The sequence below is a fragment of the Brevundimonas alba genome (assembly GCF_011927945.1).
In the GTDB taxonomy this organism is placed as follows: Bacteria; Pseudomonadota; Alphaproteobacteria; order Caulobacterales; family Caulobacteraceae; genus Brevundimonas; species Brevundimonas alba.
The window spans coordinates 639,838-751,248 of record NZ_JAATJM010000001.1; the positions used below are offsets into that span (position 1 = coordinate 639,838).

General features: G+C 68.6%; 113 protein-coding genes, 1 tRNA gene and 1 riboswitch (2 of these 115 cut by a window edge). Of the genes, 56 read left to right on the forward strand and 58 right to left on the reverse strand.

The annotated features are described in order from the left end of the window. A protein-coding gene (locus tag GGQ87_RS03140; protein ID WP_168045247.1) for a Crp/Fnr family transcriptional regulator crosses the window boundary here: on the reverse strand, positions 1–241 show its beginning. It extends 470 nt beyond the left edge of the window; the window shows 241 of its 711 coding nt (coding positions 1–241); it begins with the start codon at positions 239–241; its stop codon lies beyond the left edge, outside the window. A gap of 379 nt (positions 242–620) precedes the next feature. Further along, a complete protein-coding gene (locus tag GGQ87_RS03145) occupies positions 621–1,370 on the reverse strand; it encodes a Crp/Fnr family transcriptional regulator (protein ID WP_168045248.1) in 750 nt (249 codons plus the stop codon). 162 nt (positions 1,371–1,532) lie between these two features. Between GGQ87_RS03145 and GGQ87_RS03150 the strand changes: the two genes are divergently transcribed. Together GGQ87_RS03150 and GGQ87_RS03155 are read left to right on the forward strand one after the other, a co-directional pair. Beyond that, positions 1,533–1,781: a DUF6894 family protein gene (locus GGQ87_RS03150; protein WP_168045249.1), complete on the forward strand. Its 249-nt coding sequence runs from the start codon at positions 1,533–1,535 to the stop codon at positions 1,779–1,781. A gap of 1 nt (position 1,782) precedes the next feature. Further along, complete coding sequence (locus tag GGQ87_RS03155; protein ID WP_168045250.1) at positions 1,783–2,031, forward strand: DUF6894 family protein; 249 nt, start codon at positions 1,783–1,785, stop codon at positions 2,029–2,031. A gap of 1 nt (position 2,032) precedes the next feature. On the opposite strand, the gene GGQ87_RS03160 is transcribed toward GGQ87_RS03155, so the two are convergent. After that, positions 2,033–3,175, reverse strand: a complete 1,143-nt coding sequence (locus GGQ87_RS03160) for a DNA cytosine methyltransferase (protein ID WP_168045251.1) — start codon at positions 3,173–3,175, stop codon at positions 2,033–2,035. A 149-nt stretch (positions 3,176–3,324) separates the two neighbouring features. Between GGQ87_RS03160 and GGQ87_RS03165 the strand changes: the two genes are divergently transcribed. Both GGQ87_RS03165 and GGQ87_RS03170 read left to right on the forward strand, forming a co-directional pair. Then, positions 3,325–3,672 (forward strand): ArsR/SmtB family transcription factor, encoded by a 348-nt coding sequence (locus GGQ87_RS03165; protein WP_168045252.1) that lies wholly within the window; start codon positions 3,325–3,327, stop codon positions 3,670–3,672. Then, complete coding sequence (locus GGQ87_RS03170) at positions 3,665–4,147, forward strand: SRPBCC family protein (RefSeq protein ID WP_168045253.1); 483 nt, start codon at positions 3,665–3,667, stop codon at positions 4,145–4,147. Before GGQ87_RS03165 ends, GGQ87_RS03170 begins: the two co-directional genes overlap by 8 nt. A gap of 32 nt (positions 4,148–4,179) precedes the next feature. On the opposite strand, the gene GGQ87_RS03175 is transcribed toward GGQ87_RS03170, so the two are convergent. The 3 genes from GGQ87_RS03175 to cpdR all read right to left on the reverse strand — a co-directional run bounded on the left by GGQ87_RS03175 (position 4,180) and on the right by cpdR (position 5,186). Further along, positions 4,180–4,254: transfer RNA gene (locus tag GGQ87_RS03175), tRNA-Val, on the reverse strand. 109 nt (positions 4,255–4,363) lie between these two features. Beyond that, the gene (locus GGQ87_RS03180; RefSeq protein WP_168045254.1) at positions 4,364–4,780 is read right to left on the reverse strand and encodes a hypothetical protein; all 417 of its coding nucleotides are present in this window, start codon (positions 4,778–4,780) and stop codon (positions 4,364–4,366) included. A gap of 46 nt (positions 4,781–4,826) precedes the next feature. Beyond that, positions 4,827–5,186, reverse strand: a complete 360-nt coding sequence (cpdR, locus tag GGQ87_RS03185) for a cell cycle two-component system response regulator CpdR (protein ID WP_168045255.1) — start codon at positions 5,184–5,186, stop codon at positions 4,827–4,829. A 137-nt stretch (positions 5,187–5,323) separates the two neighbouring features. On the opposite strand from cpdR, the gene GGQ87_RS03190 reads away from it, so the two are divergent. Next, on the forward strand, positions 5,324–6,208 hold the full coding sequence (locus GGQ87_RS03190; RefSeq protein WP_168045256.1) for an N-formylglutamate amidohydrolase: 885 nt from the start codon (positions 5,324–5,326) through the stop codon (positions 6,206–6,208). A gap of 246 nt (positions 6,209–6,454) precedes the next feature. Here the strand turns inward: GGQ87_RS03190 and GGQ87_RS03195 are convergent, their stop codons facing one another. Next, a complete protein-coding gene (locus GGQ87_RS03195) occupies positions 6,455–7,153 on the reverse strand; it encodes a DUF599 domain-containing protein (protein ID WP_168045257.1) in 699 nt (232 codons plus the stop codon). Between the two features lie 136 nt (positions 7,154–7,289). Here GGQ87_RS03195 and ppa point away from each other — a divergent pair, with 136 nt between their 5' ends. Further along, positions 7,290–7,847, forward strand: coding sequence for an inorganic diphosphatase (ppa, locus tag GGQ87_RS03200; RefSeq protein WP_168045258.1), 558 nt, complete (start codon positions 7,290–7,292; stop codon positions 7,845–7,847). A gap of 123 nt (positions 7,848–7,970) precedes the next feature. After that, positions 7,971–8,675 (forward strand): Crp/Fnr family transcriptional regulator, encoded by a 705-nt coding sequence (locus GGQ87_RS03205; RefSeq protein WP_168045259.1) that lies wholly within the window; start codon positions 7,971–7,973, stop codon positions 8,673–8,675. 24 nt (positions 8,676–8,699) lie between these two features. On the opposite strand, the gene GGQ87_RS03210 is transcribed toward GGQ87_RS03205, so the two are convergent. Continuing rightward, on the reverse strand, positions 8,700–9,878 hold the full coding sequence (locus tag GGQ87_RS03210; protein ID WP_168045260.1) for an acetyl-CoA C-acetyltransferase: 1,179 nt from the start codon (positions 9,876–9,878) through the stop codon (positions 8,700–8,702). 183 nt (positions 9,879–10,061) lie between these two features. Here GGQ87_RS03210 and trhA point away from each other — a divergent pair, with 183 nt between their 5' ends. From trhA to GGQ87_RS03230, 4 genes are all read left to right on the forward strand, one after another. After that, entirely contained in the window at positions 10,062–10,775 is a 714-nt protein-coding gene (gene trhA, locus GGQ87_RS03215; RefSeq protein WP_168045261.1) for a PAQR family membrane homeostasis protein TrhA, read from the forward strand. Between the two features lie 57 nt (positions 10,776–10,832). Then, the gene (gene phaR / locus GGQ87_RS03220; protein ID WP_168045262.1) at positions 10,833–11,432 is read left to right on the forward strand and encodes a polyhydroxyalkanoate synthesis repressor PhaR; all 600 of its coding nucleotides are present in this window, start codon (positions 10,833–10,835) and stop codon (positions 11,430–11,432) included. 2 nt (positions 11,433–11,434) lie between these two features. Continuing rightward, on the forward strand, positions 11,435–11,785 hold the full coding sequence (locus tag GGQ87_RS03225; RefSeq protein ID WP_168045263.1) for a hypothetical protein: 351 nt from the start codon (positions 11,435–11,437) through the stop codon (positions 11,783–11,785). Between the two features lie 160 nt (positions 11,786–11,945). After that, positions 11,946–12,064: riboswitch (yybP-ykoY riboswitch) on the forward strand. Between the two features lie 147 nt (positions 12,065–12,211). Continuing rightward, complete coding sequence (locus GGQ87_RS03230) at positions 12,212–12,775, forward strand: TMEM165/GDT1 family protein (protein WP_168045264.1); 564 nt, start codon at positions 12,212–12,214, stop codon at positions 12,773–12,775. Here GGQ87_RS03230 and GGQ87_RS03235 read toward each other — a convergent pair. From GGQ87_RS03235 to GGQ87_RS03245, 3 genes are all read right to left on the reverse strand, one after another. Further along, positions 12,772–13,545 (reverse strand): metallophosphoesterase family protein, encoded by a 774-nt coding sequence (locus tag GGQ87_RS03235; RefSeq protein ID WP_168045265.1) that lies wholly within the window; start codon positions 13,543–13,545, stop codon positions 12,772–12,774. The two genes, GGQ87_RS03230 and GGQ87_RS03235, sit on opposite strands and share 4 nt — an antisense overlap. An 87-nt stretch (positions 13,546–13,632) precedes the next feature. Further along, positions 13,633–14,409 carry a nucleotidyltransferase family protein gene (locus GGQ87_RS03240; protein WP_168045266.1) on the reverse strand — a complete coding sequence of 259 codons (777 nt, stop codon included), beginning with the start codon at positions 14,407–14,409 and terminating at the stop codon, positions 13,633–13,635. 66 nt (positions 14,410–14,475) lie between these two features. Continuing rightward, entirely contained in the window at positions 14,476–15,126 is a 651-nt protein-coding gene (locus tag GGQ87_RS03245; RefSeq protein ID WP_209282385.1) for a glutathione S-transferase family protein, read from the reverse strand. A 237-nt stretch (positions 15,127–15,363) separates the two neighbouring features. On the opposite strand from GGQ87_RS03245, the gene GGQ87_RS03250 reads away from it, so the two are divergent. Next, positions 15,364–15,891, forward strand: coding sequence for a hypothetical protein (locus tag GGQ87_RS03250; RefSeq protein WP_168045267.1), 528 nt, complete (start codon positions 15,364–15,366; stop codon positions 15,889–15,891). 224 nt (positions 15,892–16,115) lie between these two features. Beyond that, on the forward strand, positions 16,116–17,162 hold the full coding sequence (locus GGQ87_RS03255) for a ribonucleotide-diphosphate reductase subunit beta (protein WP_168045268.1): 1,047 nt from the start codon (positions 16,116–16,118) through the stop codon (positions 17,160–17,162). 1 nt (position 17,163) lies between these two features. Here GGQ87_RS03255 and GGQ87_RS03260 read toward each other — a convergent pair whose 3' ends face one another. From GGQ87_RS03260 to GGQ87_RS03285, 6 genes are all read right to left on the reverse strand, one after another. Beyond that, positions 17,164–18,762, reverse strand: a complete 1,599-nt coding sequence (locus GGQ87_RS03260) for a carboxylesterase/lipase family protein (protein ID WP_342448289.1) — start codon at positions 18,760–18,762, stop codon at positions 17,164–17,166. Beyond that, on the reverse strand, positions 18,744–19,502 hold the full coding sequence (locus tag GGQ87_RS03265; protein WP_168045269.1) for a molybdopterin-dependent oxidoreductase: 759 nt from the start codon (positions 19,500–19,502) through the stop codon (positions 18,744–18,746). Before GGQ87_RS03265 ends, GGQ87_RS03260 begins: the two co-directional genes overlap by 19 nt. Beyond that, positions 19,499–20,317: a cytochrome b/b6 domain-containing protein gene (locus GGQ87_RS03270; RefSeq protein ID WP_168045270.1), complete on the reverse strand. Its 819-nt coding sequence runs from the start codon at positions 20,315–20,317 to the stop codon at positions 19,499–19,501. The genes GGQ87_RS03265 and GGQ87_RS03270 overlap by 4 nt, the downstream gene beginning before the upstream one ends. A 68-nt stretch (positions 20,318–20,385) precedes the next feature. Beyond that, complete coding sequence (locus GGQ87_RS03275) at positions 20,386–20,853, reverse strand: cell wall hydrolase (protein ID WP_168045271.1); 468 nt, start codon at positions 20,851–20,853, stop codon at positions 20,386–20,388. A 92-nt stretch (positions 20,854–20,945) separates the two neighbouring features. Continuing rightward, complete coding sequence (locus tag GGQ87_RS03280; protein WP_245161406.1) at positions 20,946–22,385, reverse strand: sensor histidine kinase; 1,440 nt, start codon at positions 22,383–22,385, stop codon at positions 20,946–20,948. A gap of 61 nt (positions 22,386–22,446) precedes the next feature. After that, on the reverse strand, positions 22,447–23,166 hold the full coding sequence (locus GGQ87_RS03285) for a TVP38/TMEM64 family protein (protein WP_168045273.1): 720 nt from the start codon (positions 23,164–23,166) through the stop codon (positions 22,447–22,449). Between the two features lie 122 nt (positions 23,167–23,288). On the opposite strand from GGQ87_RS03285, the gene rpmH reads away from it, so the two are divergent. From rpmH to GGQ87_RS03310, 5 genes are read left to right on the forward strand one after another with little or no spacing between them, the layout of a single operon-like run. Further along, the gene (gene rpmH, locus GGQ87_RS03290) at positions 23,289–23,423 is read left to right on the forward strand and encodes a 50S ribosomal protein L34 (RefSeq protein WP_003164000.1); all 135 of its coding nucleotides are present in this window, start codon (positions 23,289–23,291) and stop codon (positions 23,421–23,423) included. A gap of 25 nt (positions 23,424–23,448) precedes the next feature. Continuing rightward, on the forward strand, positions 23,449–23,853 hold the full coding sequence (gene rnpA / locus GGQ87_RS03295) for a ribonuclease P protein component (protein ID WP_168045274.1): 405 nt from the start codon (positions 23,449–23,451) through the stop codon (positions 23,851–23,853). Between the two features lie 5 nt (positions 23,854–23,858). Then, positions 23,859–25,652, forward strand: a complete 1,794-nt coding sequence (gene yidC, locus GGQ87_RS03300) for a membrane protein insertase YidC (protein ID WP_168045275.1) — start codon at positions 23,859–23,861, stop codon at positions 25,650–25,652. 1 nt (position 25,653) lies between these two features. Continuing rightward, positions 25,654–26,295, forward strand: coding sequence for a ribosome biogenesis GTP-binding protein YihA/YsxC (gene yihA / locus GGQ87_RS03305; protein ID WP_168045276.1), 642 nt, complete (start codon positions 25,654–25,656; stop codon positions 26,293–26,295). Positions 26,296–26,335: 40 nt separating this feature from the next. Beyond that, on the forward strand, positions 26,336–27,301 hold the full coding sequence (locus tag GGQ87_RS03310) for an alpha/beta fold hydrolase (RefSeq protein WP_168045277.1): 966 nt from the start codon (positions 26,336–26,338) through the stop codon (positions 27,299–27,301). On the opposite strand, the gene GGQ87_RS03315 is transcribed toward GGQ87_RS03310, so the two are convergent. From GGQ87_RS03315 to GGQ87_RS03330, 4 genes are all read right to left on the reverse strand, one after another. Continuing rightward, entirely contained in the window at positions 27,298–28,284 is a 987-nt protein-coding gene (locus tag GGQ87_RS03315; RefSeq protein ID WP_168045278.1) for an LLM class flavin-dependent oxidoreductase, read from the reverse strand. The genes GGQ87_RS03310 and GGQ87_RS03315 overlap by 4 nt on opposite strands. A gap of 77 nt (positions 28,285–28,361) precedes the next feature. Then, positions 28,362–29,303: a pirin family protein gene (locus GGQ87_RS03320; RefSeq protein WP_168045279.1), complete on the reverse strand. Its 942-nt coding sequence runs from the start codon at positions 29,301–29,303 to the stop codon at positions 28,362–28,364. Between the two features lie 13 nt (positions 29,304–29,316). Further along, positions 29,317–30,618 carry an SMP-30/gluconolactonase/LRE family protein gene (locus GGQ87_RS03325; RefSeq protein ID WP_168045280.1) on the reverse strand — a complete coding sequence of 434 codons (1,302 nt, stop codon included), beginning with the start codon at positions 30,616–30,618 and terminating at the stop codon, positions 29,317–29,319. 76 nt (positions 30,619–30,694) lie between these two features. Next, positions 30,695–31,183, reverse strand: coding sequence for an Lrp/AsnC family transcriptional regulator (locus GGQ87_RS03330; RefSeq protein ID WP_168045281.1), 489 nt, complete (start codon positions 31,181–31,183; stop codon positions 30,695–30,697). A 145-nt stretch (positions 31,184–31,328) separates the two neighbouring features. Between GGQ87_RS03330 and GGQ87_RS03335 the strand changes: the two genes are divergently transcribed. From GGQ87_RS03335 to GGQ87_RS03365, 7 genes are all read left to right on the forward strand, one after another. Continuing rightward, positions 31,329–32,564 carry a thiamine pyrophosphate-dependent enzyme gene (locus GGQ87_RS03335; RefSeq protein WP_168045282.1) on the forward strand — a complete coding sequence of 412 codons (1,236 nt, stop codon included), beginning with the start codon at positions 31,329–31,331 and terminating at the stop codon, positions 32,562–32,564. Between the two features lie 2 nt (positions 32,565–32,566). Next, entirely contained in the window at positions 32,567–33,694 is a 1,128-nt protein-coding gene (locus GGQ87_RS03340) for an alpha-ketoacid dehydrogenase subunit beta (protein WP_209282386.1), read from the forward strand. A gap of 1 nt (position 33,695) precedes the next feature. Then, positions 33,696–35,348, forward strand: coding sequence for a 2-oxo acid dehydrogenase subunit E2 (locus tag GGQ87_RS03345; RefSeq protein WP_168045283.1), 1,653 nt, complete (start codon positions 33,696–33,698; stop codon positions 35,346–35,348). Between the two features lie 5 nt (positions 35,349–35,353). Continuing rightward, on the forward strand, positions 35,354–35,824 hold the full coding sequence (locus tag GGQ87_RS03350) for a hypothetical protein (RefSeq protein WP_168045284.1): 471 nt from the start codon (positions 35,354–35,356) through the stop codon (positions 35,822–35,824). Positions 35,825–35,827: 3 nt separating this feature from the next. Further along, on the forward strand, positions 35,828–37,225 hold the full coding sequence (gene lpdA / locus GGQ87_RS03355; RefSeq protein WP_168045285.1) for a dihydrolipoyl dehydrogenase: 1,398 nt from the start codon (positions 35,828–35,830) through the stop codon (positions 37,223–37,225). Positions 37,226–37,281: 56 nt separating this feature from the next. Next, positions 37,282–37,767 carry a hypothetical protein gene (locus GGQ87_RS03360; protein WP_168045286.1) on the forward strand — a complete coding sequence of 162 codons (486 nt, stop codon included), beginning with the start codon at positions 37,282–37,284 and terminating at the stop codon, positions 37,765–37,767. A gap of 123 nt (positions 37,768–37,890) precedes the next feature. Then, a complete protein-coding gene (locus tag GGQ87_RS03365) occupies positions 37,891–38,955 on the forward strand; it encodes a substrate-binding domain-containing protein (protein WP_168045287.1) in 1,065 nt (354 codons plus the stop codon). Positions 38,956–39,004: 49 nt separating this feature from the next. Here the strand turns inward: GGQ87_RS03365 and GGQ87_RS03370 are convergent, their stop codons facing one another. Then, positions 39,005–40,090, reverse strand: a complete 1,086-nt coding sequence (locus GGQ87_RS03370; protein ID WP_168045288.1) for a glycosyltransferase family 4 protein — start codon at positions 40,088–40,090, stop codon at positions 39,005–39,007. Between the two features lie 114 nt (positions 40,091–40,204). Here GGQ87_RS03370 and putA point away from each other — a divergent pair, with 114 nt between their 5' ends. Both putA and GGQ87_RS03380 read left to right on the forward strand, forming a co-directional pair. Then, positions 40,205–43,333, forward strand: a complete 3,129-nt coding sequence (putA, locus tag GGQ87_RS03375) for a bifunctional proline dehydrogenase/L-glutamate gamma-semialdehyde dehydrogenase PutA (protein WP_168045289.1) — start codon at positions 40,205–40,207, stop codon at positions 43,331–43,333. Further along, complete coding sequence (locus GGQ87_RS03380) at positions 43,330–43,536, forward strand: hypothetical protein (RefSeq protein WP_168044688.1); 207 nt, start codon at positions 43,330–43,332, stop codon at positions 43,534–43,536. The genes putA and GGQ87_RS03380 overlap by 4 nt, the downstream gene beginning before the upstream one ends. On the opposite strand, the gene GGQ87_RS03385 is transcribed toward GGQ87_RS03380, so the two are convergent. The 3 genes from GGQ87_RS03385 to GGQ87_RS03395 form a co-directional block, all read right to left on the reverse strand. Beyond that, complete coding sequence (locus GGQ87_RS03385) at positions 43,519–44,088, reverse strand: hypothetical protein (protein WP_168045290.1); 570 nt, start codon at positions 44,086–44,088, stop codon at positions 43,519–43,521. The two genes, GGQ87_RS03380 and GGQ87_RS03385, sit on opposite strands and share 18 nt — an antisense overlap. A 35-nt stretch (positions 44,089–44,123) precedes the next feature. Continuing rightward, positions 44,124–44,414, reverse strand: a complete 291-nt coding sequence (locus GGQ87_RS03390; protein WP_342448290.1) for a hypothetical protein — start codon at positions 44,412–44,414, stop codon at positions 44,124–44,126. Positions 44,415–44,521: 107 nt separating this feature from the next. Further along, positions 44,522–45,226, reverse strand: coding sequence for a polyamine aminopropyltransferase (locus GGQ87_RS03395; protein ID WP_168045291.1), 705 nt, complete (start codon positions 45,224–45,226; stop codon positions 44,522–44,524). Between the two features lie 182 nt (positions 45,227–45,408). Between GGQ87_RS03395 and GGQ87_RS03400 the strand changes: the two genes are divergently transcribed. Next, positions 45,409–45,861 carry a PA2169 family four-helix-bundle protein gene (locus GGQ87_RS03400; RefSeq protein ID WP_168045292.1) on the forward strand — a complete coding sequence of 151 codons (453 nt, stop codon included), beginning with the start codon at positions 45,409–45,411 and terminating at the stop codon, positions 45,859–45,861. Positions 45,862–45,907: 46 nt separating this feature from the next. Here the strand turns inward: GGQ87_RS03400 and GGQ87_RS03405 are convergent, their stop codons facing one another. Beyond that, complete coding sequence (locus GGQ87_RS03405) at positions 45,908–46,732, reverse strand: hypothetical protein (protein ID WP_168045293.1); 825 nt, start codon at positions 46,730–46,732, stop codon at positions 45,908–45,910. Positions 46,733–46,857: 125 nt separating this feature from the next. Continuing rightward, positions 46,858–48,075 carry an RtcB family protein gene (locus tag GGQ87_RS03410; RefSeq protein ID WP_168045294.1) on the reverse strand — a complete coding sequence of 406 codons (1,218 nt, stop codon included), beginning with the start codon at positions 48,073–48,075 and terminating at the stop codon, positions 46,858–46,860. Between the two features lie 351 nt (positions 48,076–48,426). Here GGQ87_RS03410 and GGQ87_RS03415 point away from each other — a divergent pair, with 351 nt between their 5' ends. Then, positions 48,427–50,016, forward strand: coding sequence for a hypothetical protein (locus tag GGQ87_RS03415; RefSeq protein WP_168045295.1), 1,590 nt, complete (start codon positions 48,427–48,429; stop codon positions 50,014–50,016). A 6-nt stretch (positions 50,017–50,022) separates the two neighbouring features. Here the strand turns inward: GGQ87_RS03415 and GGQ87_RS03420 are convergent, their stop codons facing one another. Both GGQ87_RS03420 and GGQ87_RS03425 read right to left on the reverse strand, forming a co-directional pair. Beyond that, a complete protein-coding gene (locus GGQ87_RS03420; protein WP_168045296.1) occupies positions 50,023–50,943 on the reverse strand; it encodes a hydroxymethylglutaryl-CoA lyase in 921 nt (306 codons plus the stop codon). Beyond that, positions 50,940–52,616 (reverse strand): ArnT family glycosyltransferase, encoded by a 1,677-nt coding sequence (locus tag GGQ87_RS03425; RefSeq protein ID WP_168045297.1) that lies wholly within the window; start codon positions 52,614–52,616, stop codon positions 50,940–50,942. Before GGQ87_RS03425 ends, GGQ87_RS03420 begins: the two co-directional genes overlap by 4 nt. 90 nt (positions 52,617–52,706) lie before the next feature. Here GGQ87_RS03425 and GGQ87_RS03430 point away from each other — a divergent pair, with 90 nt between their 5' ends. Together GGQ87_RS03430 and GGQ87_RS03435 are read left to right on the forward strand one after the other, a co-directional pair. Further along, positions 52,707–53,435 (forward strand): glycosyltransferase family 2 protein, encoded by a 729-nt coding sequence (locus GGQ87_RS03430; protein WP_168045298.1) that lies wholly within the window; start codon positions 52,707–52,709, stop codon positions 53,433–53,435. Between the two features lie 112 nt (positions 53,436–53,547). Next, positions 53,548–53,973, forward strand: a complete 426-nt coding sequence (locus GGQ87_RS03435; protein WP_168045299.1) for a hypothetical protein — start codon at positions 53,548–53,550, stop codon at positions 53,971–53,973. 106 nt (positions 53,974–54,079) lie between these two features. Here the strand turns inward: GGQ87_RS03435 and GGQ87_RS03440 are convergent, their stop codons facing one another. Further along, a complete protein-coding gene (locus tag GGQ87_RS03440) occupies positions 54,080–54,835 on the reverse strand; it encodes a phosphatase PAP2 family protein (RefSeq protein ID WP_168045300.1) in 756 nt (251 codons plus the stop codon). Positions 54,836–55,111: 276 nt separating this feature from the next. Here GGQ87_RS03440 and GGQ87_RS03445 point away from each other — a divergent pair, with 276 nt between their 5' ends. Then, positions 55,112–56,995 carry a ribonucleoside-diphosphate reductase subunit alpha gene (locus GGQ87_RS03445; protein WP_168047287.1) on the forward strand — a complete coding sequence of 628 codons (1,884 nt, stop codon included), beginning with the start codon at positions 55,112–55,114 and terminating at the stop codon, positions 56,993–56,995. Between the two features lie 518 nt (positions 56,996–57,513). On the opposite strand, the gene GGQ87_RS03450 is transcribed toward GGQ87_RS03445, so the two are convergent. Beyond that, the gene (locus GGQ87_RS03450) at positions 57,514–58,809 is read right to left on the reverse strand and encodes an MFS transporter (protein WP_168045301.1); all 1,296 of its coding nucleotides are present in this window, start codon (positions 58,807–58,809) and stop codon (positions 57,514–57,516) included. Beyond that, positions 58,793–59,263 (reverse strand): cupin domain-containing protein, encoded by a 471-nt coding sequence (locus GGQ87_RS03455; protein WP_168045302.1) that lies wholly within the window; start codon positions 59,261–59,263, stop codon positions 58,793–58,795. The genes GGQ87_RS03450 and GGQ87_RS03455 overlap by 17 nt, the downstream gene beginning before the upstream one ends. 48 nt (positions 59,264–59,311) lie before the next feature. Here GGQ87_RS03455 and dapE point away from each other — a divergent pair, with 48 nt between their 5' ends. Further along, a complete protein-coding gene (gene dapE, locus GGQ87_RS03460; protein WP_168045303.1) occupies positions 59,312–60,469 on the forward strand; it encodes a succinyl-diaminopimelate desuccinylase in 1,158 nt (385 codons plus the stop codon). On the opposite strand, the gene GGQ87_RS03465 is transcribed toward dapE, so the two are convergent. Further along, complete coding sequence (locus GGQ87_RS03465) at positions 60,466–60,603, reverse strand: hypothetical protein (RefSeq protein WP_168045304.1); 138 nt, start codon at positions 60,601–60,603, stop codon at positions 60,466–60,468. The genes dapE and GGQ87_RS03465 overlap by 4 nt on opposite strands. A gap of 71 nt (positions 60,604–60,674) precedes the next feature. After that, on the reverse strand, positions 60,675–61,982 hold the full coding sequence (locus tag GGQ87_RS03470) for an amidohydrolase (protein ID WP_168045305.1): 1,308 nt from the start codon (positions 61,980–61,982) through the stop codon (positions 60,675–60,677). A gap of 83 nt (positions 61,983–62,065) precedes the next feature. On the opposite strand from GGQ87_RS03470, the gene GGQ87_RS03475 reads away from it, so the two are divergent. The 3 genes from GGQ87_RS03475 to GGQ87_RS03485 are packed head-to-tail and all read left to right on the forward strand — an operon-like array spanning position 62,066 to position 64,232. After that, entirely contained in the window at positions 62,066–62,413 is a 348-nt protein-coding gene (locus GGQ87_RS03475; protein ID WP_168045306.1) for a hypothetical protein, read from the forward strand. A gap of 31 nt (positions 62,414–62,444) precedes the next feature. After that, complete coding sequence (locus tag GGQ87_RS03480; protein WP_168045307.1) at positions 62,445–63,749, forward strand: MFS transporter; 1,305 nt, start codon at positions 62,445–62,447, stop codon at positions 63,747–63,749. A gap of 51 nt (positions 63,750–63,800) precedes the next feature. Beyond that, positions 63,801–64,232, forward strand: a complete 432-nt coding sequence (locus GGQ87_RS03485) for an SRPBCC domain-containing protein (RefSeq protein WP_168045308.1) — start codon at positions 63,801–63,803, stop codon at positions 64,230–64,232. On the opposite strand, the gene GGQ87_RS03490 is transcribed toward GGQ87_RS03485, so the two are convergent. From GGQ87_RS03490 to GGQ87_RS03530, 9 genes are all read right to left on the reverse strand, one after another. Continuing rightward, positions 64,229–65,218 (reverse strand): type II secretion system F family protein, encoded by a 990-nt coding sequence (locus tag GGQ87_RS03490; protein WP_168045309.1) that lies wholly within the window; start codon positions 65,216–65,218, stop codon positions 64,229–64,231. The two genes, GGQ87_RS03485 and GGQ87_RS03490, sit on opposite strands and share 4 nt — an antisense overlap. A 9-nt stretch (positions 65,219–65,227) precedes the next feature. Then, complete coding sequence (locus GGQ87_RS03495) at positions 65,228–66,205, reverse strand: type II secretion system F family protein (RefSeq protein ID WP_168045310.1); 978 nt, start codon at positions 66,203–66,205, stop codon at positions 65,228–65,230. 6 nt (positions 66,206–66,211) lie between these two features. Further along, complete coding sequence (locus GGQ87_RS03500; RefSeq protein ID WP_425339265.1) at positions 66,212–67,726, reverse strand: TadA family conjugal transfer-associated ATPase; 1,515 nt, start codon at positions 67,724–67,726, stop codon at positions 66,212–66,214. 99 nt (positions 67,727–67,825) lie between these two features. After that, positions 67,826–69,403 (reverse strand): CpaE/TadZ family protein, encoded by a 1,578-nt coding sequence (locus tag GGQ87_RS03505; RefSeq protein ID WP_168045312.1) that lies wholly within the window; start codon positions 69,401–69,403, stop codon positions 67,826–67,828. A gap of 5 nt (positions 69,404–69,408) precedes the next feature. After that, positions 69,409–70,068, reverse strand: coding sequence for a CpaD family pilus assembly protein (locus GGQ87_RS03510; protein WP_245161407.1), 660 nt, complete (start codon positions 70,066–70,068; stop codon positions 69,409–69,411). Positions 70,069–70,079: 11 nt separating this feature from the next. Continuing rightward, the gene (locus tag GGQ87_RS03515) at positions 70,080–71,495 is read right to left on the reverse strand and encodes a type II and III secretion system protein family protein (RefSeq protein WP_245161408.1); all 1,416 of its coding nucleotides are present in this window, start codon (positions 71,493–71,495) and stop codon (positions 70,080–70,082) included. A gap of 11 nt (positions 71,496–71,506) precedes the next feature. Further along, the gene (gene cpaB / locus GGQ87_RS03520) at positions 71,507–72,427 is read right to left on the reverse strand and encodes a Flp pilus assembly protein CpaB (RefSeq protein WP_168045315.1); all 921 of its coding nucleotides are present in this window, start codon (positions 72,425–72,427) and stop codon (positions 71,507–71,509) included. 111 nt (positions 72,428–72,538) lie between these two features. Next, the gene (locus GGQ87_RS03525) at positions 72,539–73,051 is read right to left on the reverse strand and encodes an A24 family peptidase (RefSeq protein WP_168045316.1); all 513 of its coding nucleotides are present in this window, start codon (positions 73,049–73,051) and stop codon (positions 72,539–72,541) included. 109 nt (positions 73,052–73,160) lie between these two features. After that, complete coding sequence (locus GGQ87_RS03530) at positions 73,161–73,331, reverse strand: Flp family type IVb pilin (RefSeq protein WP_168047289.1); 171 nt, start codon at positions 73,329–73,331, stop codon at positions 73,161–73,163. Positions 73,332–73,633: 302 nt separating this feature from the next. Here GGQ87_RS03530 and GGQ87_RS03535 point away from each other — a divergent pair, with 302 nt between their 5' ends. Genes GGQ87_RS03535 through GGQ87_RS03545 form a run of 3 tightly spaced genes read left to right on the forward strand, consistent with a single transcriptional unit; the run spans position 73,634 to position 75,155 of the window. Then, the gene (locus GGQ87_RS03535; RefSeq protein WP_168045317.1) at positions 73,634–74,056 is read left to right on the forward strand and encodes a pilus assembly protein N-terminal domain-containing protein; all 423 of its coding nucleotides are present in this window, start codon (positions 73,634–73,636) and stop codon (positions 74,054–74,056) included. A gap of 50 nt (positions 74,057–74,106) precedes the next feature. Continuing rightward, complete coding sequence (locus tag GGQ87_RS03540; RefSeq protein ID WP_168045318.1) at positions 74,107–74,613, forward strand: TadE/TadG family type IV pilus assembly protein; 507 nt, start codon at positions 74,107–74,109, stop codon at positions 74,611–74,613. Further along, a complete protein-coding gene (locus GGQ87_RS03545; protein WP_168045319.1) occupies positions 74,610–75,155 on the forward strand; it encodes a TadE/TadG family type IV pilus assembly protein in 546 nt (181 codons plus the stop codon). Before GGQ87_RS03540 ends, GGQ87_RS03545 begins: the two co-directional genes overlap by 4 nt. On the opposite strand, the gene GGQ87_RS03550 is transcribed toward GGQ87_RS03545, so the two are convergent. Genes GGQ87_RS03550 through GGQ87_RS03565 form a run of 4 tightly spaced genes read right to left on the reverse strand, consistent with a single transcriptional unit; the run spans position 75,152 to position 78,022 of the window. Beyond that, entirely contained in the window at positions 75,152–76,453 is a 1,302-nt protein-coding gene (locus tag GGQ87_RS03550) for an anthranilate synthase component I family protein (protein WP_168045320.1), read from the reverse strand. The two genes, GGQ87_RS03545 and GGQ87_RS03550, sit on opposite strands and share 4 nt — an antisense overlap. Positions 76,454–76,495: 42 nt before the next feature. After that, positions 76,496–76,798, reverse strand: a complete 303-nt coding sequence (locus tag GGQ87_RS03555) for a transcriptional regulator (RefSeq protein ID WP_168045321.1) — start codon at positions 76,796–76,798, stop codon at positions 76,496–76,498. A gap of 2 nt (positions 76,799–76,800) precedes the next feature. Then, complete coding sequence (locus GGQ87_RS03560) at positions 76,801–77,427, reverse strand: hypothetical protein (RefSeq protein WP_168045322.1); 627 nt, start codon at positions 77,425–77,427, stop codon at positions 76,801–76,803. A gap of 13 nt (positions 77,428–77,440) precedes the next feature. Continuing rightward, positions 77,441–78,022, reverse strand: a complete 582-nt coding sequence (locus GGQ87_RS03565) for a hypothetical protein (RefSeq protein WP_168045323.1) — start codon at positions 78,020–78,022, stop codon at positions 77,441–77,443. Positions 78,023–78,491: 469 nt separating this feature from the next. On the opposite strand from GGQ87_RS03565, the gene GGQ87_RS03570 reads away from it, so the two are divergent. Next, positions 78,492–79,037, forward strand: a complete 546-nt coding sequence (locus GGQ87_RS03570; RefSeq protein WP_168045324.1) for a GrpB family protein — start codon at positions 78,492–78,494, stop codon at positions 79,035–79,037. 24 nt (positions 79,038–79,061) lie between these two features. Beyond that, entirely contained in the window at positions 79,062–79,868 is an 807-nt protein-coding gene (locus GGQ87_RS15250; RefSeq protein WP_209282388.1) for a hypothetical protein, read from the forward strand. A 15-nt stretch (positions 79,869–79,883) separates the two neighbouring features. Here the strand turns inward: GGQ87_RS15250 and GGQ87_RS03580 are convergent, their stop codons facing one another. After that, the gene (locus tag GGQ87_RS03580) at positions 79,884–80,453 is read right to left on the reverse strand and encodes a hypothetical protein (protein ID WP_168045325.1); all 570 of its coding nucleotides are present in this window, start codon (positions 80,451–80,453) and stop codon (positions 79,884–79,886) included. A 747-nt stretch (positions 80,454–81,200) separates the two neighbouring features. Beyond that, entirely contained in the window at positions 81,201–83,789 is a 2,589-nt protein-coding gene (gene clpB / locus GGQ87_RS03585) for an ATP-dependent chaperone ClpB (protein WP_168045326.1), read from the reverse strand. A gap of 214 nt (positions 83,790–84,003) precedes the next feature. On the opposite strand from clpB, the gene GGQ87_RS03590 reads away from it, so the two are divergent. The 3 genes from GGQ87_RS03590 to GGQ87_RS03600 all read left to right on the forward strand — a co-directional run bounded on the left by GGQ87_RS03590 (position 84,004) and on the right by GGQ87_RS03600 (position 87,071). Continuing rightward, complete coding sequence (locus GGQ87_RS03590; RefSeq protein WP_168045327.1) at positions 84,004–84,507, forward strand: BA14K family protein; 504 nt, start codon at positions 84,004–84,006, stop codon at positions 84,505–84,507. An 85-nt stretch (positions 84,508–84,592) separates the two neighbouring features. After that, a complete protein-coding gene (locus GGQ87_RS03595) occupies positions 84,593–86,236 on the forward strand; it encodes a serine hydrolase (protein WP_168045328.1) in 1,644 nt (547 codons plus the stop codon). A 4-nt stretch (positions 86,237–86,240) separates the two neighbouring features. Next, a complete protein-coding gene (locus tag GGQ87_RS03600; protein WP_168045329.1) occupies positions 86,241–87,071 on the forward strand; it encodes a tetratricopeptide repeat protein in 831 nt (276 codons plus the stop codon). Between the two features lie 10 nt (positions 87,072–87,081). On the opposite strand, the gene GGQ87_RS03605 is transcribed toward GGQ87_RS03600, so the two are convergent. From GGQ87_RS03605 to prmC, 7 genes are all read right to left on the reverse strand, one after another. After that, positions 87,082–88,155: an HlyD family secretion protein gene (locus GGQ87_RS03605; RefSeq protein WP_342448291.1), complete on the reverse strand. Its 1,074-nt coding sequence runs from the start codon at positions 88,153–88,155 to the stop codon at positions 87,082–87,084. An 89-nt stretch (positions 88,156–88,244) separates the two neighbouring features. Then, positions 88,245–89,939, reverse strand: a complete 1,695-nt coding sequence (locus GGQ87_RS03610) for an MFS transporter (RefSeq protein WP_342448292.1) — start codon at positions 89,937–89,939, stop codon at positions 88,245–88,247. Positions 89,940–90,008: 69 nt separating this feature from the next. After that, the gene (locus GGQ87_RS03615; RefSeq protein WP_168045331.1) at positions 90,009–90,410 is read right to left on the reverse strand and encodes an SPFH domain-containing protein; all 402 of its coding nucleotides are present in this window, start codon (positions 90,408–90,410) and stop codon (positions 90,009–90,011) included. A gap of 80 nt (positions 90,411–90,490) precedes the next feature. After that, positions 90,491–91,207 carry a DUF4893 domain-containing protein gene (locus GGQ87_RS03620; RefSeq protein ID WP_168045332.1) on the reverse strand — a complete coding sequence of 239 codons (717 nt, stop codon included), beginning with the start codon at positions 91,205–91,207 and terminating at the stop codon, positions 90,491–90,493. Between the two features lie 63 nt (positions 91,208–91,270). Then, positions 91,271–91,924, reverse strand: a complete 654-nt coding sequence (locus GGQ87_RS03625) for a DUF4893 domain-containing protein (RefSeq protein WP_168045333.1) — start codon at positions 91,922–91,924, stop codon at positions 91,271–91,273. A gap of 132 nt (positions 91,925–92,056) precedes the next feature. Beyond that, positions 92,057–93,040: a DUF4167 domain-containing protein gene (locus tag GGQ87_RS03630; RefSeq protein ID WP_168045334.1), complete on the reverse strand. Its 984-nt coding sequence runs from the start codon at positions 93,038–93,040 to the stop codon at positions 92,057–92,059. 291 nt (positions 93,041–93,331) lie between these two features. Next, entirely contained in the window at positions 93,332–94,225 is an 894-nt protein-coding gene (gene prmC, locus GGQ87_RS03635; protein ID WP_168045335.1) for a peptide chain release factor N(5)-glutamine methyltransferase, read from the reverse strand. Positions 94,226–94,355: 130 nt separating this feature from the next. Here prmC and GGQ87_RS03640 point away from each other — a divergent pair, with 130 nt between their 5' ends. The 4 genes from GGQ87_RS03640 (at position 94,356) to GGQ87_RS03655 (ending at position 98,773) form a co-directional block, all read left to right on the forward strand. Next, complete coding sequence (locus tag GGQ87_RS03640; protein WP_342448293.1) at positions 94,356–95,546, forward strand: YihY/virulence factor BrkB family protein; 1,191 nt, start codon at positions 94,356–94,358, stop codon at positions 95,544–95,546. Positions 95,547–95,604: 58 nt separating this feature from the next. Next, positions 95,605–96,645, forward strand: coding sequence for a DUF2167 domain-containing protein (locus tag GGQ87_RS03645; protein ID WP_168045337.1), 1,041 nt, complete (start codon positions 95,605–95,607; stop codon positions 96,643–96,645). A gap of 154 nt (positions 96,646–96,799) precedes the next feature. Beyond that, complete coding sequence (locus tag GGQ87_RS03650) at positions 96,800–97,237, forward strand: DUF2141 domain-containing protein (protein WP_168045338.1); 438 nt, start codon at positions 96,800–96,802, stop codon at positions 97,235–97,237. A 69-nt stretch (positions 97,238–97,306) separates the two neighbouring features. Continuing rightward, the gene (locus GGQ87_RS03655) at positions 97,307–98,773 is read left to right on the forward strand and encodes a carotenoid oxygenase family protein (RefSeq protein ID WP_168045339.1); all 1,467 of its coding nucleotides are present in this window, start codon (positions 97,307–97,309) and stop codon (positions 98,771–98,773) included. Here GGQ87_RS03655 and GGQ87_RS03660 read toward each other — a convergent pair. Together GGQ87_RS03660 and GGQ87_RS03665 are read right to left on the reverse strand one after the other, a co-directional pair. Beyond that, positions 98,770–99,549 (reverse strand): LytTR family DNA-binding domain-containing protein, encoded by a 780-nt coding sequence (locus GGQ87_RS03660; protein ID WP_168045340.1) that lies wholly within the window; start codon positions 99,547–99,549, stop codon positions 98,770–98,772. The two genes, GGQ87_RS03655 and GGQ87_RS03660, sit on opposite strands and share 4 nt — an antisense overlap. Next, positions 99,546–100,271, reverse strand: coding sequence for a TetR/AcrR family transcriptional regulator (locus tag GGQ87_RS03665; RefSeq protein WP_168045341.1), 726 nt, complete (start codon positions 100,269–100,271; stop codon positions 99,546–99,548). Before GGQ87_RS03665 ends, GGQ87_RS03660 begins: the two co-directional genes overlap by 4 nt. Positions 100,272–100,448: 177 nt before the next feature. Here GGQ87_RS03665 and GGQ87_RS03670 point away from each other — a divergent pair, with 177 nt between their 5' ends. The 8 genes from GGQ87_RS03670 to odhB all read left to right on the forward strand — a co-directional run. Next, positions 100,449–102,680 (forward strand): TonB-dependent receptor, encoded by a 2,232-nt coding sequence (locus tag GGQ87_RS03670; RefSeq protein ID WP_168045342.1) that lies wholly within the window; start codon positions 100,449–100,451, stop codon positions 102,678–102,680. A gap of 138 nt (positions 102,681–102,818) precedes the next feature. Further along, positions 102,819–104,327 (forward strand): spinster family MFS transporter, encoded by a 1,509-nt coding sequence (locus GGQ87_RS03675; protein ID WP_168045343.1) that lies wholly within the window; start codon positions 102,819–102,821, stop codon positions 104,325–104,327. Between the two features lie 81 nt (positions 104,328–104,408). Beyond that, entirely contained in the window at positions 104,409–105,599 is a 1,191-nt protein-coding gene (gene sucC, locus GGQ87_RS03680; RefSeq protein ID WP_168045344.1) for an ADP-forming succinate--CoA ligase subunit beta, read from the forward strand. Then, a complete protein-coding gene (locus GGQ87_RS03685) occupies positions 105,600–106,115 on the forward strand; it encodes a hypothetical protein (RefSeq protein WP_168045345.1) in 516 nt (171 codons plus the stop codon). A gap of 54 nt (positions 106,116–106,169) precedes the next feature. Next, positions 106,170–106,721 carry a hypothetical protein gene (locus tag GGQ87_RS03690; RefSeq protein ID WP_168045346.1) on the forward strand — a complete coding sequence of 184 codons (552 nt, stop codon included), beginning with the start codon at positions 106,170–106,172 and terminating at the stop codon, positions 106,719–106,721. Between the two features lie 45 nt (positions 106,722–106,766). Then, a complete protein-coding gene (gene sucD / locus GGQ87_RS03695) occupies positions 106,767–107,669 on the forward strand; it encodes a succinate--CoA ligase subunit alpha (RefSeq protein ID WP_168045347.1) in 903 nt (300 codons plus the stop codon). 168 nt (positions 107,670–107,837) lie between these two features. Then, positions 107,838–110,855 carry a 2-oxoglutarate dehydrogenase E1 component gene (locus GGQ87_RS03700; protein ID WP_168045348.1) on the forward strand — a complete coding sequence of 1,006 codons (3,018 nt, stop codon included), beginning with the start codon at positions 107,838–107,840 and terminating at the stop codon, positions 110,853–110,855. Between the two features lie 68 nt (positions 110,856–110,923). Continuing rightward, positions 110,924–111,411: the start of a 2-oxoglutarate dehydrogenase complex dihydrolipoyllysine-residue succinyltransferase gene (gene odhB, locus GGQ87_RS03705; RefSeq protein WP_168045349.1), read on the forward strand. Its footprint extends 1,063 nt past the window's final position; the window shows 488 of its 1,551 coding nt (coding positions 1–488); its start codon is at positions 110,924–110,926; its stop codon lies off the right edge, out of view.

The window sequence follows — 111,411 nt, forward strand, 5'->3', positions numbered from 1 at the left end:
GGCAGGACAGCAGGCCGGCGGCGTCGCCCTGGCCCAGCGCAGCCACTTCCACCATCCGGCCGTCCGCCATGCTGGCGACGCTGGACAGCAGACAGCCCTCGGGAAAGATCACGGTGCGGGGCACGACCCCCTCCTCGCTGACCGTATCGCCGGCTGTCAGCGTCACCTCCCGCACGTGGGTCAGGAGCATCGCCGGGTTCAGCCGATAGAGCGCCAGCAGGAGCTGGTTCTGCGGCGCCATCAACGACGCGTTTTCAGCAGACTGGAGAGTCTCAAGAATCATATCGCGCCAATGATATAATAAATGGGTGCCCGCCCAGAGGTTCCAGAAACACCCTGAAGCAGCCAAGGCATCTACATATCATTGATGCAGCATCGCGTTTCTAACCTGCATCAATCCGGCACAACTTTTCTGAAAGTTGAGCGATTTGGCAACCGGAGGAGGAGCGGTTCAGCTTCTGTCCTCTTATGTCGAGCAGCGTCATTACCTGATGGCGAACAGCGAGAGCGCGGGTCACCCCGTGTGCCGCAGTTCGGGGGGCCGCCCGCAAATCTAGGCATGTTCGGCAGGCCGTCTCTAACCTGTGTTAGTTTTCGACCGGCCGTCAGCGCTTGATCGTTCAGCCAACCTGGGCCGACAATTGCCGGTCGAGGTGCAGGTAGCGGGGGTTGAAGTCCCCGACATCACGCATCCGCTCCCACGACGGGAAGACGATGTTGCGCTTGTTGCGCGTGATCAGCCCGTCGGCCTCGAGCGACTTCAGCGTCCGGTTCACGTGCACTGGCGTCAGGCCGACCGCATCCGCCAGCTGCTCCTGGGTGATAGGCAGCTCGAAGCCCTCGCCGTCGGAAAGGCCCTGCGCCTCCATCCGGCTGGCGAACTCGCACAGCAGATGCGCCAGCCGCGTCCGGGCGTCGCGCCGCCCGACGTTCAGCACCCATTCGCGGAAGATCGAGCCCTCGACCAGGATGCTGCTCAGCACCGCCTGCCGCACCAGCGGCCGCGCGTTGATCAGCTCCTGCAGGTCCTTGCGCGGGATGAAGGCGACCTCGCCCCGGGTCAGCATCTGGACGCTGTGGTCCGCCATGTCCAGAAACAGGTGCTGCATGTCCAGCGCGTCGCCCGGAATGTGCAGGGCCACGATCTGGCGCACGCCGTCGCCGGTCAGCTTCTGCCGATAGGCGAAGCCCGTGCCCAGCACGCCGCACACCGTCGGCACGTCGCCCTCGCGGGTCAGATAGGTCGAGGCTTCCACCGTCCGGGTGCGATGCGGCAGAGCCAGCACCGCCTGCCGATCCTCCTCCGGGAGGTCGACGATCAGCTCCAGCCTTCGCAAAAGCATCTGAAGGGGAGTGTCGGCGAAGGTCATGGGGGCTCCAGCAGCGGGGGCGGGAGCACGTGGAAACTCTCTGTCGCCGAAGCCCGGATAACCGTTCGGTGATACTCTACAATAACATAAGTCGTGCCACTTGCCTTAACTTGTGTTATGTTGACTCCGCTGAGCAGGCTTTCGCCCAGTGCGAAGGTTCTGATGCCGGTCTATTATTTTCACCTCCGCGATGGTCACGACAGCCTCCTTGATCCCGACGGGCGAAAACTTGAGGGCGTGGAGGCGATCGCCCAGTCGGCGCTCGCCGAAGCCCGCGCCCTGATCAGCGAAGAGGCGCGGCAGGGTCGCATCCGCCTCGATCAGCGCATCGATGTCGAGGACGGCAAGGGCCGCGTCGTTCACACCCAGCCGTTCGCCAAAGCCGTCGAGATCACCGGCGGCGGCGGCTGACATGCCCCGCTTCTTCTTCGACATCTCCTCGGACCGCGCCATTCGCGACGATGAAGGCGAAGACCTCGCCGACACCGAGACCGCCCGCGACGTGGCTATCCGCATCGCCGCCGAACTCCTGCCCGTGCACACGCGCCAGCTGGCCCAGACCGGCCGCGTCGCCATCATTGTCCGCGACGAGAATGGCGAGATCATCCACGAGCTGGAATGCCGGCTGACCACCCGGTCCCCGGGCGCCGGCCGGCACTAAATCAGGCGGCCCTGCGTCCCGCGGCAGCCGCCCCGACCAGCGGCTCGAACACATACCGCGCCAGATGGCGCACCACGGGAACCGCCACCCCGTCGCCGGTCAGGTGATAGGCGTCGTTGTAGTTCCGCGGCAGCACATAGCCGTCGGCCAGCCCCATCAGCCGCGCCGTCTCCCGCGCCGAGATCAGCCGCGAGCGCACCCGCGGCCCGTCGACCACCAGGATGATCTGCCGGCTCGATCCCCCGGAGGGCGTGCGCAGGCATCCCGCGACGTCGTCGAACCGCACCTCGGCCCGCTGCACCCGCTCGCCCGCCTCGATCCGCGTCCGCCGATAGACGCCCCCGACCATCCGCCGCCCGGCCCGCCGCGCCGCCTCGACCTTGGCCGAATTGACGGGCGACATCAGGTCCAGCAGCCGCTCCGTCTCGGCCTGGTTATGCCAGTCGACCCCGACGGGGCTCTCCTCGATCAGGTCGGCGAAGGTCGCGGCCCGCCGCTCCGGCGGCGGCACGTTCCACCACAGCAGCTTCGCCCGCACGTCCTCCGGCAGGGCCGCCGCCGCCCTCTGAACCGCCCGGGTATGGAACGGCTCGACCGGCCCCGGCGCCAGCATCTCTGGCGCGGCCTCGACATCCTCCCGCACCCCGATCACGAACAGCCGCGGCCGGCTCTGCGGCACGAACAGCTCGGCGTTGATCACCAGCGCGCCATAGCGGTAGCCGGCCTCCGCGAAACTCCGGCAGATGGCCTCGAAATCCCGCCCGCCGTGCGAGGTCAGCGTGCCGCAGACATTCTCGACCGCCACCAGCCGCGGCGCCCGCCCCTGCTCCGCCAGCCCTCCGACCAGACCCATGAAGGCGTGGAAGGTCCCCGACCGCTCGCCGCCCAGCCCGGCCCGCACCCCGGCCAGCGACAGGTCCTGACAGGGAAAACTGCCCCACATCAGGTCCGGCTCGCCCGGCAGGGCCGCCACCTCCAGCGCCCGCACGTCCCCGACCGTCAGTTCCCCCCCCGTGCCCCAATTCGCCTGATAGGCCAGTCCCTTCCGGGCGTCGAAATCGTTGGCGAACAGGCAGGTCCAGCCCTCGCCGAGCCCCGCCCGCACCATCCCGCCCCCGGCGAAGAACTCATAGAAGCTGGGCAAGCGTCATCCCCGGATCGAAGCAGGCCTGAAGCCTACAGTGCGTCGCGTTGGGGAGGAAATGACGCTCCGCCCCTGAACCCCGCCTCCACAGTGAGCCAACCAGCTCACCAACATTGACACGCTCCGCCCGCGCGCTCATGGTAAGCCGCATGGCTAACCATGAGCAGACCGTCGACCGCGTCTTCCACGCCCTGTCGGATCAGACCCGCCGCGCCATCGTCCTGCGCCTGAGCGAAAAGCCCGCCGCCGTCGGCGAGCTGTTCACGCCACTCCCGATGGCCCTGCCCAGCCTGCTCAAACACATCCGCGTGCTGGAGGATTGCGGGCTGGTCGCCACCAGGAAGGTCGGCCGCGAACGGATCTGCGAGATGCGGCCCGAGGCCCTGCGCCTGACCGACGGCTGGTTCGCCCACCAGCGCGCGCTCTGGGAGGCCCGCCTCGACCGGATGGAAGCCTACGTCCTCGATCTGCAGACACAGGAAAAGAACAATGACTGACCCCTCCCTCGACACCTGGGCTATCGACCGCGAGATCGTGCTGTCGAAGGTCGTCGCCGCGCCGCGCGATCTGGTCTTCAGGGCGTGGACCGATCCCCGCCACCTGCCGGTCTGGTTCGGCCCCGCAGGCTTCCACGTCGAGACGCAGGAGATCGACATCCGTCCCGGCGGCCGCTGGCGCTTCGTCTTCACCGGCCCCGACGGGACCCGCTACACCAACCGGATGGTGTTCCTGAGGATCGACACGCCTCGCCTGATCGAGATCGAGCACGGCTCCGACATCGACGACGACCCGAACCGCTTCCGGACGATCGTCACCTTCGATGAGCAGTCGAACGGCAAGACCGTCGTCACCCTGCGCCAGCTGCATCCGACGGCGGCGCAGCGCGATGCGGGGATTGCCTTCGGCGCCGTCGAATACGGCTACCAGACGCTGGACAAGCTCGCCCGGCACGTCGAGGCCGAGGCGGGCTGAGCGCCGGCTGGATCAGGTTTTCAGGGAAGGAATGGTGGACGCGACAGGGATTGAACCTGTGACCCCTTCGATGTCAACGAAGTGCTCTCCCGCTGAGCTACGCGTCCGCCGTGGCGGTTCCCGGGAAGCCCGGGAACGGGAAGGCGCGGTCTATAACCCGGCCTCTTCGCCGTTCGCAAGACCCAAACCGATGGTCCGGCGCGTCATGAGCCGTCGTCAGTCCGTGATCTGCTGTTCCAGCGCCGCACGCTGGGCCGCCCAGCGCACTTCCGTTTCCGGACCGCGCCGAAGCATCAGGGGATAGAGCCCGGCCAAGGCGTCGCAACGCAGTGTCATCGCCTCGCCCCAGGCGGCAAGGCTGGCGCGGTCCGCCTTCGCCGCCGTCACCCCGGTCTCGAACACCGTCCGGGCGGCCGCGCCGCCCTCGGTCGCCCGGGACATGATCTGATCCTCGGTCAGGTCGGGATGGGCGGCTTCGACGGCCACGAGGACGGAAATCGCTTGGTTCCGGTCCGACTCCCAACCCAGTGTCGAGCAGATCGCCGCGTCGAAGATGTCCCGGCCAGCCTCGAACGCCGGATCGGACGGCGTCTGGACAGCCGTCAGCGACAGGGAAGCGAGCAGGATCAACATGACGGCTTGCCTTCAGAACGGGCGGATGCGCCGCCGCGGCAGGCCCTTAGGCCGCCGCCACCATTCGTTCAACCTCGCCGACGAGGTCGCGCAGGTGGACGGGCTTGGACAGCACCTTGGCCTGCGGGCTGGCCTGGGCCGCCGACAGGGCGACGGCGGCGAAGCCGGTGATGAACATGATGCGGATGCCGGGCTGGCGGCTGGCGGCGACCCGCGCCACCTCGATGCCGTCGGCGCCGGGCATGACGATGTCGGTCAGCAGCAGGTCCCACGGACCCTGATCGAGGGCGTCTATCGCGTCGTCGCCGTTCTCGCAGTCGACCACCGAATGGCCGGCCCGTTCCAGCGCCCGCGTCAGGAAACCCCGGAGCGAGTGATCGTCCTCGGCCAGTAGAATGCGCGCCATGAAGTGTCTTCGCCCCGTCTTGTTGGCGAAACGCTACGACCGGATCGGTAAACCCGCCATGAAAATCCCTGTTCCGGCGAAGCAGGGAACCGGCGCGAACCTGTGGATCGATGCGAGAAACGCGGTAAGGAGCGGCGATGGCCGAGGGACCGGATCACAGGGCGGACGAGGCGGACGGGGCGCCGTTCTCCGTCGTCATGCCGGATGCGCCGGGCCGGTTCGTGTTCGCCTCTCCGCATTCGGGCGACCGGTATCCCGATGACATGGGCATGGCGTCGGGGCTGGAATCGGCCAGCCTCCGCAGCGCCGAGGACGCCCTGGTCGACAGGCTGATCACGCCGGGCATGAAGGGCGCCGCCCTGCTGTTTGGCCGGGTCGGCCGCGCCTATGTCGATCTGAACCGGGATCCCGCCGATCTCGACCCGGCGCTGGTCGATGGGCTTCAGGGCGCCGCGGCATCGGCGCGAACGACGGCGGGGTATGGCGTCATTCCGCGCCTGACCGGCGACGGGCGGGCCCTCTATGATCGACAGCTTTCCCTCGACGAGGCCCGCAGCCGGGTCGAGCGGACCCATGCCCCCTATCACGCCGCCCTCGACGACCTGATGCGCGCCGCCCACGCGCGCTGCGGCGAGGCGGTGCTGGTCGACTGGCATTCGATGCCGGCCCGGGCGACGCAGGGCGTCGGCGGCGCGCGCGGACCGGACGTGGTGCTGGGCGACCGGCACGGCTCGTCCTGCGCGGCGGCGCTGACGCGGCGGCTGCGCCGGTCGTTCGAGGCGCTGGGCTGGCGGGTGGCGCTGAACCAGCCCTATTCCGGCGGCTGGACGACACAGGCCTGGGCCCGGCCTTCAGAGGGTTTTCACGCCGTGCAGATCGAGCTGAACCGGGCTTTGTATCTCGATGAGGCGACCCTGCAGCCCGGCCCCGGCTGGTCCCGCTGCGCCGCCGGCGTGGCGCGCGTGATCGACGATTTGTTGACCGATCTTCCGCCTCTCGGCCAAGGCGCCTCACGGGCGTAAAAAAAGCCGCGCCCGAGGGCGCGGCATAAAAGTCTTTAGGGAGGAAACGCCCAGGAAGGGCATGACGCCTCGCGGCGTCGAAAATCAAGCTAGTGTGCAGTGCACAAAGCGTCAACCGGATATTTCGCACCTGCGATCACGCCATGTAACGACGATTATCGTCCCAACCAGCGCCTCGTAACCGCTTTCAGCGGTGAGTTTCACCGCAAACCGTGCGCGATTGCGAAACAGCTGCGCCATTCCCATTCAGTCCGACGGCAGATGCTGCTCCAGTAGCCGCCGGGCCGTCCGCACCGCCCGGGCCGCCGGCGAGGCCGCCTGACGCCAGACCAGCAGGCAGAACACCACCACGACGCCCACAGCCAGCCACAGCGGCCCGAACAGCCAGGCCGCCGCCGCCAGTCCGAAATAATAGCCGCGCACCCCTTGGCTGAAGGCGCTCAGGGCCGGGTTGAGCAGATTGGCCGCCGCCTCGCCCAGCGCGACCCGGTCCGACTCCGTATGCATTTCCGGCGCGGCTCCGATCAGGGCAAGGGCGTAGTTCATCTGCCGGATCGACCAGATGAAATCGAGCAGTCCCCGCGCCAGACAGAGCAGCACCAGCGCCAGCTTCGCCTCCAGCAGCCGGGTCGAACCCATGCCCTCGTCAATGATGGCCACGCCCTGCAACGCCTGTTCGCCGCCGAACAGGACGCTCGCGACCGCCGCGATCAGCAGCAGGCTGGTCGAGGCGAAGAAGCCCGCCGAATTGATGGTGTGGCCCATCAACTGGCTGTCGACGATCCGGACCTCCCGGTGGGTCATGACCATCATCCAGGCCCGCCGCACCACGATCATGTCGTCGTTCAGCGAGCCGCTGCGCCGGGCCAGAAGCGCCAGCAGCGGCCCGTAGCCGAGCCAGCACAGGAAGAACAAACCCAGCGCGAGGCCTTCGAAGATCGTCATGGCCGCTCCCGCTCCATCGCCCTGCAACTCGTGGCCCGCCGAACCGCCGGGGGCAAGTCCGCCTTGCTTCGGGCAAGTTGCGCGCCTATCACGCCGCCCTCCCCGTTACCGCACTGCACCATAGACGAGCCCCGTCATGAACATCGACGCCATTCCCGCCGGTCCGAACCCGCCCTGGGACGTCAACGTGGTCATCGAAATCCCGCAGGGCGGCCTGCCGGTGAAATACGAGATGGACAAGGCGTCGGGCGCCCTGTTCGTCGACCGCTTCCTGCACACGGCGATGTATTATCCGGGCAACTACGGCTTCATTCCGCACACCCTGTCGGATGACGGCGACCCCTGCGACGTGATCGTGCTGAACCCGACGCCGGTCGTGCCGGGCTGCATCATCCGCTCGCGTCCCATCGGGGTGCTGAAGATGGAAGACGAAGCCGGCGGCGACGAGAAGATCCTCGCCGTGCCGGTCGACAAGCTGAACCCCTATTACACCGACATCGCCAGCTACCGGCAGCTGCCGGCCATTCTGGTCGAGCAGATCGAGCATTTCTTCACCCGCTACAAGGATCTGGAGAAGGGCAAGTCGGTCACGGTCAAGGGCTGGGGCGACGCTGGCGAGGCCGCCGAACTGATCGCCGCCGGCATGCGCGCGCATCAGGACAAGCTGAAGGCCAAGGCCGCCAACGCCGCCTGAGCGCGGGAGCCGAAAGTCGGCTCGCCGACGCTGTTCCGGCTCGCTTGAAATTCCTCAAGTCTCTTCGCAGATTAAGTCGATTTCCGGCGGACGGATCGTTCCGCCATCCCCTAATCGGCGAATATGCGCTCGGCCACGCTTCGTAATCACCTGCTTGATCGCCTGTCCCCGGAAGACCGGGATGCGGTGCTCTCCGCCTCGACCCGGTTCGAATTCGAACTGGGCCATGTCTTCGCCCAGGCGGGAGACGCGGTCGCCCACGTTCACTTCGTTCTCAGCGGCATCATTTCCGGCGTCGCGGACATGGAGGACGGCCGGACGGTCGAAACCTTCATGGTCGGCCGCGAGGGCGTCACCACCCCGGGGGCCGTCAATGTCCCGGTCAGAACCTATTCGCGTCTGACGGGTCAGTCGCCCGGCGAGACGCTCCGCATTGAGGTCAGCCGCCTGAAGGCGCTGGCCGACGAGCGGCCGAACCTGCGTGAGGTCGTCGCTCTCTACGCCGCGGGGCTTCAGGGGGAGTTGGAACAGTCCGGCGCCTGCAACGCCCTTCACCGCTCCGACCAGCGCTTCGCCAAATGGCTGCTGCGCTGCCACGACCGGATCGACGGCGACACCCTGCACCTGACGCAGGAATATCTGGCCAGCCTGCTCGGCTCCCAGCGCACCACTGTGAACGAAGCGGCACAGGGACTGCAGAAGGCGGGCGCGATCAGCTATTCGCGCGGCCGGGTGACCATCCTGGACCGGGCCGCGCTCGAGCGCGCCGCCTGCGAATGCTACACCAACGGCCGCCGCTCCAGCCTCGACATCCCCAACCCGGAATAGCGGCCCCCAAGGGCCTGGCCGATCTCAGGGCCGTTCCACGCACATCGCCACGCCCATGCCGCCGCCGATGCACAGGGTCGCCAGACCCTTCTTCGCGTCGCGCCGCTTCATCTCGTGCAGCAGCGTCGTCAGGATGCGCGCGCCCGAGGCTCCGATCGGATGGCCGATGGCGATGGCTCCGCCGTTGACGTTGACCTTCGCCGGGTCGAGGCCGAGCTCCTTCAGCACGCACAGCGACTGGGCCGCGAAGGCCTCGTTGGACTCGACCAGATCGAGATCGGCGACGGTCCAGCCGGCCTTCTCCAGCGCCTTCCTCGACGCGGGGATCGGCCCCGTGCCCATGATCGCCGGATCGACGCCCGCCGTGGCCGAGGAGACCACCCGGGCCAGCGGCTCCAGCCCGCGCGCCCTCGCATCGTCGGCGCTCATCAGCACGAGCGCGGCCGCCCCGTCGTTCAGACCCGAGGCGTTGGCGGCCGTAACCGACCCCTCCTTCGAGAAGGCCGGGCGCAGCGAGGCCATGGCCTCCAGCGTGGCGCCGTGGCGGATGTATTCGTCCTTGTCGACGACGGTGTCGCCCTTCTTCGAGGCGATGGTCACCGGCGCGATCTCGGCGTCGAACCGGCCTTCCTTCTGCGCCGCCTCGGCCTTGTGCTGGCTGGCGACGGCGAAGGCGTCCTGATCGGCGCGGCTGATCTGGAACCGGTCGGCGATGTTCTCCGCCGTCTGACCCATGTGATAGCCGTTGAAGGCGTCCCACAGCCCGTCGCGGATCATGGTGTCGATCAACGACAGGTCGCCCATCTTCTGGCCGGTGCGCAGGTGCTGGGCGTGCGGGGCCTGGCTCATGCTCTCCTGACCGCCGGCGACAACGATGCGGGCGTCGCCCAGCGCGATCTGCTGCGCCGCGATGGCCACGGCCCTCAGGCCCGAGCCGCAAATCTGGTTCAGGCTCCAGGCCGGAACCTCCTTCGGAATCCCCGCGCCCATGCTTGCCTGCCGCGCCGGGCCCTGCCCCGCCGCCGCCTGCAGCACATGGCCCAGGATCACCTCGTCGACCTCGTCGGGCCCCACGCCGGCCCGCTCCAGCGCCGACCGGATGGCGACCTCGCCCAGCTTCGATGCGGGCAGGCCCGAGAGCGCGCCCAGGAACGATCCGACCGGCGTGCGCGCGGCGGAAACGATGACCACTTCGACAGACATTTGACTGACCTCGGGGAAGCGGCCCTACGAAGGGGGGAGGTCTCAGGCCGCGGGAAAAGAATTCGTGCCGTTTCTGCCGCATCGCGAAGCTTTCGTCACCCATCCACCCCGCATTCAGCGGATGGTCATCAGCGTGACCGCATGTTCGGGAACGAAAGCCCCCGCGTATGCCTTGAAAGGCCCATGCTGATGGCGATGAAGCGAATTCTGGGCCGGGTCTGCGTCCCCGACGAGCTCGACATGATCGAGCACTACCGCACGCCGGCGGAGAAGACGGCCGACCTCGTCGTGCACGTCGTCGGCCTGACCCTCGCCGCGGTCGGCGGCGTCGCCCTGGCTGTGCTGGCGGCGCTCTATTCCGGGGTCGGCGCCGTGGTGGCCACGGCCGCCTACGCCCTGTGCCTGATCGCCATGCTGACGGTCTCGACCATCTACAACCAGACCCGCCCCTGCGCCGCCCGGCCGATCCTGCGCCGCATGGACGAGGCGGCCATCTTCCTCATGATCGCCGGCAGCTACACCCCCTTCACCACCCAGCGGTTCGAGGGCGCCTGGTCTATCGGCTTCACCATCCTGGTCTGGACCGTGGCTCTGGGCGGCGTCTTCGCCAAACTGGTCGCGCCCCGTATCTCGGACGCCTTCTGGAGCGCGGTCTATATCGGCTTTGGCTGGCTGGCCGTGCTGGCGCTCAAGCCGATGACCGAGACGGTCCACCCCATCGCGCTGGGCCTGCTGGTCGCCGGGGGCCTGATCTATACCGCCGGGGTCTTCGTCTTCATCAGCCCCAAGGTGAAGTTCCGCCGCGCCATCTGGCACGGCTTCGTCGTCACCGGCGCCATGACACACTGGGCGGCCGTGCTGGTCGGCGTCGTCCTCGCCCCCGCCGCCCTCGGCTAGACATTCTCCTCCGCAGCGCAGCATAGTGCGGCGTTGCAACAGGATCGGGGACCGCGCGTGGCCGACAAGAAGTCCGGAGCCGGCGAAACCGTCGTCATCAAGAAATACGCCAACCGGCGGCTCTACAACACCGCCACCTCCGCCTATGTCACGCTTGAGGATCTCGCCCGCATGGTGCGCGAGGGCGCCGAGTTCGTGGTCTATGACGCCAAGACCAACGACGACCTGACCCGCCAGATCCTGACCCAGATCATCTTCGAGGAAGAGAGCCGCGGCGAGGCGCTGCTGCCCGTCCAGTTCCTGCGCCAGCTGATCGGCTTCTACGGCGGCCAGATGCAGGGCGTCCTGCCCAGCTACCTCGAAATGTCGCTCGACAGCTTCGCCCGCCAGCAGGAGCAGATGCGCGGCCAGTTCTCGAAAGCCTTCGGGGCCGCGCCGGGCGCCGGCCTGCTGGACGAGGCGGTCAAGCGCAACATGGCGCTGTTCGCCGACGCCATGAAGATGTGGCCCGGCTTCAACGCCGCCGCCGCCGCCCGTCCCGCCGCCGCCCCGCCGGAACAGCCCGCCGCCGATCCGCTGGCCGAGATGCGCCGCCAGATGGACGAAATGCGCACCCAGCTCGACAAACTGGCCCAGCCTCCCGGCAAGGGCGGCTGATCATGGGCGACGAGGTCCGCCCGGTCGGCCCCGTTCAGCGTCGCGACGAACGCCGCGAGGCCGACCGCCGGGCCGCCGAGCGCCGCGCCGCCTCGACCTCGCGCGACCTGGTCCCCGTCGAGTTTCCCGCAGAGCCTGCCGAGGCCCCGGCAAGACCTGCCCCCACGCCGCCCGCCGACGCCTCGCCCGCCGCCTTCGCCGCCCAGGTGATCGGCCAGTCGGGCCAGCGCCGCGGCCTCAAGGGCGGCCCGCCGGTGCTGGACGCCGCCCGCTCCACCTATCTCGGCAATGCGTACTCCGGCGCCGCCGAACGTCGTCCCAAGCCCGGCAAGGCGACCGACACCGACATCTGATCCCGCGGCACGGTCCTTGCTGACGACAGGCGCAAACGCCTCCGTCCGGGACCGCCGCCATGCTGACCTTCCTCGCCCGCTCCGTCGACGTCACCGTCGTGGCCCTGATCTTCGTCGCCTTCAGCTAGGCTTGCACCGGCGTCCCGCCCCCGTTAGAGAGCGCCCCGTCATCGGGGAGTAGCCGCCCGCATATCCCAGCGGGGTTCGCGTCAACACACTTCCTCTCCCGGAGAGGATGGCGCGGAAAGTCTCCAGTGTCCCATCGGCTCCTCGAGGTTCCGTCCTCAAGCAGCGATCGCCCGCGGCGCGAGCGACAGGACCCTGCCAGGCACGGCAAGACCGCTGGCATTCGCAGGGGATTTCCACGCGGAGCCCGGCTGCGAACGCCACAGGTCTGTCCGCCGAGGCTCCGCGCACGAAGTAAAGTTGGACGCCTTCCTCATATCGACCGGCCTCGTCTCAATCGCGGAGATCGGGGACAAGACCATGCTGCTGGCCATCATGCTGGCCGCGGCCTGGCGCCGCCCGCTGCCCATCCTGCTCGGCATCCTCGCCGCCACCCTCGCCAACCACGCCTTCGCCGCCCTCGCCGGAACGGTGCTGGCCGCTTTCATGCACGGCGAGTGGGTGCGCTGGGTCGTCGGCCTCGCCTTCCTCGGCTTCGCCGCCTGGGCCCTGATCCCCGACCGCTTCGACGAACAGCCGGACACCACCGAAAGGACCTTCGCCGGCGTGTTCTGGACCACCGCCGCCGCCTTCTTCGTCATCGAAATGGGCGACAAGACCCAGGTCGCCACCGCCATGCTCGCCGCCCAGTTCCAGTCACTGCCGCTGGTCGTGGCCGGCTCGACCCTCGGCATGATGCTGGTCAACGGCCCGGCCGTCCTGCTTGGCGAGGCGGCGGCCCGCAAACTGCCGCTGAAATGGATCCGCATGGCGGCGGCCGCGGGCTTCGCCGCGACCGGTCTGTGGGTCCTGTTGGCGGGCTAGACCTCGAACACCCGATACGGCTTGTCGCCGAGTGTCCGCAGCACCGGCAGGGCGACGTTGTAGACCGGCGTCCCCTTGTGGGTCTTGCCCTCCGGCTGGCCCCGGTGGGCGTGGCCGTGCACCACCAGCGAGACGTTGTCGTAGCGGTCGATAGTCTCGCCCAGCCGTGACGAGCCGAGGAACGGATGAATCTCCGGCGGTTCGCCCATGACCGTGTCGACCACGGGGGAGTAGTGCAGCAGCACCACCGACCGCTCGGTGCGCAGCATGCGGATGGAGTTCTCGATGGCGTTGGCGTCCTCGACCGCCTCCTGCACGAAGCTCTTGATCGAGGCCTCGCCGAACGGGCTCAGCATGTAGCGGCCGAAGCCGCCGACGAAGCCCTTGCCGCCGGCGAAACCGACGCCCTCGATCTCGAACGCCTGCCCGGTCAGCATCTTCACGCCGGCGTCGCACATCAGCTTGGTCACGTGCTCGGGCTGGCCGCATTCGTGCTCGTGATTGCCCAGCACCCCGACCATCGGAATCTTGCAGGCGCGGATGTCCTCCAGCAGGATTTCGACCTCGCGCGTCTTGCCGAAATTGGTCAGGTCGCCGCACAGGCACAGCACGTCCGCGTCCTCGTGCACCCGCTCGAACAGCTCGCGGTGCGGACGGTCGTGAGTCTCGCCCACGTGCAGGTCGCCGACCGCCGCCACCCTCAGCCGCTTCGCCGGTCCCGGCTCCAGCCCCGGCTGCGGCGTCTGCGGATCGACAGGAAGGTCCGTCATCGCGCCACCCGCGCGCAGCGAGCATGGAGCCCAACCTCGGCGCTCAAGCCGCGAGCGACCGCGTCGCGAGCATAGCGCCCCCTGACCTCAGTGGGTGGATTCATGCCGCTCCTCCAGCCCCTTGCCGACGATGTCGCCAAAGCCCCATTCCGTGATGTCGGCGATGTAGTCGCGCGGGCTGAACAGCCGCCCCCGGCAGACCTTCACCCGCGGCGCGGGCAGATTGACCTGGGCGTGCAGCCGCTCGGTCAGCTCCGTCATCAACCAACTCGGCACCCGGTCCCGCTCGGTCGGATAGGCGAAGCGGAAATTGAGCAGGTGCGACATCAGCACCTCCCAGTACAGGTCCATCTGGTCCAGCAGGGACTTCCAGTCGATCGCCTCCGACTGCTTCAGGATCACGTGGTTCACGTCCGCCCCGTCGTAGCGGTAGCGGTCCTGGATGAAGACCTTGGACAGGATCAGCGCCGTCGGTGGCGTGATGCCGACGGTGTGGCCGTAGACGTCGATGGTATCCTTGCCGAACCAGCTGTCGTTCACCGCGATGGTCCCGTTCGACATGGCGAAGATCACGTCGAAGAAATGCTCGCCCTTCCAGACCTTGGCGATCCAGCGCTCGTCCTCGACATCCGTGCGGTATCCACGCTGCTGGAAGAAGGCGAGGATGCGGGGGTAGTCGCCCGGCTTGCAGAACACGTCCAGATCCTTGGTCGGCCGCCGGATGCCCGTATAGGCCGTCACCGCATAGGTGCCCGACAACAGGAAGGGGATGCCGCTCTCCTTCAGCAGCCTCAGCGCCTCGTCGTAAAAGGCGACCGCCTCTTCCGGCGGATGGAAGCTCGGGTCGGCGACGGTGTCTGACATGGTGCGGACCCTTCGGGTGGAGAGGGTCTGGAAACGGTCGCGGTTGGCGGGCGGTTCCGTCCGCGCCTAGCCCGTATAGTTGCCTTCGAACGGAAAACGCCGGGCCCAGAAGTCGCGTAGCTCCGGCAGGGCGTCGACCCGCCGCACCACCTCCCCCATGCGCGGCGCGACCTGGTGAAACCGCGCCCGGTGCGGCGTCCAGCGACTCGCCACCGCGACATACAGGTCCAGCACCGTCAGTTCGGGGCCCAGCAGGAAGCGGTCCGGCCGGATCTGGCTCTCCATCCGGCCCCAGCATTCGGCGATCCGCTCCGCCGACCGGCGCAGCAGCTCCGCCTGCGCAGCCTCGTCCTCGCCCGCCAGCCGGCTCGGCACGTCGCGGACCCAGTACATGGAATAGATCGAGGCCGGGACGAAGGTCATCCAGCGCAGGAACTGCGCGCGCCGCGGATCGCACGGCTCGGGCCCCAGCGCCGCCTCCGGATGCCGCTCGGCCAGCCAGATCAGGATGGCCGCGCTCTCGGTGATCGTCTCGCCCTCGGGGGTCACCAGCGCCGGGATCTGCCGCATCGGATTGACCGCCGCGACCTTGGCCCTCTCCGCCTCGCCTTCCCAGGTCACCGCCTCGACCACCTCGAACGGCGCCCCGATCAAGGTCAGCGCCGCCTCCACCGGAACCGACCCCGAACCCGCCGCTCCATAAACTGTGTAGGTCATCCGGATCTCCTCCCGGTCATCTCTGCGCCCTAACGCGCGACGGCGCCCGCGAGATTTCCGGCGAGCGGCATAAGCCCGCCTTGGGCGAATTGTTCACGGCGATACCCGTAAAACTCTGCTTACATTCCGCGCTCTGTCTCCATACTTTTGGGACCGGTTTCGTTGTTCTGAAACAGCATTTCGTGCCGGCCAGCGTCACGAACGCGCCGCAGGAAGCGTCGCCCTTAAGATGGCGGCATGACCTCTGACCCTGAAAACCCCGCCCCGCCTTCCGATCTCTGGACCGTCGCCCGGGACGACTATCTGGCCGGCTGCTCCGCGCCCGTCGTCGCCGAACGCTACGGCCTGCCCCTCCGCACCCTGCGCCGCCGCGCCGCCGTCGAGGGCTGGCGCCGGGCGGATCAACCAGCCCCGGAGTTCGACGCCTGGACCGCGGGCGGGCTCACCCGCGAGGCGGCGATCGAGCAGTTCCCCGAACTCGCAGATGTCGAACGGGCGGTCTGCGACGACCAGGTCCGTCTGCTGATCGATCCGGACCAGAAGCATCTGCGACAGTTCGCCTTCCGCAGGGCTGCGGAGGCCGCCGCCCTGTCGAAGCCGGCTGAGGCGGTGGTGTGGATGCGATTGGTCCAGTCTCTTGAGCAGACTGGCGACCGGATCGACAGCGAGGGCCGGCCGTTCCGCCGCCAGGACTATCTGCGCGCCGCCATTCTGGCCGGGGTCAATGACGACATCGGCGTCGATCCCGCCGGAACCGGGGGCTGACCGATGGGGAGGCTTGGCACTGTTGGCACTCCGAATTGGCGAAACAGTGCCAAACTTGGCCGTTCATCCGTCCCCAGCTTCTCCCCAGAAGACTGCGGCGCGCCTACCACATCTAGCGGTCGCGGAAAAAGTGATCGCAATATAGCCGCATTTCGGCTTGGCGCCGAGCCCGTCCGCCCGCATGGTGAACATCACCTTCCGGATTCGCCGACAGAGTTGCTTCGATGAACGCGCACGCCCCCATCCTGTCCTCGACGCCCGGTCTTCTGACCGCCTCGGCCGCCTACAAGCCGTTCCGCTATCCGTGGGCGTTCGACATGTGGAAGAAGCAGCAGCAGGTCCACTGGATGCCTGAAGAGGTGCCGCTGGGCGAGGACATGAAGGACTGGGCGGTCAATCTGACCGACAGCGAACGCAATCTGCTGACGCAGATCTTCCGCTTCTTCACCCAAGCCGACATCGAGGTGCAGGACAATTACATGGAGAAATACGGTCGGGTGTTCAAACCGACCGAGGTCAAGATGATGCTGGCCAGCTTCGGCAACATGGAGACCATCCACATCGCCGCCTACGCCCTGCTGCTCGAGACCATCGGCATGCCCGAGAGCGAGTTCGGCGCCTTCATGGAATACGAGGCCATGCGCGACAAGCATGACTTCATGGGCAAGTTCGGGGTCGAGACGAACGCCGACATCGCCCGGACGCTGGCCATGTTCGGAGGCTTCTCCGAAGGCCTGCAGCTGTTCGCCTCGTTCGCGATGCTGATGAACTTCCCGCGCCAGAACAAGATGAAGGGCATGGGCCAGATCGTCAGCTGGTCGGTCCGCGACGAGAGCCTGCACTGCGAGGGCATCATCAAGCTGTACCATGCCTTCAACAAGGAGACGGGTGCGGTGACCCCGGCCGTGGCCGCCGACATCGTCGAATGCTGCCGCACTGTGGTCGAGATGGAGGATCGCTTCATCGACCTGGCCTTCGAAATGGGCCCGGTGAACGGCATGACGCCGGACGACATCAAACAGTACATCCGCTTCATCGCCGACTGGCGCCTGCGCCAGCTGCACCTGCCCGAAATCTACGGCACCAAGGAAAACCCGCTGCCGTGGCTGCAGTCGATGCTGTCGGGCGTCGAGCACGCCAACTTCTTCGAGGCCCGCGCCACCGAATACTCCAAGGCCGCCACCAAGGGCTCCTGGCACGGCGCCGCCGGCGTCTGGGACAGCTTCGACGCCATGATGAAGAAGCGGGCTGCAGAGGGGGCGGAGGCCTGAGTCAGGTCCCGGGCTGGATGTAGGGAATCCGCCCGAAGAAGCGCCGCTCGTCGCCGCGCGGGTCGTTCTCCATCCCCGCCGCCACGTCCATGATCATCGTCTCGCGGCGCTCGAGCGAATAGGGCGTCCAGCGCGGCAGAAGATCGTGGTTGGGATCGCCTGTGCGTGCGAAGGCCAGCAGAGCCTCGCTCATGATGATCGCCATGAGCGCAGCCAAAGCGTTGTGAGACGCTGACTCCGCCACCTCGACGTTGTCGAGCATTAGAGGGATATCCGAGGTGTGGAACGCTCCCGTCAGCCCGTTCGGCATGCGGGAGGCCCAGTCCAGCTGATAGACATACGCCGGCGCTCCCTGCGCCGCTCGCATCTCCGCCTCGATCACCGCCGCCCGCCAGGAGCGCGCCGCCGTCGTCGCCCGGATCAGCACCTGATCGGGCGTCATCTCCGGATGCTCGCGGCGGTACCAGGCCACGACCTCTTCCGGGGCCACATCGATCCGCATCTGCGACGGCGTCAGCCGCCCCGGCAGCGTCTCCCACGTCAGTCCTGTATTGGCGGGATCGCCGCCGAGGAAGGCCAGAGTCTCCTCCCGCGTATTGCCGATCATCATCGGAATGTGGGCCGACTGGGCCGGGGCGTCGGGCCAGAACGGATGCCGCTCCAGGCTGCGCCCGTCCAGCACCGGCCCAAAATACAGTGAGCCGCCGAGGATCGGATCGGTCGCTCCCGCCGCCTCAATCAGCCGCTCGACGGGCAGGGTCCGAACCTCCTCGATCCGCTCCGGCGTCAGCCCCAGCGCCTCCACCCAGACCTCCGCCCGGCGGGTCGCGTTCAGCGGCCCGGACGCCGTCACCTGCTGCCCGCTCATGGTCACCGCCCGGTGGAACAGCCCCGCCGCCGCGGGCATGGCCATCAGGGTCGCGATCTTGGCCCCGCCCCCCGACTGGCCCACCACGGTGACGCACCCCGGGTCGCCCCCGAAGCCCGCGATGTTGTCCCGCACCCACTGCAGCGCCAGCACCAGATCCAGCTGCCCCAGATTGCCGCTGTCCTCGAACCCGGGCGCCAGCCGTCCCAGTGAGGCATAGCCCAGTGGTCCCAGCCGGTGGTTGACCGTGACGACCACCACATCGCCCCCCGCCGCCAGCCGGGCTCCCTCCGTCAGGGGACTGGACCCCGAGCCCGTCGAATAGGCCCCGCCGTGGATGTAGACGATCACCGGCCGCCGCCCGAGGTTGGCGGGCGACCAGACGTTCAGCCTCAGGCAGTCCTCGGACTGGTTCGCCTCGTTCCCCCGCTGCGGCGAGGCGGGGCCATAGGCGTCGGCCTCGAATGGGTCGGTCCACCGTGCCGGCGGGACCGGCGGCAGGAAGCGCCTCGGCCCCGTATCGGCGCCATAGGGAATGCCGAGCGCGCGCAGGACGGGCGAGCGGCCCGACGCCTGCGCCTGCGCCACGTCCCAATGCAGGCGCACCGGTCCCGAGCCGGTCTCGACGATCTGCGGCCTGTATTTGTCGCGGGCGCTCGCCCTGCGGGGCGCCAGCAGCACCGCTCCCGCCGCCAGCCCCAGAGACCGCCGCGTCAGATGCCCGCGAACCACTCGTATCCCCGGTCTTCCCAGTATCCGCCCTTGCCTCCGCCGAGATGGGCGAAGCTCTCCACCGCCTCGATCCGGCGAATGTATTTGGCGTGCTTGTATCCCAGCTGGCGCTCGACTCTCAGCCTCAGCGGCGCGCCGTGCGGGACCGGCAGGACCTCGCCGTTCATGTCGTAGGCGAGGATGGTCTGAGGATGCCGGGCGTCGACCAGATCGATGCTTTCGTAATACCGGTCGCCGTCCTCCTGCTGATCAAGGGCGTCGAAACAGTGGAAGACGATATACTTCGCCGACGGCTTCAGCCCCGCCTCTTCCAGCAGCGTCTCCAGCCGCACACCGGTCCATTCGCCGATCGAGGTCCAGCCCTCGACGCAGTCGTGCTTGGTGATCTGGCTCTGCGCCGGCCGCCTGCGCAGGTCCGCCAGGCTCAGCGACAGGGGCCGCTCGACCAGCCCGTCCACGACCAGCCGGTAGCCCGCGAACCCGCCCGCCTTCAGCGCCCGGTAGTCGGCGGCCGCGGGGTCGATGGACCCGTTCGCCTTGAAGTCCGGCGAGATCTCAGCCCGGCTGTAGGTCGGGGCCAGAGCGTCGCGCGGAACGACCAGCCGCTGGGCCCGGCGCGTCAGCCCCTCGCCCATCCGCCGCGCCTGTTCGGCAAGCGCCGTGCCGGCCTGATTGCAGGCGGACAGCATGGCAGTCCCCGCGGTCGCCAGCGCGCCGGCCAGCCAGCGACGACGGTTCATGGCGCCTCTCCCTCGTCCTTGTTTCGACGCAGCTTCGGCCCTGCCGTCGAGCCCTCCGGCTGAATGACGAACCAGCCGGTGATCATCGACCGCATGTTGTTGAAGAAGCCGGTCCAGATCACCAGCCCGACATGCACCACGATGAAGCCGACGATCAGCCCCGCCGAGATGAAATGCAGCGTCCGCGCCGACTGGCGTCCGCCCATGATCTCCAGAAGCACCCCGCCGATGGCATTGAACCCCGGCGACATCGACAGGCCCGTGACCAGCATCAGCGGCAGCACCACCAGCACCATCGCCATATAGGTGAGCTTCTGAATGACGTTGTAGGCCCGGGCGTGGTCGTCGGTCGGGAAGTGGAAGCGGGCGTGCTCAACCACTGACGGCCAGAACCCGCGCAGGTCCGCCCCGGTCGGCAGCAGCCTGCGCCGGAACCGGCCGGTCAAAAGGCTCCACGAGAGGTAGATCAGGCCGTTGACCACGAACACCCAGGCGAACAGGAAATGCCAGTTGCGCGCCTGGGCCAGGTTCCGCGCCTGCGGGATCATCAGCCAGTCCGGGACCCGGGGCGTGTTGATCCACGGCTCGGCGAAGGTCGAGCGAAGGCCCCAGTAGAGGTGCGGATGCGCGGCCAGGATGTTCAGCCCGCTCATCAGCAGGACGATCACGGCGATGACGTTGAGCCAGTGGCTGACGCGAACGGTCGTCGGGTGCCGCCACGTGTCGACGCGCCCGCCCGGCAGAACGCGGTCGGCGTGAGCCTCAGCCGCCGGCGCGACGGCTACTGCAGGCGGGTCGGCGACGGTGTCGGACATGGCGGCGATCCCCGGAAGGCGGCCCGGGGACCGTCTCACGCGCGCCGCCGCTCCGCAACGCTTGGGACTCAGTAGCCTTGCGGCGGAGCGCTGATGCAGACGCGGCCCGAACGCCGGCAGGCGTCCATCTCGGCTTCCCAGGCGGCGCGGTCGCGCTCCCACTGGGCGCGGGCGGCGTCCGCGGCGGCGGTATCCGCCTCCCACTGGGCGCGCTGGGTCTCGATCTTCGAGGTCTCCGCCTGCCAGCGGGCGTTCTCCTGCTCATAGGCGGACTGCCCGTCCATCTCCGACTGCTCGGCGGCGGCGTTGCGCGCGGCGATCTCGGCGTTCAGCCGCGCCGTCGCCTCGACCTCGGCGGGGTTCTGCTCGGAATCCGGAGCCCGGTTGTACATTTCGCCCCGCACCCGCAGCCATTCCTGCGAACCCGGCTGAACGCTGCCGGCGGAGGCGCTGGCGGTCTGCTGGGCGGACTGGGCGAAGACGGGCGCTGCGGCGAGAGTCAGGGCGGCGGCGGCGATCAGGCTCGGACGGGTCATCACGGGCTCCTTTGAACAGTCGGGGCCGGCGGACAGACTGTCCGGCGGCGATCAGGGAGAGATAACGCCGATCCCGCCATTTGGCGCCGCCATTAGTCCGGCAGGCGAAGTTCGAAGGTCGTGCCCTCCGGCCCGGTGTCGATCAACGCCAGCTCACCGCCATGGCTGACCGCCAGTTCACGCGAGATGGTCAGCCCCAAGCCGGTGCCGTCCGAGCTTCGGCCGCTGACGAACGGCTCGAACAGCTGATCGGACAGGCGCGGCGGAATGCCGGGCCCGTTGTCGGCGATGCGGACGACGGTCTGACCGCCTTCGTGAGCCGCGCTGACCTTGACCAGACCCTTGCGCCCGACGCGGGTCGCGTCGCCCTCGATGGCCTGCCGGGCGTTGCGCATCAGATTGACGAGGATTCTATGCAGCTGGTCCGGGTCGGCGTGAACCGTGAAGCGGGCCGGGATCGATTTCGCCAGCTTCACGCCCTCCTCCGCCAGACCGGAATCCTCCGCCGCCACGGCCACGGCGGGCGCGAGGGCGAAGCGGCGACGCTGCGGCTCGGGCTCCTCGCTGCGGCCGTATTCCAGCACGTTGCGCGACAGGGCGGCGGCCCGGCCGAGCGCCCGCTCCAGACGCGGCAGGGCTTGGGCCACGATCGGGTCCGGCGAGTCGGCCAGTCGCTCCGAAGCGATCTGGGCCGAGGTGAGCATGTTGCGCAGGTCGTGATTGATCTTCGCCACCGCCTCGCCCAGCGCCACCAGCCGGGCGCGCGAGCGTAGCGACTGGCGCACCTCGTCCTGCATCCGGGCCAGTTCGCGCTCGACCCGTCCGATCTCGTCGTGCCGATCGCTGGGTGGATCGCCCTCGGCCTCGGGATCGAGCGCGAAATGCTCGATGGCGCGCGTCACGCGCCGCAACGGCTGCAGCACGAGGAAGGCGAGACCGCCGTACAGCAATCCCCCGGCCACCAGCGAGATCAGCAGGGACATCAGCAGGCTGTTCAGCAGGAAGGCCCGAAGTTCGGTCTTCAGCGGCTGGGCCGGGGCCAGGATCTCGATGAAGTCGCCGGATCGATATCGCGGCCGGGCCTGCACCCGAATGGAGCGGTCCGGATGGCCGAAGAGGGTCCGCCAGGGGTCGAGTATCCGGGCCACCGGGCGACTGCGGCGCAGGTCGATCAGATCGGGCGTACGCGGCAGGTTCGGCGCCTGCAGCAACAGCCGGCGGACCCCCTGGTCCCCGACCACGACCGCCTGCACCCCGCCGATGGCCAGCAGTTGTTCCGCGACATCGTCCTCGACGGCGGAATAGGGCAGGGCCTCGACGCCGACCGACGCCAGTTCCGCCGACTGCAACCGGTCCAGCAACCAGCGCTCGTGGAAGCTGGCGGCGCTGGGCGCGACGATCAGCACCTCGACCACCGCCGTGAACACGAAGGTCAGCAGCAGCAAACGCCACGCCAGCTGATCGGGGGCATTAAAACGCAGCCGCTCGCGCCAGTCCGCGGGCAGGCGCAGGCCGCGCCGGACGTCGCTCAAAAGGGGCCGCGCCTCGCTCATGCCTTCGCTAACGCAAAGCTTGGGCCAATGGCTGCGTTGCTCACGCCCGCCCCCGCTTCAGCGCGGCCTGCGCCGCCTTCATGGCGAAGGGCAGGACCACCGCCAGCACGAACACCCCCGCCATCGGCGCCCAGAACTGGTTGAACAGGGCCTGAAAGTCCGGGTCCGGATCGTTGACCAGCAGGGTATTCAGCCTTGCCCCGATCCAGCAGTAGATGATGTGCGCCGGCAGCAGGCCGATCACGGTGGCGATCGTGTAGGGACCCAGCCGCACCGCCATGATCCCGGCCGCCACATTGATCATGTGGAAGGGCACCACGACGGCCAGCCGCGAGGCCAGCACATACCAGAACGTATCCTTGTCGATGGCCGTGCAGACCTTCTGCATCAGCCCCTTGTCGCGCTCCGCCTTCTTGCGCAGCGCGTCGCCCCAGGCCGAGCGCGTCACGGCATAGACGACCAGCGCCCCGGCGGTGGCCGCGATCGAGGTCGACACGCCGCCCACCCATGGCCCGAACAGATAGCCGGCGGTGATGGTGACGAAGAAGACGCCCGGCACCACGCTCGCGGTCAGGGTCGCGAACAGCAGCATCAGGATCAGCAGGCTCAGGACATAGTTCTGGGCCGTGAATTCGCGGAAGGTCTGGCCGTGATCGCGCAGGGTGTCGAGCGACAGGTAGCGGTTCCAACCCATGGCGAAGATCAGTACGATCACGCATCCCAGCGCGATGAGGGGCAGGAAGCGTTTCAGCCGGTGCATCGTCTCTCCGCTGGCGGGGCTCGCGGCGTTGACACCTCGGGCTTCCCCGCTTATACGCCCGCCCTTCCCGCGACGGACCACTTTCCGCCGCCACCCTTTGTTTTCAGTCCCAGGAGCCGACCGTGAAGCGGACCTATCAGCCGTCGCGACTCGTGCGCAAGCGCCGTCACGGCTTCCGTTCGCGGATGGCCACCAAGAACGGACAGAAGATTGTTGCGCGTCGTCGCGCCAAGGGCCGCAAGCGCCTGACGGCCTAAGTCGTCCGGCGCCTGTGCTGGGCGCATGGCCGAACCGTTCAAAATCGAACGCCTGAAGTCGCGGCCCCAGTTTCTGGCGGCCGCGAAAGGCGTTTCAGAGGCCCGGGGCGCCGTGGTGGTCCAGCGGCTGGATCGCGCCGACGACGACACGACCGTCCGGCTGGGCTTCACCGCCACTCGAAAGGTCGGCAACGCCGTCATCCGCAACCGCGCCAAACGCCGCCTCAGGGAGGCCGCCCGTACGCTTGCGCCGCAGCTGGCGCGGCCCGGCAGCGACTACGTCTTCATCGCCCGGATGGGCACCGCCGACCGCCCGTGGGACCGTTTGCTTGACGATGTGAAATCGGCGCTTACAAGGCTCGCGACCCCGCGGTCGGCGCCTGCTGTCGCGCGCCACGCACCGACATCGCCCGCCGGCCAGGACCACTGACCTTCATGCCCCCCCAGAATAACAGCCGCAACACGATCGTCTTCCTTGTGATCGCGGCGATCATGCTGCTGGCCTACAGCGTTTTCGTGATGGAGCCGCAGGCCCAGAAGCGCCGCGCCGCCCAGCAAGCCGCGGCGGCTGAATCGACCGTGGCCCCCGCCTCGAACACCTCCCCGTCGCCCAGCGCTGCGGTCTTCACCGAGGATCGCACCGTCGCGCTCGGCCAAGGCGCGCGCGTGCCGATCCGCAGCGGCACCCTGACGGGCTCGCTGTCGCTGACCGGCGGCCGCATCGACGACCTGTTCCTGACCCGCTACCGCGAGACCATCGACAAGGACTCTCCGGCCGTCGAGCTGTTCCGCCCCGAGGGCATGAAGCACGCCTTCTACGCCCAGTTCGGCTGGAGCGGCCCCAATGTTCCGGGCGGCGTTCCCGGCCCCAACACTCCGTGGCGGCTGACGCAGGGCTCGACCCTGACGCCGACGACGCCCGTGATCCTGACGTGGGACAACGGCGCGGGCCTGCGCTTCACCCGCCGGATCAGCGTCGACGAGCAGTATATGTTCACCGTCGCCGACACGGTCGCCAACTTCAGCGCCCAGGCCGTGACCATCGCCCCCGCCGCCAGCGTCCAGCGCCAGGGCGTGCCGGAGCATCTGGGCCGCACCCAGGTCCTGCACGAGGGCGCCATCGGCACCTTCGGCGACGGCGAGGCCTATTCGACCACCCAGCTGAAATACAAGGCCTGGGCCAAGAAGCCGTCCGACAAGCATGAGTCGACCGGCGGCTGGCTCGGCATCACCGACAAATACTGGCTCGCCGCCCTGATCCCCCCGCAGGGCGAGAAGATCAGCGCCGAGTTCCGCGTCCGAGACGCCGCCCGCTACGACATCCACTCCGCCGGCATGCTGGGCGCCGCCCGCACCATCCAGCCCAACACCCAGGTGACCGAGACCCAGCGTCTCTTCGCCGGGGCCAAGCGCAACGAGATCCTGTCGGGCTACGAGAAGTCGCTCGGCCTGCCGCGCTTCGTCTATGCGATCGACTGGGGCTTCCTGTTCTTCCTGACGCGCCCGATCTTCCTCGTCATCGAGTTCTTCTACGGCATCCTGGGCAATTTCGGCCTCGCCATCCTGGCGCTGACGCTGACGGTCCGCCTGATCATGTTCCCGCTCGCCAACAAGAGCTATGCGAGCATGTCGAAGATGCGGAACCTCCAGCCCAAGATGGAGGAGATCAAGAAGAAGCACGCCGACGATCCGCAGAAGCAACAGCAGGAGGTCATGGCCCTCTACCAGCGGGAGAAGATCAATCCGCTGGCCGGCTGCCTGCCGCTGCTGCTCCAGATCCCGGTCTTCTACGCTGTCTACAAGATGCTCTTCGTGACCATCGAGATGCGTCACCAGCCCTTCTTCGGCTGGATCCGCGACCTCTCGGCGCCGGACCCGACCACCGTCTGGAACCTGTTCGGCCTTCTGCCGTGGGATCCCGCGACGACGCCGCTGATCGGACCCTATCTCGCAGGCACCTTCGCGCTCAGCGTCCTCGCCATCTTCTATGGCCTGACCATGTGGCTGCAGATGTCGATGAGCCCGCCTGCGCCCGATCCGATGCAGCGCCGCATCTTCCAGTTCATGCCGGTGGTGTTCACCTTCATCATGGCCACCTTCCCAGCAGGCCTGCTGATCTATTGGGCGTGGTCGAACATCCTGACCGTCCTGCAGCAGTACATCATCATGCACCGCCTGAAGGCCGAGAACCCGATCGACACCTTCCTCGCGCGCTTCAAGAAAGCCTGAGTTGGACGACTTCACGCCCGAGGAACTGGAGCAGGCGCGCATCCTGTTCGCGCGCCCCGCCACCTTCGTCATGGGGTGCGCCAAGATCGAGCAACTGCCCGATCCGGACCTGCCCGAGATCGCCTTCGCGGGCCGTTCCAACGTCGGCAAGTCGAGCCTGATCAACGGGCTGGTCGGCATGCACAAGCTGGCCCGGGCCTCGAATGAGCCGGGCCGCACGCGCGAGGTCAATTTCTTCGATCTCGACGGCCGGATGCGTCTGGTCGACCTGCCCGGCTACGGCTGGGCCAAGGCCTCGAAGTCGACGGTGAAGAAATTCCAGGACCTCGGCCGGGACTATCTGCGCGGCCGCGTCACCCTGAAGCGGGTCTATCTGCTGATCGACGCCCGCCACGGACTCAAGAAGGTCGACGACGAGGCGCTGGACGCCCTCGATCTCGCCGCGGTCAGCTATCAGATCGTCCTGACCAAGGCCGACAAGCTGAAGAAGGGCGAGGCGGAGAAGGTTCAGGCCGCTACCCTGAAGGGCATCTCCAAACGCCCCGCCGCCTATCCCGCGGTCATCGTCACCTCCGCCGAGAAGGGCGAGGGCCTACCCGAACTCCGCGCCGAGATCATGCGCACCACGGGCGTCGAGCTCTAATCCGCTTGCACCTCCCGGCCCCCGGTGATCGGGTAGCGTCATGCAGACCCGCCACATCCAGACCGACCGCCTGAAGCAGCAGATTCTTGAGGCCGGCTCAGGCCCGCTCGTCCTGCTGGTCCACGGCTTCCCGGAACTCGGGATCAGCTGGCGGGCGCAGGTCGAGGCGCTCGCCGCCGCCGGCTTCCACGCGGTCGCCCCCGACATGCGTGGCTACGGCGGCACGGACAAGCCAACGGACACCGCCGCCTACGGCGTGCTCGACCTCGTCGGCGACCTCGTCGATCTGGTCCGTGCGCTGGGCGAGACGACCTGCACCCTCGTCGGCCACGACTTCGGCGCATCCGTCGCGTGGCATTGCGCCCTTCTACGGCCGGACGTGTTCCGCGCGGTCTTCTGCCTGTCCGTTCCCTTCCAGCCGCGCCGGCCCAAGGGACCGCCCACCGCCGCCATGGCCGCGATCACCAAACGCGCCGGGCTCGGCCAGCTCTACATCAGCCAGTTCCAGGAGCCGGCCGCCCATCTGGACTTCGACGCCGACCCCGCCGCCGCGCTGCGCAAGGCCTTCTTCGCCTATGACGGAGCCACGCCCGACGGCCTCCAGTCGACCGGCTTCTTCCCCGAGGGCCGCAGCCTGCTGTCCACCATTCCCGACGACGCTCCCCTGCCGCCGTGGATGAGCGCGCCGCATTTCGCCGAATACGTCGCCGCCTTCACCGCGGGAGGCTTCAAGGGGCCGATCGACTGGTACCGCAGCCTGGACGCAAACTGGGCCGCCACCGCCTTCCTGCAGGATGCCCGCATTCGCGTCCCCGCCGCCTTCGTGGTCGGCGAGCGCGACCCGGTCCGCCACTATGCCGGCACGGCGGAGGCTGGCCTGAAGGACTGGCTGATCGACCTGCGGATGCAACACGTCATCCCCGGCGCCGGCCACTGGATCCAGCAGGAACGGCCGGAAGAGGTGAACGCTCTGCTGCTCCGCTTCCTCCAGCAGGTCGCGCGCTAGAGCCCCACCGCCGCCCCGGCGGTGATCTCGAGACTGTGCACCCGGGCGTCCAGATCGTGGATCATGCCGGTGACCATCACCTCGTTCACACCGGTCAGGGCGATGAACGCCTCCAGTTTCGCGCGCACCGTCTCCCGCTCACCAATGGCGGCGTAGGTCAGACGGCTCTCGACCGCTGCGATCTGCCGCGCGTCGAGCACGGCGTGGATGTCGTCGACCGGCGGCTTCAGCCGGCCCGGTTTGCCGGTCACCACGGCGGCGAAGGCCTGCTGCATGGACGTCGACAGCCGCGCCGCTTCCTCGTCCGTGTCGGCGGCGAACACATTGAACGCCGCCATCGCATAGGGCTCGGCCAATTGTTTCGAAGGCCGGAACCCGGCCCGGTACGTCTGCAGCGCCGGCAGCAGCAGCTCGGGAGCGAAATGGCTGGCGAAGGCGAAGGGCAGGCCCAGATGAGCGGCCAGTTCGGCGCTGAACAGGCTGGAGCCCAGCAGCCAGATCGGCACGTTGGACCCCTGTCCCGGATACGCCGCGACGCGCTGCCCCTCGACCGCGGGGGCGAGGAAGGCCTGTAGTTCCATCACGTCCCGCGGGAACTGGTCCGCCGCCTCGAAATAACGCCGCAGCGCCCGCGCCGTCTCGCCGTCCGTGCCGGGCGCCCGGCCCAGCCCCAGATCGATCCGGCCCGGATGCAGGGCCTCGAGCGTGCCGAACTGCTCGGCCACGACCAGCGGCGCATGGTTGGGCAGCATGACCCCGCCGGAGCCGACCCGGATCGTCTCGGTCGAGGCGGCGACATGGGCCAGGGCCACAGCCGTCGCGGCGCTGGCGATCCCCGGCATGTTGTGGTGCTCCGCCAGCCAGAAACGGCCGTAGCCGAGCCGCTCGGCCGCCTTCGCCAGCTCGGTGGTTTCCAGCAGGGCGCGCCGGGCGTCCCCGCCCTCCACGATCGGCGACAGGTCGAGAACGGAGAATGCGGTCATGTCGCCTAGATCGGGGCGGCCGGGTTCTTTTCAAGACGGCCGCCGGCCGCGCCGACCGCGAAGCCAGCTGACGACCTTTAGACCGGGTCGGTCTGATCCGGTTTGAGCGTGTCCGGCGCCGGCTCCGGGGTCGAAGGCACGTCCGGCAGCGGAATGAACTCGACGTCGTCCTCTGCCGGCAAGGTCATGCGCCCGGCCTGCCAGTCCGCCTTGGCGGCGTCGATCTTCGCCTGCGAGGACGAGACGAAATTCCACCAGATCAGGCGCGGGCCCACCGGCTCGCCGCCCAGCACCATCACCGACGACGGCCGCACGGCGCGGATGGTCGGCTCGGCGTTCGGCTCCAGCACGATCATCTGGCCTTCGTGGAAGCTGCGGTCGCCGACCTCGATCTCGCCCTTGGCCACATAGAGGGCCCGTTCGGAATAGCCGCCCGCCACGCCCCTGCCCGCCGGCGGCGTCGTGCGCACCCCCTCGGCCAGTTCCCAGTGCACATAGAACAGCGGCGACGAGGTCGGCACGCCGGCCCGCGCGCCATAGGCTTCGCCCGCCACCAGCCGGGCGAACAGGCCGCCGTTCTCATAGGCCGGCTGATCGGCTTCGCCGTGATGGTGGAACGACGGATCGACATCTTCGGCCTCGGTCGGCAGGGCGATCCACGCCTGCATGCCGTGCATGGGCCCGCCTTGGCTTTTCTTCAGCGGATCGGTCCGCTCCGAATGGACCACGCCCTTGCCGGCGGTCATCCAGTTGACCTCGCCGGGACGGATGGCCTGGGTCGCGCCGGTGTTGTCCCGGTGCATGATCTCGCCCTCGAACAGATAGCTCAGGGTCGACAGGCCGATGTGCGGGTGCGGCCGCACATTGATGGCGTCCGAGCCGGGCGCGAACTCGGCCGGACCCATCTGGTCGAGGAAGATGAAGGGCCCGACCATGCGCCGGGCATGGAACGGAAGCACCCGCCCGACCTCGAACCCGCCCAGGTCCTTGCGGCGGGCGTCGATCACCATTTCGATCATAGTCCAATCCCCGTCAGTCGATCCGCAGGCGAGAGATCAGGGCCGGCGCGGGCTCCGCCGTTGTCGGCGCACCCTCCCCGTCGAAATCGCTCCACTGCGAGCGCGATACGAACACCAGTTCGCCCTCGTGGACCAGACCCGTCGTCGGTTCGTCGAGCTGCGGCAGGTTGGCGGCCAGCACCTCGATCGCCTCAATCCGCGTCCAGCCGGCGTCGGGCGTCAGCTTCAGCACCCGCTGCGGCGACGTGCCGTTCTGCAGGCCGTACAGCGCGCGGCCGTCGCTGATCAGGCCGTCGACGCCGATCAGCACGGCTTTTGCGGGCGCGGCAAGGCGGGTGGCCGCACCGCTCGTCCGGTCCACCCGCCACAGGCCCGACGAATAGTCCGCCACGATCAGGGCTGCGCCATCGGGCGTCACGACCATACCCTGCGGTGACCGCAACGCGCCCGCTGGAAGCAGGACATCCATGGCCTGCCCGTCCGGTCGCACCACCAGCACTTCGCCCGCGGCGGAGTCGCTGACATAGACGTCGCCGTCCGCCGCCAGCACGACGTCGCCGAACGATCGGCCCTCGCGGCCGGCAGGCGGATCGAACCACGCCTCTATGCGGCCGCTCTCAAGGCCGACCCGGACAAGGGCGCTTCCCGGCAGGGACGCGTCGCCGATCCCGTGGCTCGCGGGCGGCACGGGCGCGATCGCGGCCCACAGGACGCCTCGGGCTTCATCGACAGCCATCCCGAGCACGCCGCCCGTTTCGGGCGGGGCGAGCAGGAACGGGGTGATGCCGCCGTCCTCGTCGATCGCGACGATCGTGCGGTTCGCGACCTCTGAAGCCAGCCAGCGTCTCCGCTCCCGGTCGGGCGCGACGGATTCGATCAGGTTCGCGCCGCCGACCGCGAACAGCGGCGTCAGCCGGTCCGCGCCCACGGGCGCGCGATTGGCCTCGATCCGGGCGGCGAGGGCCTCGAAGCCCGGCTGATCCTCCAGCGCAGCCAGCGCCGGATCGCCGCCGAGGTTCATCGACAGCCCGGCATCGGCATACCGTTGCGCCAGCGCCATGGCCTCGGCCGGCTGTCCGGCTCCCGCCGCCAGCCGCGCCCGCATCAGCATCAGGCCGGGATGGTTGGGGATGCGCCGGTCCGCCTCGGCCAGCCTTGCCGTCGCCGTGGCGAGATCCTCGGCATTGGCCGCCGCGACGCCCTCGGCCCGCAGCCGGTAGAAGGCGGCGACGTCCGTTTCGGCAGCCTCCTGGGCGATGGAGGGAGCGGCTCCGGCAAGCAGGCCGGCAGCGACAATGGCCGCGATGATGCGCATGGCGATCCCCCCAAGGTTCGCCGCGACTATCCGCCCGCCGGCCGCAACGGCCAAGTCAAGGATCGGTAATGTGCGGTCAGCCCACGTGCGGGGTGACAAGACCCAGCGGCAGGGTCGTGACGTTCTTTACGCCGCGGGTGACGATATGGCTTTCGCAGTCCGAGACGATGCCGAGGCTCAGCAGCTTCTCGCGCAAGAACCGGTCGAAGGCGTGCATGTCGGAGGTAATGATCCGCAGCACATAATCCTCGCGGCCTGTGATGGTGGCGCACTGCACGACCTCGGGCCAGTCGCCCACGGCGGCCTCGAAGCGGTCGAGGTTTTCGGTCGAGGGCAGGTTCAGCTTCACGATGGCGTAGACCTCGAAGTCCAGGCCCAGACGGGTTGCATCCAGCAGGGTCACCCGCTTGCGGATGAAGCCCGTATCCTCCAGTCTCTTGATCCTGCGCCAGCAGGGCGACGCCGACAGGCCCACCCGATCGGCCACCTCGGCGACCGACAAGCCGGCGTCCTGTTGCAGGATGTCCAGAATGCGGGCGTCGACGGGATCCAGATCGTCAGCCAAGGCGTTTCTCCTGATCTTGTTATGACGCAATAAAATACCCGTGAACCGGCATATGCAAGGTCAAAATCGAGCGAGCCTTGGCTTGCGGACCATGCTACAGGGCGCCGGAGGAAACACGGTCGGATCAACCGGACGGCAGGACGGAATGAAAAAGCCAAACAGCCAACCCTTGTCGCTGCGCGTGCCGGAGCCCTCGGGCCGCCCGGGCGACAAGCCGGACTTCAGCCATCTCCAGTTCGACGCGCCCGGCGCCGTCGACCGGCCCGCGGTCTCCGCGACCCCTTACGAAATGCGGGACCATGCCTTCCGGCTGGTGCGGGTGCTGGACGATCAGGGACAGGCCGTCGGCCCGTGGAACCCGAGGCTGGACGCCGAGACCCTGCGCAAGGGTCTGAAGGCGATGATCCTGACCCGCGCCTTCGACGACCGGATGCACCGCGCCCACCGTCAGGGGAAGACCAGCTTCTATATGAAGTGCACCGGGGAAGAGGCCATCGCCGTCGCCCAGGGCATGATCCTGTCGCGTGAGGACATGGGCTTCCCGACCTATCGCCAGCAGGGCCTTCTGATCGCGCGCGGCTATCCGCTCGCGACCATGATGAACCAGATCTATTCCAACGCCTCGGACCCGATCAAAGGCCGCCAGCTGCCGATCATGTATTCGGCCAAGGACTATGGCTTCTTCACGATCAGCGGCAACCTCGGCACGCAGGTGCCGCAAGCGGTCGGCTGGGCCATGGCCAGCGCCTACAAGGGCGACGACAAGATCGCCATCAGCTGGATCGGCGACGGCGCGACGGCGGAAGGCGACTTCCACAACGCCCTGACCTTCGCCGCCGTCTATCGCGCGCCGGTGATCCTCAACGTCGTCAACAACCAGTGGGCCATCTCGTCCTTCATGGGCATCGCCGGCGGGCTGGAGACCACCTTCGCCTCCAAGGCCATCGGCTACGGCCTCCCGGCCCTGCGCGTCGACGGCAACGACTTCCTCGCCGTCTGGGCCGCGACCCAGTGGGCCGAGGAGCGCGCCCGCACCAATCAGGGCGCGACGGTCATCGAGCTGTTCACCTACCGCGGCGCGCCGCACTCGACCTCGGACGACCCGAGCCGCTACCGCCCCGGCGACGAGCACGAGAAATGGCCGCTCGGCGACCCGATCGAGCGCCTGAAGCAGCACCTGATCGCGCTGGGCGAATGGTCCGATGAACAGCAGACCGCCGCCGAGGCCGACGCCGTCGAACAGGTCCGCGCCGCCGGCAAGGAGTCCGAGGCCATCGGCACGATCGGTCAGTCGCGCCCCTCCGTGAAGACCATGTTCGAAGAGGTCTATGCGACCGAGGACTGGCGCATCACCGAACAGCGCCGCGAGGTCGGAGTCTGATCATGGCCGAGCAAACCACCTTCACCGAAGCCGACCGCCGCGACGGCCTCGAATCCGACATGGCCGACCAGAACCACGCGCCGAAGTCGGTCGCGCCTGATACCGCCGCCGTCATGCCGATGAACATGATCCAGGCGCTGAACTCGGCCCTGCACGTCAAGATGGCCGAGGACCCCAATGTCCTCAGCTTCGGCGAGGACGCGGGCTATTTCGGCGGCGTGTTCCGCGTCACCGACCAGTTGCAGCAGAAGCACGGCCTGACCCGCAGCTTCGACGCCCCGATCAGCGAATGCGGCATCGTCGCCGCCGCCATCGGCATGGGCGCCTACGGCCTGCGCCCCGTCGTCGAGATCCAGTTCGCCGACTACATCTACCCCGCCTACGACCAGATCGTCTCCGAGGCGGCCAAGCTGCGCTACCGCTCCGCCGGCCAGTTCACCAGCCCGATCACGGTCCGCTCGCCCTACGGCGGCGGCATCTTCGGCGGCCAGACGCACAGCCAGTCGCCTGAAAGCCTGTTCACACACATCGCCGGCCTGAAGGTCGTCATCCCGTCCAACCCTTACGACGCCAAGGGCCTGCTGACCGCGGCCATCGAGGACGACGACCCGGTCATCTTCTTCGAGCCCAAACGCCTCTACAACGGCCCCTTCGACGGCTGGCACCAGAAGCCGGTCTCGCCGTGGAAGGCGCAGGAACTGGCGCAGGTCCCGACCGGCAAATACGTCGAGCCCATCGGCAAGGCCCGCGTCATGCGCGAAGGCAGCGACGTCACCATCCTTTGCTACGGCACCATGGTCTGGGTCTCGCTGGCGGGCGCCGAGCACGCCGGCGTCGACGCCGAGGTCATCGACCTGCGTACTCTCGTGCCGCTGGACATCGAAACCGTAGAGGCCTCGGTGAAGAAGACCGGCCGCTGCGTCATCGTCCACGAGGCCCCGAAAACCTCCGGCTTCGGGGCCGAGCTCTCGGCCCTGGTTCAGGAGCGCTGCTTCTACCACCTCGAGGCGCCCATCGCCCGCGTCGCCGGCTGGGACACCCCCTATCCGCACGCCTTCGAGTGGGAATATTTCCCCGGTCCGGAACGGGTCGCCACGGCCCTGAAATCCGTCATGTCGGGAGGCCGTTGAGATGGGTCGCTTCGTCTTCAAACTGCCCGACGTGGGTGAAGGCACCGCCGAGGCCGAACTGGTCGGCTGGCACGTCAAGGTCGGCGACACGGTCGCCGAGGACCAGATCATCGCCGACGTCATGACCGACAAGGCCACCGTCGAATTGACCTCGCCCGTCGCCGGCAAGGTCATCGCCGCCCACGGCGAACCCGGCCAGCAACTGGCCGTCGGCTCGCCCCTGATCGAGTTCGAGGTCGAGGGGGCGGGCAATGCCTCCGCCGAAGCCGCGCCCACGCCGAAGCCTGAGCCAATCGCGCCCGCCGCGCCCGCTCTGGAAGCGCCGAACACCTCGTCGGAGCCCGAGCCCGCCGCCGCACCGGCGGCGTCCGGCGCCAACTACGTCTTCAAGCTCCCGGACGTCGGCGAAGGCACCGCCGAGGCCGAGCTCGTCGGCTGGCACGTCAAGGTCGGCGACACGGTCTCCGAAGACCAGATCATCGCCGACGTCATGACCGACAAGGCCACCGTCGAACTGACCTCCCCCGTCGCCGGAACCGTCGTCGCCCTGCACGGCGACGCGGGTCAGCAGATCGCCGTCGGCGGGCCTCTCGTCAGCTTCCAGGTCGAGGGAAAGGGCAATCAGGCGGCGGCTCCGGCTCCCGTGGCTGCGGCCACCGCCCCGAAGGCCGAGGCTGTGCCTGCTCCGGTCGCCAAGGGTCCCGCACCCGCTCCGGCGAAGACCGTCGCCAAACCGCAGGCGGAGGCCTTCACCACCCGCGCCGCCGGCCAGCGTCCCCTCGCCTCCCCCGCCGTGCGCAACCGCGCCCGTGACCTCGGCGTCGAGCTCCAGTTCGTCCCCGGCTCCGGCCCGGCCGGCCGCATCGAGCATTCCGATCTGGACGCCTATGTCGCCAGCGGCGGCCGCGGATCGTCCGTCTCCGGATCATCGACCGGCTCCACCTACGCCCAGGCCGAAGGAACCACCGAGGTCCGCATCATCGGCCTGCGCCGCAAGATCGCGGAGAAGATGGCCGAGAGCGTCCGCCGCATCCCGCACATCACCTACGTCGAGGAGATCGACGTCACCGCGCTGGAAGAGCTCCGGGCCCACCTCAACGCCGCCAACAAGGGCAGCGACAAGCCCAAGCTCAACGTCCTGCCCTTCATCGCCCGCGCGATCGTGGTGGCCCTGCGCGACCAGCCCCAGATCAACGCCCACTACGACGAGGCCGGCGTTCTGACCCAGCATGCCCCGGTCCACCTCGGCATCGCCGCCCAGACGCCCAACGGCCTGATGGTCCCCGTCGTCCGTCACGCCGAGGCGCGCGATCCCTACGACACGGCTCTCGAGATCGCCCGCGTCTCGGCCGCCGCCAAGTCCGGCAAGGCCAGCCGCGAGGAGCTCTCCGGCTCGACCATCACCATCACCTCGCTGGGCACGCTCGGCGGCGTGGTCCACACCCCGATCATCAACCACCCTGAGGTCGCCATTGTCGGCCCCAACAAGATCATTGAGCGGGTCGTGGTGAAGGACGGCCAGATGGTCGTGCGCAAGATGATGAACCTGTCCTCCAGCTTCGATCACCGCATCGTCGACGGCCACGACGCCGCCGTCTTCGTCCAGCGCATCAAGGGCCTGCTGGAGCACCCTGCGACGCTGTGGATGGGGTGAGAGCGATGCGGCTCGATTGGCTGATTGGAGTCGCCACGCTGTCGGTCGTCGCCGAACCTGCTCTGGCCTGCGTGGGCAGCCCCGGTGACGCCGGGATGCGCGCCGCCGTGGCGGAAAAAGATGTCGAACGAAACGACGCCGCTCAGGAAATCTACTTGGCAACGCTGGTCGCTTCTGAGGACGATCGGCGGATTTTCGTTCTTCAGCCGGAAGAGGCGATCATTGGAGCCCTCCCTCCCGCGGAGGTGCGTTCCTTGACCCGAACCTGGACCTCCTGCGGATTTATTCCAACGTATTACGCAGACTGGGATCGACAGCTCTGGAACGGTGAATCGGTGATTGTCGTTAGCGACGCCCGATCCACCTACATCGCGCAGATCGCCGCGCTGGATACGGCTGACGGTGAGCGTGTGCTGGCGCTCGCGCGCGCCCGTCAAGAACGACTGATCGACGATGGTCGCTCGGCCACGGAATAAACAATGACCCAGACCCTCACCACCAAAGTCCTGATCATCGGCGCCGGCACCGGCGGCTATGTCGCCGGCATCCGTTGCGGCCAGCTGGGCCTCGACACCGTGCTGGTCGACGGCGGCGACGGCCTCGGCGGCACCTGCCTCAACGTCGGCTGCATCCCGTCCAAGGCCATCATCCACGCGGCCGGCAAGTTCGAGACCGTGGCCAAGGCCGCGGACGGCGGCACCCTCGGCATCACCGCCGCGAAACCCGCCATCGATCTGCAGCAGACCGTCGCCTGGAAGGACGGCATCGTCCGCAAGCTGAACAACGGCGTCGCGGCCCTGCTGAAGAAGTCGAAGGTCAAGGTCATCAAGGGCTGGGCGAACTTCTCCGACGCCAAGACCTGCACCGTGAAGACCGCCGAAGGCGACATCGTCATCAGCGCCGAACACGTCATCCTCGCCACGGGCTCGGAGCCGGTCGAACTGCCGTTCCTGCCCTTCGGCGGTGACGTCATCTCCTCGACCGAGGCCCTGTCGCTGGACAAGGTCCCGGGCAAGCTGGTCGTGGTCGGCGGCGGCTATATCGGCCTTGAGCTCGGCATCGCCTTCCGCAAGCTGGGCGCCGAGGTGGCCATCGTCGAAATGGCCGACCGCCTGCTGCCGCTCTACGACAAGGCTCTGACCGATCCGGTCGCCAAATGGCTGGAGAAGCACGGCGTCGAACTGCATCTCGGCGCGAAAGCCGGATCGTTCGAAAAGGGCCGGCTCAACGTTACGACCAAGGAAGGCCCCGAGATCCAGCTCAAGGCCGACAAGGTGCTCGTCACCGTCGGCCGCCGCCCCCGCACCAAGGGCTGGGGTCTGGAGAACATGGGGGTCGCCATGGCCGGGCCGTTCGTCAAGATCGACGACCGCTGCGCCACCTCCATGCGCAACGTCTGGGCCGTCGGAGACCTGACCGGCGAGCCCATGCTGGCCCACAAGGGCAGCGCGCAGGGCGAGGTCGTCGCCGAGATCATTGCCGGCCATGACCGTCGCTTCGACCCGGTGACCATCGCCGCCGTCTGCTTCACCGAGCCCGAGATCGTCTCCGCCGGCCTCGGCCCGCAGGACGTCGAGGGCCGCGACGACGTCATCACCGCCGTCTTCCCGCTGGCCGCCATCGGCCGGGCCCTGGCTATTGAGGCGAGCGAGGACGGCGGCTTCGTCCGTGTACTGGCCTCGAAGACCGACCACCGTCTCCTGGGTGTCCAGGCCGTCGGCCAGCACGTCTCGGAAATGTCCAACAGCTTCGCCCAGATGCTGGAGATGGGCGCGGTGCTGGAAGACGTCGCCGGCGTCATCCACGTCCACCCGACGCTCGGCGAAGCCTTCCACGAGGCGAGCCTCCGGGCCCTTGGCCACGCCATCCATATCTAACGACGTTCGACTTTCCCCACGGGAGGCGTAAGCTTCCCGTCGGGGAGGCCAACGCCATGAACACGCCTGCGAGACTGATCGGACTGGTCGTGATTCTGGCTATGGCGGGCTGCGCGTCCACGCCCCGCGGCTTCACGCCATTCATGAACCAGGCCCCGGCCGATCCGGCCGCCTTCGAAATCGCCTTTCAGGTCTGCAGCGCCGAGGTCGCGGCCGGTCGGCGCGAAAGTTTCCGCGACGGGCGCGGCGGATCGGCGGTCGGCGGTATGGCGATCGGCGCGACGGCCGGCGTGGTCACCGGCGCCTCGGCCGCGTCCGGCGCCGGCATGCTGGCCGGCGCCGCGGGCGGAGCGGGGCTCGCGCTGGGTCTGGTCGTGTTCGCACCCCTGGCGTTCTACGGCGTCTCCCGCATCCAGCGCGCCAACAAGGAGCGGGAGATCCAGACCGCCATGACAGCCTGCCTGTCTGAAGAGGGCTACGTCGTCGACGATTGGCGCGTCCCGGCCCGCGGCGCCGCCCCCGCCCTGACGTCTCCGACCTAGGCCGCTCCGGCGGCCGCGCCCGCCGGCTGAGCCGTCGCCGAACCGTCACCATTCCATCCGGCCGTCCGTCACAAACCTGTGGTCCAAGCAGCCCCGACATCATCCGTCGTCGGAGCTTGATCCATGACCCGCACCCTGCTCGCCGCCGTCTCGGCCCTCGCCCTCGTCGGGCTCGCCGCCTGTGGCGATAACCAGAAGGCCGGCGCGCCGTCCGCCTCGGGCGCGGGCATCCTCGCCGTCGGCTCCTCGACGGTCTTCCCCTTCGCCAGCCGGGTGGTCGAGAATTTCGATCGCAGCTGGAATGGCGCGACGCCGCGGGTGGAATCGCTGGGCACCGGCGCCGGCATCCAGAAATTCTGCGAAGGCGTCGGCGCCGGCACGGCGGACATCGCCAACGCCTCGCGGCCGATGAAGAAGTCCGAGTTCGAGCTCTGCCAGAAGAACGGCGTGACCGACATCGTCGAGCTCAAGATCGGCTTCGACGGCATCGTCGTGGCCACGGCCCGCAACGGCCAGGCCTTCAACCTGCGTCTGCAGGATCTCTACCTCGGTCTGGCGAAGGAAGTCCCCGGCGCGAACGGCGCCTTCGTCGCCAACCCGGCCACCACCTGGAACCAGGTCAATCCCGGCCTGCCGGCCCAGCGCATCCAGGTCTATGGCCCGCCGCCCACCTCGGGCACCCGCGACGCCTTCCTCGAACTGGGCATGGCGCCCGGCGCCAAGCTGATCCCGACCCTTGCCTCGATCAGCGACAAGGATCGCTTCGAGGCCCTCGCCCACACCCTGCGTGAAGACAATGCCTGGATCGACTCGGGCGAGAACGATAACGCCATCGTCCAGACCCTGACCCGCACCCCCGGCTCGCTGGGCGTGTTCGGCTTCTCGTTCCTCGAACAGAACATGGACACGGTGAAGGCCGAGACCATCGACGGCATCGCCCCCTCGGCCGACACCATCGCCGACGGCTCCTATCCGCTGGCCCGCAGCCTCTACATCTACGTCAAGAAGCAGCACATCGAGACGACCCCGGGCCTGCGCGAGTTCGTGCTGGAGTTCATGTCGGACGCCTCGGCCGGCCGCGGCGGCTACCTGCAGGACCGCGGCCTGGTGCCGCTCCCCGCCGACCAGCTCGCCGCCCAGCGCGCCATCGCCACCAACCTGACGGTGATGACGGCCCCCGCGAAGTAGGAAGTGATCACCTCCCCATCGGCTCTCAAGGGCGATGGGGAGGCGAACCTTAAGCCGCCGCCTTCTTCCGCAGCCGCGCGATCCGCCGCAGCCGGCGCCAGAAGCGCCCGCGCTCCGGCTCCGGATAGGGCTGCAGGTTCTCCACGAACTGTTCCGCCGACGCCCGCCAGCTGAATTTCTCGGCATAGCTCCGCACCGCCGCCCGGTCGCATTTCAGCGCCTCGAGGCACGCCGTCCGCAGGTCCTTGTCGATGGCCCCGGCGTTCGATCCCGGGATGATGTCGATCGGCCCGTGCGCCGGATAGGCCGCCACCGGCGTACCCGTGGCCATGGCCTCGAGGATCACCAGTCCGAAGGTGTCGGTCCAGCTCGGGAAGACGAAGACGTCGGCGTCGCGGAAGCAGCGCGCCAGCTCCTCGCCGAAGCGCGCACCAAGGAATTTCGCCTCCGGATACTTGGCCTGCAGTTCCGCCCGCGCCGGCCCGTCGCCGACCACGATCTTCGTGCCCGGCAGGTCGGTTTCGAGGAAGGCCTCGATGTTCTTCTCGACCGCCACGCGTCCGACATTGAGGAAGAACGGCCGCGGCCAGTCCGCGCCACCCAGTTCGTCGTAGATCGGCTTCAGGTCCGGATTGAACTGCTCGGTGTCCACGCCCCGCGACCACGGCGACACATTGCGGAAGCCCCGCTCCAGCAGCTCGTCGCGCAGGGTCGGCGTCGCCACCATCAGCCGTCCCGACGGTCGGTGGAACCACTTCATATAGGCGTAGCCGACCTGCACCGGCACGGGGAACCGGGCCGAGATGTATTCGGGGAATTTCGTGTGATAGCTGGTCGTGAAGGGCAGCTTCCATTCCACGCAGATCCGGCGCGTGGCGATGCCGATGGGCCCTTCCGTGGCGATGTGCACCGCCTCCGGCTCATAGGCGCGCAGCCGCTCCCGGATCTCCTCCTCGGCGCCCAGCGCCAGCCGGATTTCCGGATAGGTCGGGGCGGCGATGGTCTTGAACTGGCTCGGCTCGATCACCTCCACCTCGTGACCCATGGCGCGGCATTCCGCGATGGTCCGGGTCAGGGTGCGGACGACTCCGTTGACCTGGGGCTCCCAGGCGTCGGTGGCCAGAACGATGCGCATGTGGGCCGAAAGGCTCCGCCGTTGGTCGGGGAACCGATCTAGCGGTTTGCGAGAGCGTTGGCGAGACGCCGCAGCCTCTCCCGTTTCCGCGCAAAAGGGTCTAGGACGCGCGCCATGGACGCACACGTTTCTCCGCCCCTTTCCCTGTCGCAGGACTGGGATGCGCTGGATCAGGGCAAGTTCGCGGACGAGACCGCCACGGTACGGGGCCTGCTGGCCCGCGTCCCGCTCGACGCCGCGGAGCGCGGCGCGGTCCTGAACGGCGCCGTCGACCTCGTCGAACGCGCCCGCGCCAGCGTCAAGAAACAGGGCGTGGTCGAAAGCTTCCTGCAAGAATTCTCGCTCGGCACCCGCGAGGGTCTGGCCCTCATGTGCCTCGCTGAAGCCCTGCTGCGCACGCCCGACGAGGACACCCGCGACCGCCTGATCGCCGAGAAGATCGGCTCGGCGGACTGGTCGTCGCACCTCGGCCAGTCCGACAGCCTGTTCGTCAACGCCTCGACCTGGGGGCTGATGCTCACCGGCAAGCTGGTCGACGTCGACGAGGAGGCCAAGACCGACCTCCCCGGCTTCCTGCGCCGCATCGTCGGCCGCCTCGGCGAGCCGGTCATCCGCGAGGCCGTCGCCGCCGCCGTTCGCATCATGGGCGAGCAGTTCGTGGTCGGCCGCACGATCGAGGCGGCGCTGAAGCGCTCCAACCGCGAAGGCTGGCTCTGCTCGTTCGACATGCTGGGCGAGGGCGCCCGCACCGCCCACGACGCCGAGCGCTACGAGAAGATCTACGCCGACGCCATCGAGGCCGTCGGCAGGACCTCGAAAGGGCAAGGGCCCGAGGTCGGCCACGGCGTCTCCGTCAAACTCTCCGCCCTGTCGCCCCGCTACGAAGCCACGCACGAGGCCCGCGTCTGGGACGAGCTCTATCCCCGCATCGTGCGCCTCGCGCGCATCGCGGCCAAATACGACATCAACTTCACCATGGACGCGGAGGAGGCCGACCGCCTGGCCCTGTCGCTGAAACTGCTCGACCGGCTGGCGCACGAGCCCGACCTCGGCGGCTGGACCGGCCTCGGCCTCGCCGTCCAGGCTTATCAGAAGCGCTGCCCCGAGGTGATCCGCCGCGTCGCCGAGCTGTCGAAGTCCAGCGGCCGCCGCCTGATGGTGCGTCTGGTCAAGGGCGCCTATTGGGACACCGAGATCAAGCGCGCCCAGCAGTTCGGCCGCACCGACTATCCGGTCTTCACCACCAAGGCCGCCACCGACCTCAATTACCTCGTCTGCGCCCGGCTGATGATCGAGGCCGCGCCGCACATCTACAGCCAGTTCGCCACCCACAACGCCCACTCGCTGGCCGCCGTCTACAAGATGGCCTCCGAGCGTAATGTGAAGATCGAGTTCCAGCGCCTGCACGGCATGGGCGAAGCCCTCTACGACGCCGCCCGCGACGCCTTCGGCCCCGTCACCGTCCGCGCCTACGCCCCCGTCGGCGGGCATGAGGACCTGCTGCCCTATCTGGTGCGCCGCCTGCTCGAGAACGGCGCCAACTCCTCCTTCGTCCATGCCCTGCTGGACGAGCGGGTGCCCGCCTCCGCCGTCGCCGCCGACCCGATCACGACCGTCGAAGCCCATCCCGACCGCCACCCCAAGATCCCGACCCCGAAGGACATGTACATGGACCGCCAGAATTCGCTGGGCCGCGACTACTCCCAGGCCGCCGACCGCGAGCGCCACGTCCTCGCCCTCGAAAAGGTCGACAGCGAAAAGCTGACCTCCGGCCCCATCCTCGGCGGCAAGCTCAAGGCCGGGACCAACTCCCAGCCGGTGCTAAATCCGTTCGACACGACCCAGCTGCTGGGCCACGTCTCGGAGGCGACCGAGGCCGACATCGACGCCGCCGTCGACCTCGCCGTCCGCGCCCAGGTGAAGTGGGACCGCATCGGCGGCGCCGGCCGCGCCCCGACCCTGCGCGCCATGGGCGATGCGCTCGAGGCCGACATGGATCGCCTCGTCGCCCTGCTCAGCCGCGAGGCCGGCAAGACCCTCAACGACGGCGTGGCCGAGGTGCGCGAAGCCGCCGACTTCTGCCGCTACTACGCCATGCTGGCCGAGCGCGACTTCGGCGGTCCGCAGGAGCTCAAGGGCCCCGTCGGCGAGATCAACCAGCTGGTCCTGCACGGCCGCGGCGTCTTCGCCTGCATCAGCCCGTGGAACTTCCCTCTGGCCATCTTCACCGGCCAGATCGCCGCCGCCCTGGCTGCCGGCAACGCCGTCCTCGCCAAGCCCGCCGAACAGACCCCGCTGGTCGCCGCCGAGGCCGTGCGCCTCTACTACAAGGCCGGCCTCAACCCCGACCTGCTGGCCCTCGTCCCCGGCCGCGGCGAGACCGTCGGCGCCAAGCTGGTCAGCCACCCGGGCATCGACGGCGTCGCCTTCACCGGCGGCACCGACACCGCCACCCTGATCAACCGCTCGCTGGCCAACCGGCCGGGCCCGATCATCCCCTTCATCGCCGAGACCGGCGGCCTCAACGGCATGTTCGTCGACACCACGGCGCTGAAGGAACAGGTCATCGACGACGTCATCCTGTCGGCCTTCGGCTCGTCGGGTCAGCGCTGCTCGGCCCTGCGCCTGCTCTATGTCCCGCACGACGCCGCCGACGCCCTGATCGAGGGCCTCAAGGGCGCGCTCGCCGCTCAGGTGGTGGGCGATCCGTCCGACCCCGCCACCGACATCGGCCCGGTCATCGACGCCGACGCCAAGGGGATGCTCGACGCCCACCTCGAACGGCTCGGCAAGGACGCGAAGATCGTCGCCCGCGCCGAACTGCCCGCCGGCGCCGACAAGGGCCATCTGTTCGCCCCGACCATCGCCGAGATCCCGACCCCCGACTATCTGGAGCGCGAGGTGTTCGGCCCCATCCTGCACGTCTGCCGCTACGAGCCGTCGAAGCTGAAGCAGACGGCTTCCAAACTGGCCGAGCGCGGCTACGGCCTGACCCTCGGCGTGCACAGCCGGATCGAGGCCTTCGCCGACGAGGTCGCGCGTCTGGTCCCCGCCGGCAATGTCTACATCAACCGCTCGATCATCGGCGCCGTCGTTGGCGTCCAGCCGTTCGGCGGCGAAGGCCTGTCCGGCACCGGCCCGAAAGCCGGCGGCCCCTACAGCCTGATCCGCTACGCCGCCGAAAAAGCCATCAGCAACAACATCTCCGCCCAGGGCGGCGACCCGGCGTTGTTGAACCTGTGAGTGGGCCAGACCACGAGGCCCTCAGGGCTCTGGCGTGGATGGTCGAGCAGTACCTCTCCACGGGCGAGGAACTGGACACGCTCAGCATGAGCCCAAGACAGGACGCGCTGACGGTTCTCAAGCGTGAAGGTCTGGTGGACTACGACGGCGTTCGGTGCGGCTCGTGGACCGAAGCGGGTCGCCGGTTACTCGACGAGCGCTGACGCGGCCTGCACCCGCGCCTCCCCCCGCGCCGCCTCCCGGAACAGCCACGCCGCCAGCAGCCATCCCAGCGAGAACACGCCGACGATGGCGAAGACGATGTGCTCATAGGCCAGCGCCACGAACCCCGTCCCGAACTGCGCCGCCGCCGTCACCACCATCGCCAGCGCCATCCCCTTCGCCCTGAACCGCGCCACGCAGGCGCCTACGATCGCAATGGCGATGACGGCGAAGAAGATCTGGTTCAGCGGGTTGTTCTCGTTGCCGATGATGCCGACCGCCAGATTCGACCAGGTGATCAGGAAGCTGGTCCCCACCGCCACGATCACTCCGGCCCGATAGGCCAGCTGTCCCGACAGTCTCAGCCCCAGCTCCGCCAGCCCCGCCGCGACCCCCAGCATCACGCCCCAGGCGATGAAGTCGAACGGCGTCCACGGCAGACCCGCGAACAGCGTCGCCGCCAGCGGGATCAGCCAGGCGACGACCGCCCCGCCCCACACCACCATCCGCAGCATCCGGGTCAGCTTCGCGTCCCGCGCCGTCCTGTTGGCCATGACCATGTCTCCACTCATCCGAACTCTCCCCGATGCTAGTGGAAGATGCCGACCGCGGCCTCGACCCAGATCAGGCCGACGATCGCGATTACGAACAGGGCGAAGCCGATGCGGATCACCGGATTGCGCACCCGCCACGCCACCAGTTCGATCAGCGCCCCTCCGCCGATCAGCAGCACCCCCGCGAAGACGAAGTCGGTCGTCGTCCAGTTCACCTCCTCGGTGAACCGCATGGCCACGACGGGCGCCAGCATGATCAGGGCGACCGCGCCCCAGCCCATCATCCGCAGGACCTTCCACAGCTGGTCCAGATCTTGGTTCGTCACGTTCATCTCGTCCTCCACGTCGTCATCGACCCGGCGACCGTGCCGCGGCCGCCGGTGAACGGCATGAGCGAAATGTGAGCAGTTGCTGAAAGCGTCGCCGCAGGGGCTCACCCGGCCGGGCCGGCCACATAGACGCTGCAGGTCGAGGCGCCGCCGGTCAGCGGATTGTCGAACGCCACCACCTCCGCCCGCACCGCCGGGAACACCGCCGCCAGCACGGCGAGGAAATCATCGTCCGGCCCCTCGTCCGACCACATGGCGAACACACCCCTCTCGCTGAGCGCCTCCCTTACCCGCGTCAGCCCTTCCACCGAATAGAACCGCGCATGGTCAGGATGCAGCAGGGCGCGCGGCGAGTGATCGATGTCGAGCAGCACGACGTCGTACCGTTCCTCCGCCACCCGCGGCGCAGCGAACCAGCCGAAGAAGTCGCCCAGCGTCAGCCGGCAACGCACCTCCTTCCCGAGGCTGTCGCCGATCGGCACCAGCCCCGCCTGATGCCATTCGATCACCGGCGCCAAGGCGTCGACGACCTCCACCGACGCCACCCGCGGATCGGCCAGCGCCTCGCGCGCCGTATAGCCCAGCCCCAGTCCCCCCACGAGCACGCGCAATCCTTCGCCCGTCGCGGCGGCCAGCCCCCGAACCGCCAGCTCCGTCTCGCCGACCGTGAACAGGCTCGACATCAGATGCTCCTCGCCGAGGATCACCTCGACGACATCCGCATCAATGGCCGCCACCCAGCGCCGCCTCAGCACCAGCGGCCCCATCGCGGTCGGGCGATAGTCCAGTTCCTCGATCAGCCGTCCCATTCCGTTCTCCAGCAGCCGCAGTGAAAGGAGCCTGAGGGCGAACGGCGTCGAACGCCACCCTCGGATCCTTGAAAGGCGTCGTGCTTCCACGCACGGCCTCATCCCGCGATTGTGAGCCCACTCTCCGGAACGGCGAAGGCTCCATCCCGCTTAAGGCAGCCCAACGACAACGGAGAGCCTGAATGAACACGCACGATGATCGCGCCGTGAAGGTCCTGAACAGCCTGATCGAAACCACGATGGACAGCGCTCACGGCTATCGCAACGCCGCCGAAGGCGCCGACAACCCGGAGTTCAAGACGCTGTTCTCGCAAAATGCCGGCAAGCGCGAGGAACTGTGCCGCCGTCTCCAGCAGGAGGTCCGCACCTTCGGAGGCGAACCGGAGGACGACCAGTCGCTCCTGGGCCGCATCCACAACAAGTTCGCCCAGATGCGTGGCGACCTGATGGGCCGCGACGACAAGGGCGTCATCGATGAGGTCGAGCGCGGCGAGGACTTCATCAAGGCCAAGTTCGAAGAGGCGTCCCGCGACGCGGACCTGCCCGACCCCGCGCGTCAGGTCGTCACCACCGCCTATGCCGAGGTCAAGGCCGACCACGACACCATCAGCCGCCTCAAGCACCAGATGCACTGACGCGGCCTCCGGGACGGCCCTGCCTGAGCGGCGGGGCCGTCTCTCGTCAGGCTGGTGCGTGCGCCGCCTTGAGACGCTTCGGCGCGCCGCCGCCGGTCCAGCCCAGATAGCCCGCCAGTGCGCCGGCGAGCAGGCCGAGCGAGACGGTCAAGGCCGGAGGCAACTGGCTGTAGGCGGAGAAGACGCCGCCCAGCACTGGCATGTTCGGTGCGAACCACATCACCACCGCCTGCAACACCACGAAGAACGTCACGACCAGCCAGGACGCGCCGTTCCTGCGGTTCATGAAATACAGCCCCATCGCGAATACGGCGACCAGACCGTCGCTGATGACGATCGTGTCGAGAACCTCGCGCGGGCCCTCGCTGCCGATGACATTCATCCACGGGAAGGCCGCGCCCATCAGCCGGCTGAACGGCGACTCGAACAGGATCAGCGGCGTCGCCAGCATATAGCCGGCGTGAAGCCTGACGTTCCGCCGGTTGCGCAGGGCCAGGTAGAACAAGGTCAGATAGGCGGCGATCGCGACCGCCATGCCGATTCCGAACGAGGGTCCAAGCAGACCGATGAACGGGCCCTCCTGCGCCGCATACCGGGCCGCCGAGACATTGATGATCATCACGAAGCCGGCGATCAGCAGCGGGAACATGACGAAGCTCGCCTTGCCCACGGTCCGGTGGAGGGCCGCCTGCCGATGATGGATGGCGACGCTCTGGGCGATCAGCAGCACCAGCCAGCTGGTGGCTGTGAGGGCATGAACATGGAAGGCCAGGGCCACATGGCCGATCAGGGTGAAATAGCTCGCCCAGAACCCGCCCAGCACGACGAGCAGGACCACGCCCACGAAATAGTGCCCATATTTGTATGGCATCGACCGCTCCCCCGAACCGAACGGTGATATCCGGACTCCCCGTCGCGGTAAAGCTCTGCCTCACGGGACGGATACGCCGCCCCCAACGACGAAAGCCGGCTCCACCTGCGTGGAACCGGCTCCCGTCATCCCTTGACGCACACCACCTGACGCAGGGTGTGCACGACCTCGATCAGGTCGGTCTGGGCCGCGATGACCGCATCGATGTCCTTGTAGGCCATTGGGGTTTCGTCGATCACCTCGGCGTCCTTGCGGCATTCGACGCCCTCGGTAGCGCGGACGTGGTCCTCCACCGTGAAGCGCCGCTTCGCCTCGGTCCGGCTCATCGCCCGACCGGCGCCGTGCGAGCAGGTGCAGAACGAGTCCGCATTGCCCTTGCCGCGCACGATGAAGGACTTCGCCCCCATCGAGCCGGGGATGATGCCCAGCTCATCGAGCTTGGCTGACACCGCGCCCTTCCGGGTCAGGAACACGTCCTTGCCGAAGTGGCGCTCCTTCGAGACGTAGTTGTGGTGGCAGTTCACCGCCTCCTGCGTCGTCTCCAGATCCGGCCAGAACGCGCGCAGCACGTTCAGGACGCTGTCCATCATTACCTCGCGGTTGGCGCGGGCGTACTTCTGCGCCCACGACACCGCCTTGATGTAGTCGTTGAAGCCTTCCGACCCTTCCGGGAAGTAGGCCAGATCCTGATCCGGAAGGTTCAGGAACCAGCGCCGCGCCTCGTGCTTGGCCCGCTCGATGAAATAGGTCCCGAAGCGGTTTCCTACCCCGCGCGAGCCCGAGTGCAGCATCACCCACACGTCTCCCGCTTCGTCGAGGCACAGCTCGATGAAGTGGTTGCCCGTGCCCAGCGTGCCCAGATGGCCGAAGCCACGCGGGTGCGCCGCCTTGGGGTGTTTCTCCACCACGGCGTCGTAACCGGCTTTGAGGTCGGTCCAGCGGGTCACGGCCGCAGCCGGGGGCTCGCCGGCCCAGGCGCCCTTGTCGTTGCGTCCGCCGTTGTCGGTGCGGCCGTGCGGAACGGCCGCCTCGATGGCGGAGCGGATGCCCGACAGGTCGTCCGGCAGGTGTTCGGCGCGGATCGAGAGCCGCACCGCCATCATTCCGCAGCCGATGTCCACGCCCACGGCGGCCGGGATGATGGCCCCGACGGCGGGGATCACCGACCCCACCGTCGCGCCTTTCCCCCAGTGCACGTCCGGCATGACCGCGACGTGTTTGTGGATGAACGGCAGCGAAGCCACGTTCTTCAGCTGCGCCAGCGCCGCATCCTCGATGGGCACCCCCCGGGTCCACGCCTTGATCGGCGCTCCCGGGCTTTCAATTACGTCATAGCCGCTCATGGGCGACGTCTCCTTCTCTGTGATCCTTCCGGACCGGCGCGGCGGAGTCTCGCGGATACAAGAAACCCCTCCGGCCGGTGGCGGGAGGGGTTGCTGGAAAAACCGAAGTCGATGGACCCTTGCTCCTATGCACCCCCCACGCGCGCGCCAATGCCCTCGACCGGCTGGCGGTCAAGCTGCATGGGCAGGCTTGTGTTGGTGCGATAGGCGAACATGGGTCGTCTCGTTTTCGGGAGGGCGCTGATATCCGAACCGCAACGGTAAAGCCAGCGGGTTTTTCGGCTTCAACCTTCACTGTTGACGCAGAATTACGGCCAAGCCAACGTTCGGCGTCTCTGGAGAAACCGATCGATGCGGCGCGTTTTGCTGACCCTGCTCCTGTCATGCCTCGCCGTCCCGGCTCTGGCCGACCCCGCCGGCATTCGGGTCAGCCCGACCCCGGAAGGCGTGCGCGTCGACTACAGGCTGGCAGGTCCGGCGTCCCGCCTCGCCTTCCCGTCTGCCGTCTCGCCCGAGGCGCGCATGACGGCTCTCGACGAAGGCGTGACGGTCGCGCCCGACGGCCTGACTTCCCTTCAGCCGCGCGCTGATTTCAGCCTGCTGTTCGGCCCCGACAGGGTGCGGGTCGACGCCACCTATCCGGTCGTGTCGCGTCTCGGCGAGGGCTGGATGATCCACCTGCCGTCCCTGCTCGCCGATGTCGGCGACGGGCTCGGTCCGGAGGACGTGGTGATCGAGCCCGGCCCCGGCTGGGCCGTCGTCGCAGGCCCGGTGGAGCCGTCGGCCGACGGCTTCGTCTACGTCGGGCCCGACGTGTCGTCGCCGACCGAGGGGACGCGCACGATCATCGACCCCGCCGTACCGGTCTGGCTCACCGACGACGCTCGCGCGGCGCTTGAGACCAGCAACGCCTTCTTCGCCGAGGGTCTGGCCATTCCGGCGCCCGGCCGTCCGGTCCTGCTGATGGGCGCCCTGCCGCCCGAGGATCGCTCCACCTACGTCGGCGACGTCACCGCCAACGGCGTCATCAATCTCCAGTTCGCGACCCGGATGCTGCCGGCCGGACGGGACAGCCGCTTCACCGATCTGGTCGTGCCGTTCGTCGCCCACGAAACCTTCCACGTCTGGCAGGGGAACGGCTTCCGCGACGAAGAGGGGATCAACGGCCGCTGGCTCACGGAGGGATCGGCCGAATATTTCAGCCTGCTAGCCCAGGCCGCGCAGTCGCCCGAGGCCGCCGGGCGCAGCCGGCAGGTGCTGGCGCGGCGCTTCGGCGCCTGCCTCTCGGCCATGGACCTCAAATCCGAGGGGCTGCTCCACCTCGACGAGGCGGCCGCCCAGGCGACGCGCTACGATTGCGGCACGGTCAGCCAATGGCTGGCCGACCTGCAGACCCGCTCCAGCGGCGGCCTGTTCGGCATCTGGCGCGGCCTGCTGACCCGGCCTGACGGCTATGGCGTGTCCGAGTTTCGGGCCCTGCTGGCAGAGCACCCTTCGGCCGGAGATGCGGGTCAGGCGGCCCTGCTCGACGGTTCGACCGAGATCCGGGGCGCCGTCGTCTCCGCCCTCGACGCCATGGGCGCCAGGCTCAGCCCCGCCGATCCCGGCCGCGTCGCCTGGGCCCAGGCCGCCCTCTGGCCGCTGCTGAACAGCAGTTGCTCCGGCCAGCGCGGCATCCGCACGGACGACGGCCGCTTCTTCCTCGACACCGGCGACCGCTGCGGCTCCCTGTCCGGCGATCTCCAGGCCGTCTCGATCGACGGGCAGCGGTTCGACGTCTCGGCCGAAGCCGCCTTCCACGCCGTCGAGGCCGCCTGCGCTTCGCGAGGCGCGGTCACCGTCGGGCTGATGGATGGTGAAACGGTTCGCGAGGTCGAAGCCTCCTGCAGCCGCGCCGCATCGCCGCCGCCGCCCGCCTACACCATCGCCAGCATCCCCTGACGGGGCTCAGACAGCCTTCGGCCAGCCGCCCGCGCGGCTGAGCGCGCTCGGCGCCGGGCGGCCGATCTTCTCGCCGATCCAGCGCGCCGTCCCAATCAGGGCGTCGAGGTCGTAGCCGGTCTCGAACCCGGCCCGCTCCAGCATGTAGACGAGGTCCTCCGTGGCGATATTGCCCGTCGCGCCCGGTGCGAACGGGCAGCCGCCGATGCCGCCCACCGAGGCGTCCAGCACGTCAACCCCGGCCTCCACGCCGGCATAGGCGTTGGCCAGCCCGGTGTTGCGCGTGTCGTGGAAATGCAGCCTCAGCACCGCCTCGGGCGCCGCCTTGCGCGCCGCCTCGACCTTCCTCGTCACCGCCCACGGATCGCCCACGCCGATGGTGTCCGCCAGCGCGATCTCCCCGACCCCCAGCGCCGCGATCCGGCCCACCAGATCGGCGACCTGATCCACCGACACCTCGCCGTCGAACGGACAGCCCCAGACGCAGCTCAGCGTCGCCGACAGCGAGGGCGCCGCTCCCGGCTGTCCCGCCGCATTGGCCCGTCCGGCGACGATATCCGCCAGCATCTGCACCTGCTGGTCGACGGTCAGTCCCTGGTTCTTCAGCCCGAAGCCGTCGGTCGCAGACATGGCCACATTGACCTCGTCCACGCTGGTTCCCAGCGCGCGGTCATAGCCCTTGCCGTTCAGCACCAGACCGATGCGGCTGCGCCCCGCCTCGTGCGGCAAGGCCGCCATGACCTCCTCGGCGCCCGCCATCTGCGGCACGTATTTCGGATGGACGAAGCTGACCGCCTCGATGCGCCGTGCCCCCGCCGCCTCCAGCCGCCGCACCAGATCGGCGCGGACGGACGGCTCCAGCACGGCCTTCTCGTTCTGCAGCCCGTCGCGCGGGCCGACTTCCACGATGCTTATGCGCCGGCTCACTCCGGGGCGCTCCCGCGGGGCTCGCTCCCGGGCGGCGCATAGACGGTCAGGCTGACGTCGTCGCCGGTCGAATAGTTGTGGCCGTTGACCACCCCCACAGCCCGCCCCGTGACGCCCAGCTCGGCCGAGGCGGTGCGGAAGGCGTCGGCGTCGCGCCCCTCGACGATCACCGGCCGCCCCTCCGCCAGCGCCCGCGCCGCGCCCGCCGCGTCGGCCAGCTCGGTCTCGCGCCCGGTCAGGAAGACGAAGCTCGGCTCGTGGAAGCCGGTGATCGCCACCGGCCCCGGCCGTCCCTGCCGCGGATGCAGATCGGCCCGCTCCAGCACCTTCTGAAGCTGCGGCGCGACGGCCAGAGGCCGCAGCTGCCGGATCGTCCCCGCCAGCCCGGCATGCGCCACGACGCCGAGGGCGATCGCCGCGATCACCGCCGTCACCGCCGCCCGGTGCAGCAGCAGGAAGGCCCCGATCAGCCCCGCCAGCGCCGCGAAAACGATCGTGATCGTCGCCCAGGTCTGGGCTGTGGACCGCCCGAACTCGGTCAGCCCGTAAACCGTCGCAGCCACGATCGCGAGGCCGCCGATTAGCGACAGCGCCGCTCCGGCGTAGCGCGAGATCGAGCCGATCGGCCGCGTCAGCGCCGCCGCCGCCAGCAGGGCGATCGCGCCGAACGTTGGCAGTGTGTAGTGCGGCAGCTTGGTCGGGGTCAGCTCGAAGATCAGCCAGGCCGGAACCAGCCAGCAGACGAGGAACCGCACCGCCGGTTCCGCCCGCCTGTGCCAGCCCGTCGACAGCGCCGCCGGCAGCAGCAACGCCATCGGGAACAGCAGCAGCGGCGCCAGCAGCAGGAAATAGCCCGGAGGCGCGCCATGGCTCTCATGCCCGCCGGCGATCTTCGGCGCCAGATCGCCCATGATGGCCTCGCGCCAGAAGCCTCCGTCGGTGGCGATGGTGATCGCGATAGCCCACGGCCCGACCAGCAGCGCCACGAGCGGCAGTCCCCAGCCCCAGCCGAGCCGTCCCAGCCATTTCACGTCCCGGTCCCACAGCGACAGCAGCAGTATGGCCGGAACCACCACCACCAGCCCCACCGGTCCCTTGACCAGGATGGACAGCCCGAGCCCGAGCCAGAACATCAGCTTGTGCGGTCGCCGCGGCACCTCCCCGGCCCGCGTCGCCAGATAGATCCGCGCCAGACCGGCCATGGCCAGGGTCACCGCCGCGCACAGCATGGCGTCGGTCTTGGCGATGCCCGCCTCGGTCGACAGCAGGAAGGTCGCGCCCAGCATGGCCCCGGCGAGGAAGCCGGCTCTCTGGCCGAACATCGCCGCCCCCGCCCAGGCGCAGGCCGCTGCCGCCAGCATGGCCGCGAGAATGGACGGTATCCGGTATGGCTGGATGTCCCGGTTCTCGACCTTCGACGTCGCCGACACCGCCGCCGCCTGCATCCAGTAGATGCCCACCGGCTTCTTCCAGCGCGGCTCGTCCTGGAAGCGGATGTCGACATAGTCGCCGCTCTCCAGCATCTGCGAGGTCGCCTGCGCATAGCGGCTCTCGTCGCGGTCCAGTGGCGGCAACAGCATCAGCACCGGCAGGCCGGCGAACAACGCCACCAGCGCGGCGAGCACGGGGCCCCGCCAGCCGGCGATGAAACGGTCGAGATCGGGGCGCATCATGTTCATCTTCCTAACACGCACATTCGCGCGGCGTCAGCCATCCCGCGGCCTGGCCTCCCGCTCCCCCGCGAAACCCGCTAGAGAACGGCGATGATCGAGCAGACCCCCGACATCTCCGTCGTCGTTCCCGTGCATGACGAGGAAGGCGCCGCCGGCCCGCTGGCGCGGGACATCGCCGCCGCCTTCGCCGGCCGGTCCTACGAGATGGTTTTCGTCGACGACGCCTCGCGCGACGGCACCTTGGCCGAGCTGCGCGGCCTGATGACGGAACTCCCCGCCCTGCGCGTGCTCAGCCATGGGCAGAACGCCGGCCAGAGCCGCGCCGTCCGCACCGGCGTGCTTGCGGCCCGCGGCGCCATCGTCGTCACCCTCGACGGCGACGGCCAGAACCCGCCAGCCGACGCGCCCCGTCTGGTCGATCTGCTCACCGCCTCGCCCCCGACCGTGGCCCTCGTCGGCGGCGTCCGCGCCAGCCGTCAGGATTCCGAAGCCAAGCGCTGGGCCTCGCGCTGGGCCAACCGCATCCGCAAGAAGCTGCTGGCCGACGACGCCGACGACACCGGCTGCGGCCTCAAGGCCTTCCGCCGCGACGTCTTCCTGCGCCTCCCCTATTTCGATCACATCCACCGCTATCTGCCGGCCCTGATGATCCGCGAGGGCTACGAGAACCGCTATCTCGACGTCGGCCACCGCCACCGCGAGACGGGCCGCTCCAAATACACGAACTGGGGGCGGCTGATGGCCTCCCTGTCCGACCTTCTCGGCGTCATCTGGCTCAAGTCGCGCTCGCGCCGCCCCGGGGCGATCTCGGAATTCTGACCGTTCCCCCCGCAGGCGAGCAACCGTAGCGGTACGGAGCGAACGGGGGTATTCATCGTTAACAAGCGGAGCCGTTTCGGCTCCCGAAGCGCCTCGACCCGGAGCCACAGCCATGCTGATCGCCCTGCCGCTGCTCGTCATTCCGGTGGTCATCTATGCGATCGTCATCCTCACCGGCGTCGTCGGCACAGGCGGCGTCGCCGCGGCCGAACAGGCCCTGCGCGATCCGCTCTTCTCCATCCCCATGGTCTCGGGCAGCAGCTGGAACATCGGCAGCGGCGATCTGATCCTGTTCCTGTCGCTGATCCTGCTGTTCTTCGAACTGCTGAAATCGACCTCCAGCCAGAAGGTCGCCATCGTCAATCACGCCCTGTCGATGATCCTGTTCGTCGCCTGCATCGTCGCCTTCCTCCTGTTCAAGGGCTTCGCGACCTCGACCTTCTTCCTCATCCTGACGATGATCATGCTCGACGTTCTCGCCGGCTTCATCGTCACCATCATCTCGGCCCGCAAGGACCTGGAGTTCGGAGCCGGCTGAGGCAGCAGGCAGCAGGCAGCAGGCAGCAGGCGTGATCAGAGTGTCGGGGCCGGCGTCAAGCGCAGCCGATCCTGCTGCCTGCTGCCTGCTGCCCGCTGCCTGACCTCTACGCCTTCCCGTCCTCATCCACCGGCAGCGTGTGCGTCGCCTGCGGCCGCGCCTGCTGACGCCGCTGGATGGCGTAGGCGACGAGCCACAGCGCCATGGCCCAGGCCGCGCCGACGCTCCAGCCCGCCAGCACGTCGCTGGCCCAGTGCGCCGCGAGATAGACCCGCGTCAGCCCGACGATCAGCGTCAGCAGCAGCGCAACCCCCATGACATAGGCCTTGAACCGCCGCTTCGGGAACGCCCGCGTCAGCATCACCCCGATGCTCAGATAGAAGACTGCCGACAGCAGGCTGTGCCCGGACGGGAAGCTGGCGTTCATCGTCTCGACCGCCTGCAGGGCCTCCGGCGGTCGCTCGCGCCCGAACAGGGCCTTCAGCCCCTCGCTCAACGTCACCCCGCCGGCCAGACCCAGCACCAGCAACAGGGCCGACAGCCGCTTGCGCTGCAGAATCAGGAAGCCGAGCGTGATCAGGGCGAACAGCCCCAACACCGACAGCCCACCGAGCGCGGTCAGGTCCATCGCCGCCTCTTCCAGCCAGCCCGGTCCCCACGGATCCGCCATCGCCCCCGGCCGCATCGCCTCCAGCACGGCCTGATCGAAGGCCCGGCCGTCCGCCTCGGTCATGTCGTCGGCCAGTTCGACGAAGGTCATCACCCCCAGCGCCACGATGAACAGGGCGCTGACCGCGACGATCTCTGTCCGCGCGATGCGAAGGGCGCGACGGATGAAGGCGGTAATCTGGGCGGGGGTCATCGGCGGGAAACGGTCCCGCTTGCGGGACGTTCCCCTCACGCGTTCGTGATCGAAATTAAGGCTTCGCCCGGCGCCCCTGTCATCCCGTCGTCGCGGCCTGTCCACAGGCTCATCCCCCGCCATGATGCCGATTCGCCCAGAAAGTGATCGTCAACCCCGTTGACGGTTGGTTAGCCATCTGCGCCCCATATGTGGGCTTGGGGAGCGCTTCGGCCACTAGATGATGTGGTCAGCGGCGTGAGCGACTTAACCGACTAGTTCAGGGCAGTGACCATTATGGCCGGCGGCGAAGCGTTGAAGACAGTGGATTTCCAGTCGGTTGCGGCTGCGGAGGCCGCTGATCGACCCCACCTGAAGGTGGTGCCCTCTATCCAGCTCGACCGGTCGCGCGACGACCTCCTGACCGACTTCGGCAAGAAGACGCTCGAGGATCGCTATCTGCTGCCCGGCGAGAGCTATCAGGACATGTTCGCCCGGGTCGCCACGGCCTATTCGGACGACTCCGACCACGCCCAGCGCGTCTACGACTACATGTCGAAGCTGTGGTTCATGCCGGCGACCCCGGTCCTGTCCAACGGCGGCGCGGATCGCGGCCTGCCGATCTCCTGCTTCCTCAACGCCGTCGGCGACAGCCTCGACGGTATCCAGAACGTCTGGAACGAAAACGTCGCCCTGGCCTCGAACGGCGGCGGCATCGGCACCTACTGGGGCGGCGTCCGCTCCATCGGCGAGAAGGTCAAGGGCGCCGGCCAGACCTCGGGCATCATCCCCTTCATTCGCGTCATGGACTCCCTGACGCTGGCCATCTCGCAGGGTTCGCTGCGCCGCGGCTCGGCCGCCGTCTATCTCGACATCCACCACCCGGAGATCGAGGAGTTCCTCGAAATCCGCAAACCGTCGGGCGACTTCAACCGCAAGTCCCTGAACCTGCACCACGGCATCAACATCACCGACGAGTTCATGTTCGCGGTGCGTGACGGCGCGACCTTCGACCTGAAATCGCCCAAGAACGGCGAAGTCCTCAAGACCGTCGACGCCCGCACCCTGTGGCAGAAGATCCTCGAGATCCGCCTGCAGACCGGCGAGCCCTATCTGATCTTCTCCGACACGGTGAACCGCCAGATGGCGCCGCACCAGCGCGAGCTGGGCCTGTCGGTCAAACAGTCGAACCTGTGCGCCGAGATCATGCTGCACACCGGCCGCGACCACCTCGGGGTCGACCGCACCGCCGTCTGCTGCCTCTCCTCGGTCAACGCCGAGACCTTCCTCGAATGGCGCGAAGAGCCCAAATTCGTCGAAGACGTCATGCGCTTCCTCGACAATGTGCTGGAAGACTTCATCCGCCGCGCCCCGCCGGCCATGGCCGCGGCCGTCTATTCGGCCAAGCGCGAGCGTTCGGTCGGCCTCGGCCTGATGGGCTTCCACTCCTTCCTCCAGGCCCAGGGCGTCGCCTTCGAAAGCGCCATGGCCAAGTCGTGGAACATGCGGCTGTTCAAACATCTGCGTCGCGAGGCCGACAAGGCCAGCCGCCTGCTGGCCGAAGAGAAGGGCGCCTGCGAGGACGCGGCCGAGCGCGGCGTCATGGAGCGGTTCAGCCACAAGCTGGCCATCGCCCCGACCGCCTCCATCTCGATCATCTGCGGCGGCACCAGCGCCGGCATCGAGCCGATCCCGGCCAACATCTATACCCACAAGACCCTGTCCGGCTCGTTCGCGGTCAAGAACCCCTATCTGGAGAAGGTTCTCGGCGAGAAGGGCATCGACACTTCGGAAGTGTGGAACTCGATCCTCGAGCACGAGGGTTCGGTCCAGCACCTCGAGCAACTGACCGACGACGAGAAGGCGATCTTCAAGACCGCCTTCGAGCTGGATCAGCGCTGGGTCGTCGAACTGTCGGCCGACCGCGCCCCGGAAATCTGCCAGGCCCAGTCGATCAACCTGTTCATCCCGGGCGACGTCGACAAATGGGACCTGCACATGCTGCACTGGCGCGCGTGGGAGACCGGCGTGAAGTCGCTCTACTACCTCCGCTCCAAGTCGGTTCAGCGCGCGTCCTTCGCCGGCGCCGAGGACAAGGCCGAGGCCGAGATCGACCCCAACCAGCCCGACCTCTTCAGCGCCGCCCGCACCGACTACGACGAGTGCCTCGCCTGCCAGTAGGCGCGTCCACCTCCCCATTCGCATAGGCGGATGGGGAGGACAGATCGCGCAGCGATCAGGAGGGGGCGGCGCAGGAGGCGGAAAGCCCTACGCTAACCCCATCGACCGCGCCGCCCCCTCCTGGTCTCTGCTTCGCATCGACCTGTGCTCCCCATCGGCCTTCGCCGACGGGGAGGTGGGCGTGACGCTGTGCTGACAATCCGCGTTTCTATAGTCGGATAGCGCCGACAAAGCTGCGCCACTTCAACGATATCGCCTTTTCTCAACCCGATCTTCTGCGCACGCTATTCCGCGGCCGTATAATGCTGGCCTTCGTTTCCGCTGCCGGTCTTTGACATTCAAATACCACCCGCACCGTCACAGGAGCGGCGCTCCAGGCATCCACCTGAACGCATTGAGAAAACCGCGCCAAAGCGCACTCTGCGGACGCAGCGCACTGACCGGACGCTTCGCACTCTTCGCACTCTACGCACTCTTCGGACGCAATTTTTCCAGTTTATACCCGGATAAAACCTACCTCAGCTCAGCCGGTCCGCCTTCCTCAATCCGGGGAACAGCTTCGCCCAGATCCCCGTCGCCGCCAGCGCCCCCGCCCCGCCGAACACCGCCGCCCCGATGGGCCCGAGCAGACGCACCACCAGCCCGGAATAGGCCTCGCCCAGTTCGTTCGACGCGCCGATGAACAGCATCGACACCGAGCTGACCCGGCCGCGCATATGGTCCGGCGTCGACAGCTGGATCAGGGTCTGGCGGATGTTGACGCTGACCATGTCAGCCGCCCCGCCGATCAGCAGTGCCGCCGCGCTGATCCAGGCGACCTTCGACAGGCCGAAGACGATGGTGCAGACGCCGAACAGGGCTACCGCCGCGAACATCCAGTTGCCGCCGTGTCTCACGATCGGGAAGCGCGCCAGATACAGCGCCATCGAAAACGCCCCGACGCCGAACGCCGCCCGCAGCAGGCCGAAACCCTCCGGTCCCACATGCAGGATGTCGCGCGCGAAGATCGGCGTCAGCAGCGCCACCCCGGCGAACAGCACGACGATCAGGTCCAGCGAAATCGCGCCCAGCACCACCTTGGTGGTCCAGACGTATTTCAGCCCCTCCTTGACCGCGGCCCAGCGCCCGGGCCCGATACCGACCCGCTCCGGCCGGCCGGACGTCCGGATCAGCAGGAAGGCCGCCAGACCCGTCAGGAACAGCCCCAGCGCCACCGCATAGGCCAGCGGCACATTCACCCCGACGATCACCCCGCCCAGCGCCGGCCCGGCGATGGCGCCGGTCTGGAAGGCGATGGACTGCGCCGCGATGGCCCGGGGCAGTCCCGCCCGTCCCACCACCATCGGCAGGAAGGCCTGACTGGCCGGCGCCAAAAACGCCCGGCAGGCCCCGAACAGACAGGCCACCGTCAGCAGCCCCCATAGCGGCGGCGATCCATGGATGGCCATGGCCAGGAAGGCGATGGCGCACAGGGCCTCCACCGCGATCGAGGCGGCTACCGTCAGCTTGCGATCACGCCGGTCCGCCATCTCCCCCGCTGGCAGGGTCAGGGCCAGCAGCGGGATGAACTGCGCCAGCCCGACCAGTCCCAGATACAGGCTGGCCTCCGCTACAGGATGGTCCCGCCGCGCGATCTCATAGACCTGCCACAGCAGGGCCGAGGACTGGATCTGGATCGCCAGCACCGCCGCGACCCGCCCCGCCCAAAGCAGCCGGAAGTCCCGCAGCTTCCAGGGATTGTCCCCCTGCGCCTCCCGCGCCCCTTCTACGACGGCGGGAGTGATCGGCTCGGGCGCTTCAGGTGCGTCGGTCATGCTTGGGGTACGGTGTCCCGTCTCGATGGAAGAAGCCGCCGGGGCGGAAGATCATGTCGATGTCGGGATAGACGCCGCTGTCGCCCTGTGGCGCCCGGCTCCCGACCTCCAGCAGAACAGCCTCGGCCCCGGATCGGTTCTCGATCTTGTGCCCGTCCGGAACCCCGGCCTTGAAGCCCGCGCAGTCCCCGGCCCTCAGCACCGTCTCCCCGCCGTCCTCGACCAGCACCACCTCGCCCGACAGGACCCAGACGAACTCGTCCTCGCCCGCGTGCCAGTGCCTCTGGCTCGACCACGCCCCGTCGGGCAACCGCAGCAGATTGACCCCGAACTGGTCCAGCCCGACCGCATCTCCCAGCCGCCACCGCCGCCGCGCCCGGCAGGGTCCGTCGAACGGCTCGGGATAGCCCGTCCCATGCCCCGTAGGCGCGCTGTCGATGTCGATCTTCGGCATGGAGAGAAGCCTTCTCGCAATCGTCCGAACCCCGTAAAGCACAGGTCCATGAGCGCCGCATCAACTCCCGTGATCGATCCTGTCGCCCTGACCCGCGACCTGATCCGCAAGCCCTCCGTCACCCCCGCCGACGAGGGCGCGATGGACATGCTGGAGCGCCTCCTGACCAGCCTCGGCTTCACCTGCCGCCGGATGAAGTTCGAGGATATCGAGAACCTCTACGCGCGGCGCGGAATGGCCTCGCCCAACCTCTGCTTCGCCGGCCACACCGACGTCGTCCCGACCGGCTCGACCGAGGCCTGGTCCGCCGCCCCCTTCGAGGCCGAGGTCCGCGACGGTGTCCTCTACGGGCGCGGCGCCGTCGACATGAAGGGCGGCATCGCCGCCTGGATCGCCGCCGTCTCCCGCGTCCTCGCCGACGGCGACCTGCCCGGCTCCCTCAGCTTCCTGATCACCGGCGACGAGGAAGGCCCGGCCCTGCACGGCACCAAGCGGGTCGTCGAGACCCTGATGGCCGAGGGCGAGGTCATCGATGCCTGCGTCGTCGGCGAGCCCTCCTCGCAGCATGCGCTCGGCGACATGATCAAGATCGGCCGCCGCGGCTCGCTCAACAGCTGGATCACGGTCCATGGCAAACAGGGTCACGTCGCCTATCCCGACCGCGCCGCCAATCCCGCTCCCGTCATGGCCCGCCTGCTCGCCCGCCTCGCCGACCACCGGCTCGACGAGGGCTATGAGGGCTTCCAGCCTTCGAACCTCGAGATCACGACCATCGACATCGGCAACCCGGCCACCAACCTGATCCCGGCCGAAGCCAGGGCCCGGCTGAACATCCGCTTCAATCCGAACCACACCGGCGACAGCCTGACGGCTTGGCTCAACGCCACGGCGGGCGAGGCCCAGACCGAAAGCGGCCTGCGGATCGAGCTGGAGCATCTCTGCTCCGGCAACGCCTTCCTGACCGAGCCGAGCGACTTCGTCACCGGGGTGCAGGACGCCGTCGAGGCCGCTGCAGGCCGCCGCCCTGAGGCGTCGACCACCGGCGGAACCTCGGACGCCCGCTTCATCCGCGCCATGTGTCCGGTGCTCGAGCTCGGCCTCGTCGGACAGACCATGCACCAGATCGACGAGCGGGTGCCGGTGGCGGAACTGGAGGCGCTGACGGAGGTCTACCGCCGCGTCATCGAGACCTTCTTCGCCCGCTAGTACAGCAGGTTCAGGCCCAGCATGGCCGCGCCGAACATGGCCGCGAAGGCGACCACGAAATAGAAGATTTCCCGTCGCGCGCTGCCCCGTCGCTCCAGGATCATCGGCGGCATCTGAACCGGCAGGCTTCTCATGGCGCACTCCCGCTAAGCCCGCGGAGGTTGCGCCCCTATCCTTGCCGCCGCGTTGAAGAACATGGTTTCCGCTACTCCCGCTCGAGGAACCGCAGCGCCGTCAGCACATGCGCCTTCACCCCGAGCGGCAGCACCTTCTCATTGACGTCGAACGCCGGCGAATGGTTCGGCGCCGCCGTCGCCGGATCGACCCCGTCCGCGCTCCCGCCGAGGTGATAGAAGACACCCGGCACTTCCTGCGACAGATAGCTGAAGTCCTCCGCCACCGTGGTCGGCGGCGCCCCCGCGTTGACGTTCCCCTCGCCCGCCGCCTCTGTCAGCACCGGCTCCAGCCAGGCCGAAAGCGCCTCGTCGTTGAACACCAGCGCCGCGTTCTGGCGCACCGCGAACCGCGCCGTGGCGCCGTAGTTTTCCGCCACATTGCCGATCGCGATCTCGGCCCGCCGGACCAGATCGTCCCGCTGGGCGATGTCGAAGGTCCGCAGCGTGCCCGATAGCACCGCCTGATCCGGAATGATGTTGTACCGCACGCCCGCGTCCAGGGTCGCGATGGTGAACACCGTCGGCGTGGTCGTCGGATCGATGGTCCGCGCCGTCAGGCTGTTGATCGTCTGCACCACGTCAGCCGCGGCCGATATCACGTCCACGCCCTTCCACGGCCACGCGCCATGCGTCTGCCGTCCATTCAGGGTGATGTCGATCCGGTCCGACGCCGCCATGAAGCCGCGCGGGCGGTACCACAGCGTCCCCGGCCGCCCCGGCACGACGTGCAGGCCGAAGATGGCGTCGGGGCGCGGATTGGCCAGCGCGCCCTGCTCGATCATCAGGGCCGCTCCGCCCTTCGGCTCTCCCGGAGGTGCGCCTTCCTCGGCCGGCTGGAAGATGAAGACCACCGTCCCCGCGATCTGGTCCTTCATCCCCGCCAACACCTCGGCCGCGCCCATCAGCATGGCGACGTGGGCGTCGTGGCCGCAGGCGTGCGCCACCGGCACCGTATTCCCCATGTAGGTCCCGGTGGCGGTCGAGGCGAACGGCAGCCCCGTCGCCTCCAGCACCGGCAGGGCGTCCATGTCGGCCCGCAGCGCCACAGTCCGGCCCGGCCGCCCGCCCCTCAGCACGCCGACCACGCCCGTCTTGCCGACCTCGGTCCGCACCTCCAGCCCCAGCGACCGCAGGTGGTCCGCCACCATGGCGGCGGTGCGGGTTTCATTGAACCCGAGCTCGGGGTGGGCGTGCAGGTCCCGGCGCCAGGCCACCACCCGCGGCGTCACCGCCTCGACCGCCGCCGAGACCGCCTCCGTCGACTGGGCCTTGGCCGCGGCCGGGAGAACGAGCGCCACGGCGGCGGCGGTGACGGCGAGCAGGCTGCGGATGGTCATGACGGCTTCCCCCGAATTAAGCTCGCACCGTGCGCGGACGCGCCGCCCTTGCGCAAGGCCATCGGCGACGCGATCTCCGCTCCATGCCGATCAAGACCGCACGAACCGAATGGCGCGACGTCGTGCTGGTCTGCCGCAAATGCTCGAAGAAGCTCGATGGCAAGGGTTTCGGTCCCGACGGCGACCGGTCCCTGAAGAAGGCGCTCCGCAAGTCGGCGGGCGGCGGCAAGGGCCGCAAGGCCGCGCTCAAGGTCATCGAGACCGGCTGTTTCGACATCTGCCCGAAGAACGCGGTGGTCGCTCTCAGTGCCTCCCGTCCGGAGAGCCTGCTGATCGTGCCCGTCGGCGCCGGACTGAACGAGGTCTGGACCCGGCTGGGACTTCACGCGAGCGTCGACGGGCCACCCACATCGGCCGCCAACGAGGGGTGACCTCGTCTGCCGGGCGTCCTAGGCTTGGCCGGTGAACCTCAGATCCCCCGCCTTCGCCATCCTGTTCGCCGTCAGCCTGATTGCGGCCGCGGGCAATATGGGCCTGCAGTCGGTGCTGCCGACCATCGGTCGCGAGTTCGGCCTTCGCGACACCTTGGTGGCGGGAGCTTTCGCCATTTCCGCCCTGATGTGGACGTTCACCTCCCCCTACTGGGCACGGCTCTCCGATCGCCTTGGGCGCAAGCGCGTGATCATGATCGGACTGGGAGGCTTCGTCGCCTCCATGAGCGGCTTTGGCCTTGCCGCGAGCGCGGGGCTCGAAGGCTGGCTCGCGGCGCTCGTCGCCTTTGGACTGATGGCGGTTGCCCGGACGATTTATGGCGTCTTTGGCTCAGCCGCGCCGATCGCCTCTCAAGCCTATGTCGCCGATCGCACAGGCCCGAAACAGCGGACCCAAGCCATGTCTCTTTTGGCCTCCGCGCAGGGGCTCGGCACGGTGATCGGCCCGACGCTCGCGCCGGTATTCATCCTGCCGTTCGTAGGCTTGGCTGGTCCGATGTACGCCTTCGCCATGTGCGGCGTCGCCATGCTGGTCGTCGTGTGGCTGAAACTCCCGAGCGGCGACGCAGTCCGTACGCCCTCTCTCAGCGGCCGCCGACCGGAAGATGTTGGCAAGGGACTCTGGAAGGATCCACGGGTGAGGGATTACTTGCTCTACGGTCTCCTCGTCACTGGCGCCCAGGCAGTCAACATATCGGTGCTCGGCTTCCACATCATCGACGAGCTGGCGCAGGAAGGCATCGCATCGGGCCAGACCGCCTCCTTCATCAGCATAGCGATGCTGGCGGGAGCGGCCGCGACGCTCATGGTTCAGTGGGGACTCATTCCACTGCTAAGGCTGCAGTCCGCCGACCTGATGCGCTGGGGCGCAATCCTTGCGCTCGTCGGCAACCTGATGAGCGTCGCTTCACCTGGTTACTATGGCGTCGTGGTCGGTTATGCGGTCGTGTCGATGGGCGTCGGGTTTGCGCGGCCTGGGTTCACCGCCGGCTCCTCCCTGTCTGTCGGACCCGATGAGCAGGGCGCGGTCGCCGGCCTAATGATGTCGCTCGCCGGCATCAGCTTCCTTGCACCACCCGTCATCGGCGTGGCGCTCTACGAATTGGCCGAACCTGCCCCCTTCATAGGCAACTCGCTTATTCTCGCCGCCGCCACCGCCCTCTGCTTCATCAGCGCCCGGCTGCGCGCCGGCCCGCCAGATCTGCCCGACCGCGACGAGACGCCGTCGCCGGAGACGCCGCCGGCCTCGCAACCCGGCCCCGAAGGCAACCGCTGAAGCCCGTCGTGGCGCCTTTTCACCGTCGAAAAGCCGTGCCAGATCGATGGCATGGAAACCGCCCGCATAGAACGACGCATCGGCATTCGCGCTCCCGCCGACCGCATCTGGGACCTTGTCGCGGACCTGCCTGGCTGGGACCGCTGGAACCCGGTCGAAACCGCGGCCGAGGGGACCATCGCCTACGGTGGGCCAATATCGCTGACCGAATCCATCCCGGACCTGCCCGAGCGCCGGGTGGCCGGCCGCGTAGGCGAATGGCAGCCGTTGACGCAGCTGGTCTGGTTTGAGAAGCGAGGCCTCTGGTTCAACTCGATGCGCTATTTCGAGATCGAGGAACTGGAGGCGGGAAGCTGCATCTTCGCCAACGGCTTCATCTTCTCCGGCCTGCGCGGCGAGATGTATTTCGACAAGCACCGGGCGAAGCTGCGGGGCGCGGTCGACGCGATCGCCGACGCGATGAAAGCGGCTGTGGAGGCTTAGCCGCCTTTGGCCATCGTATCCTGGATGCTGATGATCGCCGGTGTCAGGATGACGATGAACAGCACGGGCAGGAAGAACAGGATCATCGGCACTGTCAGTTTGGCCGGCAGGGCCGCCGCCTTCTTCTCGGCCGCCGAGAGACGCATCTCGCGGTTCTCCTTGGCCATGGTCCGAAGGGCCGAGCCCAGCGGCGTGCCGTAGGTTTCGGCCTGGGTCATCGCCGTGGCGACCGACTTCACGCCCGGATGGTTGGTCCGCTTTGCAAGACCCTCATAGGCCATCCGCCGGTCCGGCAGATAGCTGAGTTCCGCCGACAGCAGCGTCATCTCCTCGGCCAGGTCGATGGAGGATCCACCGATCTCCTGGCTGACCTTCTGGATGGCCGCCTCGATCGACATGCCCGCCTCGACGCAGATCAGCAGAAGATCAAGGGCGTCAGGGAAGGCCTGCATGATCGAGGTGCGGCGCTTGGAGATGCGGTTCGAAAGAAAGATGTTGGGCGCATAGAAGCCGATCACCGCCGCGAACATGCAGATCGTCAGCCGGACCATCACCGTCAGGCCGAAGTCGTTCAGCACGAAGACATAGAAGACCGCGATCGCCAGCATCACGAACGGCATGGAGAAGCGGAAGAAGTAGAAGGTGTTCAGCGGCTTCGGTCCGCGATAGCCGGCCTGGGCCATCTTGTCCGCGACCTTCGGATCCTCGAGCAGCTTGGTCAGGTTGAGCCGCTCGACGACGCGCTTCTTGAAGCCCTCGTCGCTGTGCCGGAGATTTTGCGGTCCGCTGTTTCCCGCTGCGATGGCCTGGCGCGAGCGGCGCTTCAGCTCTTCGCGGCGGACCGCGACGGCCTTCATCCGGCCTTCCAGCTTGGCTCCACCACTGAATGAGCTGAGCAGGGTCAGCATGGTGGCGAACACCAGAACCCCTACACCCATGCTGAGCAGGTTCTGCAGGTTGGTGAAGAAGCCGATGATGTCGCCCATGGCCCCCTCCTAGAACTTGAACGAGATCATGCGCTTCATCACGAAGACGCCGAGGGCCATCATCATCACCGCGATCAGCAGCATGAACTGCCCGCGCGGCTCGGTGAAAAGCTTGCCCATGTAGGCCGGCGTCGTGATGCTGACGAGGATCATCACGGCGGGCGGCAGCGATCCGATGATGCCGGCCGAAGCGGTCGCCTCGGACGAGAGCGCCTTGATCTTCTCGCCCATCATCTTGCGGGCCCTAAGCACGGTCGACAGGTTGCCCAGCGCCTCGGCCAGGTTGCCGCCGGTCTTCTGCTGAATGCCGATGACGATGGCGAAGAACTTCAGCTCCGGCGTCGGCATCCGCTCGTACATTTTTTCCAGCGCCTGCTGCAGGGTCAGGCCGACGCCCAGTCCCTCGACCAGCGTCTGGAACTCGGCGCCCAGCGGCTGCGGGCTCTCGCGGGCGATGATCTTGAAGCAGTCGTGGACCGGAAGGCCGGACTTGATGCCGCGCACGATGACGTCGACGGCGTCGGCGAAATGGCTGCCGAACTTCTTGCGGCGCCGGTTGCCCATGAAGCCGACCACCCAGCGCGGCAGGCCGAGGCCGAAGACGACGGCGGCGCCCAGGCCGATCAGAATGTTGAGGCCGAACACAAGCGGAGACAGGAAGGCGATGACCGCCAGCACCGCGCTGATGATCCAGAAGGTCTTCACACTGGTCGCGAGGCCCGCCTGCTTCAGCTTGGCCGCGAGGCTGACGCGCGCCTTCCGCTGGGCCCGCTCCGACTCCTGAAGCTGCTGCATGATCTGCTTGCGGCGCGCCTCAGGCGTGTTCGCGGCAGCCGCCTTGCGCGCAGCGGCGGCGTTCTGCTTGGGACCGCCAAAGGTCTGGGCGCGCTTGACCGCGGCTTCCGAGGAATCGCCACCGCCGACGAAGGCCCAGCCGAGGCCGCCGATGGTGATGAAGGCCAGAACCGCCGCGAGAATGGGAAGCATCGCCGCCTACTCCGCCGCGTCGAGGGCTTCCGCCAGCTCGCGTTCGAGGCCGTAATAGCGGGCTCGGTCCCAGAAACGCGGGCGGGCGATGCCGGTCGAGCGGTGACGGCCGATGATCTTGCCGTTCTCGTCCTCGCCGGTGATTTCGTAGACGAACAGGTCCTGGGTGACGATCACGTCGCCTTCCAGCCCGACCACCTCGGTGATGTGGGTGATGCGGCGGGAGCCATCGCGCAGGCGGGCCGCCTGAATGATGACGTCGACCGAGCCGACGATCATCTCGCGGATCGTCTTCGAGGGCAGGCCATAGCCGCCCATGGTGATCATCGACTCCATCCGGCTGATGGCCTCGCGCGGACTATTGGCGTGCAGCGTTCCCATCGAGCCGTCGTGGCCCGTGTTCATGGCCTGCAGCAGGTCGAAGGCTTCCGGGCCGCGAACCTCGCCGACGATGATCCGCTCGGGACGCATCCGCAGGCAGTTCTTCACCAGATCACGCATGGTGATCATGCCCTGACCTTCGAGGTTGGGCGGACGGGTTTCGAGACGCACCACGTGCGGCTGCTGCAGCTGCAGTTCAGCCGCGTCCTCGCAGGTGATGACGCGCTCGGTCGGGTCGATGAAGGCCGTCAGCGTGTTCAGAAGCGTCGTCTTGCCGGAGCCGGTGCCGCCCGAGATGACGAGGTTGCATCGCGAGGCGCCGATGACGCCGAGCACGCGTGCGCCCTCGGGACTGATGGAGGCGTACTCCACCAGATTCTTCATCGTCAGCTTGTCTTTCTTGAACTTCCGGATCGTCAGGGTCGCGCCGTCGATGGCCAGCGGCGGGGCGATGACGTTGACGCGGCTTCCGTCGGGCAGGCGGGCGTCGCAGATCGGCGAGCTCTCGTCGACGCGGCGGCCGACCTGCGAGACGATCCGCTGGCAGATGTTCATCAGCTGGGTGTTGTCGCGGAAGCGAACGTTGGTCAGCTGGACCTTGCCGCCCACTTCGATGAACACCCGGCCGGCGCCGTTGACCATGATGTCGGCGATGTCGTCGCGGGCAAGCAGCGGCTCGAGCGGCCCATAACCCAGCACATCGTTGACGATGTCCTGGACCAGGTGCTCCTGCTCGGCCACCGACATGGAGACGTTCTTGATCGCCACCAGCTCGGCGACGATGTCGCGGATTTCCTCGGCCGCCGCCTTCGGATCCAGACCGGCCAGCTGGGCCAGGTCGATCGTGTTCATCAGGGCGTTGAAGATCGTCGTCTTGGTCGCGTGGTAATAGTCCGACTGCTCCCGGACGATCTCGGCGACGGCCTGGGCCTTCTTCAGCTGTTCGAAGCCGGGCGTGGCCTTGGGCCCAGGCGCGTTCTTGGGCGTGGGCGCTTCGGCGACCGGTTTCGGGCGCGACGCCAGGGCGTCGAGGCGGTCGGCGGCCTCGGACGCGGGCTTGGCGCTGAAGGACGCGGCGCGGCGCTCGTCACGCTCAAGTTCGGCGACATCGCCGCCAAAGGCGAAGGCCTGCGTCTGCACGCCAGCTTCGGGTTGCGGCGGCGCGGATACGGGCGCGGGCGCCGGACGCGGCGCCGGCGCGACGGCTCCTGGCTGACCTGTGCGCTTTCCGAACACGCGTTACGACTTCTTCTTGAACAGGCCGGAGAGCAGCGACTTGCCGCCCTTGGCCGGCTTGTTTCCGGGGCCGGTCAGCATCGGCAGTTCCCGACGCGACACGATCTGGGCCAGCATCTGGAACGCCTCCGCCGCCTTGGACTTGGCGCCGGCGTCGAGGATCATCTGCCCGTTGTTGGCCGCCGCTCCGAACACCTTCGGATCGAACGGGATCAGCAGGCTGGGATGTACGCCCAGCGCCGCGCCGAACTCCTTGGCGGGAATCTCCGGGCGACCCGGGACGCCTACCTGATTGAGCACCAGCCGCGGAGGCGCATCGTTGGGACGACCCTGGCGGATGAGGTCGATCATGTTCTTGGCGTTGCGCAGGCTGGCCAGATCGGGCGTCGCCACGACCACTACCTCATCGGCGGCGATCAGGGTGCGGCGCATCCAGCCCGACCACAGGTGCGGCAGGTCAAGCACCACGAACGGGGCCGTCGAGCGGATCTGGGTCGTGACCTCCTCGAAGGCTTCCGGCGAGATGTCCCAGTCTACGTCCAGCGTCGCGGGCGCGGCGAACAGGCTCAGCTTGTCGGTGCAGCGAACCATCATCCGATCCAGCAGAACGGGGTCGAGCCGGTCCGGCTGGGTCAGTGCGTCGGCGACGCCGTTCAGCGGGTCCTGATTGAAGTCGAGGCCGGCGGTGCCGAACGGCAGATCGTAGTCGACGATCACCGTGTTGGCGCCGATCCGCTCGCTCATCGCATAGGCGGTGTTATGCGCGACAGAGCTGGAACCGGAACCGCCGCGAGCGCCGACGAAGGCGATGGAGCGGCCGACGAACGGCTGGGCCGGATCGTTGAAGAGGCCGCCGATCGCCGCGATCAGCTGAAGCGGCTGCAGCGGCGCCACCAGATACTCGCTGACGCCGCGCCGCATCAATTCGCGGAACAGCAGGATGTCGTTGGTCGCGCCGATGACCACCACCTTGGTGCCGGCGTCGCAGACCTCGGCCAGTTGATCGACCTCCCACAGCAGGGTCTGCGGATCTTTCAGGCATTCGACGATGATCAGCGGCGGGGTCGGCTCATGCCGATAGGCCTCGACGGCCGCGGCCACGCCGCCAACCCGGATCTGGGTCGTGGCGCGCGACAGGCGGCGGTCCTGCCCGGCGCGTTCGGCAGCGGCGAGCGTGTCCTGACGTTCGGCGAAGACGTGGATGGCGATACGCGGCACCGAGACTTCGGGGCCGCCGCCGCCCAGCGCCGGCGGCGAGAAGGCCGCCGAGGCGCCGGCGACCAGATCGCCGACCGGATTAAAGCCCGCCACCGCCGGAATCTGGCTGTCGGAGACGGCGGGATACGCCGGCGCCGCGGCCGGATAGGCCGACGCCGCGGCAGGGACGGCGGGCGGCGTGAACTGCAGCGGCGGTCGGGCTGCCTCGTCCGGCACCGACATGCCGGCAGGCTCGGGCGCATAGGGCGCGGCGAGATCTTCGGGCGGGCGGGCAATGGGTCCCGGACCGGAGGGGGCGTAGCCCATGTCCAGATCGAACTCGTCCTCGAAATCGTCGACCGGTCGGGGGAAGGCGTTGGTCATGGCGACTATTCCACGGCCCGGGCGATGCGGCCCTCGACCAGCTGTTCCTGCGGCGCCGCGGTGGCTTCGCCCTTGCGGTAGTTATCGAACACCACGGCCGCGCGACCCGAGTCGGCGGGGCTGATCGGACGATGACCGACGATGTCGCGGGGGTCGGCGATCTGCGCGGCGAGGTTGGCATTGATGGCGCAGCCCAGGCCGATGGAGGCATCGTTCGAGAACCGCCCCTCCATGGCGCGCGGCTCAGCGGCGCAGTTGGGGATCGCGGCCCTGACGGTCTCGAACCCGGCCAGAACAGGGGCTCTCGGATCGGGCGCGTAATAGGAGACGACGACGATGCGCTCGCCGGGAAGGCCGGCGGCCTGCAAGGCTGACCGCACCGCCCAGGTCTGGCGTGCCGCGACGGGGTCTTCCCCGGACGGCCCCTCGATCCGGATCGAGCCGACGCCTGACGCCAGGTAGCGGCCGGCGAGGTCGTCGATGGCGGCCTGCTGGTTGGCGGAGAGGCCGTCCTCGTGAACCGCGAGAGCGATCCGGTCGAGGCCGGGCTCGACCCGAAGCGAGTAACGCGACAGCGGTGTAAGCGGCTGATCGCCCGGGGCGCCGGTGGAAACACAGCCGGTCACGAGGCTGGCCGCGGCGACAGTCAGGAGCAGGGCGCGCATCATCGGAGGCCTCATTCGATCACATAGCCCACGGGGCCGGTCCAACCCGCGTCGGCGGCGTCAGTGGCGCTGGGGCGGCCGTAGTGCTGGTTGAGCTGGCCGAACAGAATGGTCTGGGCGTCATTGGCGATTTGCAGACCGTCGGCAGGCGTCTGCATCCGTCCGGGCGAGGTCGGCGAGACGATGTAGGCCTCGACGATGATCACCAGTTCGGTTTCGCCCGACAGATAGTCGCGCGAGCGGAACAGGGCGCCGAGCACCGGCAGGTCGCCGAGAGCCGGCAGCTGGTCGATGTTCTGGCGCGTGTCCTCGCGCAGCAGGCCGGCGATCATCAGCGATCCGCCTGACGGGAGTTCGACGGTGTTGGAAGCCCGGCGGACGTTCAGGCCCGGGATGACCAGGGCAGTGCCGCCCGCGGTGCCGCCACCGAGCGTGAAGGCGCCCAGCGAGGTGAGTTCGGACACTTCCGTGGAAAGCTGGAGCGAGATGCGGCCAGGGGACAGCACGATCGGGCGAACCGCGAGTCTCACGCCATAGGGCTTGAACTCGATGGTCACCTTGACGCTGTCGTTGTCGGTCTCTTGCCCGACGGGCACCGGGAATTCGCCGCCGGCGAGGAATTCGGCGCTCTCGCCGTTGGCGGTGGTGATGTTCGGTTCGGCGAGGATGCGGACAAGACCGGCGCGCTCGAAGGCCCGGAGCGAGGTGTTCAGGCTGCTGCCGTCGCCGGCCGCGTCCCGGTAGTTCAGGACGCCGCCGCCCAGCTGATTGCCGGACACCGCGAACGTCGCCGCCTGCGTGAGGGTCAGGCCGTTGCCGACGCTGGCCAGCACCGCCGTCGCATCGAGGCCGAGCTGTTTCACCGCGGTGCGCTGAACCTCGACGATCCGCGCCCGGACGGTGATCTGGTCCGAGCCTTCGATGGTCATCATGTTGATGACCTTCTCCGGCGCGGAAACGAAGGCGCGCGCGACCTGGCTGGCGCGGTCCGCTTCGCCCGGGCTGAAGACGGTGCCGGTGAGGATGACGCTGTCGTTCACAGCTTCGGCATGGACGTTGGCGTTGGGCATGACCCGGCTGAGCGTGTCCTGCAGGGCCGAAACACCGGCGTCCACGCGGATGCGGAGCGACAGGATGGTGCGGCCGGCATTGTCCAGCACCACCGCGTCCGTTTCACCGGGCGCGAGACCGATGATGGTGATCCGGCGGGGCGAGTGCAGCATCGCCTCGGCGACCTGCGGATTCGGCACGATCACGTCCCGGGCGTCAGCGGGGAGATCGACGGCCATCGACGAGCCGCGCGGCAGGCTGATCAGCTGGGACTGGGCGCCCATGGAGACGGCGGCGCGGGTCTGGACCGGAGCCGGCGAGACCGGCGCGGCTGCGGCGGCCATCAGGCCGGCGACCGCGACGGCGGCAAGACGCATCAGCGGACGCTTCATTGGACCACCACGACTTCAGGAGCGCCCCCGCGATAGACGCGGACAGCGGAGGATTGACGCGGTCCGGCGGCCACGCGGCCCGAGGGGCCGCCGGTGTCCGCATAGGAACGCAGGATCAGGCTGAGTTCGCCTTCGGACTTGGCGAGGGCGAGGGCCTCGGCGTCGCGCGGGCCGACCTCGAGAGTGGCGGTCGCGCCGATCACCGTCTGTTCGTCGTCGCCGGCGCGGGTCGACTGGTCGATGGCCAGAACCTTGATGTTCTGCATCACCGTCGCCGAGGTGAATTTCGACCGGTCAGCGTCGGAGGCGCCGATGTTGCCGAGGTTGGTCTCGCGGGTCAGCACCACGTCGACGCGGTCGCCGGGGAGGATGAAGCCGCCGGCGGCGGTCTCGACCGTCACCCGGATGGCCATCGCACGCATGCCGGGCTCGAGATAGGCGGCCATGTAGCCGCTGTCGCCGGCGCGAACGATCTTGCGCATGACGATGGGTTCACCGGCCAGGATCGGCTCTCGCACGACCGAGCCGACATAGTCGGCCTTTGCTCCGCCCGTGGCGAGGTTGTTGGCCGCGCGCGTCACCGCGGCGACAGCGCCGGCGGGCTTGGCGTCAGCCTTCTCGGGAGCGGCGGCGTCGGCGGCGCCGGGAACCGGCACCGAGCCGTCGGTGATGAAGGCCGGGTTGACCTCGTCGACGGGCCAGTCCTTCCATTCCATGTCGGATTCGTCCAGGCGCCGGCCGGCCTGCAGGTCCTTGGCGGCGACGAGCACCTTGGCCATGGGCCGGGTCTCGATGGGCGCGGCGGTGGCGACGGCGGTCGGCTCTTTCGACGGCGATCCCATGGCGCGCACGACGAGCGCCAGCCCGATGGCGGCGACGGCGGCGACGCAGATCACGATGATACGGGCAGGCTTCATCGACTGTCTCCGGCAGGCCCGGCCGGACCCCTGAATTGGTCCTTCTGCCCCCTACCGTTAACGAACATGCCGGGCGCGGGTTAACGTTGGCCTAAGTCCGGGCCACGGGCCTCAGCCGACCAGGAAGGCATCCATCAACGGCGAGGCCGGATAGGCGACCAGCACGCCGGCGGCGATGGCGACGCCGTAGGGGATGTGGCCCTTCGGCTCCATCAGCCGCGCCACCCAGCCGTCTCCGGCTGCGACGTATGGTTGAAGCCATGCGCGGGCGAAGAGCAGCATCAGACAGAACACGCCGCCGATCACCGCCGTCCAGAGCACGAACATGCCCGCACCGGTGACGCCGAGCCAGAGACTGGCGGCCGCCATCAGCTTGACGTCGCCGCCACCGAGGAAGTTGAGAGCGAACAGGCCCATGCCGATCAGCAGCGCCGCGGCGGCCACGCCCAGATGCACCGCATAGTCCATCGGCGAGAGGTGAAGCAGCAGAGCTGTCGGGAAGAAGCCGAGGATCAGGAGGCCGGAGATCCAGTTCGGGATCTTCATCGACGTCAGATCCTTCAGCCCGGCGACGATGGCCAGGGCCGGCAGGATGGCGAGAAAGGGCAGTTGCAGCGCGTCCATCCGCCCATCCTGCCCGCGGACCTTTAAGGTCGCGTTGCCGACGCGCGCAAAAGGAAAGGGCCGGAGCGTTTCCGCTCCGGCCCTCGCCGTTTCAAGACGCTGACGACGCTTAGGTGGCGCCGATGGCGGTGGCGACTTTGCCGAACTGGGTCGAGATGTTGGTGCCCAGGGCGGTGACGGCCGCGATGATCACGACGGCGATGAGGGCGGCGATCAGACCATATTCGATGGCCGTGGCGCCCGACTCATCGGACATGAACTTCGAAATGAACTTCTTCATGGTCATGGTTCCCTTTGGAAAGAGGAAGCGAGCTACTACTAATGCGGGGGGGAGCCGGTAGCCCGCTTGACCCCCAAAACGCATAGTGGTTATCGCCCATATCGGTTAAGGGCTGGTCGCCGGGCGTGGTTACCGGAAGATTTACTGTAAAAATCTTCTCCCGGACCGCAAAACGGCCAAGTTTTCAGGCGCGAAACCAGCAGCCAGCGGTACTGCGACGCCATTTTCAGTCTTTGTTGAGGTTTCAGGGTCAGGTTCGCCTTCACGCTCCCGCGCGCGCTCGCTCTATGGACATCGACGCCATGACCCGCACTTACCGACTTCTCCTCGCCATCGGCGCGGCCGCCCTCGTGGCCGGTCCCGGTCTGGCGATCGCCCAGTCCGGACGCATCAGCGTCGAGATCGATCAGGCCCAGCGCGTTCAGCTGAGCGGCCCGGCCGGCTCCGTCATCGTCGGCAACCCCGAGATCGCGGATGTGACCGTGGTCGACGCGAACACGCTCTACATCACGGGCAAGGGCTACGGCATCACCGAGGTGGTGGCTGTTGATCCGATCGGCCGCACCGTCTTCCAGAGCCAGGTGGTGGTGACCGCGGGCGATGGCGCCGGGCGTGTCCGCGTGTGGCGCGGAGGCCAGTCGACCGAGATGGCCTGCGCCGCATCCTGCTCGCCGTCGGTGCGGGGCAGCAACGGCTCCGCCCCCGCGCCCGCCGCCGCGCAATAGGCACCGCTGTGACCGCGCGTCGCCGTTCCGGGACGTTCGCAGGCCGCTTTGTGCGGCGTCTTCTGCGCGACCGTGACGGCACTGCTGCGGTCGAGTTCGGTCTGCTGGTTCTGCCGTTCTGCGTGATGGTCTTCGCCATCCTGGAGGTGGCGCTGATCTTTACGCTCGACTCCGTGCTGGAGAACGCTGCGATCTCGACCGGGCGGCTGGTCCGCACGGGACAGGCGAGCGCGCAGGGCATGACGGCCGCCCGGTTCAAGACGAGCCTGTGCAGCCGGATGAGCATTTTCGCAGGCAGCTGCGAGGCCAACGCCACGATCGACGTGCGGGTCATTCCGCAGTTCGCTACGACGCCGCCCGATCCGCTCGCCGGCGAGGGCTTCGATCCGAGCGGCCTGACCTACGCCAACGGCAATCCGGGCGACCTGATCCTGGTGCGCGTCTGGTACAAGCATCCGCTGCTGACCAGCTTCCTGTCGCAGGCGCTGTCCAGCGTCGGGCCGCGCACGGCGATGCTGACCGCCACCACCGCCTTCCGGAACGAGCCCGCGGGATGAAGAAGCGCAGTCTGATCCGACGCCTGACGGGAGACGAACGCGGCGTCTCGGCGATCGAGTTCGCCATGCTCGCGCCCGTGCTGATCGCCTTCTACATGGGCATGACGGAGTTCTGTCAGGGCTTCATGGCGCAGAAGCGGATGGGCCACGTCTCTGCGATGGTCGCCGATCTGGTGTCGCAGGAAGAGACGGTGACCCCGGCGATGCTCGACGACATCTTCGACATCGGCGGCCTGATCATGAAGCCGTTCCCGACCACGACGCTGAAGCAGCGGGTGTCCAGCGTGACGCGCACCTCGGGCGTGGCCAAGGTCGACTGGAGCCGCGGCGACGGAATGACGGCGCGCGGAAAGAACTCGGTGGTCACCCTGCCCGCCAGCCTGATCGGCGACGGAGAGAGCGTGATCGTGGCCGAGGTGACGTACGACTATGACTCGGCGGCGGACTATCTGATGCCGGGGCTGACGCGGTTCTCGCACACCTATTATCTGCGGCCGCGGACCGTCGACAAGACGCTCTGCCCGAACTGCCCCGTCACCTAGGCAGCGCCGGTCAGGGCCTCGCGCAGGGCGAGGATCTTGGCTTCGGTTTCGGCCAGCTCTGAGGCGGGATCGCTGTCGGCGACGATGCCGGCGCCGGCGAGAGCCCGGAAGCGCCAGCGCCCTTCTGACAACTCGAACGAGGCCGTGCGGATCAGCACCGAGGCGGTCAGGGCGCCGTCGTCTCCGATATGGAACAGGCTGCCGCACCACGGGCCGCGCGGCGGTTCGTGGGCGGCGATGACCTTAATGGCCTGATGCTTGGGCGCGCCGGTGATCGAGCCGGGCGGGAAGGTCGCGGCCAGCAGGTCGGCGACGCCGGTGTCGGGGCGGGCGGTTGCGGTCACGGTCGAGACGAGGTGGTGGACCGTGGGGTGGCTCTCGATCTCGAACAGGCGATCGGCGGCGACTGTGCCGGGGGCGGCGACGCGGGACAGGTCGTTGCGCATCAGGTCGACGATCATGAGGTTCTCGGCCCGGTCCTTGGCGCTGGACCGGAGGTCGGCGGCGAGGGCGGCGTCGCGGGCGGGATCCGCGTGGCGCGGGCGGGTGCCCTTGATCGGGCGGGTCTCGATGCGGCGGCTGGCGGGGTCGAAGGTCAGGAACAGCTCGGGCGAGTTGGAGACCAGCGCCCGGTCCCCCAGCCGCCAGAAGGCGCCGTAGGCGGCGGCGCGGTCGGCGAGGCGGAGCATGACGTCGAAGGGATCGGCGCCGGCCCGCAGTTCGCCGGACCAGGCGCGGGCGATGTTGGCCTGGAACAGCTCGCCGGAGGCGATGCGGGCGATTACGTCGGCGACGGCGGCGAGATAGGCTTCCGGCAGGGCCTCGGGCGGCATGGCGAGGGCGGGCGGCGGGGGCGCAGCGGCTTCGACGGCTTCGGCCAACCAGGCTTCGGCGCGGTCGGCGGCTGCGCGGGCGGAGGCGGCGTCAGAGCCCCGGCCGGTGACGGTCACGGTGCGGTCCCGGTGGTCGAAGGCCAGGATGGCGGGGTAGCGGGCCAGCATGAGGTCGGGCCAGACCTGTTCCCGGGGGCCGGTGGCGGGGCGGGCTCCGGCGTCATAGGCGTGCAGACCCACGACGCCGCGGGACAGGGCGGGATCGCGGAGCAGGTCGAGGCCGCCCTCCCCTCCGGTCCAGTCCGGCTCGGCGGCGACGAAGGACCGGCGCCCCAGCGGCCCGCCGTCGGAGAGCAGGGCCAGCGCGCCCTCCAGACCCCGGAGGCCGGCGGCGACGGACAGCGGCTCGCGCCACGGAACGACGCGGGTCTCGGTCGCCAGGAAGGGCTGGATGCGGCCGCTCATGCCGCCTCTCTAGCCGACCCCGGCGACGCTTCCCACCGGGGCTCAGCCCTTTCCGACCAGCCCCTGCATGGCGTCGAGATAGGCAACGAAGGCGCGGCGGCCCTCGGGCGTCATCGAGGCCTCGGTCAGGGGCTTGCGGCCCTCGAACCGCTTGGTCACGGCGACGAAGCCGGCGTCCTCGAGCTTGCGCAGGTGGACCGACAGATTGCCGTCCGTGGTCTGCAGCCGGCTCTTCAGCGTGTTGAAGTCGGCGCTCTCGACCCCCGAGAGCACGGCCATGATGCCGAGGCGGACGCGGCCGTGGATGACCTCGTCGAGCCGGTTGATGTCGAACTCGTCGGCCACGCTCAGGCCCTCGCCGACCGCATCAGCAGCCAGCCCGGCAGGGCCATCAGCAGGAACAGGGCGGCGCCGTAGGCCAGATACTGTTCGGCCGAGCCGGTGAAGAGGGCGATCAGCGGGCCGGCGGCGAAGGAGGCCAGGGCGAGGCCCCACAGCGGGCGGGAGCGCTGCATGGCGGCGGTCACGGCCCAGCCGGCGCCGTAGAAGACCATGATCACCGACGGCATCAGGGCCAGGGCGACCATGGCCGCCTCGTCCCCCATCCGCCACGCCAGCACGGCCATGGAGGCGAACAGGGCGAAGATGCCCCAGCCGACTGAAGCCCAGGCCGTGCCCGAGGCGCGGTTGGCCGAGGTCTGCACCCCGCCGGCCCGCTTCAGCCGGTAGATGTTGAACGCCAGCAGGACGAAGAACAGCAGGGTGGCCCCGAGCCACAGGCCGTTGACCGCCTCCATGCCGAGCCCGGCGACGCCGCTGGCGATGGCCCAGTGGCCGACGCTGGCGAGGCCGTAGATGACGCCGGCGCCGAACAGGATGGCGGCGCCCTGCATCGGCGTCCGGCTGCCCTCCTCGGCGAGGCGGCGCATCCAGGCGATGTCGGCGGCGGGGTCTTCGGTTTCGGGCGTGGTCATGGTGTCAGTCCTCTCAGAGTCGGCGGCCAAGGGCCAGCCACAGGCCGGGCAAAAGAGCGACGAGCGCCAGGGTCGACGCCTGCAGCATATACTGATCGGCCGTGCCGATGCGGGTGGAGAGCAGGGCCGCGCCGCCGAGGGCCACGAGGCCGATCAGGGCCATGCCGGGGCGGCGGGCGCGGGCGAAGGCGGTCAGCCAGGCGAGGCCGTAGAGGCCGAGGGTGGCGACCGAGTTCCACAGCATCAGGCTCCAGTCGCCGGTCATGCCCGAGGCGGCGGCGAGGGCGAGGGCGGCGGCGATCATGCTGAACACGGCCATGCGCGACCAGCCGGCGACGCGGCGGGCGGCCTCTCCGCCGATGCGGCGCAGGCGGAACAGGCCGGTGAAGAAGATGGCGACGGCGAGCGGCCAGCTGAGGCCCAGGGTCGCCGGATGCAGGCCGGACGCGCCGCTGACGACGCTCCACTGGAACAGGTTGGCGGCGCCGAAGCAGACGCCGGCGAGCAGCAGCACGCGGCCGGCGCAGACGGCGACGGTCGGGCCGGAGGCGGCGCCGGTCAGGGTGGCGGGCGGGAACTGGGCGGTGGTGGTCATCGAACTCCCCTCGTGTTCGCGGACCATGCATCAAGTGCTTTGTGTTGTAAAGTGCGTGATGTGTGGGAGTGCCGGGATGAAGACGGCGGGGGCGATCCGGGCGGGTTTTACCCGGGTATAAACCGCGAAAATTGCGAAAACTGCGTCCGAAGGGTCCGAAGAGTGCGAAGCGTCCGAAGAGTCCGGAGAGTGCGCTGCGTCCGAAGAGTGCGGCTGGGGACGGCGGAGCCTGCTGCGGCGCGGCTGGGGCTGGATTGTCAAAGACCGGTGGCGAACGAAGGCCGGCAGTATACGGCCGCTGGTTTGTCAGGCGGACAAGTCGCGTCGAGAAAAGGCGATGTGTCTGGAAAGGCGGGAGGTTTTCCGCGCTATCCGACTATAGATGCGCGGATTGTAAGCACAGCGTCAGGGGCGGGATGGGGGGCGTACGGCGTCTTGACCCCGGCCGCCCCGCTCCGGATCATGGCCCATGCCCCGGCCCGTCGCCCTCGCCCTGTACACGCCGGAGTGGACCGACCGGGCCGCGGCGCTGATCGCGGAGCTGTGGGCGGCGGCGCCGGGGGGCTTCGTCGCCGTGCACCACATCGGTTCGACCGCCGTGCCGGGACTGGCCGCCAAGCCAGTGGTCGACCTGCTGGGCGAGGCTGACAGTCTGGCAGGGATCGAGGCGGCGCGGGCGGCGCTGGAGGGGCTGGGCTGGCGCTGGCGCGGCGAGAACGGCGTGGCCGGGCGGCGGTATTTGACCCGCGACGATCCGGCGACGGGCGAGCGGACGGCTCATCTGCACGTCCATGCGGCGGGGGACCGGATGATCGCCTGGCATCTGGCCTTCCGCGACCGGCTGCGGGCCGAGCCGGAGACGGCCGCGGCCTATGCGCGCGAGAAGGCGCGCTGCGCGGCCCTGCATCCGGGGGACAGCGGGGCCTATGCGGCGTGCAAGAAGGCGTGGACGGATGGGGTGGCGGCGGAGGCGGTGCGGGGGGCGAGTGCAAGATCGTGCCATTCGAGGCGGTGAAGATGACGCCGCTGCTGGGGGTGAATGATGGAAATTAGTCGGGAGCGCCGCGAGCGTTGGGAGCGGCTGACAAAGAACGACCCGTTCAACCTGTGGCTCCGGCCGCAGGTCACCGGCCCCGACGGCGCCCTTGATCTGGACGCGCTTCATGCTGTCGCGCTCCGCTACGGAATTGATCGCCGCCAGCAATACGCGCACCTGAATCCCGGTCAGGTTCGGATGAACCTCGGCAACATGCTGAGAAAGGCCGTGCCGCCGGAGGAATACGGGGCCGAGCCCCGGAAGGCGCAGCCGCTCATCGTCGCCGCGCCCTCCGGCCCTGCCGAGCCGACGGCCGACGAGCCGCCGTTGGCCCGCGCATCGATCCGGGCGCTTCTGACCCTGCATGCGGAGGTGATGGAGGAACTGCGGCGGCGCGACGTTGTGCGCACCTCGAACAGCCCGGTCGGCGACTATGCCGAACTGCTGTTCTCGACCGCCTTTGGCTGGGCGCTGGAGAACTCGTCGGCGGCCGGGCATGACGCCACAGACAACGATGGGATCCGCTATCAGATCAAGAGCCGCCGCCTGACCCGTCACAACGGCTCACGGCAGCTGAGCTTCCTGCGCCGGTTGCCGGAGAAGAAGTTCGACTATCTCGCCGCCGTCCTGTTCGACAGCCGGTATCAGGTCCAGCGTGCGATCATCCTGCCGCACGACGGCCTCGAAGCACGCTGCCGCTACAGCAAGCATGCGAACGGATGGCTGTTGCGGCTGGAGGACAGCTGCTGGGACATGGCCGGCGCGCGGGACGTGACGGAAGAGATCAGGGGGATGGCGGAGAGCATCTGACCGCCAGAAAGGCCTTCAGGCCGCCATCAGCGGCAAGTCCTTCCACTCAGTGCTAGCGGGGCGGACATGCGAAGTGACCTGCGACAGAAGAGCCAACGACTCTGAAGGCCAGTCGCTGAGGTTCTCAACTACGGCTTCTCGAGGCCAATCGGGCTGTGCCCGCTGAACGTCTGAGAACTTGGTATGTGCAAACGCCACGGAAGCGGGCGCAGGACTTATGATCTCGAACAGCGCGATACGGCCATCACTCAGCTTCACCCCGAAATCAAAATCATACTGGCTGCTGCTTGCCCCGAGAACAGCCACCTTGGGTTGGACCATAGGGGAGGAGTAGGCCCGTTCGAGTTTATCCTTGACCACCTCAAGAAGCGCCCGTTCGCGGTGCCGCACTGAGCGCTCCAACATTTGCGTGGCCCATGCGCGTGATGCCTCCGCAACCAGCGCCATAGCGGCAACGAGATTCTGAGGGCCCACGTCGTCGGCAACGAATGCATCGCCTTCAAAACGAATGCCCGATTGCTCCGCAATTGCTTCAGCCCGTCGGCGGTCCCCAGGGCGCATGTGATGGACGCCTTCGTCCAGCACGGCCGTACGGCCTAGCCCATCATCCGAAACACGGAAACCGCCGCTACGATTGGGGGCCACCGAGAGGTTGATTACCTCTCCGCTCGGAAACAAGGTGGTCGTAGGCACACGGATGAGTCCGTCAGCAAACCAAGGCTGCTGGCTACCAGCAATCGCGTCTCTCAGGACTTCGTATTGGTCTGACACTAGAAAAGTTCCGGCCGATGAGGCGGGGGCGGAATGCTCCCTACAATATTGCATCTCTCCAAGAAGAACATCATCGCTGCGTCAAAATCGGTCAGAGCCGGTTCAACGCAAAGCCCATCGTACCTCTCGCGAGGTTGGCGTTGTCGTGGCCACCGCCTGTTCAGCTCCCAAGGATAGAAGCGGGTGACCTCAGCGGGCAGTCGATTACCGCGGAGACCGCGCGGAAGGCCGGTTCTCAGTGAGTTAACGTGCTCCGCCTTAGGCCTGAAGCTGAGTCGCTGAATTGGATCGCCAGCTGCAATGAGCACCAAGCTGGCGGATTGGCGCGGCGTTCGAACAGTGGCGTTGCCTCTCAGCTCGAGTCCGCTGACGGCGACTTCATTGAGCAGAAGCTGGACGACCAGGAGGGCTCGCCCGGCGGTCGTTGGATCTTCTCGCCAGCTTGGCTGTCCGCCAACCCGCTTAGTTGCGGCGAGGAGGTGATCGATTTCGTCGGGCGACAACATCCCGCAACATCACGCGGTTTTGGGAGTCGCGTAAGCCCCTAGATCGCCTCGACCCCTAATGCACCCGCGCCTTCCCGATCTCCAGACCGCCCGCCCCGGCTGACACGCCAATCACCGACCCGTCCTCGATCTCGCCCGCCAGAAGCTTCCGCGCGATCGGGTCGACCAATTCCTTCTGGATGACGCGCTTGAGCGGACGCGCCCCATACACCGGGTCGTAGCCCTTGTCGGCGAGCCAGCTGGCGGCGCTGTCGTCCAGGGCGAGGGTCAGGCGGCGGTCGGCCAGCAGCTTCTCGAAACGCGCCAGCTGGATGCGGACGATGCCGGCCATCTGGCCGCGGCCGAGGCGGCGGAAGAGGATGATCTCGTCGATGCGGTTGAGGAACTCGGGGCGGAAGTGGGCGCGGACCTGTTCCATGACGTAGGGGCGGACGGTCTCCACGTCGTCCCCCTCCGACTGGCCGGCGAGGGCCTCGGAGCCGAGGTTGCTGGTCATGATGATCAGGGTGTTCTTGAAGTCGATCACCCGGCCCTGACCGTCGGTCAAGCGGCCGTCGTCGAGCACCTGCAGCAGGACGTTGAAGACGTCGGGGTGGGCCTTTTCGACCTCGTCGAACAGGACGACCTGATACGGGCGGCGTCGGACGGCCTCGGTCAGGGCGCCGCCCTCGTCGTAGCCGACGTAGCCGGGAGGGGCGCCGATCAGGCGGGAGACGCTGTGCTTCTCCATGTATTCCGACATGTCCATGCGGGTGATGGCGGACTCGTCGTCAAAGAGAAACTCCGCCAACGCTTTGGTCAGCTCGGTCTTGCCGACGCCGGTGGGGCCGAGGAAGAGGAAGGAGCCGAGCGGGCGGTTGGGGTCGTTGAGGCCGGCGCGGGCGCGGCGGACGGCATCGGCGACGGCCGTCAGGGCCTCGTCCTGGCCGACGACGCGGCGGGCCAGGGCGTCCTCCATCTTGAGCAGCTTCTCGCGCTCGCCCTCCAGCATCTTGTCGACGGGGACGCCGGTCCAGCGGCTGACGACCTGGGCGATCTGTTCGGCGTCGACGACCTCGGGGGTCAGGGGGCCGGACTTGTCGGCCTCGTTGGCCTCGGCCTCGGCGAGCTGTTTCTCGATGCCGGGGATCTGGCCGTAGGCGATCTCGGAGGCGCGGCCGAGGTCGCCGGCGCGCTGGGCGGCGGCCAGTTCGGCGCGCAGGCGGTCAAGGGTTTCGCGCAGCTGGGCGCCGGCGCCGACCTTTTCCTTCTCGGCCTTCCAGCGGGCGGTCAGATCGTCGGACTGGCCCTCGAGGTCGGCGAGCTCGTCTTCCAGCTTGTCGAGGCGGGCGATGGAGGCCTTGTCGGTCTCCTTCTTGAGGGCCTCGCGCTCGATCTTGAGCTGGACCAGGCGGCGGTCGATCTCGTCGAGGGCCTCGGGCTTGGAATCGACGGCCATGCGCACGCGGCTGGCGGCCTCGTCGATCAGGTCGATGGCCTTGTCGGGCAGGAAGCGGTCGGTGATGTAGCGGTTCGACAGGGTCGCGGCGGCGACGATGGCGCCGTCGGCGATGCGCACGCCGTGATGGACCTCATACTTCTCCTTGAGGCCGCGCAGGATGGAGACCGTGTCCTCGACCGTCGGCTCCTCGACCATGACCGGCTGGAAGCGGCGGGCGAGGGCGGCGTCCTTTTCGACGTGCTTACGGTATTCGTCGAGCGTGGTGGCGCCGACGCAGTGCAGGTCGCCGCGCGCGAGGGCGGGCTTGAGCAGGTTGGAGGCGTCCATGGCGCCGTCGCCCTTCCCGGCGCCGACCAGGGTGTGCATCTCGTCGATGAAGAGGACGATCTGGCCCTCGGCGGCGGCCACCTCGTTGAGCACGGCCTTGAGCCGTTCCTCGAACTCGCCGCGGTATTTCGCGCCGGCGATCAGGGCGCCCATGTCGAGGGCCATGACCTTCTTGTCCTTGAGGCTCTCGGGCACGTCGCCGTTGACGATGCGCAGGGCGAGGCCCTCGACGATGGCGGTCTTGCCCACGCCGGGCTCGCCGATCAGGACGGGGTTGTTCTTGGTGCGGCGGGCGAGGACCTGGATGGTGCGGCGGATCTCCTCGTCGCGGCCGATGACCGGGTCGATCTTGCCGTCGCGGGCCGCCAGGGTCAGGTCGCGGGCGTAGCGTTTGAGGGCGTCGTAGGCGTCCTCGGCCGAGGCGGAGTCGGCGGTCTTGCCCTTGCGGACCTCGTTGATGGCGGCGTCGAGTTTCTCGGGCGTGGCGCCGACGGAGGCGAGCACGGTGGCGGCGACGCCACCCTCGCGGGCGATGGCGCTGAGCAGGCGTTCGGTGGTGACGAAGGCGTCGCCGGCCTTCTTCGAGGCGGCTTCGGCGGCGGCGAAGACGCGGGCGGTGTCGCCGTCCAGATAGAGCTGGCCCGAGCCGCCCGAGACCTGGGCGCGCTTGCCCAGCGCGGTCTCGAGGGCCGTTTCAGCCTTGGCCGGGTCGCCGCCGGCGGCGGTGATCAGGCTGCGGGCGAGGCCGTCGCGCTCCTCGAGCAGCACCTTGAGCAGGTGTTCGGGGGCGAACTGCTGATGCCGGCGGGCGAGGGCCAGCGACTGGGCGGACTGGACGGCCTGTTTGGCGCGGTCGGAGTAGAGATCGAGATTCACGTGTCATCCCCTGATGGCGGATTCCGCCGTCGCGCCCTCTGATGCAAGCAACGCGCCGTGCGGCTGTGGATCAGGTGGGTGTGGCGGCTGGGCCACACAAGTCCCGGCGGCGGCGGAAAGTGACGGGCGCGCGAACGGCGTGCGGCGACGCTGGAACCGGGGCGGAGCCGCCCGGTTGGGAGCCGTCGGGGTTTGCACCTCAGGGAAGAAACCGATGAAAAGACCGATCCTTGTCACCACGGCGGTGTTCGCCGCCCTCGCCCTGCCCGCGGCCGCCCAGGTCGCGGGCGGACAGCCCCAGCAGGCGCCTGCGACGGCTCCGCAGGGCACCGACCGTACCCCGCCCGCCGACACTGAGAACCGCAGCGCGGCGCCGGGCCCGGCCGCGCCCCGCAACCAGGGCACGCCCTATCACATGCCGGCCTCGGGCGGCCCGGAGAACCCCTCGGGCGGAGCGGCGGCCATGGCCCAGCCGGGCGGCGCCTCCAGCTCCGCGCGGAGCGGCGGTTCGGCCGGCGCGATGGCCGGCCGGAGCATGGACTACGGCATGTGGGAGAGCAGCTGGGGCGCCCGGCCGCCCGCGCCGCCGAGCGGCTTCGCCAACCCGTCCGACTGGCACCGCCACGTCCGCGCCTGCCAGCAGCGCTACAAGACCTACAATCCGTCGACGGACATGTATGTGCCGCGGGTCGGCAGCACGGCGCGCTGCTCGCGCTGAGCCGGTGAGCCGGGACCGGCGGGCTCTGGCGCCCCGGCGGTCCCGGCGCTAGCGTCGCTTCCGACCAGTTCGGGAGCGTCATCTCATGTCCATCCGCCTCACGCGCCGCGCGGCGCTGATTTCGTCCGCCGCGGCCGGCGTCGCCCTGCCCTCGCTGTCGCACGCCCAGACCGGCCCCGCGCCGTCCGGCGAGGCGCTGGCGCAGGCGGTCGACGCCTATGTGAAGGCCTGTATGGCCGCCTTCCCGGAACAGCCGGCGCTGTCGATCGCGGTGGTCAAGGACGGGGCGCCGGTGCTGGCCCGCGGCTATGGCGTCAAGCGGCTGGGACAGGCGGCGCCGGCGGACGAGCACACCCTGTTCGCCATCGCCTCGAACACCAAGAACGTCACCTCGGCGGCGCTCGCCATGATGGTCGACGAGGGCAAGGTGAAGTGGGACGAGCCGGTGCGGACCTATCTACCGGGCTTCACCCTGTCCGACCCGGTGATCGGCGAGCGGATCACGGTGCGCGACACGATCAGCCACCGCGCCGGTTTCGGCCTGGGCGCCGGCGACCTGCTGTTCTGGCCCAACAGCGACCGGAGCCGGGCGGAGGTTCTGGCGGCAGTCCCGTTCGTGCCGATCGAGGACCAGTTCCGCGGGCAGTATCACTACAACAACCTGATGTTCGTGGTCGCCGGGGCGGTGCTGGAGGCGGTGTCGGGCATGCCGTGGGAGCGGTTCATCCAGACCCGCATCCTTGACCGCGTCGGCATGAACGAGACCGTGCCGCTGACCACAATGGCGGACCCCGCGAAGTCGGCCCTGCCCCACGCCCGCGTCGGGCCGCCGCTGCGGTATCAGGGCGATATGGTGCAGATCGCGGACTCGATCGCCGAGGTCTGGAACTGGAACAGCGCGGCGGCGGCCGGGGGCATCTGCACCACCGCCACCGACTGGGCGAAGTGGATCGGCGTGCGGCTGGCCATGGGACAGTTGCCGGATGGATCCCGGCTGTTCTCGGAGGCGACCGCGCGCGAGATGTGGAAGCCGAACGTCATCATCAGCGCCTCCGAAGGGCCGACGGCGGAGCTGCCGGGGCGCGCCATCGCATCGACCTACGCCATGGGCTTCCAGGTGCAGGACTATCGCGGCGAGCGGATGATCACCCACGGGGGCGGGTCGCCCGGCGGGATCTCCGCGACCGTGCTGATCCCGGGACGGAACGCCGGCTTCTCGATCTTCTCCAACGCCGAGGAGAGTTTCCTTCTGCGCGCCCTTCGGTCGGGCATCTCCGACATCGTCATGGGCAAGGCGGGATACGACTGGATCGCCGACAGCGTGCGACTGCGGGACCAGGGCGACGCGGCCTCCATCGCGGCGGCGGCTGAAATCGACGCGAAGCAGGCGGCGGGCGCGGCGCCGTCAATGCCGCTGGAGGCCTACGCCGGACGTTGGCGGGACCCGTGGTACGGCGACATCGTCGTCGAGGCGCGGACGACCGGCCGGGGACGGGCGCGCAAGACCGGCCTGTGGCTGGAGTTCACCCACACGCCAGCGCTGAAGGGGCCGCTGGAGCCCTATGACGGCGAGACGATGCGGACGCGATTCCCGGACAAGCGGGAGGAGGACACGTTCATCACCTTCAGGATCGAGAACGGCGCGCCGGTGTCGGCGACGATGAAGGCGGTCTCTCCAGATGCCGACTTCAGCTACGACTACCAAGACCTCCGTCTGACCAGGGTTTGAGCCGATGATCGCCCTCGCCTTCGCCCTCGCCCTGATTTCGCAGGACATTCCCGATGTCTGCCGGGCGCCCGAGGGCGAGGCGCCTGACTGGGCCGCCTGCGCGCAGGCCCTGCCGGACGGCTCGCCGCAGCAGACGTTCGCGCGGCTGAATCAGGCGACCGAAGCCTATCTGGACCGCGACTATGGAGACGCCGGGCGGGTGTTCGATCGGGCGGGAGATTTCGGGCCGTTCGAGTCGGACGCGCTCTACGTCTTCCGGGCCGATACGCGGCAGCATCTGGGACGCGACAAGGAGGCGACGGCGGATGCCGAAGCGGCCTGGCGCATCATGCAGATCGGTCAGGCGCTGGAGCCGTCGCCGGACGAGCAGGCCGCGCTGGAGGCCCAGCGCCTGTTCCTGCTGAGCCTCGTCCTGCCGATCCTGAAGGAGGGACGGTCTTCGGCCTTCGAGCCCGCGTTCGCCGCCTATCGCGCCATTCCGGTCAAGGATGTCGAGGGATACGCCACACAGGCGCTGGTGCTCGAACAGCTCGGCGATCTGGACGGGGCTCTGGCCGCCAGTCTGCTGGTTGTGAAGGCCGAACCGGCCAACGCGGGTTATCTGAACAATCACTGCTACATTCTGGTGCGGGCCGGGCGTCCCGCCGAGGGCCTGCCGTTCTGCGAGAAGGCGGTTCAGTCGGAGCCGGAGCTGGCGCCGCTGCGCCACAGCCTCGCCTCGGCGCTCGCGGGCGCCGGCCGTTGCACGGAGGCCGAAACGGCGCTGGCCGAAGCCCGTCGGCTGGAGCCCGCGACCGTCCTGTACCAGCAGTCGATCGCCTGCCGTGCCCGCTAGCCGCTAGCCGCTAGCGGGTGTCGACCCGCGCCACCACGGACAGCCCGGGACGCAGCCGGTCCAGCCCTGCCTGCCCCGGATCGAGGGCGATGCGCACCGGCACCCGCTGGGCCACCTTGGTGAAATTGCCCGTGGCGTTGTCGGGGCGGATGACGCTGAACTCGGACCCGGTGGCGGGGGCGATCTGCTCCACCTTGCCCGTCAGCACCTGTCCACCGAGGGCGTCCACCGAGAGCTCGGCCGGCTGGCCGACGCGGATGTCCCTGAGCTGGTTCTCCTTGTAGTTGGCGACCACCCAGATGCGGTCGGGCACCAGCGCCATCAGCTGGGAGCCGATCTGGACCTGCTGTCCCTGCCGCACGGTGACCTCTCCGAGCCGGCCGGCGCGCGGCGCCACGATACGGGTGTTGGCGAGGTCGATCTCGGCCAGATGAACCTGGGCGCGGGCGTTCTCGACCGCCGCTTCCAGAGCGCCGCGTCCGACGACGGCGGAGGTCACGCCCGTCTCGGCGATGCCTTCGGTCGCGCGGGCGGCGGCGAGCTGGGCCTGCGCCGCCTGAAGGGCCGTGCGGGTCACATCGACCTGGGCCTGCGCCACCCAGCCGCCCTCGAACAGCCGCTGCGTCCGGTCGAAGTCGGCCTGAGTCCTCGCCACGGCGGCGCGGGCGCCGGCGATGGAGGCCTGGGTCTGGGCCACGGATCCGCGGGCGGAGGTCTGGGACTGGGCGGAGTTGGCCAGTTGGGCCTGCGCCGCGTGCAGGGCGGCGCGGGCCTGCTCCAGTCGCTGGCGATAGATGCGGTCGTCGATGGTGGCCAACAGCTGACCCTGCGTGACGGTCTGATAGTCCTGCACCTCGACCGAGGTGACATAGCCGGTGACCTGCGGTGCGATGACGGTGATCTGCCCCCGGACGTAGGCATTGTCCGTGTGCTGGACGCCGCTGGTGAAGGGCGGCAACCGCCATGCCCAGAGGACCAGCAGGACGCCGATCAGGGCCGCAGCGACCAGCACGACCGTGAACAGCCGCTTCTTGCCCGGCGCGGCGGCGGGCGCCGGAGAGGCCGCTGGGGCTGGGGCGGGCACGGGAGCGGCCGGAGCGGGCGAGGATGAGGGTCCGGAAGCGGGCGCGGGTGTGTCGGTCATGCCTGATAAACGGCCCGTGAGGCGAAGGTTCAGTCGGCGGCGGCGGCGGCTTGGGCGGCGTTCGCCTGCGCGGGTCCGGAGGGCTCCGCGGGGGTGCGCATGAACCGGGGCCGCAGGTGGTGGAAGGTGACCCAGACACACCCGAGGACGGCGGCGCAGCCGATGAGCAGGAAGACGTCGTTATAGGCCAGCACATGCGCCTGCTGGGTCAGCTGCTGCTGCAGCAGGGTCAGCCCCTGTGTCTGGCGCAGGGCGGGGTCCTGAAGGACGGAGCCATAGGCGCCGGACAGCTGCTGCAGGCGCAGGACGACGTCGGGATCGCCGCGGGTGATCCCTTCTGACAGATGGCTGAGGTGATAGCGTTCGCGGATCTGCTCGATGCTGCCGATCAGGGCCGAGCCGGCGAGACCGGCGATGTTCTGGGTGACGCCGAAGACGACGATGAAGCTGACGAGATTCTGGGCCCCCTTCTGCAGCACCTGGGTGATGCCGATCATCATCGCCGGGCCGATGAAGAAGGCGGAGGCGAAGGCCAGCAGGGCCTGGCTGAGATAGAGCTGGTGCGGCCGGGTCAGGGTGGTCGCATGGGCGTCCATGAAAGCCCCGACGGCGATTACGCCCAGGGCGATGGCGATCGGCTTGTTCAGCTTGGCCATGTTGAGGGTGAAGGCGCTGGTCAGGGTCCCGGCGAGGGCGCCCACCAGGATCACCGCGAACAGGCCATGCATCTGGTCGACGCCGATGCCGAGCTGCTGCAGCAGGCCGACGGAGCCGACGCTCTGTTCCGAGAGGACGATGCGCACCAGCAGGATCGACAGGGCGAGGCGGATGACGTCGGCGCCCGCCAGCCATGTGAGATTGATCAGCGGCGTCTTGCGATTGTACTCGACCAGCAGGGCGGCGGTCAGAAGCACGATGGCGCCGACCAGGGCCATGCCGATCCACGGGGCCTCGGTCCACCACACGATCCGCCCAAACCCGAGCACCGCGCAGAGCAGGGCGATGCCCGGCGCGAACAGGACGAAGGTTACGAAGTCCAGGGGGTCGAACACCTTGAGCCGCTCTGACGGGGGCGTGCGCAGGGCGAACACGGCCGCCAGCGACAACAGGGACAGGCCCAGTTCGAAGACGTGGAAGCCGCGCCACTCGGACAACTCCACCAGATGGCCGGAGAACAGCCGCGTCGCCGGCAGGGCGAAACTGGCCGCGCCGATGCCGATGATCAGCCCCTTGAGCCGGTGCGCGGCGGGAAAGGCCTGGATCAGATACAGGATGCCCAGCGACGACATCGCCGCCGACGCCATGCCGGCGAAGGCGCGCACGATCAGGGTCGACTGGTAATCCTCGAAGAACAGGTTCCCCAGACCGATCAGGACGTAGGCGATGAGGAATATCTGGGCGAACAGCCGCAGCCCGTACTGCTGGCGGAATTTGATCAGCAGCAGGTTCATGCAGGCGTTGGTCATCACGAAGACGACCGGCAGCCAGGCCGCCTCGGTGGCCGAGACGCCGAGCGCGCCCGCCAGCTGCTGGGTGTTGGCGCTGACCATGGCCGAGCCGATGCTGCCGGTCGCCGTGACCAGCAGGCCGACGGCGGCGTAGGCCAGCCGGTAGCGGATCGGGTGGTCCGGCGTGGCCGGAGAGCCGGGCAGCATCGGCCGCTCGTGGGGCTTCAGCGTCTGGACGTATTCAGACCAGGGCAGGTGGAAATTGCGTCGGCTCACAGGCGGGCTCGTGTCGCGGCGGGCGCCTGTTCCAGCGTCCGCCGCGCGATGACGTTCCCCGCGCCGGCGCTATTGAGCCGGTCGGCGTCCCGCCTCGAGGATCGGCATGCCGGCTTCCGTCGGGATGTAGATGATCTCGCGGCCCTGTTTGCCGGCGGTCTCCTCCAGCATGTGGATATAGGCCCAGCGCAGGTAGTTGTCGGGGCCGCCGAGGCTTTGGGACATGATCCGGTTGGCCTCGTTGGTGCCGCGGGCGCGGGCGACCTCGGCCTGGGCGGTCAGCTGGGCGGAGTCCAGAGCCGCCTGCGCCTCGAGCACGCGGATGCGGCGGTCCTGAACGGCCTGCTCATAGGCCGCCTTGCCGGCCATCTGCTTGGAATAGACGTTGTAGGTCGGCAGGCCGACCAGCACGATCGCGCCGAGGATGGCGATGACGATGACCGAACCGATGGTGAGACTGAATCCGCGCATGGCGACCCCCTGAAGACTGGACGCGGGATGTCCGCGTCGGACCCAGACTCGCCGGGTCGCCCGCGGGGGTCAAGCCGGCGTCAGCGCGTCAGTTCGAGGATCTCGAGCTTGGCTTCCTGCTTCGGCCACGGAATGACCAGCCGCCAGCGCTCGGCACCGATGCGTTCGAAGACGCCGATCTGGTCGCGCTCGGGCATCTGGCCGTAGGCGGGATAGCCGGTCTCGTCCGCGCCCCAGGCCTGCGCCCCGATGAAGACGAGGCGGCGGTCGGTGTCGGGATAGAGCAGGCCGCGCGAGCGCTGGGAACCGGTGGTCTTGGTCAGGACCAGATCGCCGCCGGGCGTCAGCTCGACGGTGCAGCGGAAGCCGGGATAGGCGACGTAGGCGAGGCCGCCCGGGCTCTTCGCGCCCAGTTTGATGGTGCGGCAGCGGTAGGCGCCGGGGGCGGGCTGGAGGCGGCCGGCCTGACCCGCATTGGGATCGACGAGGGGGCCGAGGGCCTCGACCTGTTCGGCGAAACCGGCGTCCTCCGCCTCGGCGCGGGCGAGGCGCCAGGCCTGATCCAGGCGGCCGAGGGCGGAGGCGTCGGCGGGCGAGGCGACCTGACGCCAGTCCGAGGTTCCGCCCTGTTCGCCGGTAGCGGGCGTGACAGGCGCGGGCGCAGCGGCGGGCGCGGTCTCGGGCCGGGTGACCCCGTCGTTCGGCGTCGTGCCCGGATCGCTGGTCGAGGGGGCGGGCTGCTGGCTGCAGGCGGCCAGCAGGGCGGCGAGCGAGGCGACGGCGGCGAGGGTCCGCATCGGGCAGTCTCCATACGGCTGAGCCGCCGTAACGGCTGAGCCGGGCCCGGGTTCAGATGCGCGTCAGGCGGGGACCAGCTCGATCAGGTCGAGGTTGGACTCATACTGCGGCCACGGCAGGACCAGCCGCCAGCGGCGCTCGCCGATCCGCTCGAGCACGGCGATCAGGTCGCGGTCGGGACGCTGGCCATAGGAGTTGGCAGGCGGCTCGGACGCCAGCGACATGGAGCCGAGCAGAACCATCTGCCGGTCATTCTCGGGGAACAGCAGGCCGGAGGGACGCTGGCTGCCGCTCACCTTGGTGAACTTCAGACCGTTGGGCGTGCGCTCGATGCGGCAGGCGAACCAGTCGTAGACGACATAGCCGAGGCCGTCCTCGCCGCCCTGCGAGCCGAGTTTGACGGTGCGGCAGCGATAGTCGCCGGCGGGCGGCATGGCGCCGGGACGGGCGGCGCGCGGGTCGATCAGGTCGCCCGTCGACTCCAGGTCGCCGGAGCCGCGCTGGCGGCGGGCCTGCTGCAGGGCGAGGGACCAAGCGGCGTCAATGCGGTTGTAGCGGTCGCGGTCGGCGGCGGTGACGATGCCGCGCCAGTCGCGCAGCACGGGGCCGGAGCCGGGCGCGTCGGGCACGGGCGGCGGCGCGGGGGTGGACGCACAGGCGGAAATCGAGGCGGCGGCGAGAACGATCAGCACCGACGGCCGGAACAGACGAAACATGCGGCTCTCCCACAGGATCGCGGACCGGCCGCCTGCGTGATGAGCGCCGCGGGTGTCCGGAAACGTACAGGGGTTCCTTGGCCGGAGCGGGCGAGCGGCGTCAAGCGCCCTCGCCTGCCGGTCGAGGTTTCGTCAGCTTTCGTCGGCGGGCTTTTCGGCCTTGCGGCGCGGCGCGCGGCGTTTGGGCGCGGGGGCCTCGGCCTCGCCGCCTTCCGGCGGACCGTCCGTCGCGGGCGCAGGCGCGGGAGCGGCGGAGCGGGTCAGGAAGCCCGGCAGGGCGGAGGGGCCGTCGTCGGCTGCGGCGGCCTCGTCGCGGCGCGGACGGCGCTCGCGCTGCGGACGTTCGGCGCGGGCCGGTGCGGCCTCGGGCTCGCGGATTTCGGCGGCCGGAGCGGCCTCGCCTTCGTCGTCGGACGGACCGTCCTGACCAGCCTCGGCGCGTTCGTTCTGGAAGCGCTGATTGCGCTCCTGCTGACGGCGTTCCCAGCGTTCGCGGCGGGTCTCGCGGCGGCCGCCCTCGCCGACCGGGCCTTCGCCCTCGGCGCGCGGGGCCTGATCGCGGGGAGCTTGGTCCCGGGGTTCGCGGGGTTCGCGCGGCTGGTCGTCGCGATCGCGCCATTCGCGGCGCGGCTGTTCGGACTGGCGGTCATTGGGACGGTCATACGAGCGGTCGTTCTGGCGCTCGTCCTGCTCGCGCTGGCGGGCTTCGGCGGCGGCGACGCGGTCGGCCTCGGCCTTCTCGGCAGCCATGATGGCGGCGGCCTGGGCGCCCGTCTCGTCTTCGAAATCGATGTCGAAGCCCTGGCCGGCCAGTTCGCGCTGGGCGATCTCGGACACGGGGCGCGAGGGCTGGAGGGCGCGCAGGACGCGGAAATAGTGTTCGGCGTGCTGGGTATAGTTCTCGGCCAGAACGCGGTCGCCGGCGGCCGAGGCGTCGCGCGCCAGCTGCATGTAGCGCTCGTAGACGGTCTGGGCGTTGCCGCGGACCTTGATGTTCTCGGGGCCCTGCGAGTCCCATGACCGGTTCGGGTTGGTGGCGTTGGCGTTGCCGCCCCCGCCGCCGCCGGGCTTCCTGTTGCGTCCGCGCTGACGCTTCATGCCCTTGAAATCTCTCATCGGACGCTACCGTGCTTTGCTTGAGGGACGGGCCGGCGCGCGTGATGCCGCCTGAAGCCGTCCGTTTCGTCGTTCCGCTTCGCGCGAGGCCAATCCTCGCTGACGATGTGATCGGAAATCCGTGCCGCCCCGTGGTCCGCCCGATCGAGTGATCGGACCGTCACTGCCCTGAGCGCGCGTGGATGGGCCTGAAGCGGTCCAAGTCGTGCGGTTTGGGTGGGAGACAGGAAAAGACTTAGCGTGTGCGGGGGCGGTTTCCAAGGGCTTATTCTCGGACCCGCCCCGTCATCCTCACATCTTCGGGACGGGGTTGGTGCGCGGATCCGGGCCGTTGGTGACGACGCGGTCGCGGTCCGACAGATCCTTGACGACGATGACGTTCTCGAAGCCCGCCGCCTCGAACAGGGCCTTGACCTGCGGGCCCTGGTCCCAGCCGATCTCGACGGCGAACAGGCCGCCGGGCTTGAGGATGCGCATGATCTCGGGGGCCAGCTCGCGATAGGCGGTCAGGCCGTCCGGTCCGCCGTCCAGCGCCAGGAGGGGATCGTGATCGCGGACCTCGGGGTCGAGGCCGGGGATGTCGCCCGACGGGATGTATGGCGGATTGGAGACGACGACGTCGAAGCTGTGGTCGCCGAAGCCCGCGGCCCATTCGGTGCGCAGGAAGGTCGCGCGGTTGTCGAGCTCCAGGTTGGTGGCGTTCTCCTTGGCCACGGCCAGCGCCTCGAACGAGATGTCGGTGCCTACCCCGCGCGCGCCGAACCGCTCGGCCAGAGTCGCCAGGAGGATGGCGCCCGAGCCGGTGCCGAGATCGATCATCTCGAACGCCTTGTTCGGCGGATAGGCCAGCAGCACCACGTCGAGGATGGCCTCGGAGTCGGGGCGGGGGCTGAGCACGTCGGGCGTGACGTTCAGCATGATCTTCCAGAAGCCCTTCCGGCCGAGGATGCGCGACACGGGTTCACGGCGCAGGCGGCGCTCGACAAAGCCGTCCAGCGCGGCCTGCTGGTCAGCGGTGACGGCCCGGTAGGGGTCGGCGAGGATGTCGGTGCGCGAACAGCCGGCGGCGACCTCCAGCAGCAGGCGGGCGTCGATCGAGGGGCTGTCGATCCGCCCCTCCTTGAGGCGGGCGGCGGCGGCCTTCCAGGCGGTGACGAGGGTGGGAGCGGAAGCGGCGTCAGTCATGCTCTGGCCTTGGCGCGGCTTTGCGCGGATATCAAGCGGGGCGGCGCAGGAACGCGGCCGCACCGGAGCCGTTGTCGCCCCAATGCAGAAACGACAGTCTGGACGGAACGGGGGCCTCGGGATCTGGGGCGTGGTCGGGGCGCTGGCAGGCGGGCTGGCGGCGGGCGCGGGCGCGGCGCACCTGCTCTACACCCGGGGACACAAATACGGGCTGGAGTTGCGGCCGGCGCGGCCCGAGCCGGTCGTCCCCGCCGCGCCCACGCCCGAGGATTTCGAGGCGCAGGAGCCCGGCCGGGGACGGCTGGCGCAGCGGCCGGAGCATATTCCGCACAAGGGGTGGGTCGACATCTTCTGGCGCGTCGGAGCCTCCTATTTCGGCGACCGGGTCGGCTTCGTCTCGGGCGGCGTGACCTTCTTCGTGGTGCTGTCGCTGTTCCCGACGCTGGCGGCGTTCGTGACCATCTACGGCCTGTTCGCGGACCCCAACGATGCGGTGGCGCGGCTGTATTTCCTCTATTCGGTTCTGCCGACGGGGGTGGCGACCTTCCTGTCCGGCGAGATGCAGAGGCTGGCCGAGAACTCGAACACCCAGCTGACCTTCACCCTGCTGTGGACCCTCAGCCTGTCGCTGTGGACGGCGAACGGGGCGATCAAGGTGCTCTTCTACGGCCTGAACATCGCCTACCACGAGGTCGAGAAGCGCAACATCTTCAAGTACAACCTGGTCTGCATGGCCTTCACCGTTTCCGGCCTAGGAGCGATCCTGGTCGCGGCCGGCATGGTGGTCGGCGTGCCGGTCGTGCTGGGCCTGTTCGGCCTGACCGAGGAGTGGGCCTATCTGGCGCCGCTCAGATGGCCGATCCTGCTGCTGGTCTACGTCGCCTCCCTGACCGTGGTGTACCGGTTCGGCCCGTGCCGGCAGCGGGCGCGCTGGCGCTGGCTGACGCCCGGCGCGATCTTCGCCTCCCTCCTCAGCGTTGCGCTGTCGCTGGGCTTCAGCTGGTATCTGCAGACCTTCGTCAAGATCGACTCCTACGGACCGCTGGCGGCGATGATGGGCTTCCTGCTGTGGACCTGGCTGAGCGTGCAGATCATCCTGATGGGCGCCGAGCTGAACGCCGAGGTCGAGCACCAGACGGCGATCGACACGACTACGGGGACGCCGGTCGGCATGGGCGAGCGGGGCGCGGTGGTGGCTGACACGGTGGGACCCCGCCGGGGCAACCCCGCCGCCCTGGCCTTCACCCTGAAGCACGCCGAGGCGCTGTCGGACCGGCTGATGAAGCGGCGTATTCGGACGCGGACGCCGCCGCCGACCTGAGCGAGCCCTCTGGTCAGCATGCAACCAATGGTGCAGGTTGGCCGCAGGGGGAGTTCACATGATCCGCAAACTTTTCGCGGCGCTGCTGCTGGCGCTTGGCCTGTTCACGACCGGCGCCGCGACGGCCGCGCCGCAGACGCTGACGCCCGAGCAGCAGACCGAGGTGCGCCGGCTGGAGGCGCTGCAGGACAGCCTGAAGCCGCAGACCGGCACGGTGGCGATCCCCGCCGCCGAAGCGACGCTGGCGCTGGGCGACGCCTATTACTTCCTCAATGCGGAGGACGCGGCGCGGGTGCTGACCGAGGGCTGGGGCAATCCGCCGTCGTCGGTGCAGGGCGTGCTCGGCATGGTGTTCCCCAAGGACAAGGCCTTCTACGACGACACCTGGGGGGCGGTGATCACCTATGTCGGCGACGGCTATGTCTCGGACGAGGACGCCAGCAAGATCAACTATTCGGAGCTGCTGACACAGCTCAGGCAGGGCGAGGAAGAGGACAACCGGGCGCGCACCGCGGACGGATATCCGGCGATCAATCTGGTCGGCTGGGCGCAGCAGCCTTCCTACGACGGCCAGAAGCACAATCTGATCTGGGCCAAGGAGCTTGCCTTCAGCGACGCGCCCGACCACACCCTGAACTATGACGTGCGGGTACTGGGGCGCGCCGGCGTGCTGAGCATGAACATCGTCGATGACATGGCGGATCTGGCCGATGTCGGGGCCGCCGCGACGCAGCTGATGAACACCGCCTCGTTCAATGAAGGCGCGCGCTACGCCGACTATCGAGAGGGCGTCGACAAGAAAGCGACCTACGGTGTCGCCGGTCTTATCGCCGGCGGCGCGGCCGTGGCCCTCGCCAAGAAGGCGGGTCTGCTGGGCATCCTGTTTCTGGTCCTGAAGAAGGGCGGCGTCTTCCTGCTCGTCGGGGCCGGGGCGGCGTGGGCGTGGCTGCGACGTCAGTTTGGCGGCAAGGCGGGCGGGGACTTCAGCTCCCCGCGGGCCGCGGCGCAGCCGGAGGCCGATCCGGTGGCTGACGAGATCTCGCCTCCCACGGCCGATGAGGCGATGGACGAGCGGCCGGAGACCGACAAGGGCCTCTGATCGCGCGGTCGTTCGCGCTTCGCGAATGGACGGGCGCCGCCGTTGGCGAAGGCGGCGCGACGGTCCCCGCATCCGCTGTGGCGTCCGGTCCGGAGCGGAGCAACGGTCAGTGCGTCGAGGCCCGATCGTCGGGCTTCTCCGCAACAGAGACCGCATGAACCGCCTGAATCTTCTCGCCCTGTCCGTCGCCGCCGGCCTGATGCTGGCCGCCCCCGCCGTGGCTCAGGACGCCGCCCGCGACAACACGGTCGCCCTGACCTTCGAGACCGGCGCCCGGACCGGTTCGGTGATGGTCGCCCTCTACGACTCCGCCGCCGCCTACAACGGCGGACGCCCGGTCGGCTCGATGATGCTCGACGTCGCCGGCGGAAACACCGTCGCCACCTTCGAGGACCTGCCGGCCGGCGACTATGCGGCCAAGGCGTTTCACGACGTGAACGGCGACGGCGAGATGAACACCAATCCGTTCGGCATTCCGGTCGAGCCCTACGCCTTCTCGAACAATGCGGTCGGCAACATGGGCCCGGCCAGCTGGGAGCGCGCCCGCTTCACCGTCTCGGGCGACGCGGCCCAGACGATCCAGCTTCGCTAGCGGCCTATCGCTCGCCGCGCGGCGGCTCGCTGCTTGAGGCCGCCCTCCCGTTCAGATTTCGAGGTCCAGATGCTCGCTTCCCGCCGCAACTTTCTAATGGGCGCCGCCGCCCTGTCGGCCGCCGTCGTCACGCCCGAGACCGTCCGCGCCATGGCCGCCATGCAGGCGACCGCGGACTGGGCGCTCGCCACCGCCGATCTGGAGGGCGATATCGCGCCCCGCGCCATGCGGCTGGTGCACGGCCGGGCGCCCGCCGGGCTGGAGGGGGCGCTGTTCCGCAACGGCCCGGGCAAGTTCCGGCGACCCGGCGGCAGCGCCACCCACTGGTTCGACGGCGACGGCCTGATGCGGGCCTTCCGCCTCAGCGACGGCCAGGCGACGCTGGAGGCGCGGTTCGCCGACACGCCCAAGCGGCGCTTCGAGAGCGAGATCGACGCGGTGGTCACGCCCGGCTTCGGCACCGCCGGGGACGGGCGGGCCCGGATCGGATCGAACGACGACGCCAACGCCGCCAATACCGCCGTCATGGTGGCGGGGGACGAGGTCTGGGCGCTGTGGGAGGGCGGCTCGCCGATGGCCATGGCTGCGTCAGACCTGTCGACGCGCCGCTTCGTCAGCCTGCGCGACGATCTGAAAGGGATGCCGTTCCAGGCCCACCCCCGCTACGACCCGGACGGCACGATCTGGAACATCGGGCTGAACGGCGACAGGGCCATCGTCTGGCGCCTGAACGCGGACCGCAGTCTGCATACGGCGCAACTGATCGACCTGCCGCGCGCCAGCTACATGCACGACTTCACCGCCACCGCGCGGCATCTGGTGATCGTGCTGCAGCCCTGGGTGTTCGAGCACCGGGGCATGCCCTACGCCTCGCAGTTCGCCTGGAAACCGGAGCTGGGAACGCAGGTGATGGTGGTCGACAAGGCCGACCTGAGCCGGCGGCGGATCTTCGACCTGCCGACCTTCAGCTATTTCCATCTCGGCGATGCGTGGGAGGACGGGTCGGGGACGATCCGCTTCGATGTCGCGGCGGGCAAGGACGTGGCCTTCGCCATCGACGGGGCGCGGGTGCTGGTCGAGCAGCGCGGGACCGTGCCGGGCGAGCCGGCGGTGCTGTCGCTCGTCACCCTCCACACGGACGGTCGGGCCGAGATGGTCCGCTCGGGCGTCACGGGCGAATTCCCGAAGAGCGATCCGCGCCGGGCCGGCCTGCCGCGCCGCCTGACCGCCCACGTCGCCGGCGAGACCGGCGGACGGCCGCTGCCGACGGGCCTTGCGGTGCATGACTGGGAGACCGGACGATCGGACGCCTTCGACTTCGGCGACCGGCAGATCATGGAGGAGGCGGTGTTCGTGCCGAAGCCGGGCCGGTCAGGAGAGGCCGAGGCCTGGCTGGTCGCGCCGTCGATCAATCTGACGGAGGGGGTGACGGAGCTGCACGTGTTCGAAGCCGGTCGGGTGGCGGACGGACCGGTGGCGAGCTGGCGGGCGGACGTGGCCCTGCCGGCGGGCTTCCATGGATGCTGGGCGGGCTAGTACCAGCCCGCGTCTCGAAGCGCCTTCGCGTAGCGGCGGCTGACGGGCGCCTCGACGCCGCCCTCCAGCGTCAGGGTGGCCCGGCCGTCACCGCGTGTGACGCCGCGCACCGCATCCCTGGCCACCCACCAGCTGCGGTGCGTCTGGGCGCCCTCGAGGCCTTCGAGTTCGGCGAGGGCGTCGGAGAGGCGCATCAGGATCAGGTCCGAGCCGCGGTCGGTGTGGATGCGCAGATAGTGGTCCTCGGACTCGACGGCGTGGAGCGTCCCTCCACGGAGTTTGAACGGCAGCCGGTCGAGGAAGCGGGCGGGCGCGGCGCCGACGGCGGCGGCGTGGGTCTGGACCGGAGCGCGCGACAGGAAGACGTTGAGCGCGCTGAGCACCGCGGTGACGAGGGTCACGGGGCCCAGGAAATCGGGCAGCCGGACGAGGCCCATGGCATGGTCGTGGTGGAAGATCAGACTGGTCGCCGCCCAGACCATGACCGACAGCGGCCCCGAGATGACCAGGGTCAGCACCAGCGCCGCCAGCCACGGCCGACGGTCGAGGTCGATCCAGCGCTCGACCAGCCGCGAACACAGGTAGCCCCACAAGGCTCCCATCAGCATGATAGGCTCCCAGTAGACGAGGCGGACGCCGATCGGGGTGTCGTCCATGCCAAAGGCGCCGGTCAGGGCCAGCACCGCCCCGCCCGCCAGCGCCACCGCCACGCCGCGGATCAGACCGCGGTCGACCGAGATACGCACTGCATCGGATGACGGCCGCGCGTCGCTCATCGGGCCGGAGCCGGGACGCAGACGGCGCGGAAACCGGCCGCGGCGAACCGGATCATGTAGTCGCAGGCGGCCTCCAGATCGCCGGAGCGGCACAGGCCGCCGGACAGGCGGTCGAGGCGGCCGGTCTCGCCCAGCGTCAGGGTCAGGGCGCCCGACAGGTTGTGATAGGCCCAGTAGAGGTCGACCTCGCGCGCCTCGGGCATGATCTGTTTGATCAGCTCGATCAGGCGGCGGATGGCGGGATCGAAATAGCGGGCCATGGTCTCGCCGCCGAAGGTCGGGTTGGCGTTGGTCTGGGCCACGAGGGCGGCGTAGTGCTTCCAGCCCGGCCCGCCCTTCAGCGACCACTGGAAGGGGGGCCGCAGGAAGGCCTCGAACAGCCCCTCCAGCGTCATGCCGTCCGGCCCCGGATCGCGGGCGTAGCGGTTGATGGCGTCGACCCGTTCATTGTTCCAGACCTCGGCCCGGCGCAGGAAAACGGCGTCGAACAGGGCACGCTTGGCCCCGAAATAATAGTGCACCAGCGCGGTATCGACACCGGCCTCACGCGCCACCTCGCGGATGGTTACGCCGTAGAAGCCGTGTTTCGAGAACAGGTCCTCGGCCGCGTCGAGAATGGACTCGCGGGTGTCGGCGGTCCCCTCGGCCTTTGCCTTCGAGGGACGGCCGCGCCGTGCGGGGGCGGCGGCGGTGTCGGCGGCGGGCGCGTCGAGCTTGGTCATGCCGGGAAGCTAGGCCGCGTCAGGGCGTCATGGCAACGGCGCCACAGTCCGGCGAGGGCGGCCGCCGCACAAGCGCCACGGTTTGACAGCGGGGCGAAAACGGTTACGTTCCCGGAAAATCATTGAACGCTGAATAAAAAGCGTCACGGGCCGGAAATCACAGGAATGGGGCTTCACATGAACCGCTACGTTAAGACTGCCTTGCTTGCGGGGGCCGCCTGGAGCGCGCTCTCGACCACGGCGCTGGCGCAGGACGCCGAAACCACCGCGGCCGCCGCGCCGCAGGACGCCACCAACATCGGCGAGATCGTCGTCACCGCCCGCCGCCGCGCGGAAGCGCTGCAGGACGTTCCCGTCGCGGTCACGGCCTTCACTGCCGAAGCCCTCGAAAACAAGGGCGCGATCGACATCACCGAACTGGCCCGCTCGACGCCCAGCCTGACGCTGAACTCGGCGCGCGGCTCGAACTCGACCCTGATCTCCTTCATCCGCGGCGTCGGCCAGCAGGATCCGCTGTGGGGCTTCGACCCGGGCGTGGGCCTGTACATCGACGACGTCTATGTCGCCCGTCCGCAGGCCGCGGTGCTCGACATCTTCGACATCGAACGCATCGAGGTCCTGCGCGGCCCGCAAGGCACGCTGTACGGCCGCAACACCATCGGCGGCGCGATCAAATACGTGACGCGGCGCATCGGTGATGATCCCGAAATCTCGCTGCGCGGCGCCTACGGCAGCTACAACCAGTTCGACGCCGTCGGCAGCATCTCCGGCCCGGTCAGCGACACGGTCGGCATCTCCGCCTCGGTGGCGCGCTATCTGCGCGACGGCTTCGGCGAGAACCTGACCACCGGCACCGAGCACTACAACAAGGACGTGACCGCCGCCCGCGCCAGCATCGAATGGACGCCGGCGGACGCCCTGTTCTTCCGCCTTGCCGCGGACTACGTCCAGGACAGCTCGAACGCCCGTCACGGTCACCGCGAGTTCGCGCCGATCCTCGACGACGAATACGACACCCGCGCCGGCGCCGGCGACAAGAACGACGTCGAGACGCGCGGCATCTCGCTGACCGGCGAATACACGGTCAATGACATGCTGACCCTGAAGTCGATCACGGCCTACCGTGACGGCTCCACGCGCGGCAACATCGACTTCGACAACCTGCCGACGCCGACCCTCGACATCCCGGCGCAGTACGATGACGACCAGTTCTCGCAAGAGTTCCAGGCGCTGTTCGAAGGCGACCGCTGGTCGGGCGTCGCGGGCGTCTACTATCTCGACGCCACGGCCTCGGGCGCGTTCGACACGGTCGTCGGCGCCTTCAACCTGACGACCCTGACCTCGGGCAGCGTCGACACCAAGAGCTGGTCGGCGTTCGGCGACTTCAGCTACGACGTGACCGACCAGCTGTCGGTCTCGGTCGGCGGGCGCTTCACCCACGACGAGAAGACCGGCACGGTCTTCCGCCAGCAGTATCTCGGCATCCGCAGCCCGTTCTTCGGCAACGCCGCCGCCATTCCGCTGGGCGCGCCGCGGACCAACTACACCGACACGCGGGAGTTCGAGGAGTTCACGCCGCGCGTCAGCGTCACCTACGAAATCAGCCCTGACCTGACGACCTACGCCTCGTGGGGCCGCGGCTTCAAATCGGGCGGCTTCGACATGCGCGGCGACGCCGTGCTCTATCCCGACACGGTGAATGGCTATGACCCGGAAACCGTCGAGACGATCGAACTGGGCCTGAAGGGCCGTCTGTTCGACCGCTTCAGCTTCGCCACCGCGGTCTTCGACTCCTCGTACGAGGACCAGCAGATCACGACCCAATACCCGGCCGGCGCCACCGTCGCCTCGGTCGTCGACAACGTCGGTTCGTCCTCGATCCGCGGCTGGGAATTCGAAGGTTCGCTGCGGGCCTCGGACAACCTCGTGATCAACGGCATGCTGAGCTACATCGACGCCCAATTCGACGAGTTCCTGGCCTATATCCCGACGGGCCCCCTGAACACGACCTGCCCCCTTCTGGTCGGTTGTTTCGTGGACGTGTCGGACTCGCGTAACTTCCAGAACACGCCGGAGTGGACGGGCTCGATCAGCGCGACCTACACCCACTGGCTCGAGGACGGCAGCACCCTGGCGTTCACGCCGTCGGCCGCCTATCGCGGCGACTACCAGCAGTTCGAGACCCCGGCTCCCCTGCTCGATCAGGAAGCCTACTGGATGTACGACGCCAGCGCCGTCTGGACCTCGGCCAGCGACCGCTGGACCGTCGGCTTCCACGGCAAGAACCTGTCGGACGAACGCTACAAGACGGGCGGCTACAGCTTCCCCGGCGCGGCGACCGGCAACTCGATCATCGCCTTCTACGGCGCGCCGCGGACCTTCACCTTCCGCGTCGGTGTCAAGTTCTGATCCTGATTACTCCTGAAGCCTGATCGCATCTGATCACGGGCGGCGGTTCACCTGAGCCGCCGCCCTTTTTCTTTTTACGCCGCCCCACGGCCCCGCTACCGTTCCGGCCAACAACAAGACCAAGTCGAGGGAAACGCCATGACCGACACGGCCGCCGCCGCGCCCGTTCGCCCGGGCTACCGCTATTACGTTCTGGCGGTGCTGGTGCTGATCTATGCGCTGAACTTCCTCGACCGGCAGATCATCGGCATCCTCGCCGCACCGCTGAAGGCGCATTTCCAGCTCAGTGATTCCCAGTTCGGACTGCTGGGCGGGATCGCCTTCGCCTCGGTCTATTCGACCCTGGCCATTCCGCTGGCGTGGCTGGCGGACCGGTTCAGCCGGGTCTGGATCATGACCGGCGCCCTGGCGGTCTGGAGCGGCTTCACCGCCCTGTGCGGACTGGCCGGCTCGTTCACCCAGCTGTTCCTGTGCCGGATGGGCGTCGGCGTCGGCGAGGCCGGCGGCGTGGCCCCGGCCTATTCCCTGCTGTCGGACTATTTCCCGCCGTCGCAGCGCGCGCGGGCGCTGGCGGTGTTCGCCTTCGGCATTCCGATCGGCACGGCCGCGGGCACCCTCGTGGGCGGTCTGCTGGCGGCGCGGTATGGCTGGCAGACGGCCTTCATTGTCGTCGGCCTGCTGGGCCTGCTGCTGGCGCCGCTGCTGCGCCTGACGGTGCGGGATCCGAAACGCGGCGGCACGGACGCCGCGGCCGCCGCAGCCCGCGGAACGCCTGAAGCCGCTCCCGCCGCGGCGGTGACGAGCCGCGCGGGCAGCATCGCCTCGATGGTCATGCTCACGATCGGCGCCGCCGCGCTGGCGTGGGGCGCGGTTCAGTATCTGGTCATGGACCAGCAGGTCGCCGGTCTGACCTGGGGCTTTGGAGGTCTGTTGGCGCTGGTCATCGGCGTCTCGCTCCGGATCGCCCGCAGCACCGCCTCGGTGGTGATCCGCAAGCCCAGCTTCTGGCTGCTGGCGCTGGGCGCGGCCTCGTCCTCCATCTGCGGCTACGGCGTCGCGGGCTGGCTGCCGCTGTTCTTCATGCGCAGCTTCGGCCTGACCCTGCAGCAGACCGCCTGGTATTACGCCGGCATCGCGCTGGTGGGCGGCACGCTCGGTATCTGGATGGGCGGCGCCATCGCCGACAAGTTGTCGAAGCGCGGCAAAGGGGCCTATCCCCTGACCCCGGCAATCGCCTTCCTGATCTCGGCCCCCTGCTTCATCCTGGCGATGAACTCGCCCTGGCTGATCGGTCTGGTTCTGCCGGGCGGGGGATCGAACCTCCAGCAGCTGATCCTCGCCTTCCTCATCTTCCTGATCCCGACCGGGCTGAACCTGGCGTGGCTGGGACCGGTGACGGCGGCGGTGCAGCATCTGGTTCCGGCGGCGATGCGCTCCACCGCCTCGGCCCTGTTCCTGCTGATCAACAACCTGCTCGGGCTGGCCGTCGGCTTCTATTATTTCGGCTGGATGAGCGATCTGCTGGCGCCGCGCTTCGGAGACGAGAGCCTGCGCTGGGCCATCTACACCGGCATGGGCTTCTACCTGCTGGCCTCGGCCCTGCTGATCGGCGCCTCGCGGACGCTGAAGAGGGACTGGGTGGATTGAGGCGCCGCGCCGGTTGCACCTGCGAAGGGCGCGCGCCTATAAGCCCCGCAATCCCTCCCCCAAGCGGTCAGGCGTCGATCCATGAACATTCACGAGTATCAGGCCAAGCAGGTCCTGAAGGGCTTCGGCGCTCCGGTCGCGGCCGGTGTGGCCATCACCTCGGCTGACGAGGCGGAAGCCGCGGCGAGGCAGCTGCCCGGACCCCTTTACGTCGTGAAGTCGCAGATCCACGCCGGCGGGCGCGGCAAGGGCAAGTTCAAGGAGCTGGGCCCGGACGCCAAGGGCGGCGTGCGTCTGGCCTTCTCCATCGAGGACGTGGTCAAGAACGCCCGCGAAATGCTGGGCAATACGCTGGTGACCGCCCAGACCGGCCCGGCCGGCAAACAGGTCAACCGCCTGTACATCGAAGACGGCGCCGACATCGACCGTGAACTGTACTGCTCACTGCTGGTCGACCGCTCGACCGGCCGGGTGTCGTTCGTCGTCTCGACCGAGGGGGGCATGGACATTGAGGCGGTCGCCCACGACACGCCCGAGAAGATCGTCACCATCGACATCGATCCGGAGGCCGGCGTCACGCCCGCCAACGTCGACGAGATCAACACCGCCTACGGCCTGACCGGGGAAGCGGCCGAGGACGGCAAGAGCCTGTTCCCGATCCTCTACAAGGCCTTCATCGACACCGACATGTCGATGCTGGAGGTCAATCCGCTGATCGTCATGGAGAACGGCCGCCTCCGGGTGCTGGACGCCAAGGTCAGCTTCGACGGCAACGCCCTGTTCCGCCACGAGGACATGAAGGCGCTGCGCGACGAGACCGAGGAAGACGCCAAGGAGATCGAGGCCTCGGAATGGGACCTCGCCTACGTCGCCCTGGACGGCAACATCGGCTGTATGGTCAACGGCGCCGGGCTCGCCATGGCGACGATGGACATCATCAAGCTGTACGGCAAAGAGCCCGCCAACTTTTGCGACGTCGGCGGCGGCGCCTCCAAGGAAAAGGTCGCGGCGGCCTTCAAGATCATCACCGCCGACCCGGCCGTGCAGGGCATTCTGGTCAACATCTTCGGCGGCATCATGCGCTGCGACGTCATCGCCGAGGGCGTGGTCGCGGCGGTGAAGGAAGTGGGGCTGAAGGTGCCGCTGGTCGTGCGTCTGGAAGGCACCAACGTCGAACAGGGCAAGCGCATCCTGAACGAGTCCGGCCTCGCCATCACCGCGGCCGACGACCTCGACGACGCGGCCCAGAAGATCGTGGCGGCGGTCGGCTAGGTGTCCCTACTTCTCGCCCTGCTGGCCTCGAGCGTTATAACGGCGGCTCAGGCGGAACCGGTCGCCTCGGCGCTGACGGCCTTCGACATCGCCTGTCTGCGGGTGCGGGGTGATCGGGAGGCTCTGGCTGCCTTGGCCAAGGCGAAGGGGTGGGACTCGGTTGAAGGCGGATCGCCGCCCGCGGGGGGCTGGCAGGTCGGCTACTGGATCGAAAGCGGCGCCGTGGTGCGTCTCTCGGGCTACCCCGCCTCGGAGGATGGTCTGACGCCTGCGCAGGTGATCTGCGCCGTGGACGGGATCGAAACCCGCCCAGGCTGGGAACAGACGGTTTCGGCGCTTCCCGTCAACGGGGCAGCGCTGGGCGAGGGGGCCCGGCCCGACATGTCGACCTATCGAATACCGCCCGGCATGGAGGTGAAGGTGTGGGATCTAGCCGACGGCAGCCGCATCCACGCATCCTCGTTCTCTGCACGATCCTATCTCGAACTTTCCATCAACTACCCAACTGGCCGCTGACCCATGTCCATCCTCGTCGACAAGAGCACCAGAGGCGCCGGAGGCGATCGTCTCATGCGCCGCGGTTCGTTCTTCGTCTTCGCGATTGCGGCGCTCGGGCTCGCGGCGAGCCCTGCGGCGGCCGACGGGTCCTTCGACCTGTTCAAGCGGATGTGCCTCGACACGGACGGCGACGCCACGCTGGCGCTGGCGGCCGCCGAGGCGGCGGGCTGGGGCGAAATCCCGACCGAGCGTCTCCGGGAACTGGCGACGGCGATACAGGCGGTCGGCGCCCGCGGTCGGCTGGCGGCCACGCCGAACGGCATCTTCGTTCTGATGACCGGACAGTCTCCGGAGAGCGACTCCGAGATCGCCACGGACGTGTGCGACGTCTTCGGCTTCCGTCAGACCCAGGTCTGGGACGCGGCGCCCGAGATCGAGCAATGGGTCGGCTTGCCGCCCGAACGCGTCGAAGGCCCGCTGCGGATGTGGACCTACGAGATCCGTGACGGGCGCAAGGTCGCTCCGGCCGCGGACGCACCGCTGACGGCCGGCTATGCGATCCTCGCTTCCAGCCAGCCCACCAACTTCCGCTACGAACTGGCCCGAAACCGCCCGGCGAACTGACCTTCCCCGACGCCGACCCCACTCAGATCACCCTCCGGAAAATCCATGTCCATCCTCGTCGACAAGAACACCAAGGTCATCGTCCAGGGCCTGACCGGCAAGACCGGGACGTTCCACACGGAACAGGCCCTGCGCTACTACGGCACCCAGATGGTCGGGGGCGTGCACCCCAAGAAGGGCGGCGAGATCTGGCACGGGTCCGAGGGCGAGAGCCTGCCGATCTACGCCTCGGTGGCCGAGGCGAAGGATGCGACCGGCGCCGACGCGACGGTGATCTATGTTCCGCCGGCGGGCGCCGCGGACGCCATCATCGAGGCCATCGAGGCCGAGGTGCCGTTCATCACCTGCATCACCGAGGGCATCCCGGTGCTGGACATGGTTCGGGTCAAGGCGCGGCTGGACCGGTCGAAATCCCGCCTGCTGGGCCCGAACTGCCCCGGCATCCTGACCCCGGAAGAGTGCAAGATCGGCATCATGCCGGGCTCGATCTTCAAGAAGGGCAACGTCGGCATCGTCTCGCGCTCGGGCACCCTGACCTATGAGGCGGTGTTCCAGACCTCGAACGAGGGCCTCGGCCAGACCACGGCGGTCGGCATCGGCGGCGACCCGGTCAAGGGCACGGAGTTCATCGACGTGCTGGAGCTGTTCCTCGCCGACGACGAGACGAAGTCGATCGTCATGATCGGCGAGATCGGCGGCGGCGCCGAGGAGGACGCGGCCCAGTTCCTGATCGACGAAGCCAAGCGCGGCCGCTCCAAGCCGATGGTCGGCTTCATCGCCGGCCGGACGGCGCCGAAGGGCCGCACCATGGGTCACGCCGGCGCGGTCGTTTCGGGCGGCAAGGGCGATGCGGAGTCGAAGATCGCCGCCATGGAAGCCGCCGGCATCCGGGTCTCGCCCTCGCCGGCGCGTCTGGGCGCGACGCTGGTGGACGTGCTGAAGGGCTGATTTCTTGTCCCAGTAGTGGGGCACGAGACTGACGAATTTCTCCCGATTCCGGCGAAATTCGACCCTTTCGCCGCCATTCGGTCATGACCGATAAGGAAACAGCGCCTATATCAGCGGCGCCGGTCGCGGGCAGACGTGCGCGCGCCGCCTTAGGGACGTGACGATACGATGGCGGACGATGCCGGTCGGCTGAACCAGGTCTTTGCCGAGACCAGCTTCCTGTATGGCTCGAACGCCTCGTTCATCGAGGATCTGCACGAGAAATGGGCGTCCGATCCGGCGTCGGTTTCGGCCGAGTGGCGCGCCTTCTTCGACCAGCTGCGGGACAACGCCGAGACGGTGATCGCCGCCAGCGGGGCCGGCTCGTGGGGCCGGTCGCCGGTGTCGGAGCCGAGCGAGGACGCCGCCGTGTTCGACGGCCGCTGGCCTGCGCCGAAGCCGGATCCGAAAAAGGCCGGAGCCGCCGCGCCCGCCAAGGCGGAGGCCGCGCCGTCGGCCGGCGTTTCCGCCGAGGCCATCCGCGCCGCCGCCCATGATTCGATCCGCGCCCTGATGCTGATCCGCAGCTATCGCGTGCGGGGTCACCTGCAGGCGACGCTGGATCCGCTGGGCATCGAGCAGCCGACCCACAATCCCGAGCTGACGCCGGAGTTCTACGGCTTCAGCGAGGCCGATCTGGACCGGCCGATCTATCTGGACGGGGTGCTGGGCCTGCAGACCGGCACGATCCGCGAGGTGCTGGCGCTGCTGAAGCGCACCTACTGCGGCCACATCGGCATCCAGTTCATGCACATCGCCGAGCCGGAGGAGAAATCCTGGCTGCAGCAACGGTTCGAGGGTGCGGAGAAGTTCGAACAGAACGCCTTCACCAAGGAAGGCAAACTGGCCATCCTGAACAAGCTGATCGAGGCCGAGGGCTTCGAGCGGTTCCTGCACAAGCGGTTCCCGGGCACCAAGCGGTTTGGTCTGGACGGCGGCGAGGCCATGGTCCCGGCGCTGGAGCAGATCATCAAGCGCGGCGGAGCGCTGGGCGTCGACGAGATCGTCCTCGGCATGGCCCACCGCGGGCGGCTGAACACCCTGGCGGCGGTGATGGGCAAGCCCTACCGCGCCATCTTCCACGAGTTCCAGGGCGGCTCGACCGTGCCGTCCGACATCGAGGGTTCGGGCGACGTCAAATACCACATGGGCGCCAGCTCGGACCGCGAGTTCGACGGCAACAACGTCCACCTGTCGCTGACCGCCAACCCGTCGCACCTCGAGATCGTCAATCCGGTGGTGCTGGGCAAGGCGCGCGCCAAACAGGCGTTCGACATCCGCGAGGCCAATGCGGGCCAGCCGGAAGAGCAGTGGGCGCTGGACCGCTCCAAGGTCGTTCCGCTGCTGATCCACGGCGACGCCGCCTTCGCCGGTCAGGGCGTGGTGGCCGAATGCTTCGCCCTGATGGGGCTGAAGGGCTACCGCACCGGCGGCACCCTGCATTTCGTCATCAACAACCAGATCGGCTTCACGACGAGCCCGCGCAACAGCCGCTCGTCGCCCTACCCGTCCGACGTGGCCCTGATGGTCCAGGCGCCGATCTTCCACGTCAACGGTGACGATCCGGAGGCGGTCGTCTTCGCCGCCAAGGTGGCCACCGAGTTCCGCCAGAAATTCCACAAGGACGTGGTGGTGGACATGTTCTGCTACCGCCGCTTCGGCCACAACGAGGGCGACGACCCGACCTTCACCCAGCCGCTGATGTATTCGAAGATCCGCGCCCTGCATTCGACGCGCGAAATCTACAGCGCCCGCCTGATCGCCGAGGGCGTGATCGACCAGGCCGCCGTGGACGCCGAGGTCGAACGGTTCGAGGCCTTCCTCGACGCCGAGTTCGAGGCCGGCAAGTCGTTCGAGGCCAAGAAGGCCGACTGGATGGACGGCCAGTGGCAGGGCATCGGCCTGCCCGACGGCGACGAGCGCCGCGGCGCCACCTCGGTGCCGGCGGCCAAGCTCACCGACCTCGGCCACAGTCTGACGACCATCCCGAACCAGGTCGACATGCACAAGACGCTGAAGCGCGTCATGGACGGCCGGCGCGAGATGATCACGACCGGTCAGAACATCGACTGGGCCACGGCCGAGAGCCTCGCCTTCGGCTCGCTGCTGGACGAGGGTTTCCCGGTCCGGCTGTCGGGTCAGGACTCGGTGCGCGGCACCTTCTCCCAGCGCCACTCGGGCATCGTCGACCAGACCACCGAGGCCCGCTACGTCCCGCTGAACAACCTGCGCGAAGGCCAGGCGGAGTTCGAGGTCATCGACTCGGCCCTCTCGGAAGAGGCGGTGCTGGGCTTCGAGTACGGCTATGCCCTGACCGACCCCAATACGCTGGTCATGTGGGAAGCCCAGTTCGGCGACTTCGTGAACGGCGCGCAGGTGGTGATCGACCAGTTCATCACCTCGGGCGAGCGCAAATGGCTGCGCATGTGCGGCCTGACCATGCTGCTGCCCCACGGCTACGAAGGTCAGGGACCGGAGCACTCCTCGGCCCGCCTCGAACGCTTCCTGCAGCAGTGCGCCGAGGACAATATCCAGGTCGCCAACTGCACCACGCCGGCCAACTATTTCCACATCCTGCGCCGCCAGATGCATCGGCCGTTCCGCAAGCCGCTGATCATCATGACGCCCAAGTCGCTGCTGCGTCACAAGAAGGCGGTCTCGACCATTGCCGACATGGCCGAGGGCAGCTCCTTCCACCGCGTGCTGCACGACGACGCCCAGACGCGTCCCGAAGCGGCGGGCATCACGATCCGGGCCGACAAGGATATCCGCCGCGTCGTCCTGTGCTCGGGCAAGGTCTATTACGACCTGCTGGACCGCCGCGAGAAGAACGTCGCCGAGGGCAAGGGCGGGGACGACGTCTATCTGATGCGTCTCGAGCAGTTCTATCCGTGGCCGATGAAGTCTCTGATGACCGAACTGGCCCGCTTCCCGAACGCCGAGCTGGTCTGGTGCCAGGAAGAGCCGAAGAACATGGGCGGCTGGACCTTCGTCGATCCGTGGCTGGAGCTGACGCTGGAGAAGCTGAACGTGAAGGCGAAACGCGCCCGCTACGTCGGTCGCCCGGCCTCGGCCTCGACCGCCGCGGGCCTGATGAGCCGGCACTTGAAAGAACTCGACGCCTTCCTGACCGACGCCTTCGCCTGAACCCGTCCCGGATAACGGCTCCGCCGTTTCCGGGATGACAAACGAACGAACCTGAGAGAGCCTGTCCCATGGCCGATATCCTGACCCCCGCCCTCGGCGAATCCGTCACCGAAGCCACCATCGGCAAGTGGACGAAGAAGGCCGGCGATCCGGTGAAGAAGGACGAGGTCCTGGTCGAGCTGGAGACCGACAAGGTCTCGCTGGAAGTGGTGTCGCCCGCCGATGGGACGCTGGCCGAGATCAAGGCCGCCGACGGCGAGACGGTCACCCCGGGCGCCGTGCTGGGCGTGGTCAGCGAGGGTGCAACCGCCGCTCCCGCCGCGCCGAAGGCGGAGGCTCCCAAGGCTGAGGCGCCGAAGTCTGAGCCCGCCGCCGCCGCGCCGGCCGTCGCTGCGCCGGATGAGGCCGCTTCGGGCGAGGCCGTGTCGATCATGACCCCGACCATGGGCGAGAGCGTCGCCGAGGGCTCGATGGGAACCTGGCTGAAGAAGTCGGGCGACACGGTCGCCAAGGACGAACTGCTGGTCGAGATCGAGACCGACAAGGTCGCCGTCGA

Coding starts and splice junctions, on each gene's coding strand:
- GGQ87_RS03485 (WP_168045308.1), top strand. CDS start 63,801: ATGGAAACCGCCCGCATAGAACGACGCATCGGCATTCGCGCTCCCGCC.
- sucD (WP_168045347.1), top strand. CDS start 106,767: ATGTCCATCCTCGTCGACAAGAACACCAAGGTCATCGTCCAGGGCCTG.
- GGQ87_RS03335 (WP_168045282.1), top strand. CDS start 31,329: ATGAAAAAGCCAAACAGCCAACCCTTGTCGCTGCGCGTGCCGGAGCCC.
- GGQ87_RS03630 (WP_168045334.1), bottom strand. CDS start 93,040: ATGAGAGATTTCAAGGGCATGAAGCGTCAGCGCGGACGCAACAGGAAG.
- GGQ87_RS03370 (WP_168045288.1), bottom strand. CDS start 40,090: ATGCGCATCGTTCTGGCCACCGACGCCTGGGAGCCCCAGGTCAACGGA.
- GGQ87_RS03195 (WP_168045257.1), bottom strand. CDS start 7,153: ATGACGATCTTCGAAGGCCTCGCGCTGGGTTTGTTCTTCCTGTGCTGG.
- GGQ87_RS03365 (WP_168045287.1), top strand. CDS start 37,891: ATGACCCGCACCCTGCTCGCCGCCGTCTCGGCCCTCGCCCTCGTCGGG.
- GGQ87_RS03505 (WP_168045312.1), bottom strand. CDS start 69,403: ATGACCAACGCCTTCCCCCGACCGGTCGACGATTTCGAGGACGAGTTC.
- GGQ87_RS03165 (WP_168045252.1), top strand. CDS start 3,325: ATGGCTAACCATGAGCAGACCGTCGACCGCGTCTTCCACGCCCTGTCG.
- GGQ87_RS03475 (WP_168045306.1), top strand. CDS start 62,066: ATGCCGATCAAGACCGCACGAACCGAATGGCGCGACGTCGTGCTGGTC.
- GGQ87_RS03265 (WP_168045269.1), bottom strand. CDS start 19,502: ATGAACCGTCGTCGCTGGCTGGCCGGCGCGCTGGCGACCGCGGGGACT.
- GGQ87_RS03675 (WP_168045343.1), top strand. CDS start 102,819: ATGACCGACACGGCCGCCGCCGCGCCCGTTCGCCCGGGCTACCGCTAT.
- lpdA (WP_168045285.1), top strand. CDS start 35,828: ATGACCCAGACCCTCACCACCAAAGTCCTGATCATCGGCGCCGGCACC.
- GGQ87_RS03515 (WP_245161408.1), bottom strand. CDS start 71,495: ATGCGTCTTGCCGCCGTCGCGGTCGCCGGCCTGATGGCCGCCGCAGCC.
- GGQ87_RS03445 (WP_168047287.1), top strand. CDS start 55,112: ATGGCCGGCGGCGAAGCGTTGAAGACAGTGGATTTCCAGTCGGTTGCG.
- GGQ87_RS15250 (WP_209282388.1), top strand. CDS start 79,062: ATGATGGAAATTAGTCGGGAGCGCCGCGAGCGTTGGGAGCGGCTGACA.
- GGQ87_RS03595 (WP_168045328.1), top strand. CDS start 84,593: ATGTCCATCCGCCTCACGCGCCGCGCGGCGCTGATTTCGTCCGCCGCG.
- GGQ87_RS03395 (WP_168045291.1), bottom strand. CDS start 45,226: ATGGGACGGCTGATCGAGGAACTGGACTATCGCCCGACCGCGATGGGG.
- GGQ87_RS03655 (WP_168045339.1), top strand. CDS start 97,307: ATGCTCGCTTCCCGCCGCAACTTTCTAATGGGCGCCGCCGCCCTGTCG.
- trhA (WP_168045261.1), top strand. CDS start 10,062: ATGCTGATGGCGATGAAGCGAATTCTGGGCCGGGTCTGCGTCCCCGAC.
- yidC (WP_168045275.1), top strand. CDS start 23,859: ATGCCCCCCCAGAATAACAGCCGCAACACGATCGTCTTCCTTGTGATC.
- cpdR (WP_168045255.1), bottom strand. CDS start 5,186: ATGGCGCGCATTCTACTGGCCGAGGACGATCACTCGCTCCGGGGTTTC.
- GGQ87_RS03625 (WP_168045333.1), bottom strand. CDS start 91,924: ATGTTTCGTCTGTTCCGGCCGTCGGTGCTGATCGTTCTCGCCGCCGCC.
- GGQ87_RS03435 (WP_168045299.1), top strand. CDS start 53,548: ATGCTGATCGCCCTGCCGCTGCTCGTCATTCCGGTGGTCATCTATGCG.
- GGQ87_RS03450 (WP_168045301.1), bottom strand. CDS start 58,809: ATGACCGACGCACCTGAAGCGCCCGAGCCGATCACTCCCGCCGTCGTA.
- GGQ87_RS03245 (WP_209282385.1), bottom strand. CDS start 15,126: ATGACCTACACAGTTTATGGAGCGGCGGGTTCGGGGTCGGTTCCGGTG.
- GGQ87_RS03525 (WP_168045316.1), bottom strand. CDS start 73,051: ATGGACGCGCTGCAACTGCCCTTTCTCGCCATCCTGCCGGCCCTGGCC.
- GGQ87_RS03430 (WP_168045298.1), top strand. CDS start 52,707: ATGATCGAGCAGACCCCCGACATCTCCGTCGTCGTTCCCGTGCATGAC.
- GGQ87_RS03620 (WP_168045332.1), bottom strand. CDS start 91,207: ATGCGGACCCTCGCCGCCGTCGCCTCGCTCGCCGCCCTGCTGGCCGCC.
- GGQ87_RS03270 (WP_168045270.1), bottom strand. CDS start 20,317: ATGTCCGACACCGTCGCCGACCCGCCTGCAGTAGCCGTCGCGCCGGCG.
- GGQ87_RS03455 (WP_168045302.1), bottom strand. CDS start 59,263: ATGCCGAAGATCGACATCGACAGCGCGCCTACGGGGCATGGGACGGGC.
- GGQ87_RS03340 (WP_209282386.1), top strand. CDS start 32,567: ATGGCCGAGCAAACCACCTTCACCGAAGCCGACCGCCGCGACGGCCTC.
- GGQ87_RS03510 (WP_245161407.1), bottom strand. CDS start 70,068: ATGCGCGCCCTGCTCCTGACTGTCGCCGCGGCCAGCCTCGTGACCGGC.
- GGQ87_RS03345 (WP_168045283.1), top strand. CDS start 33,696: ATGGGTCGCTTCGTCTTCAAACTGCCCGACGTGGGTGAAGGCACCGCC.
- cpaB (WP_168045315.1), bottom strand. CDS start 72,427: ATGAAGCCTGCCCGTATCATCGTGATCTGCGTCGCCGCCGTCGCCGCC.
- GGQ87_RS03385 (WP_168045290.1), bottom strand. CDS start 44,088: ATGGCCAACAGGACGGCGCGGGACGCGAAGCTGACCCGGATGCTGCGG.
- GGQ87_RS03180 (WP_168045254.1), bottom strand. CDS start 4,780: ATGTTGATCCTGCTCGCTTCCCTGTCGCTGACGGCTGTCCAGACGCCG.
- GGQ87_RS03350 (WP_168045284.1), top strand. CDS start 35,354: ATGCGGCTCGATTGGCTGATTGGAGTCGCCACGCTGTCGGTCGTCGCC.
- GGQ87_RS03570 (WP_168045324.1), top strand. CDS start 78,492: ATGCCCCGGCCCGTCGCCCTCGCCCTGTACACGCCGGAGTGGACCGAC.
- GGQ87_RS03410 (WP_168045294.1), bottom strand. CDS start 48,075: ATGAGCGGCTATGACGTAATTGAAAGCCCGGGAGCGCCGATCAAGGCG.
- rnpA (WP_168045274.1), top strand. CDS start 23,449: ATGGCCGAACCGTTCAAAATCGAACGCCTGAAGTCGCGGCCCCAGTTT.
- GGQ87_RS03465 (WP_168045304.1), bottom strand. CDS start 60,603: ATGAGAAGCCTGCCGGTTCAGATGCCGCCGATGATCCTGGAGCGACGG.
- GGQ87_RS03325 (WP_168045280.1), bottom strand. CDS start 30,618: ATGCGCATCATCGCGGCCATTGTCGCTGCCGGCCTGCTTGCCGGAGCC.
- prmC (WP_168045335.1), bottom strand. CDS start 94,225: ATGACTGACGCCGCTTCCGCTCCCACCCTCGTCACCGCCTGGAAGGCC.
- GGQ87_RS03320 (WP_168045279.1), bottom strand. CDS start 29,303: ATGATCGAAATGGTGATCGACGCCCGCCGCAAGGACCTGGGCGGGTTC.
- GGQ87_RS03535 (WP_168045317.1), top strand. CDS start 73,634: ATGACCCGCACTTACCGACTTCTCCTCGCCATCGGCGCGGCCGCCCTC.
- GGQ87_RS03550 (WP_168045320.1), bottom strand. CDS start 76,453: ATGAGCGGCCGCATCCAGCCCTTCCTGGCGACCGAGACCCGCGTCGTT.
- GGQ87_RS03235 (WP_168045265.1), bottom strand. CDS start 13,545: ATGACGGACCTTCCTGTCGATCCGCAGACGCCGCAGCCGGGGCTGGAG.
- ppa (WP_168045258.1), top strand. CDS start 7,290: ATGAACATCGACGCCATTCCCGCCGGTCCGAACCCGCCCTGGGACGTC.
- GGQ87_RS03490 (WP_168045309.1), bottom strand. CDS start 65,218: ATGGGCGACATCATCGGCTTCTTCACCAACCTGCAGAACCTGCTCAGC.
- GGQ87_RS03205 (WP_168045259.1), top strand. CDS start 7,971: ATGCGCTCGGCCACGCTTCGTAATCACCTGCTTGATCGCCTGTCCCCG.
- dapE (WP_168045303.1), top strand. CDS start 59,312: ATGAGCGCCGCATCAACTCCCGTGATCGATCCTGTCGCCCTGACCCGC.
- GGQ87_RS03210 (WP_168045260.1), bottom strand. CDS start 9,878: ATGTCTGTCGAAGTGGTCATCGTTTCCGCCGCGCGCACGCCGGTCGGA.
- GGQ87_RS03470 (WP_168045305.1), bottom strand. CDS start 61,982: ATGACCATCCGCAGCCTGCTCGCCGTCACCGCCGCCGCCGTGGCGCTC.
- GGQ87_RS03425 (WP_168045297.1), bottom strand. CDS start 52,616: ATGATGCGCCCCGATCTCGACCGTTTCATCGCCGGCTGGCGGGGCCCC.
- GGQ87_RS03600 (WP_168045329.1), top strand. CDS start 86,241: ATGATCGCCCTCGCCTTCGCCCTCGCCCTGATTTCGCAGGACATTCCC.
- GGQ87_RS03565 (WP_168045323.1), bottom strand. CDS start 78,022: ATGACCACCACCGCCCAGTTCCCGCCCGCCACCCTGACCGGCGCCGCC.
- GGQ87_RS03700 (WP_168045348.1), top strand. CDS start 107,838: ATGGCGGACGATGCCGGTCGGCTGAACCAGGTCTTTGCCGAGACCAGC.
- GGQ87_RS03415 (WP_168045295.1), top strand. CDS start 48,427: ATGCGGCGCGTTTTGCTGACCCTGCTCCTGTCATGCCTCGCCGTCCCG.
- GGQ87_RS03225 (WP_168045263.1), top strand. CDS start 11,435: ATGGGCGACGAGGTCCGCCCGGTCGGCCCCGTTCAGCGTCGCGACGAA.
- GGQ87_RS03545 (WP_168045319.1), top strand. CDS start 74,610: ATGAAGAAGCGCAGTCTGATCCGACGCCTGACGGGAGACGAACGCGGC.
- GGQ87_RS03255 (WP_168045268.1), top strand. CDS start 16,116: ATGAACGCGCACGCCCCCATCCTGTCCTCGACGCCCGGTCTTCTGACC.
- GGQ87_RS03530 (WP_168047289.1), bottom strand. CDS start 73,331: ATGAAGAAGTTCATTTCGAAGTTCATGTCCGATGAGTCGGGCGCCACG.
- GGQ87_RS03440 (WP_168045300.1), bottom strand. CDS start 54,835: ATGACCCCCGCCCAGATTACCGCCTTCATCCGTCGCGCCCTTCGCATC.
- putA (WP_168045289.1), top strand. CDS start 40,205: ATGGACGCACACGTTTCTCCGCCCCTTTCCCTGTCGCAGGACTGGGAT.
- GGQ87_RS03310 (WP_168045277.1), top strand. CDS start 26,336: ATGCAGACCCGCCACATCCAGACCGACCGCCTGAAGCAGCAGATTCTT.
- GGQ87_RS03285 (WP_168045273.1), bottom strand. CDS start 23,166: ATGCACCGGCTGAAACGCTTCCTGCCCCTCATCGCGCTGGGATGCGTG.
- GGQ87_RS03560 (WP_168045322.1), bottom strand. CDS start 77,427: ATGACCACGCCCGAAACCGAAGACCCCGCCGCCGACATCGCCTGGATG.
- GGQ87_RS03615 (WP_168045331.1), bottom strand. CDS start 90,410: ATGCGCGGATTCAGTCTCACCATCGGTTCGGTCATCGTCATCGCCATC.
- GGQ87_RS03690 (WP_168045346.1), top strand. CDS start 106,170: ATGCGCCGCGGTTCGTTCTTCGTCTTCGCGATTGCGGCGCTCGGGCTC.
- GGQ87_RS03145 (WP_168045248.1), bottom strand. CDS start 1,370: ATGACCTTCGCCGACACTCCCCTTCAGATGCTTTTGCGAAGGCTGGAG.
- GGQ87_RS03670 (WP_168045342.1), top strand. CDS start 100,449: ATGAACCGCTACGTTAAGACTGCCTTGCTTGCGGGGGCCGCCTGGAGC.
- GGQ87_RS03250 (WP_168045267.1), top strand. CDS start 15,364: ATGACCTCTGACCCTGAAAACCCCGCCCCGCCTTCCGATCTCTGGACC.
- GGQ87_RS03240 (WP_168045266.1), bottom strand. CDS start 14,409: ATGTCAGACACCGTCGCCGACCCGAGCTTCCATCCGCCGGAAGAGGCG.
- sucC (WP_168045344.1), top strand. CDS start 104,409: ATGAACATTCACGAGTATCAGGCCAAGCAGGTCCTGAAGGGCTTCGGC.
- GGQ87_RS03400 (WP_168045292.1), top strand. CDS start 45,409: ATGAACACGCACGATGATCGCGCCGTGAAGGTCCTGAACAGCCTGATC.
- GGQ87_RS03190 (WP_168045256.1), top strand. CDS start 5,324: ATGGCCGAGGGACCGGATCACAGGGCGGACGAGGCGGACGGGGCGCCG.
- GGQ87_RS03495 (WP_168045310.1), bottom strand. CDS start 66,205: ATGCTTCCCATTCTCGCGGCGGTTCTGGCCTTCATCACCATCGGCGGC.
- GGQ87_RS03645 (WP_168045337.1), top strand. CDS start 95,605: ATGATCCGCAAACTTTTCGCGGCGCTGCTGCTGGCGCTTGGCCTGTTC.
- GGQ87_RS03360 (WP_168045286.1), top strand. CDS start 37,282: ATGAACACGCCTGCGAGACTGATCGGACTGGTCGTGATTCTGGCTATG.
- GGQ87_RS03665 (WP_168045341.1), bottom strand. CDS start 100,271: ATGACCAAGCTCGACGCGCCCGCCGCCGACACCGCCGCCGCCCCCGCA.
- GGQ87_RS03275 (WP_168045271.1), bottom strand. CDS start 20,853: ATGACCCGTCCGAGCCTGATCGCCGCCGCCGCCCTGACTCTCGCCGCA.
- GGQ87_RS03155 (WP_168045250.1), top strand. CDS start 1,783: ATGCCCCGCTTCTTCTTCGACATCTCCTCGGACCGCGCCATTCGCGAC.
- GGQ87_RS03315 (WP_168045278.1), bottom strand. CDS start 28,284: ATGACCGCATTCTCCGTTCTCGACCTGTCGCCGATCGTGGAGGGCGGG.
- GGQ87_RS03590 (WP_168045327.1), top strand. CDS start 84,004: ATGAAAAGACCGATCCTTGTCACCACGGCGGTGTTCGCCGCCCTCGCC.
- GGQ87_RS03150 (WP_168045249.1), top strand. CDS start 1,533: ATGCCGGTCTATTATTTTCACCTCCGCGATGGTCACGACAGCCTCCTT.
- GGQ87_RS03650 (WP_168045338.1), top strand. CDS start 96,800: ATGAACCGCCTGAATCTTCTCGCCCTGTCCGTCGCCGCCGGCCTGATG.
- GGQ87_RS03660 (WP_168045340.1), bottom strand. CDS start 99,549: ATGAGCGACGCGCGGCCGTCATCCGATGCAGTGCGTATCTCGGTCGAC.
- GGQ87_RS03170 (WP_168045253.1), top strand. CDS start 3,665: ATGACTGACCCCTCCCTCGACACCTGGGCTATCGACCGCGAGATCGTG.
- GGQ87_RS03405 (WP_168045293.1), bottom strand. CDS start 46,732: ATGCCATACAAATATGGGCACTATTTCGTGGGCGTGGTCCTGCTCGTC.